Below are 114,464 nucleotides of genomic sequence, written 5' to 3'. Positions count from 1 at the left end.
GAGCGACGACTTCTGGGACGACATCTTCCGCACGATGCACGTGCCCTACGAGCCGATCCGCTGGCGGCAGGACATCCCCGCCCACGGCATCGACAAGGACGCGCGCGTCCTCGAGCTCATCGCGGCGTACCGGGCGCGCGGCCACCTCATGGCCGACGTCGATCCGCTGCGCTACAACAACGAGAGCCTCGAGTCGCACCCCGACCTGAACGTGCTCACCTACGAGCTCACCCTGTGGGACCTCGACCGCACGTTCAACGTGGGCGGCTTCCACGGCGCCGAGCGGCTCAAGCTCCGCAAGGTGCTGTCCGTGCTGCGCGACGCGTACTGCCGCCACGTCGGCATCGAGTACACGCACATCCTGGAGCCCGAGCAGCAGAAGTGGCTGCAGGAGCGCGTGGAGGCGAAGGACACCAAGCCCACCGTCGCCGAGCAGAAGTACATCCTCAGCAAGCTCAACGCGGCCGAGGCCTTCGAGACCTTCCTGCAGACCAAGTACGTGGGCCAGAAGCGCTTCTCGCTGGAGGGTGCGGAGTCGGTCATCCCGATGATGGACGCCGTGCTGGACCAGGCCGCCGAGCACCAGCTCGACGAGGTCGTCATCGGCATGCCGCACCGCGGCCGCCTGAACGTGCTGGCGAACATCGTCGGCAAGCCCTACAGCAAGATCTTCACCGAGTTCGAGGGCAACCTGAACCCGGCGCAGGCGCACGGCTCGGGCGACGTGAAGTACCACCTCGGCGCCGAGGGCAAGTACTACCAGATGTTCGGCGAGAACGAGATCACCGTCTCACTGGTCGCGAACCCCTCGCACCTCGAGGCCGTCGACCCGGTGCTCGAGGGCATCGTGCACGCCAAGCAGGACATGAAGAACCCGCCGGAGGGCGTCCACCCGGTGATGCCGCTCATGCTCCACGGTGACGCGGCCTTCGCCGGCCAGGGCGTCGTCGCGGAGACGCTGAACATGGCGAACCTCGACGGTTTCTCCAACGGCGGCACGATCCACATCGTGGTGAACAACCAGGTCGGCTTCACCACCTCGCCGGAGAACTCGCGCAGCTCGCAGTACTGCACCGACGTGGCGAAGATGATCGGCGCGCCGATCTTCCACGTCAACGGCGACGACCCCGAGGCCTGCGTCTGGGTCGCCAAGCTCGCCGTCGACTTCCGCGAGAAGTTCGACAAGGACGTCGTGATCGACCTCGTCTGCTACCGCCGCCGCGGCCACAACGAGGGCGACGACCCGTCGATGACCCAGCCCGGCATGTACGACGTGATCGACACCAAGCGCGGTGTCCGTAAGTCCTACACCGAGGCTCTCATCGGTCGTGGCGACATCTCGACCAAGGAGGCCGAGGACGCGCTGCGCGACTACCAGGGCCAGCTGGAGCGGGTGTTCAACGAGGTCAAGGAGCTCGAGAAGTTCCAGGCCGAGCCCGCGCCGTCGATCATCGCCGACCAGCCGCTGCCCAGCTCGCTGGTGACCGCGGTGCCGCTGGAGCAGATCCAGCGCGTGGGCGACGCCTACGCCAACGTCCCCGAGGGCTTCACCGTGCACCCGCGTGTGGCCCCCGTGGTCAAGCGCCGCTTCGAGATGTCGCGCGACGGCGGCATCGACTGGGCGTTCGGCGAGCTGCTCGCCTTCGGCACCCTGCTCGAGGAGGGCCGCACGGTCCGTCTCGCCGGCCAGGACAGCCGTCGCGGCACGTTCACCCAGCGTCACGCGGTCCTCATCGACCGGCAGTCGGGCCAGGAGTACACGCCGCTCGATCACCTCGGTCCCGACGGCACCGAGTCGCCCGGCAAGTTCATGGTCTACGACTCGGCGCTCACCGAGTTCGCGGGCCTGGGCTTCGAGTACGGCTACTCCGTGGCCGACGAGTCGGCGCTGGTGTGCTGGGAGGCGCAGTTCGGCGACTTCGTCAACGGCGCGCAGTCGATCATCGACGAGTTCATCAGCTCGGGCGAGGCCAAGTGGGGCCAGACCTCGGGCGTGACGCTGCTGCTCCCCCACGGCCACGAGGGCCAGGGACCGGACCACACGTCGGCCCGCATCGAGCGCTTCCTGCAGCTGTGCGCGGAGGGCTCGATGACGGTGGCGATGCCGTCGACGCCGGCCTCGTACTTCCACCTGCTCCGTCGCCACGCCCTCGACGGTGTGCGGCGCCCGATGGTGGTCGCGACGCCGAAGTCGATGCTGCGCAACAAGGCCGCCGTCAGCCCCGTCGAGGACTTCACGAGCGGCAAGTTCCGCTCGGTGATCGACGACCCGGCCTTCGAGGTGGAGGGCGGCGACCGCAGCAAGGTCACCAAGCTGCTGCTGGTCTCCGGCAAGCTCTACTACGAGCTCGAGGCGCGCCGGAAGAAAGACGGCCGCGACGACGTCGCGATCGTCCGCATGGAGCAGCTGTACCCGCTGCCCTCACGGCGCCTGCCGGCCACGCTCGACCTGTACCCCAACGCCACGGACGTGCGCTGGGTCCAGGAGGAGCCGGCGAACCAGGGCGCGTGGCCGTTCTTCGGCCTGGCGCTGCCGGAGCTCGACGGCCGCCTGATCGGCATCAAGCGCGTCTCCCGCCGCGCCATGTCGGCCCCGTGCTCGGGTTCCTCCAAGGTGCACGCCGTGGAGCAGGCCCAGATCATCGACGAGGCCTTCCTCTGATCGGCTAGCACGTGAGAAGGGCCGGTCCTCCCGCTGGGAGGACCGGCCCTTCTGTGTTCCGACGGTGGGCGCGTTCGTCCGCCTCCCGCGCACGCGGAACAGGCCCGGTCAACCGGGCACCGTCAGGCGGCGCCGGCGGTGAGGTCCAGCCCCACCGCCCCGGCCATCCCCACGAACATGGTGGCGAGGTGTTCGACCACCTCGTCCCGGGTCATCGCGGCGAAGCCGGCGTTCTCGTCGAGCCACTGCACGAGGGTCTCCTCGACGACGGCGATCCAGCCGTGGACGGCGAGCACGAACCGCGGCGAGCGGTCGATGCCGATGTTCTCCGCCTGGTTCACGAACTGATCGACGATCTGCTCGCGGACGGACTTCACGGCGGTGCGGATCCGCGGCTCCGACCAGCTGACCCCGGCGAGCATCGGCAGCAGGGACTGCCGGTTCTCCATGATGTGGTCGACGTAGGTGCCCAGGGTGGCACTGAGGATCGGCATCACGTCGGTGATGTCCTCGGGGTCGCGGTCGGGGGTGGCGACCTCCCCCACGATGCGCGCCTGCTCCTCCACGAGCGCGACCTGGAAGTCGAGCTTCGAGTCGAAGTAGTGGAACAGCAGGCCGGCGGAGACTCCCGCCTGGCTCGCGATGTCCTCGATGGACACCTGCTCGAGCGCCTGGTGCTTGAGACTGAGCAGGCCCAGGTCGATGAACTGTTGGCGCCGGGCTTGGGGGCTCAGCCGGGTGCGCTTGCGCCCCACCGCTGCGGCGACGGACTTTCTGGTCACCTACTGAATCATACTCAATAGGTCGTTGACAGACCTCGTATCCCAACCCTACTGTCGAGTAAGTACGTCGAGCAGCAGCCCGAAACAGCCGCCCGGCACGGACCAGTGTGAGGAATGACAGAGCATGAAGAGTTTCCGCGGCAAGGTCGCCGTCGTCACCGGAGCCGCCTCCGGTATGGGGCGTGAGCTGGCGCTGCAGCTCGCCGATGAGGGCGCCAAGCTCTCGCTGTGCGATTACGACCCCGCCGGTCTCGAGCAGACCGCCGAGCTCGCCCGGGCCCGCGGCGCCGAGGTGCACACGAAGGTCGTCAACGTCGGCGAGCGCGAGCAGCTCCTGGCCTACGCGGACGAGGTCGTCGAGCACTACGGCACCGTCAACCTGCTGTTCAACAACGCCGGCATCGCGCATCACGAGCCCGTCCTGACCACGTCCTTCAAGGACTACGACCGGGTCATGGACATCGACTTCTGGGGCGTCGTGAACGGCACCAAGGCTTTCCTGCCCGCGCTGATCGCCTCGGGCGATGCGCACATCGTCAACACCAGCTCGCTGTTCGGCCTGCTGTCCGTCGGCGGCCAGAGCGCTTACAACGCCGCCAAGTTCGGCGTCCGCGGCTTCACCGAGGCGCTGCGCATCGAGATGCTCTCGAGCGACCACAACGTCGGCGTGACCTGCGTGCACCCGGGCGGCATCAAGACGGCCATCGCCCGCAACGCCACCGGCGCCGAGGGCAAGGACCCCGCGCACACCGCGGAACTCTTCGACAAGTACCTCGCCCGCACCGAGGCCGACGACGCCGCGCGCACGATCCTGAACGGCGTCAAGAAGAACCGCGGCCGCGTGCTCATCGGCGCCGACGCGAAGATCATCGACGTCCTGGTCCGCCTCGGCGGTTCCGCCTACGAGCGGGTCAACGCCATCGTCGACCAGCAGCTCAACAAGCGCCTGAAGTAGCGCGCCCCGCGCTCGCCGCCCCGCCCTCGCCCGCCGAGTGCGGGGCGGTCCGCGTTCGAGCGGCGCTCACTTCAGGGGGTGCTCGGCGATCCAGTCGTCGGTCGCCTGCTCGGGCGTGCGCTCCCCCGACTCGACCTGCGCGACCAGCTCCGCCAGATCGGCGGTGGTGAGCTCCCCCGCGATCGCGGACAGCCGCTTGGTCTGCGCCACCGTCAGCCCGTCGCGCCGCACCAGCGGCACGACGGCCCGCGAGGGCACCGCCCCGTCGGGGTCGGCGACCTGGACGAGGTCCTGCGCGGCGGGCGAGAGCGTGCCGAGCTGCGCGAGCGCGGCGCGCCCCTCCCGGACGGCACGCGCGGCGGCCGCCTCGTCGGCGACCGCGACGACCGGCCCCGTCGGGCAGCCGTAGCGACCCCGCAGGTCCGCCGGCGACCCGGCGGGCACCGCGACGGCACCGGAGAGGCCCTCGCAGCCCCGTAGGGTCGCGGACGGAGCCTCCTTGGGCGCGAAGAGCATCGGCTGGTCCAGGGCGAGCGTCGGATCACCCAGGCCCAGGCCCTCGGGCAGAACCGCGCTGAGCGCGACGAACTGCGCGTCCCACTGCGCGCGCGGGTTCTCCGACTCCTCTTCCTTCGCCTTGGTGGGCTGCGCGGCACCGGGCCGGTAGCGCTCCCACAGCGCGCCGGTCAGCGCGGGCGCGACGGTGAGCTCGCCCCGCTCGACGGCGGCCACGGCGGCGTCCTCCCCCGGCCCGAGCCCCAACCGCGTCTCGACCGGCGTTCCCGCCATGCGCAGCGCGGTGGCGTAGATCAGGGCCTCGACCTTCGAGGCGGCACTCCCCGCCGATCCCACGGTGACCGTGCCGGGCGCGGTGCGCGGCCCCAGGTCGGCCTGGTCCCCGGGATCGGAACAGCCGGCCAAAGCCACTGCGGCGAGGGCTGCGGCGGCGAGGCGGGACGGGCGAGTTCTCACGCCTACTTTCTACCCGCCGCCGCCGCGGCCGAGCCGCCTGGCCCGGTCTACTATCTCGTCCATGCCCTCCCTGCCGTCCATGCCCCGGCCCGGCGCGGGCCGCCGCGACGTCCGCGAGCCGGACGTGCCGCGCGTCCCGGTGCCCGTGGCGCGTGCCGTCGTCGACTGCGGCGTCTACGTCGACGGGGTGCGCCTGCCCGGCCGCTTCGGCTACGTCGAGGCGATCGAGGAGGTCCGCCGCCGTGGCGAGGGCTACGTGTGGGTCGGCCTGCTCGACCCCGATCAGCACCAGATGGACGAGGTCTCCCGCGTCTTCGGGCTGCACCCGCTGACCGTCGAGGACACGCTCGTCACGCACACCCGCCCCAAGGTGGACCGGTTCGACGACACGCTCTTCCTCATCCTCAAGACCGTCAACTACGTGGGTCACGACCGCACCGATCCGATGGCGCGCATCGTCGAGACGGGCGAGGTCATGGTTCTCGTCGGGCCGGACCACGTGATCACGGTGCGGCACGGCGATCACGGCAGCCTGCGCCGCGTCCGCCGGAACCTCGAGGCCAACCCGGAGCTGCTCACGCTCGGACCGTCCGCGGTGATGCACGCCGTCGCCGACCACGTCGTGGACACCTACGTCGCCGTCTCCGACCTGCTCGAGGACGACATCGACCGGGTCGAGGAGGACGTCTTCCGCGCCGGCGCCCGTACCCAGGTCGACGAGATCTACCAGCTCAAGCGCGACATCGTGGAACTGCGCCGCGGCATCCACCCGCTCTCCCATGCGCTCAAGCGCCTGACCTGCGACTTCGGCGACATCATCCCGCACGAGATCCAGCGCTACTTCTCGGACGTGCTCGATCATCAGGCGATGGTCGCCGACCACGTGGAGACCTACAACGACGTGCTGAGCTCGCTGATCGACGCGGCCGTCGCGAAGATCGGGATGCAGCAGAACGAGGACATGCGCAAGATGTCGGCGATCATCGGCCTCGTCGCGGTGCCGACGATGATCGCCGGGATCTACGGCATGAACTTCGACAACATGCCCGAGCTGCACTGGACCTACGGCTACTTCATCGTGCTCGCGGTCATGGCCGCAGCCTGTCTGGGCCTGTTCGTCGTCTTCCGGAAGATCAAGTGGCTGTAGCGGCTCACGATGTCGAGTCCAGCGGCCACACGAGTGCTCTCACGCACGCGTAAGCCCGCGGATGTCGAATTCGTGAACTAGACCGCGCGGGCCGCGGGGCGGCCGGGGTCGGCGGGGTCGATGCCGGCCTCCGCCCACGCCTCGCGGAGCGCCGCCGCGCCCTTGAGCCGCACCCAGGCGGCCTCGTTCGCGGTGATCGGGTCGGCGCGCAGGAAGCGCACCGGCTCGCCGTCCTCGCGCGACAGGTCGGGCACCGCGGACTCCCCCAGCAGCACCGCGGTGAACGGCGCCGCGGCCCACAGCGGTGCCCCCAGATCGACGAGTGCGTCGGGCGCGAGCACCAGCCCCTCGACCGCGGGCGTCGCCGCGAGGATCGCGAGCGAGCGGTGCACCCCGTCGAGCGCGGCACCGGGACCGTCGGCGGCGGGCCGCAGCTCCAGCACGACCTCGGCGCGCGGCCCGTCCTCGACGGTGACGATCGCATTCGGATCCGTCATCGCGTGCCGCGAGCAGCCGACGCTGGCGAAGGCGACGAGCGGATCGCCGACCCGGCGCTGGACCGTCATGGGCTCGAGGCCGAGGAAGGTGACCGACGCCGACGCGGGCGGCGCGAAACCGCGGCCCGCGTAGTGCTCGGCGAGGTGCGCCCGGACGGCATCGACGACGGAAGTCACGAGCACCGATCCTACGGACCGGCCGTCAGAAGAACCGGCCCGGCTGCCAGGGCCGGTTCTGCGCCGACACCTCGGAGATGATCTCGGGCGTCCAGACGTGCTTGCGCACCAGCCGGTACCGCTCGCAGGCGACGAACAGGTAGACCTCCGCATCGGTGGAGGACTCCATGATCCCGGCGGCCCGTGCCAGCTCGATGACCGGCGCGAACTCCTCGGCGAACCACCGGCGGGCGACGACGGGGCGCGACAGGTACTCCCCCGCCTCCTGGATCAGCCGGAAGCCCCAGGCCTCCACCGATTCCGCGAGCACCGAGTAGTCCCAGGCGTTGGTGAACCGGATCCGCTCCCGCGCCTCGCCCTCGAGCGGGACCCGCTCGAGGAACAGCCGCCGGTGGTCCTTGAGCAGCAGGTCGGAGCGGACGGCGATGCCGCCGGAGCCGATCCGCGTGACGACCTCCGTGACGTCGGCGTCGATGGTGGTGAAGCCGCGCGCGAAGGCGATCGACACGCGATGGTGACCGTCGACGACGAAGTACATCTCGCCGACCTTCTTCAGCTCGACCGGGGGCATCGCCTCGCCCCGCCGCTGGGCCGCGGCCAGCCTTTGCCAGCGGGCGCGCAGGGCGGGCGAGCGCGGCCGGAAGTAGCGGTCGAAGTCGCGGGTGCGGTCGACGCTGCCCACGATCTGCGCGACGGGCACCACCTGCAGGCCCAGCTTCCGCTCGGTCACCAGGCCCAGCGCGGAGACGACCTCGTCGTAGGGCAGCACCTCGTTGACGTCGCCGGGCTGGCCGCGCACCCACGCCGCCAGCCGGGCGATGTTGGCGCGCCGCCGCGACCGCTCGAAATCGCTGCGGGCGTCCTCGTCGGGGAATCCGGTGTCACGCGCCACGTCGCCGCTCCCTCACGCGGTAGGTCCCCGGGCTCCCGGGGTCGATGTCGAAGTAGGTGTAGCCGACGGTGTTCAGCACCGGTACGCCGTCGATCTCGCGGTCCGGGCCCGGCCGCCCGAAGGGGTGCACGTGCCCGTGCACGAAGACCTGCGGCCGGAGCTGCACGACCAGCCGCCCGAGGGCGGCGAGGCCCTCGTGCGGGCCGTCGTCGCCGTCGCCCACGCCGCGCGCGGGCGAGTGCGCGAGCACCACGTCGACGGTGCGCCGCCGGGCCGCGAGCCGCACCCGCCAGGCCCGGCGCGCCGCCTGGGACTGGGTCCACTGGTTCGGCCCGCCGCGGTAGCGGACGGACCCGCCGAGGCCCGCCACCGTCAGGCCGCCGACGGTGACGACGCGACCGTCGGCGTTGACGCCGCCGCGCGGGCCGGGCGGCTCGCACGGCAGTCCCCCGCGCACGAACCCGCCACGGGTGCGCCGGTAGCCGCTGTGGTCGGGATCGTGGTTGCCGGGGACGAAGACGCAGGGCACGCCGTAGCGGTCGACGAGCGACTCCAGGTACCCGCCGGACAGGTCGCCGGCCCCGAGGATGAGGTCGGGACGCAGCGTCGACGAGGCGAGCGCCAGGCCCGGCACCTCCTCGTCGCTGACGGCGAGCACCCGCACGGCGCGCTGCCCTTGCCCCCGCCTACAGGGCCAGGTTCCGCCCGGACGCGGCGTCGAAGACGGCGATCTTGGTCGGGTCGTAGTACAGGTCGACCTCGGCGCCGCGGGCGGCCGTCGAGTCGGCGGACAGGCGCGCGACGATCTCGTCGACGCCGGCGGGCGGGGGCAGCTGCTGCCCCGCGTTGAGGTCGCCGAGGACGTCGGTGCGGGCGTCGTCCGCCGCGACGGCGAAGTGCACGAACTTGTCCGAGCCCATGGACTCGAGGACGTCGACGCGGGCACGGAAGGTGAGCCCGCCGACGCGCTGGTTCGGGTCCAGCAGGCGGGCGTCCTCGAAGTGCTCCGGGCGGATGCCGACGACCACGTCGCCGTTGCGGTTGCCCGCCGCCGCGGCCTTCTCGGCCAGCTGCGGCGCGTCCAGCAGCAGGATCTCGCCGAGCGCGGTGTCGATGCCCACCGAGGTGAGGCGGCCGGGCACGAAGTTCATCGCGGGCGAGCCGATGAAGCCGGCGACGAACAGGTTGTTCGGGCGGTCGTAGAGCTCCTGCGGGGCGCCGATCTGCTGCACGTCGCCGCTCTTGAGCACCACCACGCGGTCGCCGAGGGTCATGGCCTCGGTCTGGTCGTGGGTCACGTACACCATGGTGGTGCCGAGGCGCTTCTGCAGGCGGCTGACCTCGGTGCGCATCTGCACCCGCAGCTTGGCGTCGAGGTTGGACAGCGGCTCGTCCATGAGGAAGGCCTTGGGGCTGCGCACGATCGCGCGGCCCATCGCGACGCGCTGCCGTTGGCCGCCCGAGAGCTGCGACGGCCGCCGGTCGAGGTGCTGCGTGAGGTCCAGCGTGCGAGCGGCGTCCTCGACGGCCGCATTGATCTGATCCTTCGGCAGCTTCGCCAGCTTGAGCGGGAAGGCGATGTTCTCACGCACCGTCATGTGCGGGTACAGCGCGTAGGACTGGAAGACCATCGCGATGTCGCGGTCCTTGGGCGCCCGCTCGTTGACGCGCTCACCGCCGATCCGCAACTCGCCGTCGGAGATGTCCTCCAGGCCCGCGATCATGTTCAGCGTGGTGGACTTGCCGCAGCCCGACGGGCCCACCAGGATCACGAACTCGCCGTCGGCGATCTCCAGGTTGATGTCGCTGACGGCGGTGGAACCGTCGGGGTAGGTCTTGCGCACGTGGTCCAGGACGATGTCGGCCATGTGAATTGCTCCTTCGAGTGTTTCAGCCCTTGACCGCACCGGACGTCAGTCCGGCCACGATCCGTCGCTGGAAGATCAGCACGAACACGATGATGGGGATGGTGACGATCACGGCGGCGGCCGCGATCGACCCGGTGGGCTCCTCGAACTCGGAGCTGCCGGTGAAGTTGGTGATGGCCACGGGCGCCGTGGTCGAGGCGTCCGTCGCGGTCAGCGTGAGCGCGAAGAGCAGGTCGTTCCAGCAGAAGATGAAGACCAGGATCGCGGCGGTCACCACGCCGGGGGCCGCGAGCGGTGCGATCACGCGGCGGAAGGCCTGCGCCGGGGTGGCGCCGTCCATCTTGGCCGCCTTCTCCAGCTCCCAGGGGATCTCGCGGAAGAACGCCGAGAGCGTGTACACCGTGAGCGGCAGCGCGAAGGTGATGTACGGCAGGATCAGGCCGGGCCAGGTGTCGAACAGACCCACCTTGCGCTCGATGTTGAACAGCGGCGTGATGAGCGAGACCTGCGGGAACATCGCGATGAGCAGCGCCGCGCCGACGAACAGCTTCTTGCCCGGGAAGTCCAGCCGCGCCACCGCGTACGCGGCGAACATGCCGATCAGGACGGCGATCACGGTGGAGATCAGCGCGATGCCGATCGAGTTGATCAGCGGGCGGATGAAGCCGTTGCCCTCGAAGATCGCGGTGTAGTTCTCCCCGGTGATCTTCTTCGGGATGAAGCTGCCGTCCGCGATGGACGAGGTGGGCTTGAGCGAGAGCGAGATGATCCACAGCACGGGGATCAGGGCGTAGAGGATCACCAGCAGATCGATGACGCTCCAGCCGAGCTTCTTACCGACGGAACCTTGAGCCATGTCCTACCCCTACCGTCGATCGCCCGAATCGGAGCCCGGCACCGAGGTGCCGAACGCCTTGACGAAGATGAACGCGATGATCGCGACGCAGATGAAGATCAGCACCGAGATCGCCGATCCCACACCCAGGTTGAACGCCTTGAACAGGTTGTCGTACCCGAGGATGGAGACCGAGCCGGTGCCGTTGCTGCCCTTCGTCAGGATGTAGATGTTGTCGAAGATGCGGAAGGCGTCCAGCGTGCGGAACAGCAGCGCCACCAGGATCGCCGGCTTCATCAGCGGGATCGTGATCTTGAGCAGGCGGGTCCACGGGCCGGCGCCGTCGAGCGCCGCGGCCTTGAGCAGGTCGTCGGGCACCAGGGCGAGGCCCGAGAGCAGCAGCAGCGCCATGAACGGCGTCGTCTTCCACACCTCGGCCAGGATGATGATCGCGACCGACGGCCACTGCTCGGTGAGCGGCGCGCTCCCGTCGGGCAGCAGGCCGGCGAGGTAGCCGGTCCCCGGGGTCCAGGCGTAGTACCAGGAGAACGCCGCGACGACGGTGACGATGCCGTACGGGATCAGCACCACGGTGCGCACCAGGCCGCGGCCGACGAGCGTGCGGTGCATGACCAGCGCGATCGCGAGGCCCAGCACGAACTCGATGACCACCGAGACCACGGTGATGAGCGAGGTCATGCCCAGCGCCTGCCACCAGTAGCCGTCCTGCAGCACGGTGACGTAGTTGCCGAAGCCGATGAACTCGTCCTGCCCCGGGTAGGCCAGCGACGACTTGTGCAGGCTCAGCCAGAAGGCGTAGATGATCGGGTACGCGGTGACCAGGAACATCACCAGCGCGGCGGGGGCGATGAGCAGCAGGCCCAGCTTGCGCTCGGCGCGGCGCCCCTCGCTCTCGGGGGCGGGGCCCGTCGGATCGTTCGACGGTGCCTCGGTCACGGCGGTCACGGCACGAGCCCCTTTCCGTCCATCGCCTTCTGCGCGGCGGCGGTCAGTTCATCGGCCAGCGTCTCCGGGTCCCAGGAGCCGACGGGGGCCAGCTTGGCCTGCAGCAGGGTCGACATCGCCTGGTACTGGGGCGTGATCGGCCGCACGGCGGTGGTGTTCTCCTGCAGCTGGTCGCGGATGAGCGAGGCCATCGGGTAGTCCTTGCGGAACTCCGCGTCGTCGTAGAGCTTCGCGAGGATGGGCGGGGTGCCGCCCTTGATCGCGTACTTCCGCTCGGCGGCCTCGTTGGTGAGGCAGGCGAGCGCGGCGAAGGCCTGCTTCTCGTACCGGGTGGTCTTCGCGACGGCGAAGTTGATGCCGCCGACCGTGGTCTTGGCGGGCTTGCCCGCGATCACCGAGGGGTACGGCGCGAAATCGAACTTCTGTCGCGTGAGCGTGTTGATCTCGTTGAGCTGCACCGCCGTCGGCGACGGCGGGTCCGCCGCATCCTTCGGTGGGTTCAACAGCGCGTCGAACTTGGTCAGCTCGGCGAGGTAGGGAACCTGGCCGGCGGCGCCGTTCTGCTGCGCGCTCGCGTAGACGAAGGGCCAGTTGACCTGGAAGATCGCCTTGCCGGTCTCCATGCCGAGGCGCGACTTGCCCTCGTCGAGCTGGGTGAACGACGGGTCGCGGCCGGGCGCCGTGGCGACCGCCTTCATAATCGACAGCGCCTTGACGGTGGCGGCGCGGTGCTCCGGGGTGTCGGTGAGCGTCACCGTCTTGCCGTCCTCCGCCACCATCCGTCCGCCGGCGCTCTCGAGCAGCGAGTTGAACCACACGACCACGCCCTCGTACTGCGCGGCCTGCGCCTCGATCTGCGTGGGTCCGCCGAGTTCGCCGGATGTGGTCGCGTAGTGCACCACCTGGTCCCAGGTCAGCTTCGGCGGCTGGTTGCCGATCTTGCGGCCCAGGACCTTCTCCAGCGCGTCCTTGCGGTACCAGAGCAGCTGCGTGTTGGTCCACGCCGGCGCCGCGTACTGCTTGTCCTGCCACATCGCCGTCTTGAGCGGGCCCGCGAGCACCGTCTTCTTGGCGGCGGCGGCCAGGTCGTCCGGGAAGGGCAGGACCCAGCCCGCCTCGGCGAACTCGGCGGTCCAGTTCACGTCCAGGCCCACGATGTCCATCGTCCGGTCGTTGCCGTTGGCGCGGCGGGCGATCTGCAGCCGCTGGTCGTCGGCCTGCTTCGGCAGCGCGTGCCCGACGACCCTGTAGTCGCTCGTGGAGCAGTCCTGCGCGACCTCCTTGACCGTCTTCGCGCCGTCCGCCGGCGCGTAGACGTTCAGGGTGATGCCGCTGTCCTCGGTGCCGCACCCCGCGAGCAGGGTCACGGCCATGGTCGCCGTGAGTCCCGCCGCCGCGGCGCGCGTGCGCCGCCGGGTGCCGAGCCGCGTTCTCCGTCGTATCGTCACGCCGCCTCCTTCGCCGCCCCCGACCGGTGGCGTCCGCTGGAAAGCTAGCCGACGAGACCGGTGAGGTGAACCACATTCGGCATTATCGTGCCAGACCGGGCGCCAGGTCGTTCATCACCTGGCTGAACTCGGCGTCGGGGTCCACCTGGATCCCCAGAGTGCGGGCGGCACCGTCGAGCACGAACCACGTGACGTCGGTGAGCGATTCGACCACGTCGGCGCGTGAGCGTCCCCGGACCGCGGCCTCGCCGCGCACCCAGCTGGTGAGCGTGCCCTCCACCATCGTGAACACCATGAAGGGCACGTCGGCGAAGGCGCGGGGGTCGAGCCCGGTCAGGGCGGCGAGGCCGTCGATGGTCTGGTCCGCGCGGGCGACCACGCGGTGCTTGAGCTCCCCGATGGCGTCGGGGGCCACGGGTACGCCGTCGGAGCCGGCCACCGCGTCGGTGGGCCCGGCGCGCAGCAGGTCGACGAGGCGCGGGTTGTCCTGCATCCACGAGGCGGCGCTCGCGATGGAGCGGCGCACGATCTCGCGCAGCGAGCCGGTGGAGACGTCGAGATCGGCCTCGAGTTCCGCGGCGAACCGTTCGACCACGAATCCGCGGAGCCCCCGCGCCAGGTCGTCCTTGCTCTTGAACTGCCGGTACACCACGGATTTCACCAGGCCGGCGCGCTCGGCGATGCTCCGCACGGGGATCGAGGCACCGGGCTCGGACTCCTCGACCAGTTCGGCCGCGGCCCGCAGGATCAGATCGCGCCGCTGCGAATTGTGGGCGCGCCAGCGCAACTCGTAGCCGCTCTCGGCCTCGCGCGTCGCCATACCCGCGATGTTACGCCGGTGCGGCGCCGTCCCGGACCGGTAACCGAGTGGACGGCGCCCGGCGGGGGACGCTCAGGCCGCGATCTGCGCGGGGCGCGTGGGCTCCCCGCGGTAGCGGGCCTTGTGCCCGTCGATCCGCAGCAGCTTCCACATCAGCTTGCCGACCGGCGTCATGAGTCCGAGATCATCGGCGAGCGCGCGCATCTCGGCGAAGTAGTCGTTGAGGAGCGCCCGCGCCGTGGGCCCGCGCCAGAAGGCCTCGCGCTTGACCTCGCGCGGGACCTCGAACTGCTCGAAGAAGGCCTTGGGCGGGGTGAAGATCTCCCCCACCAGCCAGCGCATCGCGAGCGGGAAGGCGACGGCGCAGATCCGCTTCTGCCGCGGCGTCATGTCGCGCAGGTGGGAGTGCAGGAACTCGTGCGCGAAGGAGATGTGCCGCGCCTCCTCGGCGACGTGGATCTCCATGGTGCGCAACACCAGCGGCGGCACCTGGCCGCCGTGCCGCATGATCGCCTTCTGATAGTGGTCGATCGGCTCCTCGCCGCCGAGGATGCCCATAAACAGGATCACGTGCGCGTGGCCGCCCAGCACGCCGATCATCGGGGAGGCCCGGCGGAACCACTTCCGCATGCCCGGGACGTCGACGTCGACGCGGTTCACCAGCTCCTGGAACATCTGGATGTGGTTGCACTCCTCCGTCATCTCGTGGAGGCAGTAGCGGAACTCCGGCGACTTGTTCGGGAGCTTCATGATGTACTGCATCATTCCGCGGATCAGGATGGACTCGAAGGCCGCGCCCACCTTGATGGTGTTGGCCATGCGCCACTTCCCGATTTCGATCCGCTTCTCCAGCGGCAGGTCGCGGTACCACTGCGTCGCACCGAGGGAGTCGAGCGTGGGCGGCAGCACCCACCGCGGATCGTGCGGGTCCAGCGCCAACTCGGGCGAGTCCCAGTCGATGTCGAGGTAGGGATCGAAGCGCCGGTGCACCGAACCGTCGGACAGGTCCTCCAGCACGTCGACGTAGCCCTGTTCGAGTTCGCGCCGGCTGACGCGTCCCAGGATGTCCGCCATGAGAGTCCTCCTTGTGATCGCTATCACTTCTCTCGAATTTAGCAGGACATCGCGACCCGGTAAACAGGTTCGGCGGACTCGATGCGGCGAGGGCGTCGAGGCTCAGTCGGTGAGCGCGCGCAGTGCCGCGACGTGGCGGGCGAAGGCGGAGGTCCCGGCGGGCGTGAGCGCGACCCACTGACGACGCGAGTCCGCGGCGTCGCGCCGCAGCTCGACGTACCGCGCCTCCTCCAGCTTCGCCAGGTGCTTGCTCAGCACGGAGGCGCTCACCCCCAGAGCCTTCGCGAGCAGGTCGAACCGCAGCTCCTCGGCCTGCCCGAGGGCCGCGCAGATCATCAGCCGCTGCCGCGGGTGGATGAGGTCGTCGAACGCCGGCGGGCCGTGGTCCGGGCCGCTCACGCGGACTGCCGCACGGTGAGCCGCTCCGCCGCCACGCGGCAGCCGCCGTAGATGACGACCACCACGGCGAACACCGCGACGTACGTGAGCGGTCGCCCGGCCTCGAGATACTTCGCGGAGATCATCCCGGCGAACATGGCGCCGAAGAAGCCCACCCAGGACACGACCGACGCGCGCGAGCCCGGCGCGAACGCACCCACGCGCCCCCGCCTCTTCGCGATCACCACCAGCACCATGACCGGCACGGCGAAGACCGCGAACGCGAGCAGGATGTTCCGCCAGGTCTGCGGGCCGCCGTAGACCATCGACCACACCCCGGCGACGAACAGGACCTCGAGCGCGAGCAGCCACCACGGCAGGGCCGCCCGACGCCCGGCCGCTCCCGCGGCCTCGACGTCGGCGAGCGTGCCACCGTCCTCCGAGTTCGTTTCCATACCGGAAACAATATGGGATCGTTTCCGGTTCGGCAACTATCTCGGGGCTACTGGATGTTCAGACGCGCCAGCATGTCGCGGGCGCGCTCGGCGACCTGCGGGTCGCAGAGCACGTCGTACCGGCCCGCGACCAGCTGCATCGTCGACGAGAAGTCGCGGGTCCCGCGCGAGGCCCAGTACGGCACCGCGGCGCTGATCAGGCCGAAGACGATACCGCCGATGACGCCGGCGATCACCGTCGCGGGCAGGGACTCCCCGCCGCCCACGAACAGACCCACGAGCAGGCCGAGGAACAGGCCCAGCCAGGCGCCCGAGGCGGCGCCCGCGCTGAGCACGCGCCCCCAGGTCAGGCGGCCGGTGATCCGCTCCACCTGCATCAGGTCGACGCCCACGATGGTCACGTTCTGGACCGGGAACTCCTGGTCCGACAGGTAGTCGACGGCCCGCTGCGCCTCCGCGTAGGTGCTGTAGGAACCGATCGGCCAGCCCTTCGGCGGCGTCGGCAGCCCGCGACCGGCGGGCCCTCCCGGCTGGTTCGGCGACCCGGGACCGGGTAGCGGTTGCGACATTCGGCGCCCTCCCTCACATGCGATTCGTAGAACGAAACTACCCTGAAGTACATGTCGGCTGTCTCCAGAGTATTCGTCGCGCGACTGTCCGGCTTGCCCGTCGTCGGCCCGGACGGCGAATCCGTCGGCCGCGTCCGGGACGCGGTGATCGGCCTGCGCGCCGATCGCAAGGCGCCGCGGGTCCTCGGACTCGCGGTGGAACTGGCGAACCGCCGCCGCATCTTCGTGCCGATGCTCCGCGTGACCAGCATCGAACCCGCCGCCGTCACCCTCAACACGGGGTCGGTGAGCCTGCGCCGACTGCACATCCGCCCCGGCGAGGCGCTCGCCCTCGGACAGCTCCTGGGCACCAAGGTCCGCATCGAGGAGCCCGGGGAACCGTACGACGGTGCCGACGCCTCCGTGGCCGACGTCGGGATCGAGCAGACCCGCACGCGCGACTGGGTCGTGCACCGCCTGGCCGTGAAGATCCGCGCGACCGGCTGGAGCCGGCGCGGGGGCGTGCAGGTGGTGGACCTGCCCCACGTCTACGGCTTCACGACCACGGCACTCACGGGCGCCGACCACGACATCGCCGAGGCGCTGACCGTCTTCGAGGACATGCGCGCCACCGATGTCGCGCAGGCCCTGCGTGAGCTGCCGGCGCAGCGCAGGCTCTCGATCGCGGCGGCCTTCGACGACGAGCGGCTCGCCGACGTCCTCCAGGAGCTCGGCGACGACGACCAGGCCGAGGTGATCGCGTACCTGTCCAAGGCCCGCGCCGCCGACGTGCTCGAGGCGATGGACCCCGACGACGCCGCCGACCTCTTGGGCGAACTGCCCGACACCCAGCGCGAGGAGCTGCTGTCGGTGATGGACCCCGAGGACTCGGGCACCGTCCGCCGCCTGCTCACGTTCTCGCCCTACACCGCGGGCGGCATGATGACGCCCGAGCCGATCGTCGTGACCCCGTCGACCACGGTGGCCGAGGCCCTCGCCCGGGTCCGCAACCCCGACATCACGCCCGCGCTGGCCAGCATGGTCTTCGTGGTGCGGCCCCCGACGGCGACGCCGACCGGCCGCTACCTCGGCGCGGTGCACCTGCAGCAGCTGCTGCGTGAGCCCCCGGCCGACCTGGTGGGCGGCATCGTCGACACCGACCTGCCGCGCCTCGGGCCGGACGACCCCCTCGGTGCGGTGACCCGCTATTTCGCGGCGTACAACCTGGTCAGCGGGCCGGTCATCGACGCGGAGAACCACCTGCTGGGGGCCGTGTCCGTCGATGACGTCCTCGACCACCTGCTTCCCGAGGACTGGCGCGACGAGGACGAGCACACCGAGGAGGTGACCGGATGAAGGAGCGTTCCCGGCTCGACACCCCGCGGCTCTCGCGCAGCTTCAACTTGAACCTGGGCGACGACATGATCGGCCAGGGCGCCGAGAGCGTCGCCCGGTTCCTGGGAACCGGGCGCTACCTCGCGATCCAGACCGTGATCGTGCTCGTGTGGATCGCGCTCAACGTCCTGTGGTTCACCTACCACTTCGATCCGTACCCGTTCATCCTGCTCAACCTGGCCTTCTCGACCCAGGCCGCGTACGCCGCGCCGCTCATCCTGCTCGCGCAGAACCGGCAGGAGAGCCGCGACCGGGTCTCGCTCGACGAGGACCGGATGCGCGCCGCGCAGACCAAGGCCGACACCGAGTTCCTCGCCCGCGAGCTGGCCTCGGTGCGCCTGGCCGTGGGCGAGGCCGCGAGCCGCGACTACATGCGCCGCGAGCTCGACGAGGTGCACGAGAAGCTGGACGCGCTCACCGCGCTGCTGCAGACCCTGGAACACCGCAGCCACGCGCCCGCGACGCCGGAGGACCGCGGCGATGCGCCCGACTGACCCGCGCGAACTGCTGCATCCCGTCCTGCCGCCGGAGACCTATCAGCGCCTCGGGATCGCCCCGCCGCGGCCGCCGCAGCTGTACGGCACGGGCGGACCGGTCTCCTCGGCGGGCACGCCCTACCTCACGGGGCGGGCCGTGACCGGCGCTCCGGCACCGTCGCCCGCGGACGCACCGGCACCGTCGGGCCCGGTTCCCGTGCCCGGTACGGCGCCCTACACCCCGGCGGTTCCCGCGGGGCCGCCGCCGGCCAAGGACCGGTCGGTGGCGATCGTGCTGGGCGCGACGGTGCTGATCATCGCGATCATCCTCGGCGCGACCTGGTACATCCTCGCCAACCGCTCCAGCGCCGGCGACGAGCAGCAGATCCGCGACGTCATCGCCGCCGAGACGAAGACCCTCAACGACCGGGACCTGTCGGCGCTGATCGGCGTCCGCTGCGCCACGGACGTCGCGATGCTGCAGACCCAGTTCACCGCGCAGACCTTCGCCGCCGAGATCGACACGCTGCTCGGGCCGGACGGTCGCTGGGAGGTCGTCGTCGGGCAGATCCGGGTCGACGGCGGCGCGGGCACCGCGGAGGCCGAGGTCACGTCGACGCCGGTGGGCTCATCGACAGTGGTCTCGAAGTCCCTCACGGACACGACCACCCTCCGGAAGGAGTCCGGAGGGTGGAAGGTGTGCGTGAGTTCGTCGCGGGTGCGGTGACTCAGTAGCGGTAGTGCTCGGGCTTGTACGGGCCCTCGACGTCGACGCCGATGTACTCCGCCTGCTCCTTGGTGAGCTTGGTCAGGGTGCCGCCCAGGGCCTCGACGTGGATCCGCGCGACCTTCTCGTCGAGGTGCTTCGGCAGGCGGTAGACCTCGTTGTCGTACTCGTCGGGCTTGGTCCACAGCTCGACCTGCGCGATGACCTGGTTGCTGAAGCTGTTGGACATCACGAACGACGGGTGGCCCGTCGCATTGCCCAGGTTCAGCAGGCGGCCCTCGGAGAGCACGACGATCGACTTGCCGGTGTCCCCGAAGGTCCACTGGTCGACCTGCGGCTTGATGTTCAGGCGCACGGCGCCCGACTTCTCCAGGCCCGCCATGTCGATCTCGTTGTCGAAGTGGCCGATGTTGCCGAGGATCGCATGATCCTTCATCGCCTTCATGTGCTCGAGCAGGATGATGTCCTTGTTGCCCGTCGAGGTGATGACGATGTCGGCGTCGCCGATCGCGTCCTCGACGGTGACCACGTCGAAGCCGTCCATGAGCGCCTGCAGGGCGTTGATCGGGTCGATCTCGGTGACCTGGACGCGCGCGCCCTGGCCCGCGAGCGACTCGGCGCAGCCCTTGCCCACGTCGCCGTAGCCGGTGATGAGCACCTTCTTGCCGCCGATCAGCACGTCGGTGCCGCGGTTGATGCCGTCGATCAGCGAGTGGCGGGTGCCGTACTTGTTGTCGAACTTGCTCTTGGTAACCGAGTCGTTGACGTTGATCGCCGGGAAGGCCAGCTCGCCGGCGGCGGCGAACTGGTACAGGCGCAGCACGCCGGTGGTGGTCTCCTCGGTGACGCCCTTGACCGACTCCGCGATCGTGCTCCACTTGGTGGCGTCCTTGGCCAGCGACTCGCGCAGCAGGGCCAGGAAGACCTGGTACTCGTGGCTGTCGGCGTCCTCGTCGGTGGGCGGGACCACGCCCGCGGCCTCGAACTGCGCGCCGCGCAGCACGAGCATGGTGGCGTCGCCGCCGTCGTCGAGGATCATGTTGGCGGGCTCGCCCGGCCAGGTGAGCATCTGCTCCGCGGCCCACCAATACTCCTCGAGGGTCTCGCCCTTCCAGGCGAAGACCGGCACGCCCTGCGGCGCCTCGACGGTGCCGTGCGGCCCCACGACCACGGCCGCAGCGGCCTCGTCCTGGGTGGAGAAGATGTTGCAGGAGGCCCAGCGGACCTCGGCGCCGAGCTCCACGAGGGTCTCGATGAGCACCGCGGTCTGCACCGTCATGTGCAGCGAGCCCGAGATCCGCGCGCCCTTGAGCGGCTTGACATCGGCGTACTCGCGGCGCAGCGCCATCAGGCCGGGCATCTCGTGCTCGGCCAGGCTGAGCTGCTTGCGGCCCGCCTCCGCGAGGGAGAGGTCCGCGACCTTGAAGTCGATTCCGTTCGCCGTATCGGCGGTCAGCGTAGAAGTCACGCGGTCCAGGCTATCGCTCCTGGTGCGCGGCGTCCCCGCCACCCGTTGCGGTTGCGTTCCGAACGTCGGGATTTTCGACGTTCCGCCGCCGGATTACGTCTCGAAGCGGCGCAGAACCCGAGTATCGGAACGGATCTGCCGGAAACGCAGAACCGCGGCGGGAGCAGATGCTCCGGCCGCGGTTCCGTGTGTGGGGACGCTGCGGTCAGTCGGCCAGCGACTCGATGACCTCGCCGCGCTCACGCCTGCCGAGCAACGAATGGTTCTTCGAGTAGACGAAATAGACGACCACGCCGAGTGCCATCCAGATGAGGAAGCGGACCCAGGTCTCGAGCGTGAGGTTGAACATCAACCAGCCGCAGGCGATGACCGACAGGATCGGCACCAGGGGCACGAGCGGGGCGGTGAAGCCACGCTTGAGGTCCGGGCGCTGCTTGCGCAGCACGATGACACCGACCGAGACCAGGACGAAGGCGAACAGCGTGCCTATGTTGATCAGCATGGTCAGTTCCTTGAGCGGGAAGATGCCGGCCAGGAACGCGACCACGACGCCGACGCCGACCGAGATCCGCACCGGCACGCCGCGGTCGGAGGTCTTGGCCAGCTGGCGCGGCAGCAGGCCGTCGCGGGCCATGGCGAAGAGGACGCGGTTCTGGCCCATGAGCAGCACCATCACCACGGTGGTGAGGCCGGCGAGCGCGCCGATCGAGATGATCGTCGCCGCCCAGTCCACGCCGTTGAGCGAGAAGGCGTAGGCCAGGTTCTTCTCGCCGCCGTCGCCGGCACTGGTGGCGAGGTCCTTGTAGCTAGCCATGCCCGTGACGACCACGGTGACCGCGATGTAGAGGACGGTGACGATCGCCAGCGAGCCCAGGATGCCGCGCGGCACGTCGCGCTGCGGCTTCACGGTCTCCTCGGCGGAGGTCGCCACGATGTCGAAGCCGATGAACGCGAAGAAGACGATGCCCGCGCCGGCGAGCACGCCGAACCAGCCGTACGACGAGCCGCTGCCGAAGATCGCTTGGAACAGCGTGGAGTCCAGAGTGACGCCGGACTTCTCGCCCGGCACGGATTCGGGGACGAACGGCGAGTAGTTCGAGCCCTTGATGTAGAAGGCGCCGACCACGATGACGAGCAGCACGACGGCCACCTTGATCGCCGTGATCACGGCGGACACGCGCGAGGAGACCTTCGCCCCGAAGGTGAGCAGGACCGTCAGGACGCCGACGATGAGCATCGCGCCCCAGTCGATCGTGTGGCCCCCGATCTCGACCGCCGCCGGACCCGTGCCGAAGACCGTGCCGAGGTAGCTCGACCAGCCGCTCGCCACCGCCGCGGCGGCGATGGAGAACTCCAGCACCAGGTCCCAGCCGATGATCCACGCGACGAATTCGCCGAAGGTGGCATAGGAGAACGTGTAGGCCGAACCGGCGACCGGCACCGTCGACGCGAACTCGGCATAGCAGAGCGCGGCGAGGCCGCACGCGATCGCGGCGATGATGAACGACACCGAGACCGCCGGGCCCGAGTAATCACCTGCCGTCGAGGCGCCGATGGTGAAGATGCCGGCACCGACGACGACCGCGACGCCGAAGATCGTGAGGTCCCATGCGGTCAGCTGTTTCTTGAGCCGGGTGCCGACCACCTCGGTATCGGCGATCGATTGTTCCACCGATTTGGTGCGCAGCAGTGGGTTGGCCATGCGTGCTCCTGTGTCGTCTCGGGTGTGTGAGTCGTCTCGGGTCTGTGACGATTCATCAAACACCACTGCGGCACCGCAGCGGGGCATTTCAGGCGTCTGCACCCACCGCCGCCACGACCCGTCCGCCCGCGACCCGGTAACAGCGATCGGCGGCGGCGCGGAGCACCGGATCGTGCGTGATCACGATGACGGTGCGGCGCACCGCGATCGACCGCAGCACGCCCACCAGCCGCTCGGTGTTCGCACGGTCCAGCCCGGTACTGGGTTCGTCGAGGATCAGCACCGGCGTGAGCCGGCCCAGCCCGCGCGCGAGGGCGATCCGCTGCCGCTGCCCGCCCGAGAGCTCCTCCCCGCCCAGGGACGTCGGCGTGGCGTAGCCGTCGGGCAGCCCGCGCACGAACTCGTCGGCACCCGCCAGCGCGCCCGCGACGCACGGGTCGGCACCGCTGCCGTAGGCGATGTTCGAGGCCAGCGTGCCGGTCCGGATCACGGCACGTTGGGGCACGAGCGTCACCAGTTCTCCGAGCGCGGCGCCCGCCGGGGCCACCCGCTCCCCCAGTACGACGGTGCCCTCGGCCTCCGTCAGCCCCGCGAGCACCTGCGCGAGCGTCGACTTCCCGGAGCCGGAGGGCCCCACGAGGGCCGTCAGCGCGCCCGGTTCGGCCGAGAACTCGGGACAGTCGAGAACGAAATCCCCGCGCCGAGCGCGCAGATCGGTCACCCGCACGACAAGACCGGGAGGGACGAGCCGCGTGCCGCCACCGCCAAGACCGTCACCACCTGGGCGGTCACCGCCGAGCGGAACGGCGCCGGCGGGCGGCGCACCGTCGACCCGGGCGGACCGCGGTGCGGCGCGGAGGGGACCCACGACCTCGACCAGGCGATCGGCGCTGACCCGCGCGCCGACGAGCGCGAGGCGGCTCTCGGCGACGTCCTGTACCCGGGGATAGAGGTATCCCAGGTAGCCGGTGAGCGCGATCAGCGCGCCGTAGGTGAGGCCGCCGGTGCGCACCAGTGCCACCCCGGCCACCGAGACGGCGATCAGCGTGAGCGCCTGCGCCGACCCCAGGACACCGCCGAACGCGGCGTGCACGCGGGCCTCCCGCATGCGGGCCGCGAGCAGCGCGGCGCCGCGACGGTGCACCTCGGCGCGTTCGGCGGGCTCCATCGTGTGCAGGCGCACGTGTTCGACGGTGGAGGAGACCTCGGCGATCGCCGTCCCGAGCGCCGAGTGGGCGGTGCGCTCGCGCGCCGTCGCCCGTTCCTGCGCGCCGCGAAAGGCCCGGGCGAGGCCCATGAGCACGGGCACCGCCACCAGTGCGACGAGGGTCAGCTGCCAGCTCAGCCACCAGGCGGCGCCGATCAGGCCGCCCGTCGTCAGCACGGCGACGACGGCCTGCACCACGGACACCGAGAGCGCGGTCTCCAGCACGACCACGTCCTCGGTGAGGCGGACGACCACGTCCCCCGCGGAGAGCCGGTGCACCGCGTCCATCGGCAGGCGCAGCAGCTGCGCGAAGACCTCGTCGCGCAGGGCGAGGACGGTGCCCTCCGCGGCCCGGCAGGTAGCGAGGGTCCCGGCGTAGGTGAGGGCCGCGCCGAGCAGGGTGACGGCCACCCAGGAGGCGACGCCCCGCGCCGCGGCTCCGTGGGAGTCGGAGTCGAGGACCGTGGTGAGGACGTCGGCCATGACCAGCACCGATGCGACCTCGACGAGTGCCGCCGCGACCAACAGCGCCAGGCCACCGACGAGGGATCGTCGGTGGCCCGGCGTGAAGGTCCACAGCAGCCGAAGGAGGCCGGTGGATGTCATCGGACTCCTCGGGTCACTGCCAGACCCAGTCCCACCGGCGCGCCTGTGGGTTCCACCGACGCACGCGGCGGCGCTGGGGCTGCTGCGGCTTCGGCTGACCCGGTCGCTGTCCCTGACCGTTGCCCTGTCCCGGTGCTGCCATGTGTTCATCTCCTTGCGTCGCGGCCCGTTCGGCCTGTTTCCGATGTGCAAGGACCACTCTGGCGGCGGTGTCTGGGCGTCCTCTGCCGCGGAGCTGGCAGTCGTATGGGAGGCCGCGAAGTTACCCGCGGGTGTTACTGGCCGGTACGCGAAAACTGTTGGCGTACCGCCGAGTAACACTTACCGTCGGGCCTATGACCAAGACTTTCGCGCACACCACCGATCAGACCGTCGCCCAGCTCCTCAGCATCGTCGAGGGCGGCGACGACGTGCTGCTCACGCGCGACGGCAAGCCGCTCGCCGTGCTCAGCAAGGCACAGCCCGAGGCCGTCGCCGTGGCGAACATGCAGACCTTCGACATCCCCGAGACCTTCTACGAGAACCTCGGCGGCTGCTGATCCCTCGGTGATCTAATGCCCGCCCACCAGCGTGCGGAAGAACTCCGCCGCCGGTGAGTGGGCCGTCACCACGACGCCCGGGTCCGAGGCGGCCATCCACAGGCCGCTGCCCGCGGGCACGTCGATCGCCCTGCCCGCACTGCGCACCGTCACCGATCCGTCGGTGACCACGAGCAGCTGCGGGCCGCGTGCGTCCAGCTCCACCGACGCCGCGCGCTTGAGCGCGGTCCCGTCGAGCCGCACCCGCGAGACCCGGAACTCCGGCGCGGGCGTCGCGAAGACCACCTCGGGGCCGACCGTCGAGGTCCGGGGCGCCAGGTCCGACGGTGCGCGAGGCGTGAAGTCCAGCACCCGCAGCAGCTCCGGCACGTCGACGTGCTTGGGGGTCAGTCCGCCGCGGAGCACGTTGTCGGAGTTCGCCATGACCTCCACGGCCGCGCCGCTCACGTAGGCGTGCAGGTTGCCCGCGGAGAGGTACAGGGCCTGCCCCGGTTCCAGCACGATCCGGTTGAGCAGCAGCGCCGCCAGCACCCCGGCGTCGTCCGGGTAGCGCTCCCCCAGCGTCAGCGCGAGCTGCGCCTCCCCCTTGAACCGCTCCGCCCCGCTCTCCAGGTACCGCACGCAGCCGCCGAGCACCGCGGGCACCAGCACCGCCAGCGCGGGCTGCGGCAAGGTGATCCACGTGGTGACCAGCGCGCGCAGGCCCTGCGAGTCCGGCTGCCCGGCGAGCAGCCCCAGGTAGCTGTCCAGTTCGGGCACGGCCAGCACCCGCAGCAGTTCGACGGTGACGGCCGGGTCGCGGAAGCCGGCCAGAGCCTCGAACCGGCTCAGCGCGATCACGACCTCCGGTTTGTGCGCGGCGTCGCGGTAGTTGCGCTCGGGCGCGTCGAGCGGGATGCCGGCGGCGTTCTCCCGGGCGAAGCCCTCCTCGGCCTGCTCCCTCGAGGGATGCGCCTGCAGCGAGAGCGGCTCGTCCGCCGCGAGGACCTTCACCAGGTAGGGCAGCCGGTCGCCGAAGTCGCCCCGGCACGTGGGTCCCAGCTGACCGTCGAGGTCGGCGCCGATCGCGGACAGCAGGTCGCCGTCGGTCGCGGTGTCGGAGGCGTCGTAGAGCTTGGCGGGATCGGCGGGGTGCGCGCCGAACCACAGCTCGGCCTCCGGGTGATTCGACGGCACGTGCCGACCCTGCATCGTCGCCAGGACCGTGCGCGAGCCCCAGGCGTACGGCCGGATGACTCCCTCGATCCGCTGCATCACGCCTCCCCCGTCAGGCGCCGGTAGACCGACGCGAGATCGAACCGTACCGCGAGCGCGAGGAGGTCCAGCGCGTCCGCGCGCGGGCCCGCCGTCTCCGGCGAGCGCTCCGCGCCCTCGTCGACGGGCAGCGACTCCACGTCGGGCAGGGCGCGCAGCCGCGCCTCCACCATCGGCGCGCGCTGCTCCGTGGTCAGGATCAGGACCCGCAGCGGAGTCTGCGCCGCGGGACCGTCGAGGAACGGGTCGTGGAACAGCGGGTCCACCGCGGCTCCGGTCTCCAGCGCCCCGCCGGACGGCGCGGAGGTCAGCTCCGGCGTGGCCAGTTCGACGTCGGCGAGCCCCACCGCGGCGACCACCTGTCCGCCGAGCGTGAGCGCCTGCGACGCCGCGTGTTCCGCGACGGCGAGCCCCGGCGCGGTGTCGGCGGTGAGAGCGACCCGTCGGCCCGTCATGCGGGCGGCGAGGCGTTTCGCGGGATTGGACTCGATGTCACGGTCCGGCGCACCGCGCACGGCCTCGTCGTCGAGGGTCTCGGCGAGCGTGTGCAGGAAGCCCTCCCCGGGGGCGTCGCCGCGGTCGGTTCCCGCGAGGCGCCCGAGAACGGCGAGCAACGCGGCGGCGACGCCGACGAAGCCGAACCGCTCGGGCACCCGCAGGCGCGGCGAGAGGTCGACGGTGCGCCCGGCGGCCGCCTCGGCGACCGGGCCCTCCATGGGGACGGCGACCACGACCACGGCGCCGCGGCGCGAGGCCGTGGCGATGGCGCGGGCGAGCACGAGATCGCCCGCGTCGAATCCGCAGACGACCACCACATCGAGCGCGCCCACCCAGGGCGGCAGCTCGGTGGAGCGGACCAGCGGCACGTCGAACCGGCCGGCGGTGAGGGCCTCGACGAAGCCGGCGGCGGCCGCCGCCGGACCCGCACCGCAGACCACGACGACCGCGCGCGGGGCGAGGCCGTCGAGCTGCGCGAGCGCGCCCTCGTCGACGGCGGTGGCGACCGCGCGTGCCTGTGCGCCCGCGAGCGCCGCGGCACGCAGGTGCCCGCCCACGTCGGCCGCGATCAGGCCCGCCGGATCGTCGAGATCGGTGATCTCGGTCACGGCTTCCTCCCGTCCCATCGGCGTTGCGCCCCGCCGGCGCCGTTCCGACCGCCGGGGCACAGTGCGCGATCAGGCACGTACGATCGCCAGGATCCGCTCGGTCAACGCGCGCACCTCGTCCGTGGTCGCGGCCTCGACGTTCAGCCGGAGCAGCGGCTCGGTGTTGGAAGCGCGCAGGTTGAACCAGGCGCCCGAATCCAACTGTACCGTCACGCCGTCCAGTTCATCGGTGCTCTGGATTTCGTCTGCGAAAGCATCGAGTACGGCGCGGGTGCGCTCGCCCTGATCGGCCACCGTCGAGTTGATCTCGCCCGACGCGGCGTACCGGTCGTAGCCGCCCATGAGCTCCGACAGCGGTGCGTCCTGCTCCCCGAGGGCGGCGAGCACGTGCATGGCCGCGAGCATCCCGGAGTCGGCGCCCCAGAACTCGCGGAAGTAGTAGTGCGCGGAGTGCTCGCCGCCGAACACGGCGCCGGTCTCGGCCATCTGCGCCTTGATGAAGGAGTGCCCGACACGCGTCCGCACGGGGGTGCCGCCGTTCTCCACGATGATCTCCGGCACCGCCTTCGACGTGATGAGGTTGTGGATCACGGTGGCGCCCGGGTTCTTCGCGAGCTCCCGCTCCGCGACCAGCGCCGTCACCGCCGACGGGGACACCGGCTCCCCCTTCTCGTCCACCACGAAGCAGCGGTCGGCGTCGCCGTCGAAGGCGAGGCCGATGTCGGCGCCCTGCTCGACGACGAACTTCTGCAGGTCGACGAGGTTCTTCGGGTCGAGCGGGTTGGCCTCGTGGTTCGGGAAGTTACCGTCGAGCTCGAAGAACAGCGCCCGCACGTCGAGCGCCTCGACGGGCCCGAGGACCGAGGGCACGGTGAAGCCGCCCATGCCGTTGCCGGCGTCGACGGCCACCCGCAGCGGGCGCGACCCGGACAGGTCGACGAGCCCGCGCAGGTAGTCGCCGTACTCGTCGAGCACGTCGCGCTCGGACACCCGGCCGGGCGCACCGTCGTACGACGGGACGCCGTTCGCCACCTGCTCGGTGATGGCCCCCAGCCCCGTCTCCTGCCCGACCGGCTTGGCGCCGGCCCGGCACAGCTTGATGCCGTTGTACGCGGCCGGGTTGTGCGAGGCGGTGAACATCGCGCCGGGGCGATCGAGCAGGCCGGAGGCGAAGTACAGCTCGTCGGTGGAGGCGAGGCCGATGAGCGTGACGTTCACGCCCTGCGCGGTGACACCCTCGGCGAACGCCGCGGACAGCGTCGGCGACGAGTCGCGCATGTCGTGGCCCACGACGGCGTCGGTGGCGCCCTCGCCGCGGATCAGCGCGCCGAAGGCCGCGCCCACGTCGCGGACGAAGGCCTCATCGATCTGCTCCCCGACGAGGCCGCGCACGTCGTACGCCTTGATGACAGCCTGCACCGACTCCAGCGCTCGAACCACGCTCGACGACCTCCTCGTGAACGGCATTCGGGTACCCGGCGGGCCCCGTTACGGACGCCCCACCCTATCGGCAATCAGGACACGGACGGACATCCGACGCGGAGGGAGTGACGGCTTCTCGGGCGACTCTCAGTCGACCGGGTCGGGAAGGACCCGAAGATGGCCGCGGCGGCCCGACGGCGCCGCGTGCTTGGGCCCGGATCCCGCGGGCTTGGCCGACGGGGTGAGCGGGGAGCCGCCGAGTCCGTCGTGCACGGGACGCATGGCGCCGATCGGCGGCAGCGAGCGCAGCGGCGCGTCGGTGGGCTCGGTGCTGTGGCGACCCTGCTCGCGGGCGGCGCGCTCGTGCACGGTGTCGGCCAGCGCGGTGAGGTCGTCGTCGAGGGCGGCGCTCCCCACCGAGGCGGCGCTGTAGGCGGGGAGGTTGCGCAGCATCTCCCAGCCGCGGGGCGCCGTCATACGGGTGGCGTGGAACTCGCAGAGGTCCCAGGAATGGGGCTCGCTCGTGGTTCCCAGCGGGCCCAACACGGCGATCGACTGGCGGTAGTCGAACGTCAGCGTCGCCACGGCGTGGTTCCTGCAGCCGGGGCGGCAGCACTGACGGACGGAGTTCACAGCAAGAAGGTTAACCCGTGGCCGCGGCGCCGCGCTCCCGACACACCGTTCGGCCGTCCGCGGCGGCCGTCCGCGGCGCTTCCACCTAGACTGAGAACACGATGAGAAGCAGGAGAGGGACGCCCACGAGCGGCGCGCGACTGCGCCGCCGCGTATCGCGCGACCGGCGCGGCCACGGGCTGCGTGGGCCGCTGGTGCCCCGCGACCTCCCCGCCTATCGCACGCGGTCGCAGGACTTCGACGAGGTGGTCCTCGACGCCTTCGCCGAGATCGACTCGCTGTGGCACGACCGGTTGACCGACCTGGACATCGCCGTCGACGACGTGCCGGGAATCCTGCCCCACGATCCGGATGCGGTGTCGTGGCCCGCGGAGGTGGAGGCCGACGGCCCGATCCCGTTGGCGCGCATGGTGCCCGTGGGGATCGACCGGCGGGGGAACCGCACGAGGGCGCGACTGATCCTGTTCCGCCGCCCCCTGCAACGTCGGGCGAAGACGGAGAGCGATCTGCTGGAGGAGATCCTCGCGATCCTGGTGCACCAGATCAGCGACTACCTCGGCGTGACGGAGGAGACTCTGCTCGCCGGCCCGGACGCGCTCTGACGATCGCGCATCGGGACGAGGCGAACTCCGCGGGCGATGCGATGCCGTCGCGCCCGCGCGACGGGTTCGTCGTAGCGCGCCGCCGCGCGAGCGACGGCCGCCGTACGACGAACGATCAGATGATGCCGCGCTTGAGCTTGCGGCGCTCACGCTCGGACAGACCACCCCAGATGCCGAAGCGCTCGTCCTTCTGGAGGGCGTACTCGAGGCACTCGTTGCGCACCTCGCAGCCCAGGCAGATGCGCTTGGCCTCGCGAGTGGAGCCGCCCTTCTCGGGGAAGAACGCCTCGGGATCCGTCTGCGAGCACAGTGCGCGGTCCTGCCACTGATCCTCGACGGCCTCGTAGAGTTCCTCGAAACCCGCGGGCACGACACTCAAGTGCGCGCGGCTGGACCCACCGGAGAAGCTTCCGAACGGTTCACGATGAGCGTCGATCGTCATCGGCCCGCCTCCCTCGTTGCTTTCGTGGTGTTCGATGGTCTTTCGGTCTGCATGCCCCGCCGGCGAAGATCACGCCGCACTGAATGACACGATTGTGATTACACACGTGCAAAGCCGCCACGTCAAGCTGAACCGGGAAATTAGCTAATACCACCTGGACGGCCGGATGCGAGGCCTCGACACGTGGTTGAGATGTGATCCGCGTCATATTTCACACGCGCTCGCCGACGCACCACCGGGGCCGCGTCGCGCCTTCGATCATGCCAGGAAACGGGGCGTTCGCGCGACCTCCCCGACCGCCGCGACCCGTGGCGGCGGCGGTCGCCGGGCGACCATTACGCTCGAACCCGTGAAGGTGACGGTGCTGGTGGGCGGTGTCGGCGGTGCGCGGTTCCTCGAGGGCGCGCGGGAGCGCTTCGGGGTGACGACGTTCCCGGAGAAGGACGGCGCGGACCCGGGCGGCGCGGCCGGCGATGCGGTGACCGCGGTGGTGAACGTGGGCGACGACGCGTGGATGCACGGCGTGCGGATCTGCCCCGACCTCGACACCTGCATGTACACGCTCGGCGGCGGCATCGACACCGAGCGCGGCTGGGGTCACCGCAACGAGACGTGGCACGCCAAGGAGGAGCTCGCGAAGTACGGCGCCGATCCGGACTGGTTCGGCCTCGGCGACCGCGACCTCGCCACCCACCTCATCCGCACCCAGATGCTGAGTTCCGGGTATCCGCTCACCGACGTCACCGCGGCGCTGTGCAACCGCTGGCAGCCGGGCGTGCGACTGCTGCCCGCGACGGACGGGCGGCACGAGACGCACGTCGTGGTCGCGGACCCCGATTCCACCGACGGCGCCAAGAAGGCCATCCACTTCCAGGAGTGGTGGGTGCGCTACCGCGCCGATATCGAGACCTTCGGCTTCGCCCAGGTGGGCGGGGCCGACGGCCCCGGGTCCGGAAAGGCCCAGGCCTCGCGGGCCGCGCTCGCCGCTATCGAGGAGGCCGACGTGGTCTTCCTCGCCCCGTCGAACCCGGTCGTCTCGATCGGGGCGATCCTCTCGGTCGGTGGAATCCGCGCCGCGCTGCGCACCACGTCCGCCAAGGTCGTGGGCGTCTCCCCCGTGATCGGCGGCGCGCCGCTGCGCGGCATGGCCGACCGGTGCCTCGATGTGCTCGGCATCGAGACCAGCGCACAGGCCATCGGCGAGCACTTCGGGGCCCGCAGCGGCAACGGCATCCTCGACGGCTGGCTCGTCTCGGAGGAGGACGCGGGCACGGAGATCGACGGCCTGCCCGTCGCGGCGGTGCCGCTCCTGATGAGTTCGCCGCAGGCCACCGCGGCGATGATCGACGCCGGCCTCGAGTTGGTCGGCCTGTGACCGGCCCCGCCGCCGGGGCCCCGCTTCCGGGTCGCGGCCCGGAAGCACCGTCACGGCCGGGCCGCGGCCCGGAAGCACCGTCACGGCCGGGCCGCGGCCCGGAAGCACCGTCGCGGCCGGGCCGCGACCACGGCGCACCGTCGCTCGAGATCCTGCCCGTCTTCGGCGTCCCCGAGGTGACCGAGGGCGACGACGTGGGCGCCCTCCTCGCCGATGCGGCGCCCTGGCTCGCGGACGGCGACGTCGTGGTGATCACCTCCAAGGTCCTCTCCAAGGCGGAGGGTCGCGTGCTGCGGGCCCCGTCGGACCCCGAGGAGCGCGACGCCTTCCGCCGGCGCCTGATCGCCGACGAGTCGGTGCGCGTGCTGGCGACCAAGGGCCGCACGTGGATCACCGAGAACAAGCTCGGCATCGTGCAGGCCGCCTCGGGGGTGGACGCCTCCAACGTCGCCTCCGACACCGTCGCGTTGCTCCCCGAGGACCCCGACGGCAGCGCGGCCGCGGTCCGCGCCGCGCTGCGCGAGCGCCTCGGCGTGGACGTCGCGGTGCTGGTCACCGACACGATGGGCCGCGCCTGGCGGAACGGTCAGACGGACGCGGCGATCGGCGCCGCCGGCATGGAGGTGCTGCACGGCTACGCCGGCGCCGTCGACGCCTACGGCAACGACCTGGTGGTCACGGAGATCGCCGTCGCCGACGAGCTGGCCGCCGCCGCGGACCTGGTGAAGGGCAAGCTGGGCGGCGTCCCGGTCGCGGTGGTGCGCGGTTTCTCCGTCCGGGAGCCGGAACCCGGGTCGCCGCTCGCGACGGCGCGCGGCCTCGTCCGCCCCGGCGAGGACGACCTCTTCCACACCGGTGTCGAGCTCGCCCGCCGACAGGCGCTCCTGGTGCGCCGCTCGGTCCGCTCCTTCGCCGACGAGCCCGTCCCCGAGGAGGACGTGCGGGACGCCGTCGCGGAGGCCCTGACGGCCCCTGCGCCGCATCACACCCATCCGGTGCGGTTCGTGTGGGTGCGCGATGCCGCGCGCCGCACGGCGCTGCTGGACGCCATGAAGGACCAGTGGGCGGCCGACCTGTCGGGCGACGGGCGCACGCCCGAGTCCGTCGCGAAGCGCGTGCGCCGCGGGCAGCTGCTCTACGACGCCCCGGAGCTGATCCTGCCGTTCATGGTGCCCGACGGTGCCCACTCCTACCCCGACGCCCGCCGTACCGCCGCCGAGGAGACGATGTTCACCGTCGCCGTCGGCGCCGCCGTGCAGTCGCTGCTGGTCGCGCTGGCCGTGCGCGGCATCGGCAGCTGCTGGGTGGGGTCGACGATCTTCGCCGCCGAGACCGTGCGGACGATCCTGGACCTGCCGGACGACCACCGGCCCGCGGGCGCGATCGCGGTCGGGTATCCGGCGGATCCGTCCGTGCTGTCCGCGCCCCGCCCGCCGCTGCCGCCGGGCGCAATGCTCCTCGAAAGGTAGTCCGTGACCTTCGCCTCCCTGCACGCCTCCGCCGTCGACGTCCTCGCCCGGTTCGACGCCCGCACCGACGGCGACGACGCCCTGCGCCACACCGTGCTCGCCTTCCTCGACGCCCAGCCGAACGCGTGCGCCCGCGCCAACGTGCCCGGCCACATCACGGCGTCGGTGGTGATCCTCAACGAGGCGCGCACGCACGTCGTGCTGACCCATCACCCCCGCGTGGGCGAATGGCTGCAGCTGGGCGGACACTGCGAGGACAGCGATACGACGGTGCCCGCCGCCGCGCTCCGCGAGGGGCACGAGGAGTCAGGCCTCGCCGACCTCGTTCTCGACGCGGATCTGCTGACGCTGCACACGCACCCGATCCGGTGCTCGCTCGGCGTCCCGACGCGCCACCTGGACCTGCGTTTCCGGGCCTTCGCCGTCGGCCCGGGCACGCCCGACCTCGCGATCAGCCACGAGTCGAACGACCTGCGCTGGTGGCCCGTCGACGCCCTGCCGGAGTCGGCCGAGCACACCACCGTCGCCCACCAGGTCCGGGCCGCCCTCGCCCGGGACTGACGGTCCGGCTCAGGCCGTCGGGATGGTCCGCGGCGCGGCGGCCGCGTCCGGGTAGTCGGCGGAGCGGGCGAGATCGGCCCACTGCCGCACACCGTCGAGCCCGGCGGTGTACGCCGCGGTCAGGCGCTCGACGGCCTCGGCGCCGAGCGGGAGGCGGAGGGGCACGTCCGCCGACCGGACCACGTCGCCGATGATCCGGGCGGCCCGCGCCGGGTCGCCCTCCTGCGCACCGTCGGATCCGGTCAGGTCGCGCTGCACCGTCCCGACGGTCCGCCCGTACACCTCCGACGGTGCGGTCACCGCCAGGGAATGCGTGGTGTTGAAGCCGGTGCGGAACCGCGAGGGCTCCACGATGAGCACCCGCACCCCGAACTCCGCGACCTCGCCGGCGAGCGCCTCGGACCAGCCCTCGAGGGCGAACTTGCTCGCCGAGTACGCCCCGACGGCCGGGAAGGACAGCCGTCCGCCCTGGCTGCTCATCTGCACGACCGTCCCCGCACCGCGCTCCCGCATGCCCGGCAGCGCGGCCCGGGTCAGCGCGGCCGCGGCGAAGAAGTTCAGCTCGAGCTGCTCCCGCAAGAGCTCCATCGACAGCTCCTCCGCGGCGCCCGCGATCGCGCGGCCGGCGTTGTTGACGAGCACGTCGATCGGCGACTCCCCGATCACCGCGGCCACCCGCTCGACCGCCTCCCGATCGCGCAGGTCCGCCTCGACGACGTCCAGCCGACCCGGATGGGTGTCCGCCAGCTCCCGGACGGAGCCGGCGTCGCGGACGACCGCCGTGACCCTGTCGCCGCGCCCGAGCGCGTCCTCCACCAGACACCGCCCGAAGCCCTGCGAGGCCCCGGTGACCAGCAACTTCAGTTCTCTGTTCGTGTTCATGGCAGCGACGCTAGGCCTTCGAGCGCGCTCGAAGGCAAGCCCGGAACGCCGACGACGACGAACCCATCAGCGACGACTTTTCTGAGAGTGATTGCGTTCGTTCCTATCAATCCGTACGCTCCGAACAATCGTCCGGCGCACCGCCGGGCACCCGCGGGCCCCGCCCGCCCCGACCACGACGAGGTGGCAGAGATGTTGGCGTACGAACGATTCGGCTCGGGTGAGCCGCTGGTGCTGGTCCACGGGATCGCGCACCGCCGTCAGGCCTGGTACCCGGTGGCGGAGCGGCTCGCGCAGCACCGCGAGGTCATCCTGTTCGACCTCCCCGGACACGGCGAGTCCCCCGCGCTCGAGCTCGCGGGCCGCACCGTCCAGGAGGCCCTGCAGCAGCACCTGGAGGACCTGTTCGACGAACTGGGGCTCGTCCGGCCGCACATCGCCGGGAACTCGCTGGGCGGACGCATCGCGCTCGAGGCCGCGGCGAGCGGCATCGTCTCCAGCGCGACCGGGCTCTCCCCCGCCGGCTTCTGGCGCGACGACACCGACTTCCTGCTCATCCGCGCGCACTTCACCGCGCTGATCGCGGCGGGCCGGCTGGCGTCGCCGCTCGCGCCGCTGCTCACCCGCAGCGGGATCGGCCGCAAGCTGATGCTCGCCTCGCTGATGACGCACGGCGAGCGACTGGCCGCCGACCGCGTCCTCGGCGACCTGACGAACATGGTCGACTCCCGGCACACACTGCGCGACATCATCGGCGGCGCGTTCCCGTTCGAGGCCGACATCGCCGCCGACATCCCCGTCACCGTCGCCTGGGGCACACGGGACCGCGTCCTGCTCCCGTACCAGGGCCGCCGGGCCCGCCACCTGCTCCCCGCGGCGGAGCACGTCTGGCTTCCGGGCAGCGGTCACGTCCCCATGTCCGACGATGCCGACGCCGTCGTCGAGATCCTCCTCCGCGGCTCCTCGAACGGCCTCCTCGCCCGCGCCGACGACGCGGCCTGACGCGCGGCAGAACACCGCGGCCCGGGCACAGGACGGTATCCGCGGCGGTCAGCCGATCCGGACGCCCTTGCCGACGGTGACCACGCCGCCCGCGGAGACGTTGAACCGCTCGCGCTCGCGGTCGAGGTTCACGCCGAGGATCTCCCCGCGTCCCACGACGACGTTCTTGTCGAGGATCGCGCGCCGCACGACGGCGCCGGGTTCGATCTTCACGCCCGGCATGAGGACGGAACCCTCGACGGTGGCACCGTCGCCGATGGTGACGTTGGCGCCGATGACGGAGTTGCGCACCGTCGCGCCGGAGATGATGCTGCCCGCCCCGACCATGGACTCCTGCGCGAGGCCGCCGCGGGCGAACTTGGCCGGCGGCAGGTTGTCGTTCTCGCACCGGATGGGCCACTGGCGGTTGTAGAGGTTGAAGATCGGGTAGACGGAGACGAGGTCCATGTGCGCCTCGTAGAAGGCGTCGATGGTGCCGACGTCGCGCCAGTACCCGGCGTCGCGCTCCGTCGCGCCGGGCACCTGGTTGTCGCTGAAGTCGTACACCGCCGCCTCGCCGCGGTCGACGAACGCGGGAATGATGTCGCCGCCCATGTCGTGGTCGGAGTCCGGGTTCTCGGCGTCCGCGATGATCGCCTCGACGAGCGCCTGCCGGCTGAAGACGTAGTTGCCCATCGACGCGAAGGTCACGTCCGGATCGTCGGGGGTGCCGGGCGGGTCCGCGGGCTTCTCCAGGAACCGGGTGATGCGACCGGCGTCGTCGGACTCGATGCAGCCGAAGGCCTTCGCCTCGGCGCGCGGCACCCGGATCCCGGCGACGGTCACGCCCGCGCCGGACTCGATGTGCGCCTGCACCATCTGCGACGGGTCCATCCGGTACACGTGGTCCGCGCCGAAGACCACGATGTAGTCGGGATCGTCGTCGGTGATGAGGTTCATCGACTGGAAGATCGCGTCGGCGCTGCCGGTGAACCAGCGCTTGCCGACGCGCTGCTGCGCGGGCACCGGGGTGATGTACTCGCCGCGGAAACCGAACATGCGCCAGGTCTGGCTGATGTGCCGGTCGAGCGAGTGCGACTTGTACTGGGTGAGCACGCACAGGCGCTGGTACCCGGCGTTGACCAGGTTCGACAGCACGAAGTCGATCAGGCGGTACGACCCGCCGAAGGGCACTGCGGGCTTCGCGCGGTCCGCGGTCAGCGGATACAGGCGCTTGCCCTCGCCGCCGGCGAGGACGATTCCCAGGACACGAGGCTGGTTGCTCACGGGGTCCACGCTAACCCCAATCCGGGCACGCGTGCAGTGTTCTGCGACAGTGCATCCGGTTCCACTGCCAAGCACAGGCGTCCGGGCGGACAACCACAGGTGAACCGCACGGTTCGGGCTCGGGCGATCCGCCTGCGTCCGGCCACCGCACGCTCTAGCCTGGTGGCATGCGCGTAGCGATGATGACGAGGGAGTACCCGCCGGAGGTCTACGGCGGGGCCGGCGTGCACGTGACCGAACTCGTCGCGCGGCTGCGCAGCCTCTGCGAGGTCGACGTGCACTGCATGGGCGCGCCCCGCCCGGACGCGGAGGGCGTCACGGTCTCCGGCCCGGACCCCGAGTTGGCGGGCGCGAACACCGCGCTGGAGATGTTCTCCACCGACCTGCGGATGGCGAACCTCGCCGCCGAGGCGAGCGTGGTGCACAGCCACACCTGGTACACCGGCCTCGCCGGGCACGTCGCCCGGCAGCTCTACGGCGTCCCGCACATCCTCACCGCGCACTCGCTCGAACCGCGCCGCCCGTGGAAGGCCGAACAGTTGGGCGGCGGCTACCGCCTCTCGAGCTGGGCCGAGCGCAACGCCATCGAGTACGCCGACGCCGTGATCGCCGTCAGCCGCGGCATGGCCGACGACGTGCTGGACGCCTACCCGCGCCTTGACGCGAGCCGGGTCCACGTGGTGCGCAACGGGATCGACACCGAGGTCTGGTACCCGGCGCCCACCTTCGGCGCGGATTCCCCGCTGGTCGAGCGCGGCATCGACCCCGACCGGCCGATCGTCGCCTTCGTCGGCCGCATCACGCGACAGAAGGGCGTGAAGCATCTGGTGGCAGCGGCGCACCGCTTCTCCCCCGACGTGCAGCTGGTCCTCTGCGCGGGCGCCCCCGACACCCCCGAGATCGCCGCGGAGACCGCGGACGCCGTGGCCGCGCTCGCGGAGTCCCGCGACGGGGTGCACTGGGTGCAGGACATGCTGCCCACGCCGAAGGTCCGCGAGATCCTCAGCGCCGCCACGGTCTTCGTGTGCCCGTCGGTGTACGAGCCGCTGGGGATCGTCAACCTCGAGGCGATGGCGTGCGGCACCGCCGTCGTCGCGTCGGACGTGGGCGGCATCCCCGAGGTCGTGAACGACGGCGAGACGGGCACGCTCGTCCACTACGACGAGGCCGACACCGCGAGCTTCGAGGCCGATCTCGCCGCGGCCGTCAACGCCCTCTGCGCCGATCCCGGCCGGGCGACGGACTACGGCGCCGCGGGGCGCGCCCGCGCGATCGCCGAGTTCAGTTGGGAGTCCATCGCCGCGCAGACTCTGGAGGTCTACCGGCACGCGATCGCCGCCCGCACGTAGCCGGGCCACGGCGGAAACCTACCGCAGCGCGTAGACGCTGACGGTGCCCGACGCCGTCACGGCCGCGGTGCCGCCGGCGGTGAGCCGCTCGATCGCCGCGGCGCGTGCCCGCGCCGAGCCGTGGTGCGCGCTGGGGCCCATCGCGACCAGGTCGGCGGCGGCCCCGGCGGTGAGATCCATGATCCACTCGTGCTTCTCGCGGCCGACGAGCGAGAAGTCGTGCAGCGCACCGTCGAGCCGCGCGACCTTGCCCTCCTCGACGGAGATCATGCCGAGGGGTTCGACGAGCTCCCGCAGGTGCCGCGGTCCGGGCGTGAGCACCACCAGTCGCCCGCCGGGGGCGAGGACCCGCGCGAACTCGGCGGCGTTGCGCGGGGCGAAGACCGACAGCACGGCGGCGACGGCACCGTCGGCCACGGGCAGGCGCGCCCAGCCGTTCGCGACGACGGCGCCGATCGACGGTCCGCGACGGGCCGTGCGCCGGGCGGCGGGCTTCGAGAGGTCGAGCCCGATGCCCGTGCCGCCGAGGTCCGCGGCGGCCCTGGCCGCACAGGCCCGCGCGAGGTACTCGCCCTCGCCCGCCCCGCAGTCGAGGATCGGCCCGGCGGGCGCTCCCGTCGAGGCTTCCGCGACCGCGGCGTGGAAGGTCGCGTAGTGGTCCGTCGCGAAGAACCGCTCGCGGGCGGCGATCATCTCGGCGTCGTCGGCGATGAGGCCGCGGGCGTCGCCCGCGAGCAGGGAGACGTAGCCCTGCCGCGCCACGTCGAAGGAGTGACCGCGCGCGCAGAGCAGAGTGCCGTCGTCGGCGTCGAGTCCGCCGCCGCAGTGCGGGCAGGCCAGTGCGGGCAGCACCGCGGCCAGGCCGGGCGGGACGTGCGCCATGGGACCCCCTCGGGAAACGAGGAGATCCCGTACGGTGGCACCGCACGGGATCTCAGGGAAAGCAGTTCTACCGGCTACGACGTGACGCCGCGCAGCTCCTCGCCGAGCGCGGCGGCCTCGTCGGGCGTGAGCTCCACCACGAGGCGTCCACCACCCTCCAGGGGTACGCGCATCACGATTCCGCGCCCCTCCTTGGTCGCTTCCAAGGGGCCGTCCCCCGTACGTGGCTTCATAGCCGCCATCCGTTGCTCCCTTCAGATCCTTCACCCGCCCGAGCGCGCCCGCCGCGGGTCCGCTCCATATTCTAGCCTGTGCGCTGCAGTGATCGGCGCGGACTACTGGCAAAGCGGACCTAGTCGGCCTCGCCGGCGGGCTCGGTCGCGGCCGGTGCGGACTCCTGTTCGGCGGCCAGCCGGGCGCGCAGGACGTCGATCTCCCGCGCCAGTCGTTCGAGGGCCCAGTCCACCTCGGCGGGCTTGTACCCGCGTACCACCTGCTGGAACCGGAGCGCGCGCACGTCGGCGCCGGCCACGTCCTCGGCGGGCAGCACCGTCGGCGTCGCTCCCGTTTCGAGCGGCGGGGTGTCGTCGCCGCGCCCGAAGACGAGCGCGGCCACGCCGTACAGCACGGCGGCCACGGCCAGCAGTCCCAGGGCGTACAACACGATCACCATGAGGCCATCATGCCCGAACCTCGCGGAGGAACAGGACACCGTCCGTCTCCGCCAGGCGCGCGGCGTCCAGCGGGAAGTAGGCGCCGAGCGCGTCCCGGTCCGCGCGCGGCGACGCCTCCCCCAGCCGCGCGGCGAGCTCAGAGCCCGCGTACAACCGGGCGGGCGCGTCCTGCCGGCGGTACAGCTCCCCTTCGACGGTGCCGGACGCCGGAACGGCGAGCCCGTGCGCCGGAGCGGCGCCGATCCCCATCGCCACGAAGCGGTATCCGTCGCGCAGGCGCGCGGCCGCCTGGGCGCCGCCGCTGAACCAGCGCACCACGTGCGGCCCCATCCGCATCTCGCTCGCCCCGCGCTGCAGGTGCAGGTTGTGCGCGAACGCGATCGTGCCGCCGCGGTCCGCCTCGCGGTCGAGGATCGCCAGCAGATTGCGCCCCATCATCGCGTCCCGGTGCGCGCTGAGGCGGCCGAGCCGGTCGGGGGTGTCGGTCGCCATGATCGCGTGGTACCGCAGGAGGCCGACGGCGGTGGCCGCGTCGGCCCGCAGCTCCCACCACGCCTCCGCCGGCTCGGTGAGCTCGGGGGCGCGCGCCTGCAGGACCGCGCACAGGTCGTCGGTCAGCAGGCGCAGCCGCTCGACGTCGACGGTGCGCCCCACGCCCCGGTCCGCCTCGTACATCGCCTGTTCGTCGGTCCACCGCGCCTCGTCGCCGAGGAGGTCCTCGAGCTCCTGCTCGCCGACGACGTGCTCGTCGACCGCCGCGAGCGCGGCCCGCAGTCGCAGGAGGTAGGCGCGAGGACTCGGCGCGGCGGCCATCTCCATCGGCCCATCGAAGCCGTAGAACCGCACGGGCGTCTCGAGCGTGCGGTTCAGCTCGCGCAGGCTCTCCAGGAGCTCGCCGGTCGCGGCGAGCCGGTGCACGTACGGATGACTGAAGCCCTCGTCGAGGACCCGCTCCAGGTCGAGGTCGGCGCCGGCGAGGTAGTCGTTCACCAGCGGGGCGCGGTGGAAATCCGACTCCACGGCGATCGAGCGGTAGCCGCCCCGCAGCACGAGATCCTCGATCACGGCGTTGCGGGCGCGGAGGATCTCCTCGGAGCCGTGCATCGGTTCGCCGAGGGCGAGGAGTCGGGTCGGAGCGGGCTGGGCGGCGAGGTAGGAAACGAGGTCGACCTGGTCGGGGTTCATTCCCTTCACGGTATCGTTGAATGATCCGTTGAAACTTCTACGCGAGGATCAGGGACGATGACCCCGAACTCTCAACTACGCTTGCGTCCCGTCGATCTGGCGCGACCGCACGGGCTCTCGCCGCAGGCGGTGCGGAACTACGAGGAGCAGGGCATCCTGCCGCCGGCGGGGCGCACCCCGTCGGGCTACCGCGTCTACACCCGGGCCCACCGCTCGGCCCTCGACGCCTTCCTCGCGCTGGTCCCGGGGTGCGGGCACGCGCGCGCCGGGGAGATCCTGCGCGCCGTGCACCGCGACGATCTCGATGGGGCCTTCGCGCTGCTGGATGTGGCACACGAGGAACTCGCCGAGGACCGCGGAACCTTCCGCCGGGTGTGCGCCGCGCTCGACGACCTGCACGCCCCCGATGACGCCGCGGGACCGCCGCTGTTCGTCGGCGACGTGGCGCATCTGCTCGGCGTCGTGCCCGCCACGCTGCGCGCCTGGGAGCGCGCGGGCATCGTGCGCCCTCGGCGCGACCGCGCCACCGGCTATCGGGTCTACGCGCCCGCCGACGTCCGCGACGCCCGCATGGCGGAGCAACTGCGCCGCGGCGGCTTCCGCCTCGCGCGGATCGCGGAACTCGCTGAGCACGTGCGCTCCGCAGGCGGGGTCGAGCCGCTGCGCGACACGCTCGACGGCTGGCGGGCTTCCCTGACCCGGCGGGGCCGCGCCCTGGTCTCCGGTGCCGCCGCCTTGGACGCCGCCCTGGGCGCCCGCGGAGAACCCGCGGATTTCGGGCCGGCGATCGCCTGAGAGCGATACCGGCCGGAACCGACCGATCCCTCGAACGTCAGCCTTCGGCGATCGCGCGCAACGCGCCGAGATGGGACTCGAAGGCCTGGCGACCCTGCGACGTCAGCGACAGCCAGGTGCGCGGGCGCTTGCCCACGTAGCCCTTCTTGATCGTGACGTAGCCGGCCGCCTCGAGCTGCGCGGCCTGCTTGGAGAGCACCGAATCCGAGAGCTCCACGGCGTCCCGCACCGCGGCGAACTCCGCGTTCTCGACCTTCGCGAGCGCTGCCACGATGGAGAAGCGCACGGGCGCGTGGATGACGTCGTCGAGCCGGTGCCGTGCGTGCGCGCCCGTCATCGGAGGGCCAGCCGCGAGATCGATCGTGCCGCGAGGAGCGCGGGCGTCATCGTCAGGACGGCACCCAGAATCACCCACTGCCAGTCCATGCCGGTGTCGACCGTGCCCGCCTGGAGGACGATGTACGCGGTGTACAGGAGAAACGTGAGCGCGATCCCCACGGTGTAGCGACTGGAGAAGCCGCGCGGCACCGCCTTCGCCCGCCGCATGGTCACCACGGCGGCGACGATCACCGCGAAGTAGACGGCCATGACAACGGCGAAGCCCCAGTGACGCAGCCACATCGGCGCTCCCGGGTCGCCGATCGTCAGGCGCAGCCCGAGGATCAGTGCGCCGGTGACGACGCCGATGCGGATCAGGCCCTGCTCCAGCCGCGCGCGGTCCGCGGGGGTCGCGATCGACGCGGCGTGGGCCGCGTCCAGGGTGCGCCGCGCCTCGTCGGCGGTCATCCGTCCGTCGTCGCTCATGGCAGCCCTTCCGTCGTCGATGGAATCGACTATAGAAAGGACTTTCCATATTGGCAAGTACTTGCCGTTACCGCTTGAGGGATGCCACGGGCGGGCGATCCTCCAGGTCCAGATCCGTGGTGATGGCGGTGAACCGGTCGTCGGGCCCGGGCTCGACGAGGTACTGGGTGATCCCCGCGCCCGAATCCGGGATCCCGCAGCGCCGCAGCGCCGTTCCCAGGATCTGCCGGCTCATCACGCCCAGGTCGCGCAGATCGCGGTTGCGGTGCTTGCGCACCGACAGGTTGACCTGCGCGATCCCGACCAGGCCGTAGCGGGCCTCCGCGTCCAGCAGCAGCCCGATCTCGACCCCGTAGCCCGGCGCGAAGGGCACGGACGCCAGGAACTCGCGGGTGCCCGCGTACTCGCCGCCCAGGGGCTGCAGGATCACCCGCAGTGGCGGGCGCAACGCCGCCAGCAGCGGACGGGCCATCAGCTCGGTGACGCGGCCGCCGCCCGTCGGGTCCTCGCCCTGCTTGAAGACGCGGAGCGGGCGCCGGTAGTAGGCCTTGACCAGGTGCACATCGGGGTCGAAGAGCATCGGCCCCAGCAGCCGCGGCACGTAGCGCGGGTCGGGCTCGATCAGGTCGGAGTCGACGAAGGCGATCAGGTCGCCCGACGAGGCGGCGACTCCGCGCCACAGCGCCTCCCCCTTGCCGGGGACCGGCGGGAGTCCGGGAACGGCGTCCTCGCGACTGATCACCGTGGCGCCCGCCGCGCGCGCCCGCTCGGCCGTGGCGTCCGTGGAACCCGAGTCCAGCACGATCAGCTCGTCGACCAGGGTGCCGAGCAGCGGCACGATCGTCGCCACGACCCCGGCGACGGTCTCCTCCTCGTTGAGGGCCGGAAGCACCACCGAGACGGTCCGGCCGTCCTTCGCGGCGATCAGCTCCTCCACCGACCAGGTCGGCTCGGCGAAGAAGCGCTCGCTCGCGTGCGCCTGCGGCGCCTCCCCGCTCACGCCAGCCCCCGGACGACGCGCGACGGCGGCCGGACGCCGTCGATGGAGGCCACCATCTCCACCACGCGCCGGGTGTCGGCGACCTGGTGCACGCGGAACATCCGCGCCCCCGCGTGCGCCGCCAGCGCCGTCGCCGCCAGGGTCCCCGCCACGCGCTCCTCCAGGCCGGCGTCCAGCGTCTCGCCGATGAAGTCCTTGTTGGACAACGCCATCAGGACCGGCCAACCGGTGCCGACCAGCTCGTCGAGGTGCCGCAGGAGCGCGAGTCCGTGGTGGGTGTTCTTGCCGAAGTCGTGGGTCGGGTCGATCACGATGCCGTCCTCGCGCACGCCCGCGGCGAAGGCCGCCTCCGCCGCGGTGAGGAGCCGCTCGCGCACGTCGGCCACCACGTCGGGGTAGCGCACCCGGTACGGGCGCGAGCGCGGCACCGCGCCGCCCGTGTGCGAGCACACCAGCCCCGCGCCGGTCTCCGCGGCGATCCGGGGCAGGTCCGGGTCGGCGCCCGCCCAGGTGTCGTTGATGAGGTCGGCGCCGGCGTCCACCGCGGCCTCGGCGACCGAGGCGCGCCAGGTGTCCACACTGATCAACAGGTCCGGATGCCGGTCGCGCACCTGGGCGATGAAGGGCACCGTCCGGGCGATCTCCTCCGTGGCGTCCACGTCCTGGCCGGGCCCGGCCTTGACGCCGCCCACGTCCACCACGTCGGCGCCCTCGGCGACGGCGGCGTCCACGCGCTCCAGCGCCGCGTCCACCGCGAAGTAGCTGCCGCGGTCGTAGAAGGAGTCGGGCGTGCGGTTGATGATGGCCATGACCAACGCCCGGTCCGTCGGGACCGGGCGGCCGCAGAAGGTGGGGCGGACCGGCGGCGCGGTCATCTAGGAACGCAGGTCCGGGACCTTGGCCGCCGCGACGTCGGCGGCGTACCCGTCGTACGCGGGGACGTAGCCGTCCGCGCCGCCGACGAAGACGTACAGCGGATCGTCGCCGGTCTCCTCGAAGCCCTGCTTGCGCAGCTCACCCTTGAGGCTCTTGAACGTGGAGGTGACCTCGAGGCTCGGAACGACCCGCGCGTACAGCGGGATCGCGTAGCCCGGCAGCTCGTTCCGCAGCTGCTTGCCGAGCACGGCGCCGTCGAACTCGTGGCCCTCGGCGAGCTTCACCGCGGCCATGCCCGCCTTGCCGTCGGCGCCCGGGATGGCGACGCCGTAGACGATCGCGCCCTCCACCTGGTCGGCCTCGTCGAGTGCGCCCTCGACCTCGGTGGTCGCGACGTTCTCGCCCTTCCAGCGGAAGGTGTCGCCGAGCCGGTCGACGAAGGCGATGTGGTCGAAGCCCTGGTTGGTCACGACGTCGCCGGTGTTGAACCACACGTCGCCCGACTTGAAGCCGTCGCGAATGAGCTTCGCCTCGCCGGCCTTCCCGTCGGTGTAGCCGTCGAAGGGCGCGGACTTGGTGATCTTGGTCAGCAGCAGGCCGTTCTGCCCCCGCTTGACGCGCTTGAGCTTGCCGCGCGCGTCGCGCTTGGGCCCGGCGGTGTCGAGGTCGTACTCCACCACCGCGTGCGGCAGGGGGCACAGGCCGACGGTGGCCTCGATGTTGAAGACGTTGAGGAAGGCGATGTTGGTCTCGCTGGCGGCGTAGAACTCCATTATCCGCTCGATCCCGAAGCGCTCCTGGAACTCCCGCCAGATCTCGGGCCGCATGCCGTTACCCGCCGCGACGCGGATGGTGTTCGAGCGGTCGCTGGGCTTGGGCGGCTGGTTGAGCAGGTACCGGCAGATCTCGCCGATGTAGATGAACATCGTGGCCGAGTTCTCGTTGGCCTCGTCCCAGAACTTGGAGGCGGAGAACTTGCGGCCGATGGCGAGGGTGGCGCCGGAGACCAGCACCGAGCCGAGCGAGACCAGCGCGGCGTTGTTGTGGTAGAGGGGAAGCGGGCAGTACATCACGTCGTCGCCGCGCATCCGGACGCCGGTCGCCCCGAAGCCCGCCATGCCCTTGAGCCAGCGGTAGTGCGTCATGATCGACGCCTTCGGCATCCCGGTGGTGCCGGAGGTGAAGACGTAGAAGGCGCGGGTGCTGGCGGGCAGCGTCGCGGTGACGGCGGGGTTCTCGGTGGCGCTCGGATCCTCGGCGCGGATCCGCTGCGCCTGCTCCGCGAGCTCGTCGACGGTCAGCACCACCCCGTCGGCGGGGCGGTCCGCGGCGTCGACGGAGTCGAAGGCCTCGAGGTCTTCGGCGCCGGCGATGATGGTGCCGGTCTCGAGGATGCCCAGGCTGTGCGCCAGGACGGCACCGCGCTGGTTGTAGTTCACCAGCCCCGCCGTGGCACCGACCTTGACGATCGCCAGCATGACCAGCACCATCTGCGGGTGGTTGTGCATGACGACGCCGACCACGTCGCCCACCTTGACGCCGCGCTGGAGCAGGACGCGCGCGTAGGTGTTGACGGTGGCGTTGGCCTCGCCGTAGCTGATGCCCTCGCCGTGGAAGCGCAGGAAGTCGCGCGACGGGTGCTGCGCCGCGCGCTTGGCGAACACCGTGCCGATGGTCTCCTTGCTGTTCGGCGTCCGCAGCAGGATCGCCGGTCCCTCCTTGATCAGCAGGGGCAGGTCGGGGATCAGCTTGCCGACGCCCCTGGCCAGATCCGCGACGCCGACGGTGGTGTTCTTATGCGTAGAGCTCACGCGGCGAGCCTACCGTGGCACCGCCGTACCACGGCACGCCTCGAGGGCGGCCGTGACGTCCGTCGCGCGCTGCAGCCGGCCGAGAGCCGCGTCACCGACGAAGCCCTTCGCCTTCAGCCCGTCGATCCAGTCCAGCAGCGGCGCGTAGAAGCCGTCGTGGTCGAGGACCACGACCGGCTTGTCGTGCATCGAGAGGTAGCCCGCGGTCCAGGCCTCGAAGAACTCCTCGAGGGTGCCCACGCCCCCGGGCAGCACGAGGAAAGCGCCGGCGTTGTCGTCCATGAGCTGCTTGCGCTCCCGCATCGTCGCGACCACGAGCAGTTCGTCGGCCCCGTGATCGGCGACCTCCCGGTCGACCAGGGCCGTGGGGATCACGCCCAGGGTGTGGGCGCCGCCGTCGCGGGCCGCCTGCGCAACCGCGCCCATCATGGAGACGTGCCCGCCGCCCCAGACCAGCGAGTCGCCGCCGGCGGCGATGCCGCGGCCCACCTCGGTGGCCAGGTCGATGTACTCCTGCGGGACGGGGCGCGAGGCGCAGAAGACGGCGATGGCGGTCACGACGGATCCACCTCGCTCGCGCCGGCCTCGCGCTCGCGGGCGGCGTCGGCGCGCACGATGATGTCGATGGCCTCGGCGACGGAGTCGGTGACGGTGATCAGGTCCGCGTCGCCGGGCGAGACCATCCCCTGCTCGGTGAGGGTGCCGCGGATCCAGTCGACCAGCCCGCCCCAGTAGGCCGAGCCCAGGAGCACGATCGGGAACCGGGTCACCTTGTGCGTCTGCACCAGCGTGAGGGCCTCGAAGAGTTCGTCGAGCGTGCCGAAGCCACCGGGAAGGCAGACGAAGGCCTGCGCGTACTTGACGAACATCGTCTTGCGCACGAAGAAGTAGCGGAAGTTGATGCCGAGATCGACCCAGTCGTTGAGCCCCTGCTCGAAGGGCAGCTCGATCCCGAGCCCCACGGACAGGCCGTCGGCGTCCTTGGCGCCGCGGTTCGCGGCCTCCATCGCGCCGGGTCCGCCGCCGGTGATGACGGCGTATCCGGCGCGCACCAGCCCGGCGCCCAGTTCGCGTCCGGTGGCGTACTCGGCCGAATCCTGCTTGATCCGTGCGGATCCGAAGACGGTGACGGCGCGCGGCAGCTCGGCGAGCGCGCCGAAGCCCTCGACGAACTCGGCCTGGATCCGCATGACCCGCCAGGGGTCGCGGTGCAGCCAGTCGGCGTCGTCGGCGTTCGCGAGCAGTCGCTGGTCCGTGGTCGACGATTCCGCGGCCGCCACGCCCTGCACGCGCACGGGGCCGCGGTAGCGCAGGTAGTGATCGGCGGAGGGCTTCTTATCGGAGGCCATGACGCACAACCTACCCAGCGAGGAAGGCGCGGAGCACGGCGGCCACCTCGGTGATCTGCGCGATCTCGACCTGCTCGTCGCGCTTGTGCGCGTAGTTCGGGTCGCCCGGGCCGAAGTTGACGGCGGGGATGCCGAGCGCGGCGAACCGCGAGACGTCCGTCCAACCGTACTTCGCGCGGAACCGGCCTCCCGCGGCCTCGACGAGCTTGGCCGCCGCGGGAGCGTTCAGGCCGGGGAGGGCTCCGGCGGCCGCGTCGGTCACCTCGACCGCGAGGGCACCGTCGGCGATCGGTCCCGCGAGCACCTCCCGGACGTGCGCGACGGCCTCGTCGACGGTGCGGTCGGGCGCGAACCGGAAGTTGACGTCCACGAAGGCCTCGTCGGGCACCACGTTGCCGGCGACCCCGCCCTCGATCTTCACGGCGGAGAGTCCCTCGCGGTACTCGCAGCCGTCGATGTCGACGGTGCGGGCGGCGTAGCCCTGCAGGGCGGTGAGCACGGGGCCGAGCTTGTGGATCGCGTTGTCGCCCAGCCAGGACCGGGCACTGTGCGCCCGGACGCCACCGGCGGTGATGCGCATCCGGATGGTGCCCTGGCAGCCCGCCTCGATGAGGCCGCCGGAGGGCTCGCCGAGGATCGCGACGTCGGCCCGCAGCCACTCGGGGAGCTCGCGCTCGATGCGGCCGAGGCCGTTGAACTGCGAGGCGATCTCCTCGCACTCGTAGAAGATCAGGGTCAGGTCGTAGGCGGGCTCGGCCATGGTCGCCGCGAGGTGCAGGAAGACCGCGTCGCCGCTCTTCATGTCGACGGTGCCGCAGCCGTGCAGGATCCCGCCCTCGCGGCGGCTGGGCACGTTGTCGGCGATCGGCACGGTGTCGAGGTGGCCGGCGAGCATGACCCGCTGCGGCAGCCCGCGATTCGTCCGGGCGAGCACGTTGTTGCCGACGCGGAGCACCTCGAAGCGGTCCAGCGCGCGCAGCGCGGACTCCACCTCGTTCGCGATCCGTTCCTCGTCGTGGCTCACGCTGGGGATGTCCACCAGTGCGGCGGTGAGGTCGATCGGGTCGGCGGCGAGTTCGAGAGTCACGCCTTCAGGGTAGTGGTCAGATCCCGAGGATCGCCTTCGCGATGAGGAAGTAGAGGATCAGGCCGGTCGCGTCGACGAAGGTGCTGATGAACGGGTTGGAGAAGACCGCCGGGTCGACGCCGATGGACTTCGCGACGATCGGCATGAGGCCGCCGACGGTGGCCGACATGGTGCACACGCCGAACAGGGTGGCGCCGATGACGAGGCCCACGTCGGTGCCGAAGAGCAGTCCCGCGATGAGCGCGCCGAGGCCGCCGAGGACCAGCCCCAGCGTCGCGCCCACGCGCACCTCGCGGCCGAGCACCCGCAGGACGTCGCCGGTGGTGATGTCGCCGAGCGCGAGCGCGCGGGTGACGGTCGTGGCCGCCTGGTTACCCGTGTTGCCGCCGGTGCCGATGATGAGCGGTACGAACAGCGAGAGCACGACCATCTCCTGCAGGCTGTCCTCGAACACGGACAGCACCTTCACGGTCAGTGTCGCCCCGATCGCGAGCACCAGGAGCCACACCACACGGGAGCGCACGAGCGTGCGGACCGGGGTCGAGAGGTAGGGCCGGTTCAGCGGTTCCACGCCGCCCTGCCGCGCGGCGTCCTCGCTCTCCGCCTCCTCGAGGATGCGGAGGGCGTCGTCGACGGTGAGGATGCCGACGAGCCGATGCTCGTCGTCGAGGATCGGCATCACCAGCAGGCGCTGCTCGGCGCAGCGGCGGGCGGCCTCCTCGGCCGACTCCCGGGCGCGGGCGGTGCCGGCGATGTTCATGATCTCCCGGACCGGGGTCTCCGGCGCGCTGCGCAGCAGGCCGCGGAGCCCCACGATGCCGACGAGCACGCGGCCCGGCCCCACGACGGGGATGCCGTAGATGGTCTCGACGTCGTCGATGCGCGCCTGTACCGCGGCCAGCGCCTCCGCGGCGGTGTCCTCGGGGTGCACCGAGACGAACTCGGGCGTCATCTCGCGGCCGACGGAGCCCTGCGGGTATCCGAGCAGGGCGGCGGTGGCGGCGCGCTCCCCCTCCGGCAGGCCGTGGAGTAGGCGGGCGGCGACGGTCGCGGGCAGTTCGTCGAGCAGGGTCACGCGGTCGTCGGGGTCGAGCTCCGCGAACAGGCCGGTGACCTGCTCGTCCTGGAGGTCGTGGATCAGCTCGCCCTGCAGGGGCGCGTCGAGGGACTCGAAGACGGTGAGCGCCTCGTCCTTCGCCAGGAGCCGGAAGACGACGGCGCGGTCCTTGCGGCCGAGCCGCTCCAGGACATCGGCGACCTCGTGCGACGTCAGGGGTGCGATGAGCGACGAGACCGTGGTCAGGTCCCCGTCGTCGACGGCGTCATCGATCCGGTTGGCGAGCTTGGCCGTGTCGAGAGTCGTGGTCACTGCATGCACGGTATCCGAATCGCGCGGTTCCGCAGGGCGAGGACGGAACGTCGCTCGGGCGCGGCCGTGCTCCACGGGGGCCGCGCCCGGATCGCGTCTGCCAGTACGCTGAGCGGGTGACGAATCGTGGAGCGAAGGCATACGGACTGGCGACCATCACCGACGACGGGACGGTGCTCGACACCTGGTTCCCCGCGCCGGAACTGACGGACGGCGGCGGCACCGTCGGATCCGTACGGGAACCCGCGGGCGCACCCGCCGAGCTGACGGCGCTGGCCGGCACCGATGCGGACCGCAAGGTGCGCACCGTCGTGGTCGAGACCACCATCGCCGACCTCGCGGACGCCCCCGTCGACGCGCACGACGTGTACCTGCGCCTGCATCTGCTGAGCCACCGGCTCGTGCAGCCCCACGGCCTGAGCCTGGAGGGCCAGTTCGGCCTGCTGGCCAACGTGGTGTGGACCAACTTCGGCCCCTGCTCCCCCACCGGCTTCGAGCTGGTGCGCGCGGCGCTGCGCAAGCGCGGCACCGTCATCGTGTACTCGCTGGACAAGTTCCCGCGGATGGTCGACTACGTGCTGCCGACCGGCGTGCGCATCGGCGATGCGGATCGCGTGCGGCTCGGTGCGCATCTCGCCGAGGGCACGACCGTCATGCACGAGGGCTTCGTGAACTTCAACGCCGGCACGCTCGGCACCGCCATGGTCGAGGGCAGGATCTCCGCTGGCGTCGTCATCGGCGACCACTCCGACGTGGGCGGCGGCGCCTCGACGATGGGCACCCTGTCGGGCGGCGGCAAGGAGATCATCAAGCTCGGCGAGCGCTGCCTGCTGGGCGCGAACTCCGGCCTGGGCATCCCGCTCGGCGACGACTGCGTCCTGGAGGCGGGCCTCTACCTGACGGCCGGCACCAAGGTCACCGGGCCGGACGGTACGCAGGTCAAGGCGCGGGACCTGGCCGGGCAGAGCAACCTGCTGTTCCGCCGCAACTCCGTGACCGGCGCCGTCGAGGTCGTGCCGTGGAAGAGCGAGGGCGTCGAGCTCAACGCCGCGCTGCACAAGAACTGACTCGAACCCGCGAACGGCGGCCGGTGCGTGCACCGGCCGCCGTTCGCGTTCCTGCGGTAGTGAATCTTATTTCGTTCCAGGGGCAGGGGAAGGCGGGCAGGCGAGCCCGGCGAGCACCCTGCCGAACACCCGGTGATGAGGCCCCTCGTCCGTCGCGGTCTCAGTCAGAACCGCACGCGGAGAACCGGTGCCGACGCACTCGGGATGGGCGGCGGCCAGGCGGGACTCGATGATCCACAGTCCGATCCCGCAGAGCACGACCACAGCACAGAGTGCCGCGACCAGCCCGGTCCTGACTTTCGTGAACTTCATCTTTCACCACCTCACCACAACTTAACCTCAATGATATTTGCTATAGCGTAACATGCGGTGCAGCCGGGCCACGAACGCACGGACGAGCGCGTCCGTCGATCCGTGCATCCTGGTTCCCAATCCGCCCGTAACAGGTCGTGGACCTGCGCCGACGTCGCTCGCCCCGGTTCGGTGGGGCAGGGCCGGCGGGTTCGGCCGGGAGTTCGGTCCCGAGTGCCTCGCCGCCGCCACGACGCTGCAGACCGTCTACCGCTGAGCCGGTCCGTCTGGTCGGTTCTCGAGCTCGCCGCCGTACCGGGCGGTGAGCTCGCCGCGGGTCGTGACCCCGAGCTTGGCGAAGATGCGGGTCAGGTGGAACTGCACCGTCTTCGGCGAGAGGTACAGCTGCTCCGCGACGCGGCGGTTGGTGAAGCCGGCGACCACGAGGCGCGCGACGTTCAGTTCGTGCGGCGTCAGGGCCGCGACGTCGGCGTCGGCCGGCCCGCCGGACCTGCCGCGTTCGCGGTCCGTGGTCTGCAGGCGCGCCTGGGCGCCGAGCGACTCGAAGACGGCGGCCGCCGCCGCGAGGTGATGGGCGGCGTCGCGCCGGTGGCCGGTGCGCCGCAGGAGCATCCCCAGATCCAGATGAACGTCCCCGGCGGCGACGGGGAACGCCTCCGCATCCGCCAGGCACCCCTGCAGGGCCGCGGCGGCGATGTCCGCATCCGGTTCCGCCAGCGCCCGCGCGACGCTCATGCGGAGCCGGGCCGGTGTGCTCTGCGGCCGGGGCGCCGCGTCGAGCAGCGCCGTCGCCTCGTCCGCTCGGCCCGACTCCACCAGCGCCCGGGCGGCCACGGGATGCCACGGCCAGAAGTCCGGTCCGACGCGCTGCGCCGCGGGGTCGACGAGCAGTGGCTGCACCGCGGCGAGCACCGCTCGGGGTCCCCCGCGGGTGGCCGCGGCCTGTGCCAGCGCGGCCGGGATCCGCTGCGTGAGGTAGCCCGTCGGTGCCACGCGTGCGGCCGCGGCGTGCCGCTCCGCGGCCTCCTGATCGCCGCGGAGCGCGCTCACCTCGGCCGCGGTCCAGTGCGCCAGCGGCGAGCACAGCACGATGCCGGTGCTGTCACCGAGATCCACCGCCTCCCGCGCGCTCGCCAGCGCGCCGTCCCAGTCGCCGATCTCGAACTGCACCCGCGCGAGCCACCCGAGGGCCCACAACGACACCCGGTGCGCGCCCCCGACGGCCTCGCGGGCGGCGGTGAGCGCCGTGCGGGCGCGGTCGAGATCACCGAGCCCGTACTGGATCCAGCCCACGCCGAGCATCAGTCGCTGGGACACCGCGACCGGTAGGCCGGTCTCCGCGAGCCCCTCGTCCACCGCGCGGGCCGCGCCGACCAGGTCTCCGGAGGCCGCGGCGCCCAGTCCCCGGAAGGCGCGGGATTCGATGGCGGGCGGTGCCTCTCCCCCCAGTTCGATCGCCCGGTCGGCCCACGCGATGAGCGCCGGGCCGTCCCAGCGCACGAGCGCGTCCAGGCCCCGTCGGTGCGCGATCCGCGCGCCCCGAAGCGGATCCAGGCGCGGGTTCACCGCCTTCCACGCCCGCTCGAGCCGGTCGAGGGCCTCCGCCGGGCGACCGGACTGGATCGCGACGTAGCCGAGAACCGAGTCCCGCTCGGGGCTGGACGGCAAGGCCTCGATGGCCGGAACCAGCTCGCGGGCCGCGCCGAGGTCGCCCGCACTGACGTAGGCGTCGACGGCGGCGATCCGCAGTTCCCGCGCGGTGGCGCCGTCTCCCGCCACCCCCGTCGCCGCCGCGAACGCCGCCGCGGCCGAGGACCATTCGCCCCGGGCGGCGAGCGCGGCACCGTCCTCCGCGAGGAGTGCCGCCAAGTCGGGGTCGCTCCCCAGCACCGCGGCCGCCCGATGGCGCAGGGCGCGGTGCGGATCGGTCACCCCCACCGCCGCCTCGTGCATCCGTGCCCGGTCGGCCCACGCCGATGCCTCCTGCACCGCCCGGGCGACGATCGGCGACGGCGCCAGCACCCGCGGGCCGTCGCGGTCGCGCCGCGCGACGACGAGTCCCCGGCCCGTGAGAGCGTCGAGCACGCTCGCGGTGATCTCCGTGCCCGCGACCGCGGCGAGGTCGGAGGGGACGGCCTCGCCGAGGATCGCCACCGCGAGCGCCACGTTCGCGGCGTGCGCCCCGACCTCCGCCAGCGCCGCCGTCACGCGCTGCCGCTCGCCCGCGGGGACCGCGTCCCCCGGCCCGCCGCCGGAGCGCGCGGCGTCGTCGAGCGCTGCGAGGGTCGCCTCGATCGCGCCCGCGGTGCACCGGTGCAGCCGCACCGCCGCGGCGGCCGCGAGGTCGAGACCCAGGGTGCGGGCGAGTGCGGCGATCTCGTCGGGGGTGAAGGCGTCGAGCGCGACGTGCACGTCCGCGCCCAGGGCACGGGCCCCGTCGGCCCACAGCGCGGAGGCCGGCGGCTCCGCCAGCGCCCTGGCCAGGGCGATCGGCGTGCCCCGCTGCGCGGCCGCGGCGAGCTCCCGCAGATCCGCCTCGGCGAGGCGTTGCGCGTCCGCGACCACGACCGCTCCGCCGGCGGCGACGGCGCGCCGCACGCGCGCGGCGTCGTGCGCTGCGTCGTGCGCTGCGTCGTGCGCATCGGATGTGCCGAGCGCCTGGACGACGGCGGCCCCGGGATGCGCCAGCATCGCCAACGCCCGCGCGCCGCGGCCGGAGCGGTCGCCGACGACGGCCAACCGCGCTCCGCGGATCCGCCGCGCCGACCAGGGGTCCATCGCCCCACGATAGGCCGGGGGCGGTTCCCCGGGGCGGGCGTTCAGCCGAGATCCCCGCCGCCGACCGGCAGCACGGAACCGGTGAGGTATCCCGCCTCGTCGCTCGCCAGGAAGCAGATCACGGCGGCCTGCTCGTCGAGCGTTCCGTAGCGGTGCATGAGACTCGACTCCAGCGTCTGGTCGATGTGCGCCTGGAACCAGGCCCGTTCCAGGTCGGTCTCCGGGGCGTCGCCGCCGCGCGGGATACGCCGCGGCGGAGCCTCGGTCCCGCCCGGGGCCGAGGCGACGACCCGGATCCCGCTGTCCGCGTACTCCATGGCGAGCGACGCGGTGAGGGCGTTCACCCCACCCTTGGCCGCCGAGTACGGAACGCGGTGCACACCGCGGGTGGCGACCGACGAGACGTTGACGATCACGCCGCGGCCGCGGCGCTGCATCGCGGGCAGCACCGCGCGGCACGAGTACAGCGTGGTCAGCAGCGACCGGGTCACCTCCGCGCCGATCTGCGCCTCGGTGAACTCCGTGAAGGGCTTGAACCACATCGCGCCGCCGACGTTGTTGACGAGTACGTCGATCCGGCCGAAGCGTTCGAGCGCCTGCGCCGCGACGTCCTGAGCGCCCGTGAGCGATTCCAGGTCGGCGACGGCGGCGACGGCCTCCATCCCGTCGCGGGTGAGCTCGTCGGCGAGCCCCCGCACCAGGTCGGAGCGATCCACGAGCAGCACCGAACCGCCCTCGGCGTGCACCCGCCGGGCGACGCGCTCGCCGATCCCCTGGGCGGCGCCGGTGACCACGACGACCCTCCCCGCGAACCTGCCGGGGTGCACGAACGCCGGGGTGCGCGCGAGTTCCTGCTCGTGCATGGCGCGTCGGGTGGTCTCCATGGACCGCTCCGCGTGGTCGGCGACCAGCGTGCGGGCGCCCTCGCGGTCCCCCGCGGCGACGGCCTCGACGATGTCGAGGTGGTCCTGGGCGCACCGCGGGTGGATCCAGGTGGCGCTCCGCAGCGTCGTGTCCATGTGGTTGCGCACGCCGAGCCGCTGGTAGGCGGCGAGGAGGTGCTCGTTGCCGGTCAGAGTGAACAGGTAGTCGTGGAAGGCGGCGTTGGCCTCGGTGTAGCCGGCGGCGTCGGTGAGCCGGTCTCCATCCAGGTACGGCACCGTCGCCTCGGCGAGCAGCCGGTATCCGGCCAGCTGTGGCGACCCGATGCGTCCCAGGACGAGTTCCAGCGCGCCGAGTTCCAGCGCCTTGCGCGCCTCGAAGACGGCGTCCGACTTGCGGATGTCGGGATGCTCCTCGCCGATCTCGTACCCGTCCGCGCCGAGCGGTTCGGGCGGCGCCGTGACCGGCTGCAGGTCGCGCGCTGTCAGGAGCGGCTGCCCGGCGAGCCCGCGGGCGTCCGGGTTCTCCAGGAGGGCGCCGCCGGCCTCGACGAGCAGGCCGTCGGAGGAGAGCGTCCCGGCGGGTATCGGTGCCGAGGCGGTGACCTCGTTCCGGACCGGGTTCGGCGCCGAGGCCTCGGCAGGTGGCGCGGCGGCGGGCGCTGAGGCCGTCACCACGGCAGGCGGCGCGGCGGGGGCCGTGGTCGCGGGCGCCGGAGAGGTGGCGGCCGGCAGGAACTTCTCGTAGTAGAAGCCCGTCGGCGTGATCCCGAGGCGGTCCAGCTCCGCCCGGAATCCGTCGATCATGGGCGGCGGGCCGCACAGGTACACGGCGACGTCGCCGCCGTGCAGATGCGCGGTACGCAGGATGTCGGTGACGTGCCCGCGGTGCGCGGCCGTGCTGTCGGCGGCGGAGACGCAGTGCTCGAAAGCGAACCGCGGCAGTTCCTCCCGGAGCCCCGCGAGCACGTCGAGCTGCGTGACGTCCCGGTCCTGCGAGACGCCGTAGAGCAGTTGGACGGTGCGGCCCGGGTCGCGGGTGCGCATGGATCGCAGCATGGACAGCATGGGCGCGAGCCCGGTGCCGCCGGCCACCAGCAGGGCGGGCCGGTCGGCCTCGCGGAGGAAGAACGATCCGAGCGGGCCGCGGAAGCGCACGCGGTCGCCGACCGCCGCCCGCCCGGTGAGCCAGTCCGACATCGCACCGCCGCCGGGGATCAGCTTGACCAGGAACTCCAGCTCCTCGTCGTCGGGGTGCGAGGCGAAGGAGTAGGACCGCTCGGCGTCGGGCGCACCGTCGGCCCCGGACCCCGGGACCACGATGTTGACGTACTGCCCGGGGAGGAAGGCGAGGCGGTCGCGCTCGTCGGCGCGCAGCCGCAGCCCGACGGTGCTCGGGGTGAGCCGCTCGAGGCCCGTCACGGTCGCGGCGAACTCGCCCACCTGCGTCTTGGCCACCGCCGAGGTGCTGTTGATCTGCAGCACGAGGTCCGAGGTCGGCGACATCGAGCAGGGCAGGCAGTAGCCCTGCTCGGCCTCCTCCGCGGTGAGCGCGTCCTCGACGTACGTCCCGCCGTCGTAGGTCCCGGATTCGCAGCGGGCCTTGCACGTTCCGCAGGCCCCGTCGCGACAGTCGAGCGGGATGTTGATCCGCTGCCGGTACGACGCGTCCGCCACGGTCTGCCCCGGGTCGACGGAGATGAACCGGGTCACCCCGTCCTCGAAGGCCAGCGCCACCTGATGCACCATGATGAGATCCCTTCCGCCCGAATCAGACGTGGTAGATGTCGACGACGTGGTGGATGTAGTCGTTCTTGAGCACCACGGTCTTACGGCGGAAGAGCGGCCGCTCCCCCGAGAAGTCCAGCGTCGCCAGCGTGGTGCCGTAGTACGGGTCGACGGTGTCGTACCGGAAGTACATGGTGTGCCAGTTGAACCGGACGTCCACCAGGTCGCCGCGGCGCTCGATCACCTCGACGTTGCTGATGTTGTGGCTCGTCCGCGGCTCGGGCAGTGAGGTGGCGGAGGAGCGCTCGGTACGGATCCGGAAGACGCGGTCCGTCAGGCCGCCCTTGTCCGGGTAGTACACCAGCGAGATCTCGGTCTGCGGGTCTTCGGTGAGCCTGTCGTCGTCCGCCCAGGCGGGCATCCAGAACTCGCAGTCGTCGGCGTAGCAGTCGAGCCACTTCTCGAACTCGCGGTCGTCCAGGAACCGCGCCTCGCGGTACAGGAACTGCTCGATGACGTGCTGGTCGACTGCGCGTGATCCGGACGCGGCGGTGGTCGGGGTGCTCATCGGACGCCCCCCTTCGCGGCGTCGGCGGCCAGGCCGGCCTGGAGGGTCTCCTGCCAGTACTTGTGCTGCACGGGATAGAGCCCCTCGTCCTCGTTCTTGACGCCGGAGGAGACGACGCCGGTCATGCCGAGCACGGTCGCGACCTCGTCCGGGCCGGTGAGCCAGTGCTCCGCGCCGCGGCTCATGTCGTTCCACTGCGCGGCGGTCGCGAGGAAGGTCTTCTGGCAGCTTCGGAACTCCTCGAGATCGTCCGGTGTCGCCATTCCCGAGGCGTTGAAGAAGTCCTCGTACTGGCGGATCCGCCAGGCCCGGTTCGCCTTCGACTCGCCCTTCGGGGCGATGCAGTAGATGGTCACCTCGGTCTTGTCCACGCTGATCGGGCGGAAGTGCCGGATCTGCGTGGAGAACTGGTCCATGAGGTAGACGTTCGGGTACAGGCACAGGTTGCGGGACCCGCGGACCATGAAGTCGCCCTTGGCCTCACCGAACTGCTCCTTGAGCTCGTCCATGCGGTCCCACAGGGGGCGGTCCTGCGGATTGCCGGCCCAGGTCCACAGGCACAGGTGCCCGTTCGGGTACGACCAGTACCCGCCGCCCGACTTGCCCCACTGCCCGGCGTCCAGGGTCTTGGTGGTGTTGCCGGAGTCGCCCGTGGTGCGGCGACTGGTGGTGGCCGCGTAGTTCCAATGCGTGGCGGTCACGTGGTAGCCGTCGGCGCCGTTCTCCGCCTGCACCTTCCAGTTGCCGTCGTAGGTGTAGGTGGAGGCGCCGCGGAGCACCTCGAGTCCGTCGGGCGACTGGTCCACCAGCATGTCGATGATGGTCGTGGTGTCGCCGAGGTGCTCCTCGAGCGGCAGCACGTCCGGGTTCAGCGAGCCGAACAGGAAACCGCGGTAGTTCCCGAACTGCGCGACCCGGGTCAGGTCGTGGCTGCCCTCGGTGTCGAACTGGGCCGGGTACCCGGCACCGTCCGGGTCCTTGACCTTGAGCAGGCGGCCGTCGTTGCGGAAGGTCCAGCCGTGGAACGGGCAGGTCAGGGTCTTGCGGTTGTCGGTCTTCTTCCGGCACAGCATGGCGCCGCGGTGCGCGCAGGCGTTGATGAGCAGGTTCAGCCCGCCGTCGGTGCCGCGGGTGATCACCACGGGCTGCCGGCCGATGTACGTGGTGTAGTAGTCGCCCGGCTCCGGGACCTGGCTCTCGTGCGCGAGGTAGACCCAGTTGCCCTCGAAGATGTACCGCATCTCCAGTTCGAAGGTCTCCTCGTCGGTGAAGATGTTGCGGTTGACGCGGTATACGCCGTCCGCGGGACGCTCGTCGATCGCGTGGTCGAGCACGTCCGCGGGCGGGGTGGGCGAGGGTTCGGTGACGGTCATCGGGAGACCTCCGGTCGGCTGGATGGCTGTGATCCCCATCACCGTCGCGCGCGGAGCCGCTCCCGCGCGCCGGGCATATCGCTAGCAACCCACCAGGGTGTCTTTATTACGTTTCAGGCATCAATTTCGAACGAATAGGTCCTGGTCTTTCCGAATCGGTGCTCCTACCGTGAGATGCACATCACATCGATCAGTGAGGAGGACGTCATGGAGCTGCGGCACCTGCGCCAGTTCCTGGCCGTCGCGCAGACCGAGCACTTCGGTCGCGCCGCGGACGGGCTGCACATCGCCGGCCCCGCCCTGTCGCGCACCGTGCGACAGCTCGAGGCCTCCCTCGGGACCCCGCTCTTCGCGCGCACCACCCGCCAGGTCGAGCTCACCGAGGCCGGGCGGGTCTTCGCCGCCGAGGTCCACCGCATCCTCGCCGAGCTCGACGGCGCCGTCGACCGTGCCCGGCTGATCGGGCAGGGCGCGAGCGGTGTCCTGCGCGTCGGCGTGACCGGATCGGCCTCGTACGGCGTGCTCCCCCGCGTGGTGCGCCGCGTGAAGGCGGCCCTCCCCGACGTCGAGCTCACCATCGACACCGAGATGCTGACGCCGCTCCAGGCCGCGGCCCTCACCGACGGCCGGCTCGACATCGCGCTGCTGCGCACCCCCGTCGCCGTCGAGGGCATCGCACACCGCACGCTCTTCGCGGAGCCGCTGATCCTCGCCCTGCCGCAGGGCCACCGGTTCGACGGTGACCCCGCGGTCACCGTCGCCGACCTCCAGGACGAGGACTTCGTGACCTACCCGGCCGACACCGGCTCCGTCGTCGACGGTGCCGTGGTCCGGACCTGCGCGGCCGCCGGGTTCACCCCGCGTCGCGCGCACCAGGTGCCGCAGACCTCCACCCTGCTCGCGCTCGTGGCGGCGGGACTGGGGATCGCCCTGGTGCCCCACACGGCCAGTTCCATTCAGCTCCCCGGCGTGCACTTCGTGGACCTGCCGGACACCGAGAGCGTCGAGCTCGCCCTCGCCTGGCGCGCCGACGACGACTCGCCCCTCCTCGCCCGCGTCCTCGATGCGCTGGGCGGGGCCGACCTCACCGCCGAACGGGGGACCGCGGCATGACCGAGCTGCGCATCACCGCCATCGACGCGATCCCGTACCGGATCCCCTACGTCAAGCCCCTGAAGTTCGCCTCCGGCGAGGTGACCCACGCGGATCACGTGCTGGTCCGCGTGCACACCGCGGGCGGGCTCGTCGGTCACGCCGACGCGCCGCCACGGCCCTTCACCTACGGCGAGACCCAGGCGGGGATCGTCGCCGTGATCGACGGGATCTTCGCGCCGCAGCTCGTCGGACTCGATGCCGACCGGCGGGCCGTCCTGCATGCCCGGATGCACCGCACCGTCGGCAATCCCGCGGCGAAGGCGGCCGTGGACATGGCCGTGTGGGACGTGCTCACACAGGCCTGGGGCACCTCCGTCAACCGCGCGCTCGGCGGCTTCACGGACCGGATGCGCGTGTGTCACATGCTCGGCTTCGACGCCCCGGCAGCGATGGCGCAGGAGGCCTCGGCCATACGGGACCGGTACGGCATCACCACCTTCAAGGTGAAAGTCGGTCGCCGCCCCATCGACCTCGACGTCGACGTGGTCCGGGCGCTCCGGAACACGCTCGGCGACAAGGCCGAGCTGTACATCGACGGCAACCGCGGCTGGACCGCGTCCGAGTCGCTGCGCGCTCTCGACATGCTCGCGGACGCCGGCCTCACCCTCGCCGAGGAGCTCTGCCCCGCCGACGACGTGCTCGGTCGCCGTCGCCTGGTGGCGAACTGCCGCATCCCGTTCGTCGGCGACGAGTCCGTGACCACCCCCGCGGAGGTCACCCGCGAACTGCTCGGCGGGGGTGCCACCGCCGTCTCCATCAAGACCGCCCGCACGGGATTCACCGGCTCGCAGGAGATCCTGGACCTCGCCAGAGGCCTCGGTGTGGAGGTGGTGATGGGCAATCAGATCGACGGCCAGCTCGGCACCGCCTGCACCGTGGCCTTCGGCGCCGCACACGCCGCCACCAGCGCCCGCGCCGGCGAGCTGTCCAACTTCCTGGACATGGCCGACGACCTGCTGACCGAGCCGCTGCGCATCGTCGACGGCGAGCTGGCCGTTCCGTCCGGGCCGGGCATCGGCGTCACCGTCGACCCCGACAAGCTCGCGCACTACCGCCTCGACGGGTGAGAATCCCCGTCCCCCAGACCAGTTCCGACATCAGCCCACCCGAGGAGAGATCATGACCACCACCGAGTTCGATGCGAAGGCCGCCGACTCCGGAGCCGGCGCAACCGCCGCCTTCCTGAAGAAGCAGGGCGCCGTCGCCGACACCCCGCCCGAGCGCGTCTCGCAGCTCGCCACCGAGGTGATCACCGCCGTGCACGACGTGATCCGCCGCCACGGCGTCACCTACGCCGAGTACGACGCCGTGAAGTCCTGGCTGATCAACGTCGGCCAGGACGGCGAGTGGCCGCTGTTCCTGGACGTGTGGATCGAGCACGTCGTCGAGGAGGTCGCGAACGCGCACCACCAGGGCAACAAGGGAACGATCGAGGGCCCCTACTACGTGCCCGACGCGCCGGTGATCGGCGCCCGCGGCCCGCTGCCCATGCGCGAGGACGAATCCGGGACGCCGCTGGTCTTCTCCGGGCAGGTCCGCGACCTGGACGGCAATGCCCTACCGGGCGCGAAGGTCGAGATCTGGCACGCCGACGCGAACGGCTTCTACTCGCAGTACGCCCCCGGCCTGCCCGAATGGAACCTGCGGGGCACCTTCCTCGCCGACGACGACGGCCGCTTCGAGATCACCACCGTGCGTCCCGCGCCGTACCAGATCCCCACCGACGGCTCGTGCGGCAAGCTGATCTCGGCGGCCGGATGGCACGCGTGGCGCCCCGCGCACCTTCACCTCAAGGTCTCCGCGCCCGGCAAGGACCTGCTCACCGCACAGCTCTACTTCCCGGGCGACGCGCACAACGACGACGACATCGCCTCTGCCGTCAAGCCCGAGCTCGTCCTGGATCCGCGGCCCGCCGCGGACGGCAACGGCGAGACCGTGGTCTACGACTTCGTGCTCGACCCGGAGACCCGCTGATGGCGCTCTACGCGGTGCGCATGGACGTGGCCATCCCCGACGACGTGGACCCCGCGGTGCGCGCCGAGGCCATCGCCACCGAGAAGGCCTACAGTCAGGAGCTGCAGCGCGGCGGCGAGTGGGTGCACATCTGGCGCGTCGTCGGCCAGTACTCCAACATCTCGATCTTCGACGTCGCCGACAACGAACGGCTGCACGAGATCCTCTGGGGCCTGCCGCTGTTCAAGTGGATGACGGTCGTGGTCACTCCCCTCGCCGGCCATCCGTCGGACGTCGCGCTCGATGGCTGAGCAGGTCCTCGACACCCGTCACGGCCCCGTCGGCGCGACCGTCGCGGGCGACGGTCCGACGGTGCTCCTGCTGCACGGCTTCCTCTTCTCCCGCGCGATGTGGGCGCCGCAGCTGAACGCCCTGGCGGACAGCGGCTTCCGGGGTGTGGCGATCGACCTTCTCGGCTTCGGCGACACCGCGCCCGTGGCGAGCGGCGGCGAGATCGCGCTGCATCACCATGCGGAGGCGGCGATCGACGTCCTGGACCTGCTCGGCGCCGAGCGCTTCGCGGGCGTCGGTTATTCGATGGGCGGCCAGGTGGCGCTCGAGCTCGCGGACCTGGCCGGACCGCGGCTCGAACGGCTCCTGCTCAGCGACACCTTCGCCGGTCTCGATACTCCCGAGGTCCGTACCGCGCGGCTGTCCCTGGCGGATCGTCTCGAAACCGAGGGCACGGCGCGCTACGGCGAGGAGTTCCTGCCCGCCGTTCTCGGGCCGACGACCGTCGCGACCCGGCCCGCAGTGTGCGCCCAGGCTCGCGCGATGATCGCCGCCGCGCCGCCCGCGGGGGCGGCGGCCGCGCTCCGCGGGCGCGCGGCGCGGCGCGATCTCAGCGCGGCGGCCGGCGCGTTCGGCGGCGACGCACGGGTCGTGGTGGGAGCCGAGGACGTCTTCGACGGCGGCACGCTGGGCGCCGGCCTGGCCGCGGCGCTCGGCACCGTCGACCTGCACGTGCTCCCCGGAACGGGGCACAGCCCGTCGCTGGAGACACCCGAGCTGTTCGACCCGCTGCTCGGGAACTTCCTCCGAGCCGCTCGGTAGCGCGTCAGGCCCCGAAGACCCGGGTGCCGACGCGCACGACGGGCCGGCCGCGCACCAGCGACCAGCGCCGCGCCCCGCTGCGGACGGCCTCCACGGCGACCCACGCGCGCTCCGCCGTCGTTCCGTGGCGGCGGAGCCATTCGATGTAGTCGCGGGCGTCGTGGGCGGAGCAGTCCGCCTTCGCGTGGCTCGCGGCGTACTCGACGAAGCCACCCGGCCAGCCCGGGAGCGCGCGCAGCGGCGGACAGGCGCGGGCCGCCGAGTTCGCCCGCTTCACGGCGAGGACCCGGCCGGTCAGCGCCGCGCCGGCGGCGTCGACGCCGGGCGGTACCCGGCCGGCGAGCAGGTCCTCGAGGACCGCCGCCTGCCGGCGCCGCAGCCGGTCGCGCACCTCAGGAGGAACCACAGCTACTCGAACTGCTCGACGAGCTGGAACCGCAGCTGCTGGAACCCCCGCAGCTGCTCGAGCTGCAGTTGGACCCGGAATCGTGGCCCGAGTGGTGCGAGCCGCCGTCGGAACCGCCGAAGAACCAGGCCGAACCGCCGCCGTCGCCCGACGAGCCGCCGCGCCGACGGGACCGCCCGCCCCGCCGACCACCGTTCTGACCGCCCGCGATGGACACGCACACGGCGATCACTGCGAAGATCACGAAGAACACCACCAGGAATTCCATCCCGCACCGCCTCGTCGTTCAGTCGATCCCGAGAACCTCTCGTAGGCACAGCATCTCGTGCCGGACGGCGGATTCGATCACGGACTCGTCTCGTTCCAGCAACACTCCGGGCAATGCCTCCCCACCTGCGGAAACGTGCCCAAGAGAACGCTGTGAATCCCGCCAGACCGCGAGCAGATCCAGAACTTCCGGACATATCGGGTCGGCGTGGGTGTCGAGGTAGAGGGCACCGTCGAAGCGGCCGCCCGCGATGTGCACGTAGGCGACGGCCTCCAGCGGATAGCGGCGCAGCTCCGCGGCGGCGTCGGCTCCGCGCGCGGTGCACGAGGCGTAGATGTTGGCCAGGTCGAGGACCAGGCGCCCGCCCGTCCGATCGACGAGTTCCCGCAGGTAGGCGGGCTCGTCGTAGCCGTCCTCGGGCCAGGCGAACAGCGCGGCGATGTTCTCCAGCGCGAGCGGCACCGGCAGCGCGGCCTGCGCGGCGCGGACGTTCTCGACGAGCACGTCGAGCGCCTCCGCGGTGCGCGGCGCCGGCATCAGGTGCCCGGCCTCGAGCACATCGTCGTGGGGCCCGGCCTCGTCGTCCAGCCCGACGGTGCCCGCACGGACGAACGCGACGTGCTCGCTGACCAGCGGTGCGTTCAGCGCCACGGCGAGCTCGGCGAGACGCTGGACTCGGAGGGGATCCGGCAGGTCCGCGCCCGCGATGCCGAGGGTCACGCCGTGTGGGACCACCGTGACGCCGAGGCGCGCGAGTTCCACGAGCTCGTCGGGCAGGCCGGCCGGGTCGACGTTCTCCGCCACGATCTCGGTGAAGGCGACGGCGCCCTCCCGCGCACCGTCGAGCAGCATCCCGGCGAGCTCGGGCCGCCATGCGGCCGAGACACCGGTGATCGCCATCAGGCCAGGCGCTGGGCGGCGGCGGCGATGCGCTCGTCGGTCGCGGTCAGGGCGATCCGCACGTGCAGTGCGCCCTGCGGACCGTAGAACTCGCCGGGTGCGGCGAGGATGCCCCGCTCAGCCAGCCAGTCGACGGTGTCGCGGCAGGGCTCTCCCCGCGTCGACCACAGGTACAGCCCGGCCTCCGAGTGGTCCACGGTGAAGCCGGCGCCACGGACGGCCTGCAGCAGTACCGCGCGGCGGGCGGCGTAGCGGGCGCGCTGCTCGGCCTCGTGCTCGTCCACGGACAGCGCGTAGGTCATGGCGGCCTGCACGGGGAAGGGCACGATCGCGCCGGCGTGCTTGCGCACCGCGGCCAACTCGGCGATGAGCGCCGGGTCGCCCGCGAGGAAGCCCGCGCGGTAGGAGGCCAGGTTCGACGTCTTCGACAGCGAGTGGATCGCGATCAGCCCGGTGATGTCGCCGTCGCAGACGCGCGGGTCGAGCACCGAGACCGGCTCGGCCTCCCAGGCCAGGCCCAGGTAGCACTCGTCGGACGCCACGATCGCGCCGCGCTCGCGAGCCCACTGCACCACCTTGCGCAGATGGTCGACGCCAAGCACCTTGCCGGTGGGGTTCGACGGGGAGTTCACGAAGACGAGCGCCGGGCGCTCCGGGCCGAGCTGGGCGGTACCGTCGGCCCGCACGGGCCGCGCCCCGGCCAGCAGCGCGCCCACCTCGTACGTCGGGTAGGCCACCTCGGGGATGACGACCACATCCCCCGCGCCGAGCCCCAGCGTCGACGGCAGCTGCGCGATCGCCTCCTTGGTGCCGATCACGGGCAGGATCGCGCTCTCCGGCAGTTCGACGGTGCCGTACCGCCGGCTCAGGGCCGCCGCGGCGGCCTCCCGCAGCGCGACGGTGCCGATCGTGGCCGGGTAACCGGGGAACGCGGATCCCTCGTACAGGGCGCGGCGGATCGGCTCGGCCACCGGATCGACGGGCGTGCCGACGGACAGGTCGACGATGCCGCCGACGTGCGCGGCGGCCTTCGCCTTCGCGTCCGCGAGGGTGTCCCAGGGAAAGTCCGGCAGGCCGGACGCCACGGGCACGCGCGGCACGTCAGTGCTCGGTGTCGGTGTTCATCGGCGGGAGCGCCTTGATGAAGGGGTGGTCGTAGTCGATCTTCCCCTGCTTGGCGGCACCGCCGGGCGAACCGATCTCGTTGAAGAAATCGATGTTCGCGGTCACGTACTCGGCCCACTCGTCCGGCACGTCGTCCTCGTAGAAGATCGCCTCGACGGGGCACACGGGCTCACAGGCGCCGCAGTCCACGCACTCGTCGGGCTGGATGTACAGCATCCGGTTGCCCTCGTAGATACAGTCGACGGGGCACTCCTCGATACATGCCTTGTCGAGCACATCCACACAGGGCTCTGCGATGGTGTACGTCACCTGTCATCTCCTTCGCACCGACTGCTTCCACCCGACAGTATTCCGCGCCGCAGGAACGTGTCACAAAGAAGTGTCGCCTAACCTGCCGGCCTGTGATTTCATTCACGGGTGCACGTAATCGTCGGTGTCTTCGGGCTGATCGTCTTCCTCCTCCTCGCGTACCTGCCTACGCGCAACGTCGCCATGCTGAAGAAGAAGGCGCCGTACATCCTCGGGATGCTCGCCATCCAGTTCGTGCTCGGCCTGGTGATGCTCAAGACCCCGGTGGGCAAGTACGTCATCGACGGCATGTCGACGGGCTTCCAGCACCTGCTGAGCTACGCCCACGAGGGCACGGCGTTCGTCTTCGGCGGGCTCGTCGACTACAAGAAGGACGCCACCAGCGGCACCCCCTTCTTCCTCAACGTGCTGACGCCGATCATCCTGATCTCCGCACTGATCGGCATCCTGCAGTTCATCAAGGTCCTGCCGCTGGTCATCAAGTACCTCGGCCTCGGGCTGTCGAAGGTCACCGGCATGCCGAAGCTGGAGTCCTTCAACTCCGTCAGTTCCGCGATCATCGGCCAGTCCGAGAACTTCATCGCGATCAAGAAGATCCTGCCCACGCTCCCCGAGAACCGGGTCTACACGCTCTCCGCGTCGGCGATGTCCACGGTGTCCATGTCGATCGTCGGCTCGTACATGGTGATGATCGAGCCCAAGTACGTCGTGGCCGCGATCGTGCTCAACCTGTTCGGCGCCTTCGTCGTCGTCTCGCTCATCAACCCCTACGAGGTCGCCCCGGAGGACGACGTCTACGCGCCGCCGGAGCAGAAGAAGCAGTCCTTCTTCGAGATGCTCGGCGAGTACATCCTCGACGGCGCGAAGGTGGCGCTCACCGTCGCCGCGATGCTCATCGGCTTCGTGGCGATCATGGCGCTCGTCAACGGCATCTTCTCAGGCCTGTTCAACGGCACCACTTTCCAGGACGTCCTGGGCTACGTCTTCGCGCCCCTGGCGTGGCTGACGGGCGTGCCGTGGAGCGAGTGCCAGTCGGTCGGCAGCCTCATGGCGACCAAGCTGGTGACCAACGAATTCGTGGCGATGCTGTCCTTCACCGACCAGAACCCCGGCGGGCCGCTGCAGCTCTCGGCCCGCTCCGAGGCCATCGCGCAGACCTTCCTGGTCTCCTTCGCCAACTTCAGCTCGATCGGCATCATCGCCGGCGCCGCGAAGTCCCTCGCACCCGTGCAGGGCGATCAGATCGCCAAGTTCGGGCTGAAGCTCCTCTACGGCGCCACCCTGGTCTCGTTCATCTCCGCGACGATCGTCGGGCTCATCTCGTAGTTTCCCGACGGCGCGCTCGGGACCCGACCCGGGCCGGGCCGGGTGGGGACACTGCCGCTCGCTTAGACCTCGTCCACTCGCCTAGCGGCTCGCGGCCTCCGATGCGCTCGACGGCAGTGTCCCCACCCGTCCCTCGTCAGGTCAGTGCGGTCGGGTCGATAGTGAGGCGGAAAGGCGCCGTGGCGTCGAATTCACTTGTGCAGACTGGACCTTCGTACGATCCGTCACGGAGGGTGAGGGCCTCGATGCTCGGTCCGCCATCGAGGTCGACGATCCAGTAGTGGGGGATGCCCACGTCGGCGTACTCGCTGCGCTTGGTCACCAGGTCCTGGCGACGGGTACCGGGCGAGAGGATCTCGACGACGAGCACCACGTCCGCGGCGACGATCTCCGTCGCAGCGCCGGTCTTCACGATCACGAGATCCGGCCGACGCACGGTCGGCGGGAACCCGCTCGCGACGATGACATCGACATCCGGCACGATCTCGATCCCGTCGGGCAGGTGCGGATGCAGCGCCAACCCGAGTCGAAAACCCGCCTTCTGATGCCTCGGCACCGGACTCGGAGACACGATCAGGACCCCCTCCTGAAGCTCCGACCGCCCCGCCGTGTCCTCCCCCAAGGCACGCCAGTCGTCCAGCGACATCAAGTCGCCTCTCCGAGCTGCGGTCATGCGCCGAGTCTAGCGCCGCGGACCGACAGGAATCGGGGCTACGACTCCGACTCGGGGTCCGCCTCGATGCCCGACGGTGCCGCGGTCCCCGCGAACGCCGCTTCCAGACCGAGGATCTTCGCACCGTCGGACGCGCGGGCCTCGACGACGCGCAGCGTGGCGAACTCGCCGACGTACCCGGCCACCGCGCCCACCACGGGCAGCTTGCCGAGCGTGTCGAACAGGCCTGCGGGACGCGGCCGCGATTCGAGCGCCGAGCGGGCCGATTTCACGGTGCGCATCACATCGCGGACCGCGCCGACGGCGGAGAAGACGCCGCCCCGGAGCTTGTCGCCGGTCTCCCGGACCGGCACCAGGTCCTGGAAGCCCGGCTTGTCGCCCAGGAGCGCGCGGGCGTCGATCTGACGGCGCGAGAGCACCCGCGCGACCAGGTCGATCTGCTCGGGAACCTGGTCCACGCCGTGCTCCCCCGCCACGCCGACCACGACGAGGGTCTGGTTCGCGAAGCCGAGGTAGGTCTGCACCGGCAGTAGGCGCGCGACGATCCCGAGCGTGCCCGGCCAGGCCACCGCCACCGTCGACACCGCGCCGACGGGGATGACCCACCAGCGCGAGCGGCCGTCGGAATCTCGTCGCAGGTAGCTGTTGACCACGGGGATCGGGGTGAGGCCGGCAAGCGTCGAGACGAAGCGCGCCCCGGCCACCGCCGGGCGCGCCACCGTCACGAAGACGCCGACGGTGCGCGCCAGCTCGAGATCGCTGACGGTGCCGGTCACCGTGCCGCCGCGCGGCTCCAGCGCGTTCACGCCGCACCCCGCTGGGCATGAGTGGTGGTGCGTTCCCGTGCGGGACGCCCGATGCCGTTCGCTATCGCGTGCAGTTCCGCCACCGTCTTCTCCGATCCGTGCGCCGATCCCGCCATGCGCGAGATCGTCTCCTCCATCAGGGTGCCACCCAGGTCGTTGGCTCCGCCCTGCAGCATGGCCTGGGTACCCGCGGTGCCCAGTTTCACCCACGACGTCTGGACGTGGTCGATGCGGCCGTGCAGCATCACCCGCGCCAACGCGTGCACGGCACGGTTGTCGCGCTTCGTGGGCCCCGGCCGCGCGGCGCCCGCGAGGTACAGCGGGGCGCTCTGGTGCACGAAGGGCAGCGGCACGAACTCGGTGAAGCCTCCCGTGCGGTCCTGGATGTCGCGCAGCACGTTCAGGTGCGTCACCCAGTGCGACGGGTTGTCGACGTGGCCGTACATCATCGTCGAGCTCGAGCGGATGCCCACCTCGTGGGCGGTGGTCACCACGTCGATCCACGCCGAGGTGGGCAGCTTGCCCTTGGTGAGCACCCACCGGACCTCGTCGTCGAGGATCTCCGCGGCGGTGCCGGGGATGGTGTCGAGGCCGGCCTCGCGGAGCCCGATCAGCCAGTCGCGCACCGACTCGCCCGAGTGGGCGGCGCCGTTGACGATCTCCATCGGGCTGAAGGCGTGCACGTGCATGCCGGGGACGCGCTGCTTGACGGCGCGCACCAGGTCGGCGTAGCCGGTGGCGGGCAGGTCGGGGTCGATGCCGCCCTGCATGCACACCTCGGTGGCGCCCACCTGCCACGCCTCCTCGGCGCGGTCGGCGACCTCCGTCATCGATAGGGTGAAGGCGTCGGCGTCGCCCTTGCGCTGCGCGAAGGCGCAGAACCGGCAGCCGGTGTAACAGATGTTGGTGAAGTTGATGTTCCGGTTGACCACATAGGTCACCACGTCGCCGACGGCGTCCTTGCGGAGCTGATCCGCCAGGGCGACCAGCGCTTCCAGGCCGGCATCATCGGCGTAGGCGAGCGCCCGGTACTGGTCGTCCGACAACCCGCCGGGGTTCCGCTCCGCGGCCCGCAGCGCGGAGAGGACATCGGACTCGACCCGCTCCGGCGCCGACAGCGAGAGCACCTGCTCCCGCACCGATTCCCAGTCGCCGAAGGCGGACCCCAGGTCGGATCGGGTGTCGGTGTTGCGCCCGTCGACGTCGATCGCGGTGTTCAGGTCCACCCGGCCCGACGACGCCCACTCCTCGTCGGGCTCCTGCCAGGGCAGACCGACGGGCATCGCGTCCGGGTCCGCAAGTCCGGTCTCGGCGTCGGCCAGGGCGGTGACGTGGGGCGCGACCCGCGGATCGATCCACGGACTACCGGCCCGGACGTACTTGGGCTGCGCCGTGAGCCGCTGTCGCAGTTCGAATCCCGCGTCGGCGGTGATCTGCGCGAGCGCGTCGAGGTCCGGCCAGGGTCGCTCGGGGTTGACGTGGTCCGGGGTCACCGGCGAGACGCCGCCCCAGTCGTCGACGCCGGCCTCCAGCAGCAGCCGGCACTCGTCCGCGGAGACCAGGTTCGGCGGCGCCTGCACTCGCATCGCGGGGCCGAGCACCATCCGGGTCACGGCGATCGCTGCGCGATAGGTCTGCAGGTCCGCGTCCAGGGCCGACCGCATCGCGGTGTCGGGCTTGGCGCGGAAGTTCTGGATGATGACCTCCTGCACGTGGCCGAAGGCCTTGTGCACCTTGCGGATGGCCATGATCGATTCGGCGCGCTCCCGCTCGTCCTCGCCGATGCCGATGAGCAGCCCCGTCGTGAACGGCACCGAGAGGCGGCCCGCGTCGGTCAGCGTGCGCAGCCGCACCGCGGGATCCTTGTCGGGAGAGCCGTAGTGCGGCTGCCCCTTCTCCGTGAACAGGCGCTCGGAGGTGGTCTCGAGCATCATCCCCATCGACGGCGCGACGGGCTTGAGGCGGGACAGCTCCTCCCAGCTCATGACGCCGGGGTTGAGATGCGGTAGCAGGCCCGTCTCCTCGAGCACACGGATCGCCATGGCCCGCACGTAGTCGAGGGTGGAGTCGTAGCCGCGCTCGTCGAGCCAGGTCCGCGCCGCCTCCCAGCGGTCCTCCGGCCGGTCGCCCAAGGTGAACAGCGCCTCATGGCACCCCAGCTCGGCGCCCCGCCGTGCGACCTCGAGGATCTCGTCGGGCTCCATGTACGCGCCGTGCCCCTCGGCCGCCAGCTTGCCCGGCACCGTGACGAAGGTGCAGTAGTGGCATTTGTCGCGGCACAGCCGCGTGATGGGGATGAAGACCTTCTTGCTGTAGGTGACCTGCGGCGTCCCGTCGGCCCCCGTCAGCCCCGCCTCCAACAGGCCCGCGTCGCGCACGCGCGCGGCCGAGCGGCAGAGGTCGTCCAGATCGTCGCCGCGGGCCGCGAGCAGCACCTGCGCCTCGTCGACGTTGAGCACCGCGCCGTCCCGCGCCCGGCGCAACGCGCGGCGCATCGCCGACGCCGTCGGCACGTACGGCTCCGCCGCGCGTTTCGGCACCGTCGGCAGCGGGAGAAGCGCGGGGGTCTGCTCTGAAGCGTCCGTCACTTCTCCGATGATGCCAGGTGTCCCGCGAGGATCGGCATCCCGATTCCACAGAGCAGGAGCACGGGCAGCCGCCAGTCGGCGTAGAGGACGATGTCGCCGCCCGGTCCGCCGAGCAGGAAGACCGCGATCACCAGGAGGAACGCGATCACGGGGAGGGCGCCGTGAACGGGCTCGCCGCCGAGGCGCCGGGCCGCGACGGAGATCCAGGCGAGCAGCGCGCCGAACAGAACCGCGGAGAGCGGAAGGGGCACGGCCCCGACGTACAGGTAGAGGTACATGGTGGCGCCCACCGCGCACACCGCGCCGCCGAGCGCGGCCATCCCGAGCAGGAGCTTGTCCACCGGCTCCATCACGCCACCCCGGCGAAGAGGTCGCGCTCGAGGCCGTCCGGGTCGGGGGCGGCGGCACCGCGGGCGAGCACGTAGGCCTCCTCGGCGAAGACCGGCTGCGCGATCCGGTTGGTCAGCGCGAGGGCGGCGCCGTCCGCGCTCACGCCGAGCTGCGTCGCGTGGGCGCGGAGCGCGGCGCGTTTGCGGTCGAGGACCGGTGCCACGTCGATCCGCGCGGTGACCCCGTGGTCGTCGTGGGCGGGCAGCTCGTCGGGCGCCGGTACGCGCCAGTCGCCGGGCAGGTCCGTACCCCGCAGTGCGGCGAGCCCGGCGTCGAGGTCCCCGCGGGAGGTCACCGTCCAGTACAGCTTCTCCACCGTCCAGGGCTCCCCTGCGACGGCGGGGTCCGCCGCCGCGTCGACGGCGGCGTGCGTGAGCAGATGCGCGGCGATGTGGTCGGGGTGGCCGTAGCCGCCGACCTCGTCGTAGGTGATCACGACCTGGGGCCGAACCTCCCGGACGATGCGCGTGAGCGCCTGCAGGGGGCCGCCGTCGACCTGCGTCCGGGGCGACGAGGCGAAGGCCCGGGGGTGCTCGGCCGCGGGGGTGCCGGCCATACCGGAGTCGCGCCACCGGCCCATGCCGCCGAGGAACCGCGGCCGCAGCACCGGTCCGGCGGGATCGCTCAGCGCGGCCAGCGCGGCCGTGAGCTCGCCGATGCGGTAGCCGCCCAGCTGGTCGGCGTTGTCGGCGGTGAGCTGCGCGAAGCGCGGCTCCATCACCTCGCCCTCCTCGCCGAGCGTGCAGGTCACGACGGTCACCTCGGCTCCCTCGGCGAGGTAGCGCGCGATGGTCCCGCCGGTGGTGATCGTCTCGTCGTCGGGGTGCGCGTGCACCAGTAGTAGCCGCCGACCGCTCGTGCGCGTCACTTGCGGGCCCACCCCTCCACGCCGGTGAAGACCCCGTCGCGCGGCGTGCCCTCGAGCGTGACGCCCTGGACGGTCGGTCCCACCGCCGTGAGCGTCACGTCCTGCAGGATCGGCAGCACCGTCGCGCGGGACCACAGCTGCGCGTCGATCGCCGCGAGGTCGATGGGGCCGCCGCGCAGTCCGTCGAGCGCGAGGCCCTGCAGGTCGGCGTCGCACAGGCCGGAGAGATTGCCGCCGACCGTGGTGGCGGCGGGGTCGTTCTCGAGGTTCGGCGCCTGCGCCGTCGTGGTGGTCGTGGGACGCTGGCCACCCTCCGAGGGGGGCGCGGGGCATTCGACGCGGGAGGCGAAGCGCTCCGCCGGCGTGGGCCCGGCGCTGGACCAGCCGACCACGGCGTCGACGGCACCGTCGAGCAGCGCCGTCCCGGCGACCACCTGCGGCTCCAGCGTCACGACCGAGGCGAAGACGCCCATGGCCCGGAGCTGGTCGGTGGCATTGCTGGCGACTGCGAACGCGGCGACATTGCCCTGCGGCACGCCGATCCGCAGGAACATCGGCACCCCGTCGCGCACGTACTGCTGCACGTTCTCGCCGGGCGACGGCGACGGCGGTACCGGCAGCGCCGACGGATCGGTGCTGGTGCTCGGGCTCCCCGGCTCGGTCGTGGCGGGCGGCGGCGTCGGCGGCACGCTCTGGCTGGGCGGGATCGGGGCGTTCTGCAGCGTGTAACCGGCGGCCGCGAGAGCCTGCTCGAGCCGGGCCTTCGCCTCCGCCGGCGCGGGGCGCGCCGGCATGGTCGGGACGTAGCCGGCGTCCGACGGTGCGAGCACCTGTGCGCGGGCCGGGCGCACGGCGTCGCCGCCGGAGCCGACGGTGGTGAGCAGGTCGACGTTGACGGCGTCGAGCAGGGCGCGGCGCACCTCGACATCGGCGAGGAACTTCGAGCGGGTGTTCAGCGTCAGCGAGAGCACGCGGGGATCGACCTGCTCGATCGCGCGGACCTCGTAGATGGAGGTGAGCTGCGCGAGCAGCGACGGCCCGCCGTGCATCGAGACCACCTGCACGTCCCCGGTGCGGACGGAGTTGGCGAGCTGGGTGTCGGTGCCGCCCTTGCGGAGCACGACGCGGTCGACGCGGGCCGGCTTCATCCAGTACCTGTCGTTGCGCTCCAACGTCACCTCGTCGCGCGCCACGTCGACCTTCTTGACGAGGTAGCCGGCGCCCGAGGCCGGGATCTTCTCCCGCATGGCGCCGTTGAAGCCGCCCGGCGATCCCTTGACGAGGTGGCTGGGCAGCAGGTTCTGGAACAGCGACCGCCACCCGGGCAGCGGCGCCTTGAGGGTGACGATGACCCGCTTGCCGCCGGCGCCGGAGGCCACCGACTCGATCTGCCGGTACGGCGCCGAGCCCACCGTGTCCGGTGCGGTGGTCATCGACTGCCAGAGGTACACGAAGTCCTCGGCCGCGATGGGAGCACCGTCGGACCACTGCGCGTCCTGCCGGATGGTGTACGCGATCTGCAGCGGCGCGGGGTGCTCGATCGTCGGGATCAGATCGGTGTTCTGCGCGAGCGTCACCCGTCCGTCCTCCCCGCGGACCTCGCGGAAGACGCTCGGGAGCGTCATCGCGGCGAGCGCCCGCGAGGCCGAAGACGAATTGGACGCGAGGTGCGGGTTGAAGCCCGGGCCCAGGCCGTCGATCGCCACCTGCACGGTGGCGCCGGTGGTCGCCGGCGCCTGCGGCGGCGCGGAGGTCTCCGAGCCCGGCACCGCCGGCGGCGGATCCGCGACACACGCGGTCAGGGTCGTCGCGAGCAGCGCCGACGCCATCGTCAGCCCCAGGGACCTACGCCGCACTGCTCGTGCCTCCTACCGCTCGCTCGAAGTCCACACCGCCCGCGGCACCGCCGCCGGGTTCGCCACCGCGACCGAGGGCGATCAGCCCGCGGACTGGTCCCGCGACTTGGCGCGCGACCGCTCGCGGGCGCGCTCGGTGGCGTTCAGGTGCACCTTACGCACCCGCACGACCTCGGGGGTGACCTCGACGCACTCGTCGGCGGCGCAGAACTCCATCGCGGCCTCGAGCTCCAGCTTGATCGGCTTGGCGAGGGTCTCCATCACGTCGGCGGAGGACTGACGCATGTTGGTCAGCTTCTTCTCCTTGGTGACGTTGATGTCGAGGTCCTCGGCGCGGGGGTTGATGCCCACGACCATGCCCTCGTAGGTGTCGGCGCCGGGCTCGACGAAGAAGGTGCCGCGATCCGCCAGCTGGATCATCGCGAACGGGGTCACGCTGCCCTGGCGGTCGGAGACCAGCGAGCCGGTGTGGCGGGCGCGGATCTCGCCGGCCCACGGCGCGTACTCGTGGAAGACGGCGTTGGCGATGCCGGTGCCGCGGGTCTCGGTGAGGAAGTCGGTGCGGAAGCCGATGAGGCCGCGCGACGGGACGACGAACTCCATGCGGACCCAGCCGGTGCCCTGGTTCGCCATGGTCTCCATGCGGCCGCGACGGTTCGCGAGCAGCTGCGTGACCGAGCCGAGGTACTCCTCCGGCACGTCGATGGTGAGGTGCTCGTAGGGCTCGTGGACCTTGCCGTCGATCTTCTGCGTGACCACCTGCGGCTTGCCGACGGTCAGCTCGAAGCCCTCGCGGCGCATCTGCTCGACCAGGATCGCCAGCGCCAGCTCGCCGCGGCCCTGCACCTCCCACTGATCGGGCTTGCCGATGTCGAGGACCTTCAGCGAGACGTTGCCGATGAGCTCCGAGTCGAGGCGCGACTTGACCATGCGCGCGGTCAGCTTGTGCCCCGAGACCTTGCCGACCAGCGGCGACGTGTTGGTGCCGATGGTCACCGAGATGGCCGGCTGGTCGACCGTGATGCGGGGCAGCGCGACGGGGTTGTCGAGGTCGGCCAGGGTGTCGCCGATCATGATCTCGGGGAAGCCCGCGACGGCCACGATGTCGCCCGCGACGGCCTCCTCGGCCGGCTTGCGCTCGACGCCGTCGGTGGCGAGCAGCTCGGTGACCTTGGCATTGGTGACGACGGGCTCACCGTCCACCTCGCGCATCCAGGCGACGGTCTGGCCCTTGCGCAGGGTGCCGTTGTGGATGCGGACCAGGGCGAGGCGGCCGAGGAAGGCCGACGCGTCGAGGTTGGTCACGTGGGCCTGCAGCGGCGCCGAGGCATCGCCCTTCGGGGCGGGGATGTGATCGTGCAGGATCTGGAACAGCTCGTCGAGGTTCTCGGCGTCCGGGACCGCACCGTTGGCGGGGGCGGTGGTCGACGCCTTGCCCTCGCGGCCCGAGGCGTAGATGACGGGGAGGCCCAGCGCGAGCTCGGCGGCCTCCGCGGCCTCGTCGGAGAGGTCCGAGGCGAGGTCCAGCAGCAGGTCCTGGGCCTCGGTGACGACCTCCTCGATGCGGGCGTCGGGACGGTCGGTCTTGTTCACGACCAGGATCACGGGCAGCGACGCGGCGAGCGCCTTGCGCAGCACGAAGCGGGTCTGCGGCAGCGGGCCCTCGGAGGCGTCGACCAGCAGGACGACACCGTCGACCATGGACAGGCCGCGCTCGACCTCGCCGCCGAAGTCGGCGTGGCCGGGGGTGTCGATCACGTTGATGACGGTGGTGGTGCCGTCGGCGTTCACACGGTGCACGGCCGTGTTCTTCGCCAGGATGGTGATGCCCTTCTCCTTCTCCAGGTCACCGGAGTCCATCACGCGGTCGACCAGCTCGGCGCGCTCGCCGAACGCGCCGGACTGCCGCAGCATGGCGTCGACGAGGGTGGTCTTCCCGTGGTCGACGTGCGCGACGATGGCGACGTTGCGGAAGCTGGGCTGGGTCACGAAGGTTCTCCTGTGCTGGCGTCCGCGCGCGCATGGGCTCGTCGAACGGCTCACGCGGACACGGAGAAGGGGGCGTGAGTACACGCCTGGTCGCCTCCAGGTTACGGGGAAAACCGGTTCCGCCCCGAATCGGACGTGCTCAGTGTGACGATTGACAATCGATCATTAGGTTGCGCTAACCTATTGAAGTGAGTAAGACCAAGGCGCACAAGCTCGTGGGCAGCAAGCCCAAGAAGAAGTGCTGCCGTAAGAAGACGCGGTGCATGAAGTGCCCCGTGGTGATCCACAAGCTCAACCGGATGGCCGCGCACGGCGCCACCAAGAAGGAACTCGAGAAGTCCTTGAAGACGGTGCGCGCCAACCCCGAACGCACCCGCGTCGCCTAGTCCCCCGGTTCCAGCAGCTCCCGGAGCGCACCCGGATCGGCGGCGCTCGCGATCGCCCGATCGAGCACCTCCGCCGGTACCTGTAGCGACCGCAGCTCGCCCGGCGGTGGTGGGCACGACGCCGGGCTAGAGCGGAAAGCGGTCAGTTCCCGTCCGCCGACGCCGTCTCCAGCAGGTTCGTCAGCACCGACGAGAGCACCTCGACGAGTTCCGTGGGGTCCGCGCCCGCGTCCGCGCGCTGCCACCAGGCGACGAGGAACTCGTTGACGGACGGGATGAACGCCGCGTACACCCAGGGGGCCACGGCCCGCGACCCGACGGCCTCGACGGCGGAGCGCACCAGCGCCGCCCACGCGGCGCGGTTGTCCAGCCGGTAGCGCTCCATCTCGGGGCTCACACCCACCACCTCGACGAAGGCCACGCGCAGCCCGCGCGGGTCGGTGAGTACCGCGTCGATGTAGGCGCTCACGCCGGCCAGGACCAGCGCGCGACGGGCCTCCGCCGTCGACAGGCCGTCCACCCGGGACATGCCCCGGGCGAGCGCCGTCTCGACCGCGACGCGGCCACGCTGCTGGAGCCCGGTGTGCAGATGCCGCAGGAGCGCCTCGCGGTCGGCGAACTGCTCGTAGAAGTGGCGCCGCGAGACCTTCGCCCGCTCGCAGACGTCCGCGACGGTCGTCTGCTGGTAACCGACGGTGGCGAACAGGTCCAGCCCGGCCTCCTCGAGCCGGGCCAGGCGTTCGGCGTGCCGGGTCCGTGCGTCGGCGCCCGCGTAGACCCGTCCCGCGGCGCCGCTCGTGCCGCCCCTTCCGCCCGTGGCGCGAGGTCGGCCCGCAGCACCCTGTGGGCCGCCGGACGTGCCGGTCCGCGCGGTGGTCATGACGTCGAAGCGGTGGCGCCCCACCAGATGTTCACGTCGCCGTCGACGGCGAACTCGTCGATCGCGGCCAGTTCCTCGGAGGTGAAGGCGAGGTTCGCGACGGCGCCGACGCTGTCCTCGAGCTGCGCGACGCTGGACGCCCCGATGAGCGCGGAGGTCACCGCCGGGTCGCGCAGTACCCAGGCGATCGCCATCTGCGCGAGCGTCTGCCCGCGGGCGGCGGCGATGCCCGCCAGCCCCCGGACGCGGGCCAGGTTGTCGTCGGACAGCATGCCGCCGGACAGGCTCTTGCCAGCGGCGGCGCGCGAGTCCTCCGGTACGCCGGCGAGGTAGCGGTCGGTGAGGAGCCCCTGCGCCAGCGGCGAGAAGGCGATGACGCCCATCCCCTCGGCGGCGGCCGTCTCCAGCAGGGAGGCCCCGTCCTCGTCGCTCTCGACCCAGCGGTTGAGCATCGAGTAGGAGGGCTGGTGGATGAGCAGCGGCGTGCCCAGCCCGCGCATGATCTCCTGGGCCCGGGCGGTGAGCTCGGCGCTGTACGAGGAGATTCCCACGTGCAGCGCCTTCCCCGAGGTCACGGCGCTATGAAGGGCGCCCATGGTCTCCTCGAGCGGCGTCTCGGGGTCGGGCCGGTGACTGTAGAAGATGTCCACGTGGTCGAGCCCCATCCGCCGCAGCGACTGCTCGAGGGAGGACAGCAGGTACTTGCGGGAGCCGCCGAATCCGTAGGGCCCCGGCCACATGTCCCAGCCCGCCTTGGACGAGATGATCAGCTCGTCGCGGTACGGGCGGAAGTCCTCCGCGAGCAGCGTGCCGAAGTTCCGCTCGGCACTGCCGGGCGGCGGGCCGTAGTTGTTGGCGAGGTCGAAGTGGGTCACGCCCAGGTCGAAGGCGCGACGCAGGATGTCGCGCTGGGTCTGCAGCGGCTTGTCGTCGCCGAAGTTGTGCCACAGGCCGAGCGAAACGGCGGGGAGTCTGAGGCCGGACTCCCCCACCCGGCGGTACGGAACCCCGTCGTACCGCCGGTCGCTCGCGATGTACGGATCGAATGCACCCATGCCCCCATCATGCCCGGCGCGCGCCGCCGCCGGGCCTACGATCGGCAGCATGAGTGACGAGGCGGCGGACGGTTCCCAGGACGAGAGCCTGTTGACGGTGCTCATCGCCTTCGGCGCGAACGTGCTGATCGCGGTGGCGAAGTCGGTGGCCGCCGCGGTCACCGGGTCGGCGGCGATGGTGGCGGAGGCCGCGCACTCGTGGGCCGACACCGGCAACGAGGTCTTCCTCCTCATCGGAGCCAAGCGGGCGGGCAAGCCCGCCGACGCCGGCCATCCCTTCGGCTACGGCCGGTCGGGCTACGTGTGGTCGATGTTCGCGGCGTTCGGGCTGTTCAGCGTCGGCGCGGCGGTCTCGGTGTGGCACGGGATCACGGCGCTCGGGGCGCCCGAGGAGGCCGCGGACTACGGGTGGGGTTACGCGGTGCTGGCCATCTCCTTCGTGCTGGAGGGCATCTCCTTCCTGCAGGCGCTGCGCCAGACCAAGGCGGGCGCCCAGGAGCGCATGCTGCACCCGCTGCGCTACGTGCGGATCACGTCGAACCCGGTGCTGCGCTCGGTCTTCGCCGAGGATCTCAGCGCCCTCATCGGCATCGTCATCGCGGCGACCGCGATGGCGCTGCACCAGATCACCGGGAACCCGGTCTGGGACGCGATCGGGTCGATCGCGGTGGGGATCCTGCTCGGCTTCGTGGCGGTCTTCCTGATCAGCCGGAACATGGACTTCCTCACCGGCGAGGAGGCGACGCCGCTCGCCCGCAACCGGATGCTCGAGGCGCTGCTCGCGCATCCGGACATCCGGCAGGTGAGCTTCCTGCACATGGAGTGGGTCGGGGCCGATCGGCTCTTCCTCGTGGCCGCGGTCGATCTCGAGGGCGACCTGCCGGAGTCGCAGGTCGCGGCGCGGCTCGCGGCGATCGCGGACGACATGGACCGGATCCCGCGGATCCAGCGGGCGGTCTTCACGCTCACCCGGCCGGGCGACACCACGCGGCTCACCACCGAGCCGCTGCCCGACTGGTACCTCGACGGCGACCGTCCCTAGGTCAGTCGCGCCGCCAGCCGCGAGGCGTTCATGTGGGCGATCGCCTCGATGGAGATCATCGGGTTCACGCCACTGGGCGTGGGGAAGCAGGAGGCGTCGGCCACCACGAGGTTCGGGACCTCCCAGGTCGCGCCGTCCGGATCGGTCGCCGAGGTCTCGCGGCTGCCGCCCATCGCGGCGGAGCCCATGATGTGCAGGGCGATCATCATGCACCGCGCGGGCGCGTAGCCCTCTCGCTGCGCGGCGGCGGCGAATGCGTCGAGCGATCCGGGCAGGTCCGCGGCGACCCGGTTCTGGTGCGAGCTGCGCACCGAGCGGGCCCCGGCCGCGGAGAGGATCTCGGCCGCGCCGACCACTCCGCGCTGCATGTGCGCCGCGTCGCGATCACTCAGGCGATAGCGCACGACCGGCTCGCCGTCGCGCCCGACGGTGACCCGGCCACTGCCGGTGTCGCGCACGATGACGCCCACCTGCACGGTGCGGCGCAGCGCCAGCATGTCGTCGGCGTGCCGGTCCGCCGAGTGCCACGGCTGGAACAGGGTGATCGCGCCGGGGCTGGCGGGCCCCGTCTCGTAGATGACGCCGTAGCCGTCGCCGTCCAGATCGGCGTGCTCGGTGGAGTAGCGGGTCTGCAGGCCGCCCTCCCAGGGCCGGACGTCCTCGTCGAAGACGCCGGCGACAGCGGTCACCGGATGCAGCCGCAGGTTCTCGCCGATCCGTTTGTTGCGCAGGCCCGAGCGCCGCAGCAGCGGCGGGGTCTGCAGCGAGCCGGCGGCGACCACGACGGCCTTCGCGGCGACGGTGACGGGGGCACCGTCGGGCCCGATCGCCTCGACGCCGGTCGCGCGGCCCCGCTCCACGACGACGCGCCGCACCTCGACGCCGACGGCGATCCGCGCACCGTCGTCGGCGGCGTCCTGCAGCCAGGTCTTGGCGGTCGACTGCTTCGCGCCGATCCGGCAGCCGTATCCGCAGCGCCCGCACTCGACTCCCTGATCGCAGCCGAGCACGTTGCGCGGCATCGCCGCGCAGTGCCAGCCGAGGGCGGTGAGTCCGCGCTCGAGGATCGCGTCGCGCGACGATGCGGCTCCGTGGTCGGTGTTCACGCCGAGCCGGCGCTGCACGGCGTCGAGCGAGCGCGTGAACTCCTCGCCCGCGAACTGCCGGGCGCCGTGGGCGGCCCACTCGGCACGGACGTGGTCGGGCGTCGCGAAGGAGGTGGACCAGTTCACGACGGTGCCGCCGCCCAGCGTGCCGCCGGCCATGAACGACGAGAACTGGCCCTCGGCGGAGATCGCGGGCGCGCCGGCGTAGAGGGTCGTGAGCGACTCCAGCTCGCCCGCGCCGAAGTCGCGATCGTCGTGGTAGCCGCCGCGCTCGAGGACGAGCACGTCGAGGCCCGCGGCGGCGAGCACGGCCGCCGCGGTGCCGCCGCCCGCCCCGGAGCCGACGATCACGACGTCGGCCGTCAGGCGCGCGCCGCCGGCGGGGATCGGCATCGGCCGCAGCGGTCGCTCAGGCGCGTCGGGCAGCGGCCCGGGTGCCTCCGGATAGCCGATCGCGGTCCTCGCCGCCGTGGCGTCGGGCGCGATGTAGTAGGCGCCGATGAGCAGGGAGCGCAGTCCTTGGAAGACGGCCCGCACCGGCGCGAGCGGGTGCGCACCCCAGCGGAGCAGCGTCTCCTCGCGGCGTTCCCGCGGCAGTGCGGAGAACCGCCGGGGCCCGATCCGGTTCACCACGCCGAAGCCGCGGGTGTCCCAGAGGTCGAGGAAGATCTGCAGTTCGCGCAGTTCGCGCGGCAGCATCTTGTGCTGCGCCGTCCGCGAGACGGAGGCGAGGAAGTCGATGTCGCGGGCGCCCGGGATCCCCGGCCGGCCGGGGATCAGGGTGTCGGCGATCGAGAGCAGCGCGCGGGCTTGGCGCGGGGTGAAGACGTCGGTCACCGGCCTATCCGATCACGGCGATCCGGCGCGGGTTGAGCGCGACGCGCACGATCTCACCGTCCGCGGGCGCGGTGTCGCCGAGCGCGTCGACGAGTAGTTCGCCGTCCTCGGTGTCGACCGCGGCGGTGATCCGCACCCCGTCGGCCGTCGGGACGGAACCCGACACCCGGGCGGGCACCCCGCGCGCCTGGATCACGACGGATCCGGGGCGCAGGCCCAGCCGGAACCGGCCGTCCGGGCAGTCGACGAGCACCTGTCCCAGGACGGACGTGGCCTGCAGGTCCTTGACCTGCGCGTCCAGCAGCACGGAGTAGCCGAGGAAGCGCGCGACGTCGGGCGTGCGAGGGCGACGCCACAGGCGCGCGGGCCGGTCGACCTGGGCGAGTTCGCCGGCGTCCAGCACGGCGACGGTATCAGCCAGTTCGACGGCCTCGTCGTGGTCGTGGGTCACGATGAGCGCGGGCGTCCCGGTCTCGCGGAGGATACGGCGCAGGTCGCCCACGAGGCGGTCCCGCAGCTGCCGGTCCAGCGCCGACAGCGGCTCGTCGAGGAGGAGCAGCCGGGGTTCCGGCGCGAGCGCGCGGGCGAGCGCGACGCGTTGCTGCTGCCCACCGGAGAGCTCGCCGACGGGCCGCGCGCCCATCCCGGGCAGGCCCACCAGCTCGAGCAGCTCCTCGACGCGGGCGTTCGCCTCGGTCCGCGGCCAGCGGTGGCGCTGCAGGCCGTACCGGATGTTCCCCGCGACGTCGCGGTGCCCGAAGAGCTGCCCGTCCTGGAAGACCATGCCGAAGCCGCGGCGGTGCGTGGGGACGTGCGCGAGGTCCTCGCCGTCCCACAGGATCCGGCCGCCGGCGAGCGGCTCGAGGCCCGCCACCGCGCGCAGGAGGGTCGACTTGCCGCAGCCCGACGGACCCAGCAGCGCCGTCACCGCGTCGGCGCGTTCGACCCCGGCCGTCTCCCCGACGGTGAGCGAGACCTCCCGCACGGCGGTCCGGTCGCCGTAGCGCACCGAGACCCGGTCGATGGTCAGCACCGCGGCTCCTCTCCCCTATCGTGACGTCCCCGCATCAGAACTCCGCCCGCCCCACATCGTCGCGGCGCAGCGCCTCGACGGCGCCGATCACCAGCACCGTCGCGACGATGAGCAGCACCGAGCACGACGCGGCGAGCGCCGCATCGGCCCAGCCCGGCCGGCCGGAGATCCGGCCGATCAGCACGGGCAGCGTCATCTGCTCGGGCCGCACCAGGAAGCTCGCCGCCCCGAACTCCCCCAGCGTAACGACGTACGCGAAGCCCGCGGCGACGGCCACCGACCGGCCGATCACGGGCAGATCGACGGAGACGAAGACGCGCAGCGGCGAGGCGCCCAGCACGGCGGCGGCCTGTCGCTGCCGTGGGTCGACGGCCCCGAGGGCGGGCACCAGCACCCGCACGACGAGCGGCAGCGCGACCAGGGCCTGCACGAAGGGCAGCACAGCGGGCGATTCGCGGATCCCGGGCAGCGACTGCAGTGCCAGGAGGTAGCCGAAGCCGAGCGTCACCGCGCTCACGCCGAGCGGCAGCATCACCACGGCGTCGGCGAACCGGCTCAGCACCCCCCGGGACCGGGCGATCGCCACCGCGGCGAGGCCGCCGACGAGCAGAGCGATCGCACCGGCCTGCGCGGCCGTGACCAGCGACATCACGAGTGCCTTGACCGGCACGACGCCACCGAAGTCGGCGGTGAGCCGGCGATAGGCGTCGAGGCTCAGCGCGCCCGAGGGGTCAGGTCGCAGCGAGCGCACCAGGAGCGCGCCGAGCGGGAAGAGCAGCAGGACGACGCTGACGGGCACGCCGACGGCCACGGCCGTCCGGGTGCGGCCCCCGGGGCGCCGCGGTTCGATCCGCGCAGCCGCCGAGGGACGCGAGACCCGCACGCGCAGTGCCCCGCTCAGGGCCACGGCCAGCACGACGATCACGATCTGGACCAGCGCCAGCAGGGCGGCGGTGCGCAGGTCGAAGGCGCCGACCACCTCCTGGTAGACCGCCGTCTCCAAGGTGCGCAGCCGGCTGCCGCCGACGACGAGGACGATGCCGAAGCTCGTCGCGCAGAAGAGGAACACGACCGACGCAGCGGAGGCGACGGCGGGCAGCAGCGCCGGCGCGGTGGCAGTGAGGAAGGCGCGGACGGGCCCGGCGCCCAACGTGCGCGCGGCCTGCTCGGCGCGCGGGTCGACGGCCGACCACACTCCGCCGACGATCCGCGCCACCACCGAGACGTTGAAGTAGGCGTGCGCCAGCAGCACCGCCCACACGGTCTCGGAGAGGCCGAGGAAGCCGAGGCCGCCGCCGGGCGCGAACAGGGTGCGGAAGGCAACGCCCACCACGACGGTCGGCAGCACGAAGGGCACCGTCGCCACCACCCGGACGAGCCACTGGCCGCGGAACCGTACCCGCGCGGTGAGCCAGGCGAGCGGTAACCCGAGGATGACGGTGAGCAGCGTCGACGCCGCCGCCTGCCAGACCGTGAACCAGACCAGCCCCAGGCCGCCGGCGCCGGTGAAACCCTCCCGGAAGCCGACACCCTCCGACGCGAGTCCCCGCGCGACGATCGCGGCGACCGGCCACAGGAAGAAGACCGCGACGAACAGCAACGGGGCGGCGAGCAGCAGGAGCCGTCCGCGCGATGCCGACGTCACGGCGCCCCGCAACGACAGAGGGGTCACCGCCCCATCAGCTGGCGCCACTGCCGCACCCAGCCGTCGCGCTCGTCGGCGAGGCGGTCGGCGGGCAGGGTCGCGGCCTTCGGCGGGACCGGCGCGTACTTCGCCCAGGCCTCGGGAAGCGCGACGCCGCGGGTGACCGGATAGACGTACATCTCATCGGGGATCGTGGCCTGCGCCGCGGGCGAGAGCAGGAAGTCGATGAGCTTGCGGGCGCCGTCGGGGTTCGTGGTGCCGCGCAGTACGCCCGCGTACTCGACCTGTCGGAAGCACGTGTCGAGCAGAGCCCGGGTGGGCGGGGCGGAGCCGTCCTTACCGACCTCGGCGGCGGGCGAGCTGGCGTACGAGACGACGATGGGCTTGGGCCCCTTGCCCGACGAGCCGGAGAAGTCGGTGGAGTACGCGGTCGACCAGTTCGGGGCCACGGCGACGTCGTTGGCGCGCAGCGCGCGCCAGTAGTCCTGCCAGCCCTCGCCGAGGGTCGCGACGGTGCCGGCGAGGAAGGCCGTGCCGGGCGAGGCGGTCTCGGGGTTCTCCACGACGGTGAGCCCGCGGTACTCGGGCTTGGCGAGGTCCTGGTAGGTGACGGGCTCGGGCAGGTTCTTGTCGCGGAAGTAGCGGGTGTCGATGTTCACGCAGACGTCGCCGAAGTCGATCGCGGTGAGCTGCTTCATGCCGGCGAGCGCGTAGTCCTGTGCACCGTTCGCGGCGGCGGGCGAGACGTACTCGTCGAAGACGCCGGCGCGGACCGGCCGCGCCGCGTAGGTGTTGTCCACGCCGAAGGCGACGTCGCCGGGCGGGTTGCCCGGAGTCAGCGACAGCTTGGTCGCGAGCTCGCCGCCGTCGCCGAGTTCGACGGTCTTGATCGCGAGGCCGGTCTGCTTGGTGAAGTCGTCGAGGACGCCCGAGGGAAGGTGGAAGCTGGAGTGCGTCACGAGGGTGACGGTGCCGGTGGCCGACGGGGCGTCGCTCTCCGTCGACGGTGCCGTGCTGGTCGCGCAGGCGCTGGTCGCCAGGGCCGCCGCGGTGATGAGCGCAAGGCCGAACCGGCCGAGGTTGGTCATCCGCTCAGACTAGTGCGTCCAGCCGTCGGCGCTGCGCGAGGATCAGGGCGACGAGGACCAACGGCGCCAGCACGCCGGGCGCCATGAACAGGGCCCAGACGGGGCCGTCGTCGATCCCGATCACGGCGAGTCCCTTGCGCAGGAAGTGCACGCCGATGTAGCCGAACACGGCGATGACCGCCGCTGCCGTCGTCGCCCACGGTGTGAACGCGGCACCCGGGCCGCGCAGGTCCGCGCCGCCGCCGGGACCGAGCGGGCCGTGCACCACCCAGATCAGCAGCGGGACGATCCACACGAAGTGGTGGATCCACGAGATCGGCGAGGCGAGCAGGCCGAGGAACTGCACCAGCACCAGCGCGATGAGGGCGTCCCCGCGGCGGACGACCCACCACGCGGCGAACAGCAGGACCGCGGCGACCGCGACCGCGATGATCCACGCCGGCCCGGTCCCCACGTCATGCCCGGCGAACCGGGAGACCGCGCCGCGCAGCGCCTGGTTGTCGGGCTTGGCGGGGTCGCCGATGGGGCCGGTGTCGCCGAGCAGGATGGTGAAGTACCGGCGCGTCTCCGAGGGCAGGATCAGATAACTGACCCCGACGGTGGCGGCGAACGTCACACCGGAGAAGACGGCGGCCCAGACCCGGCCGCGGGCGAGCAGGAACAGCCCGCCGACCGCGGGCGTGAGCTTGATCCCGGCGGCGAGGCCGATGAGGAACCCGGAGGCACCGTCGACCTTCTCCGGCTTCGGCGCGAGAGCCGGCGACGGGGCGGCGCGGGCGACGAGATACGCCGCCCAGACGCCGAAGGTCATGAGGACCACATTGATCTGCCCGTAGTCGAGGTTGGTGCGCACGGGGTCGATCCACAGCGCGGCGGCCGTCCAGATCAGGGGCAGCTCCCGCGGCACGTCGCCCAGGCGCGACGGTGCGCCGCGCCCCGCCGCCAGGATCGCCAGGCACATGCGGATGACCAGGAACAACAGGCCCGCGGTGAGCGCCACCCAGCCCACCGCCACCACCGGGAAGGGCAGGAACTTCAGCGGGTAGAAGAACAGTGCCGCGAAGGGCGGGTACGTGAAGGGCAGCGGCTGCTGGGGCGTGTAGTCGCGGAGGGCGAAGTCGTAGAGCCCGCCGTCCGCGGTCACCCGCTGCGCCGCCTCGTAGTACACCCGCAGATCGACGAAGTTGAAGTTGTGCTGCCCGGCGAGGATCCAGATGATCCGGGCACCGAGGGCCACGAGGAAGAGGGGAAGCGCGACGCGCCGGAGGCCGCTCGCGGGACCGCCGTCGGCCGACGTGCTGCGGTCCTTGGTCACGGGTGGACACCTTAGCCATGCTCACACCCGTTGCGCGAACCGCCGCGCATCTGGACCATGGAGCGGGTGACTGCAGCACAGACGACCGCCCCCGACCACTCCGCCCTGCGCTCGGCGGTGTCCGGGGCACGCGCGATCGTCGATGTGGGCGTCGTCATCGCCGTGCTCGTCGCGACCAATCTCGTCGCCCATTTCACCGGCAGCTGGGCCGCCCTGCTGGCCGTTCCGGTGTCCGCCGTCCTGTTGATCGGCATCGCCCGGCACCGCGGCCTGGATTGGCACGAGCTGGGGCTGGGGCGCGAGCACTGGCGTTCCGGAGCGAAGTACGCCGCCGCGGCCGTCTTCGTGGTGGCGACGGTGATCGTGGTCGGCGCGCTGCTGCCGGTCACCCGCGGCCTGTTCCTCAACGACCGCTACGCGACCTTCTCGACCGCGATCATCGCGTCGATGGTGATCATCCCGCTGCAGACGGTGATCCCCGAGGAACTGGCCTTCCGCGGCGCGCTGCACGGCACGCTGTCGCGGGCGATGCGCTTCCGCTGGGTCGTGGTCACGGGCTCCCTCCTCTTCGGCTTCTGGCACATCGCCTCGTCGCTGGGGTTGACCAGCGGCAACGCGGGCCTGACCAAGATCCTCGGCGCGGGACCGCTGGCCCAGGTCCTCGGCATCGCGGGCGCGGTCATCGCCACCGCCTTCGCCGGCTGGGTGTTCACCTGGCTCCGTTCCCGCAGCGGCTCCCTCATCGCCCCCATCGCGCTGCACTGGTGCCTCAACGGCGCGGGCGCGCTGGCAGCCGCCTTCGCCTGGCAGCTCCTGCGCTGACCCGCGCCGCTCGCTGCGCTCCCTAGCGGGGCGGCCACCTCCCTACGTCCATGGACATGGGGAATGCACGACGCGCCATGGCCGAGCACACCCCGCTAGGGAGCCCGACGGTGCCAGCGCCCGATCACCGCCGGATATCAGCCCGGGAACCGCGGGATCGACGCGATCACGCCGGTATTGAACATCTGGGTGGTGAGGATGGAATAGAACCGCCGCCGGTCGATCAGGTCCTCCCACTTCCAGTGACAGACGGTGATGCCAATGGTCGCGAAGTCCGCATCCCGTCGCTGCTCGTAGCTCCGACGGTCCGCGTCGGACCGGTACTTGCCCTCACCGTCGAACTCGCCGACGAGCCGTCCCCAGCAAAAGTCGACGTAGTAGGTCCGGCCTCGGATCTGGAACGTCCGCTGCAGCTGCGGGGTGGGTAGCTTCCACTGGATCATCCGCGCCCGCGACCACGACTCACCCACCGACTCGCTGCATTCGACGGAGTCCGTGAGCGCTTGCAGCACCGTCTCGCTCCCGGTACGCCTGCCCAAGTCGGTGACGACCCGGTGCAGTTCCGCCAGCGGCACCGGCGGCCGGGTCGCGGGTCGCGAGACCCGCGGAATCAGGCGAGCGGCGTCGATGAGGGCGAGCGCCTGCTCGTAGTCGCCCGCCATAGCAGTGTCGACGGCGGTCCGCGGGAGCGACGTGACTCGGATCCCGTCGAGAAGAACGACGTCGCTCGACGGTAGCGGCCGCGGGTGAACGTGCCTCTTCCCGCTGACCAGGCCCCCCTTGTGTCGATCGTCGATCGTGGTGTGCACCCGCGAGTAGTCGGGCCGTAGTACGGGCAGTCCCCACAGCACCGCCGCACTCTGATGACTGATGACTCCCCACCCGCCGACGGTGCCCGCCGCCCGCACCATCCGTTCGTATTCGACCCAGTCCTCCCCGACCGACTCGTCCGTATAGACCGTCGGCCACAGCATTCGCAGCGTCTTGCCCCGGATGGCCTGCCGGATCCCGTTGCGCGTCCACCCCTGCGCGAGCAACAACTCGCGGGTCATCAGCTCCCCCATGACGCCGATCGTGCCGTTCCGCCCCGCCGCACATCGCTCACGAAGCCAGCAGAACGGCACTTCCTCCACAGGAACCGGGTTATCCACAGGCACCGCATCGACCTGGCAGCCGCGCTCCCTCGCTTCGCTCGGCGCGTTCTCCCTAGCGGGGCGGCCACCTCCCCATGTCCATGGACATAGGGAGTGCACGACACGCCGAGGTGGAGTATCCCCCGCTAGGGAGCACCGACTCCGGTGGTGCCATCCCGCTAGGGAGCACCGACTCCGGCCGTGCCATCCCGCTAGGGAGCACCGACTCCGGCCGTGCCATCCCGCTAGGGAACGCCGCCTCGGCCTGCCGGCACGAACGAGCAGGCCGCTCGCGCTACACCCAGTTCGACGGTCCGCCGGAAGCTGCGGGCTCCGGCTCCCGCGCCGCGGGGGCGACGACCACGGTGACGGCGAAGGCGACGAGCACCAGGACCAGCGCGTACAGCAGTGTCACGTACTGGCCCAGCGCGCCGATGATCGGCGGACCGGCGAGGAACGAGAGGTAGCCGATCGTCGAGACGACGGAGACGCGCGCCGCCGCCATGCGCGGCTGGTCGGCGGCCGCGGACATCCCGACCGGGAAGCCGAGGGAGGCGCCGAGACCCCAGAGCGCGACGCCCGCGTAGGCGAGCCAGGTCGGGCCGAAGATCACCATCGTCAGGCCCACGAACGCGAGCGCTCCGCAGGCGCGGAGCGTGCGCACGCGCCCGAAGCTATCGAGCACCCGAGTACCGGCGAGCCGGCCGATCGTCATGAAGGTCACGAAGACCGCGAAGGTCAGGGTCCCGACAGTCTTCGACGTGCCGTGGTCGTCGACCATGGCCAGCGCCAGCCAGTCGTTCGCGCTGCCCTCGGTGAGCGCCATGCCGAGCACCATCAACCCGATGAGCAGCGTGCGGGGCTCGCGCCACACCGCCAGTCGCTCCCGGCGGGAGACCGGAGCATGGTCGTCGGCGTCGTGCGCCCGGAAGGGCACGTGCCGCAGCGCGAACCAGCCCACGACCAGCAGGACGCCGTTCACCACGAGCAGGTGCGGCAGCAGGGGCACGTGCGCCGCCTGCGCGGCGGCGGCCGTGAGCGCGCCCGCGACGGTGCCCAGCGAGAAGGCCGCATGGAAGGCCGGCATCACGGTGCGCCCCAGAGCACGCTCGTTCTCGGCGCCGGAGAGGTTCATACAGACGTCGGTGATGCCGTGCGAGAGGCCGACCAACACCAACGGTAGGAGCGTGAGTACGTAGTTCCCCGCCTGCGCACCGGCGGCCGCGGCGATCATCGTGACGCCGAGCGCGGGCAGGGTCACGGCGATGACGCGGCGCGCGCCGTACCGCGCGGCCAGTGCCCCTGAGCCGACCAGACCCACGACGGAGCCGACGGCGAGCCCGAAGGTGAGCAGGCTGACCTGCAGCGTGCTCGCGCCGAGGTCGTCGCGCACTTGCGGCAGGCGGCCCAGGTAGCTCGCGAAGGTGAGGCCGCTGAGCGCGAAGATCACCGCGACGGCATTGCGCCAGGCGAGCACCGAGCCCCCGACCGCCTCCGCCTTCTGCTCCTGGAATCCCACGCTCACCGATCAACCCTTCGAAACGTTTCGATCTACTGTTGTTAGGCTAGGTCCCCATGACACGCGGGTCAAACCGGATAACGCTGGTGCACGTCGCCGAGGCGGCGGGCGTCTCGCTGTCGACGGCCTCGCACGCCTTCGGCGTCGACAAGCCCATCAGCGATGCCACCCGGGCCCGCGTCCTCGCCGCCGCCGCCGACCTCGGCTACGAGGGACCGGACCCGCGGGCCCGCTCCCTGCGCAGCGGCCGCACCGACATCATCGGCGTCCAGGTGGACGACGAGGCCGGCCGCGCCTTCCGCGACCCCGTGATCATCGGCATCCTCGACGGGGTGTCGGCCGCCCTCGCCGCGAGCCCCACCTCCGTCCTGCTCCTCCCGGACTCCCTCCCGGAGGAGCGCCTGCGCACACTCCCGGTCGACGGAGTCGTCGCCGCCGGCTGCTCCCCCGCCCTCGACTCGCTGCGCGCCGCGATGGCGAAGCGCTCGATCCCCGTGGTCACTGCCGGCAACCAGGTCGACGACATCGGCAGTGTGGGCGTCGAGAACCGCTCCGCCACCGCCCTGCTCACGGGTCATCTACGCGCGCTCGGACACCGCTCGGTCGGTGTCGTGCGACTCCGGCACGGCGACGTCGAGAAGGCGCGCACGGCGGCCGCTCTGGCCGCCTTCCCGGACGCAGCCGTCGTCGTCTCCGCCGACAGCACGATCGACGAGGGCTTCCGCGCGGGCGGCGAGCTGCTCGACGCGCACGCGCCGACCGCCGTGATCGCCCAGTCGGACCTGCTGGCGGCCGGGGTGATCCGCGCGGCGGAGTCCCGGGGCCTGCGCATTCCCGACGACCTCTCCGTCGTGGGCTTCGACGGTGTCCGCGTCGACGGCTTCGACCGGGTCCTCACCACGATCCGCCAGCCGATCGTCGAGATGGGCCGCCGCGCGGCGCAGGCCGTGCTCGCCGCGCAGGAGGGCGCGGCCCTGCCGACCCTCGCGCTCGACGTCGACCTCGTCGTCGGCGACACCACCGGTCCCGCCACTCAGCGGGCCTGAGCCACCTCATCGAGCGCGTCCGCCAGCAGGGCGGCGTACGCATCCGGATCGGGCACGGCGGTCCGGCTGCTGGTGACGGAGACCGTCACCGACTCGCCGAGGCCGTGCACGCCGTGGGTGAGGCCCATGGCGGGTGAGAGCGCCGGGAAGCCCGCGGTGAACGCCGACCTCCCGCCGAGCAACGCCAGGTCCGCCGGGCCGCGGTACACGCTCGAGAGCACGGTCGCACCGGCCATGGTCGCGGGGATCAGAGTGGGGTCGAAGGCGCGCACCCCGAGCACTGCCAGGGACGACGGTGCCGCATCCTCCGCCGCTCCGACGGTGCGCCACAACGGACTCATGGCGCGCTCGCGGGCGGCGGCCAGGGCAGCCGCGATGAGACCGGGCCGCTCCGCGGCGGGCGCGCCGGGGTACAGCGGTACCGAGACGTTGCCGAAGGCGTTGCGCTCGCCGTGCCGCCGCTCACGCGCCACCATCACCTCCGCCGACAGCTCCGCGGGCACCGCACCGCCACGCGAGCCCAGATAGCGCTCCACGGCGAGCGAGACGGCGGCGAGCGCGGTCACCGTGACGGTCGATCCCCCGCGCAGCGAGTCGCTGTCGCGCACCAGCATCCGCACGTCGCGGGTGGCATCGGGGGCGGCGTTGAGCAGGGTGCGCGGACAGCCGGGGGCGGCCGGCGGCAGGGCACCGTCGCGGGTGCGCCGGTCGATCTCCTCGCGAGCCCGCGGGGCGCGGACACCGAGAACGACGGTGCGCGCCAGCGCGACGGGCAGGCCGAGCAGCCCGCGGACCGCGCGGAGCGGGCCGGGCAACGGACGCGCGGCGGGCACCTCACGGGCCCCGCCCGAACCGAGGAGTGCGCGGGCGATCTCGGCGGACCGACGGCCGTCCGCGAGGGCGTGGGCCACCTGCAGCACCAGCACCGTCGCGAGACCGGCGCACCGGGGCGCGCCCGCCACGCGTGGGAAGACGTGCACTCGCCAGGGCGCGACGGTCGCGTCCACCTGCCGGGAGAACAGGCGCGCCACCGCGGCCGGCACCGCGTCCCACGTGCGCGCGATACCTTCGCGGACATCGATGACATCGCACGGCGCCCACGCGGGATGCTCGAGATCGCCGGGCGCCGGGGCTATCCGCAGCCGCAGGTCCGGGATCGACGGTGCGCGCGCCAGGACGACGTCCGCCACCTCCGCGGCCGACGGGGCCGGGCCGTCGCCGTGGTCGAAACAGTAGAGCATGAACTGATCGCTCGGTATCACCGCCGATGCCCAATGGGTACGGGCATCGCGCGGGGAGAGGAGCCCACCGGTCACCACACCACGCTAACGCACTCGGAACCCCGTCCCTCCGCGATCGCGCACGCGATGCCCTCACGATGATCGGATCGCCGTGGGGAAAGCCCTTCTCGCTTACAGTCTCCCGTAGGTTCGACGATGATTCGCGGTCACCGCTGCATCCGCGGCCCGTGGGGAGGAAGGCGCAGATGGAACGGACCGACCATCGGGTCGCGGTCGTCGGGGGCGGCGGCGTCGGGGCGGCCGCGGCGTGGGCGCTCGCCCGCGCCGGGGTCGACGTGGTGCTGATCGAGCGGTACCGGCGCGCCCACCCGCTGGGCGCCTCCCACGGCGCCACCCGCAATTTCAACCCGGGCTACACGCGCCCGGAGTACCTCGCGCTGCTGCGCGCGGCGCTGCCCCTGTGGCGGGAGATCGAGACCGAGTCCGGCGCACACCTCCTCGATCAGGTGGGCGTCGTCAGTCACGGGCCGCGCCCGGACGTCGCGGAGCTGCTGGAGGCGGTCCCCACGATCGGCCTGCGCGCGGAGCTCCTCGATGCGCGCGAAGCCTCTCGACGGTGGCCCCAGTTGCGGTTCGCCGGCCCCGCGGTGCACTTCCCCGACGGTGGGCGGCTCTACGCCGAGCGCGCGGTCGATGCGCTGTACCGCGTCGCGCAGGCCCGCGGCGGGCGGATCCTCGAGAACACCCGGGTCGCTTCCATCGAGGCGAACGACGACGGAGTGGTCATCGACACCGACAGCGGGCCGATCACCGCGCGCACCGCCGTCGTCGCCGCGGGAGCCTGGTCGAGCCGCCTGTTGACGGGGGTCGTGGAACTGCCCGCGCTCACCGTCACCCAGGAGCAGCCCGCGCACTTCGCGCTCGCCGCCCCGATGGCCGATCTGCCGGCGTTCAACCATCACCCCGAAGCCGATTCCCCGTGGTGGCCCTCGGCCGTCTACGGCGGGTGGACGCCCGGCGTCGGGATCAAGGCCGGGTGGCACGGCGTGGGTCCCGTGACGGACCCCGATGCGCGCAGTCTGCGGTCGGAGCCGGTCCAACTGCGGGCCCTGCAGCGGTACGTCGCGGAGTGGATCCCCGGCGCTGATCCGGACCGGTTCGAGGAGATCAGCTGCACGTACACCTCGACCCCGACCACGGACTTCGCGATCGACACCGTCGGTCCGATCACGGTCGCGGCCGGGTTCTCCGGGCACGGCTTCAAATTCCTGCCCGCGCTGGGCGAGCTGGTGGCGCGGCTCGCGACCACCCCGGGTGCCCGGTCGCCGTTCCGCTTCGCCTGACGGTGCCGGTCAGGACAGGAGGTCCCGGCGGTAGACGAGGGCCGCGGCACCGATGAGCGGGGCATCGCCGCCGAGGCCGGCGGGCACGACCCGCGCGGCGGCGACGTAGGGCAGCGGGTGCGCGGCGACGGCGCTCTGCACGAGCGCGACGAAATCGTCGGCGACCCGGGTGAAGCCGCCGCCGAGCACCACCACCGCGACGGGCACCAGCGCCACCGCGCTGCCGATCCCCTGCCCGACGGCGGCGGCGCACCGTCGCACCGCGGCGACCGCGACCTCGTCGCCGGCGCGGTACGCCTCCCCCAGCTCCTCCCCGGTGGAGCCCGCGAAGCCCTGCGTCCGCGCCCACTCCACGGTGTGCGGCCCGGAGGCGACGGACTCGAGCATCGTGGTGCGGCCGAGGGATTCGCTGCCGGTGTACCCCGAGACCTCCACCTGGCCGATGTGCCCGGCGTTGCCGACGAGCGCGCGGCCGCCCACGATGAAGCCGCCGCCGATGCCGGTGGAGACGACCATGCCGAGGGCGTCGTCGTGGCCGCGCGCGGCGCCCAGCCAATGCTCGCCCAGCACGATCGCGACGCCGTCGCGACGGAACTCGACGGGCAGGCCCCCGGCGGCATCCGCGACGAGGTCGCGCAGGGGGAAGCCGTGCAGCGCCTCGAGATTGATCGGCGACGTGGTGCCCGCCGCATCGTCGACGGGGCCCGCTGCCGCGAGTCCCACGCCCTGCACCGGCCCACCGGCCGCTGCCAGGGCGTCGCGGACGACCCCGGCGATCGCGGACTCGAGTTCGGCGGTCGTCGCCTCCGGACCGGTCGGCGCCCGGTGGCGTGACGCCTCGACCACGGTGCCGTCGGGCTCGACCAGCGCGGCCGCCACCTTGGTGCCGCCGAGGTCCACCGCGAGGACGGTCATCGCGCGTACCGCACCAATCCGAGCTCGGCGGGCCCGGTGAGCAGGCGGTGCTGCGGGAGCACGCGCACCGCGTAGCCGAACCGGCCCACCTGACCCGGCAGCACCGCCCGGTAGCGCTCGCCGTCGAAGTGGAGCCGAACGGCCCTGCCGCTGACGATCTCCCCGGCCTCGTCGACGCCCCCGATCACGGCCTCGACGCGGACGTCGCCGTCCTCCAGCGCGCCGAGCGCGACGTCCGCGGTGAGGTCGACGCCCTCGGGCACCACCGCGGCGCTGGAGGATCCGATACGCACCGCGTCCCAGCCGGCCCGGACCCGGTCGATGTACTCGACGAGGTCGGCGACGGCGGGCCGCGTCGCGCGGGCGGAGCGCGCCGCGGGGCGGTAGTAGTCGGTGGCGTACTCGCGGACCATGCGGTCGGCGGAGACCGCGGGGGCGGTCGACGAGAGCGTGTGCCGCACCTTGGCGAGCCAGCGCGGGGGCGCGTCGTCGGCGTCGCGCCGGTCGTAGAACGCGGGCACCACCTCGTGTTCGAGGAGGTCGTAGAGCGCGTCCGCCTCGATGTCGTCGCGGCGCCCCGGGTCCACGCCCACGGCCGACGGAATGGCCCAGCCGTTGTTCCCGTCGTAGAGCTCGTCCCACCAGCCGTCGAGGACCGAGAGGTTGAGGCCGCCGTTCATCGCGCTCTTCATCCCCGACGTGCCGCAGGCCTCCAAGGGCCGCAGCGGGTTGTTCAGCCAGACGTCGCAGCCGTGGTACAGGTAACCCGCCATGCCGATGGAGTAGTTGGGCAGGAAGGCGATCCGGTGCCGCAGTGCGCGGTCGTCGGTGAAGTGCAGCAGCTGCTGCAGGAGTCGCTTGCCCTCGTCGTCGTGGGGGTGGCTCTTCCCGGCGATCACCACCTGCACGGGCCGGTCGTCGCTGAGCAGGAGGGCGCGCAGCCGCTCCGGATCGCGCAGCATCAGCGTGAGCCGCTTGTACGTCGAGACCCGGCGGGCGAAGCCGATCGTGAGGACCTCGGGATCGAACATGCGGTCCGTCCAGCCGAGCTCGGCGTCGACGGCGCCCCGCTCGATCCAGGCGGCGCGCGTACGGGAACGCACCTCGTCGACGAGGCGGTGCCGCAGCGTGGTCCGCAGGCGCCACAGCGCCTCGTCGGGCATCGAGAGCGGGTCGGTCGCCCGTTCGGCGACGAGGCGGTCGGCCCACGTCCCGTGGTGGACACCGTTCGTCACGGAGCCGATCGGCACTTCCGCAGGCTCGAAGCCGGGCCAGAGGCCCGCGAACATCTCGCGGCTCACCGCGCCGTGCAGCTTCGATACGCCGTTCGCCCGCTGGGCGAGCCGGAATCCCATGTGGGCCATGTTGAAGACCCCGGGGTCGGCCTCAGCGCCCAGGGCGATCACGTCGTCGAGCGGCACCGTCGGGAGCAACGAGCACATCTGCCCGCCGTCTCCGAAGTAGCGGCGCACGAGGTCCACGGGGAAGCGGTCGATGCCGGCGGGCACCGGCGTGTGCGTGGTGAAGACGGTGGCGGTACGGGCGAGCGTCCTGGCCTCCGCGTAGCTCAGCTCCTCCGTGGCCATGAGCTCGCGGATCCGCTCGAGGCCGAGGAATCCCGCGTGGCCCTCGTTGGCGTGGAAGACCTCGATGCCGGGATGGCCCGTGAGGTCGCAGAAGGCCCGAGCGGCCCGCACGCCGCCGATGCCGAGCAGGATCTCCTGGCGCAGTCGGTGTTCCGCATCGCCGCCGTACAGGCGGTCGGTCACCGCGCGCAGGTCCTCCTCGTTGTTCTCGATGTCGGTGTCCAGTAGGAGCAGCGGGATCCTGCCGACGTCCGCCCGCCACACGGCCGCGCTGAGCACCCGCCCCTCCAGCGGCACGGAGACCACCAGCTGCTGCCCGCTCGACAGGGTGACCGGGCGGAGCGGCAGCTGCGTCGGATCGAGTTCCGGATACTGCTCGAGCTGCCAGCCGTCCGCGGAGAGCGACTGCTGGAAGTAGCCGTGCCGGTACAGCAGCCCCAGCGCGACGATCGGCAGACCGAGGTCGGAGGCGGCCTTGAGATGATCGCCCGCGAGGACTCCGAGGCCGCCGGAGTAGTTCGGCAGCGTCTGGCTCACGCCGAACTCCATCGAGAAGTAGGCGATCGCCTTCGCGCCGTCCTTGAGCTCATCGGCCCACGACGGTCGCGTGAGGTAGTCGTTCAGGTCCGCGTGGACGGCGCGGACCCGCGCCACGAACTCGGCGTCCGCGCCGAGCGCGGCCACCCGGTCCTGGTCCGCCCCGCGGAGGGCTGCGAGCGGGTCCCGGGTGGCCGCCCACACCTCGGGCGCGACCGTGGAGAAGAGGTCCTGGGTGGGTCCGTGCCAGCCCCAGCGCAGGTTCCGCGCGAGATCGGCGAGCGGCGCGAGCGCCTCGGGGTAGACGGGCTCGACGGTGAAGGTTCCTTCTGCGTGCACGCCTACCGACCCTATTGGTTGCCCTCGCGCCCCGCGACGTTACCGGCCGGTCATGTGCGCGGCGCCGATCACCGCGGCGGCCGTCGCCGCCAACACCGACCGGTCACGGCCCATGCTCCAGCGCACCTCGCCGTCCCGGCGGAACTCGAGGAGCGTGAGCGCCTCCGCATCGTCGCCGCGTCCGAGCGAGGTCTGGTGCAGGGAGAGGACGTCGATCGTGGCGTCGTGCTCGGCGAGCACAGCGACGAGCGCCTCGACGGGACCCGCACCGTCAACGACCGTGCGGTGCGGCGTCCCGTCGACCCGGAGCCCGACCGTGACCTCGCTGCCGGCCGGGGTCTCCCCCACCACGCATTCGACCAGCTCGAACCTGTCGCCCTCGGCGCGGAAGGCCTCCTCGAAGACGGCCCACAGCGCGGCGGTGTCCATCTCCGTGCCGTGGTCGTCGGCGTGGGCCTGGACATGCCGGGCCAATTCGATCTGCAGCCGCCTCGGCAGTTCCAGACCCAGGTCGCGCTCCAGCAGGTAGGCCATCCCGCCTTTGCCCGACTGGGAGTTCACGCGGATGACGGCGTCGTAGGTCCGGCCGATGTCGGCGGGGTCGACGGGCAGGTAGGGCACCCGCCACTCGATGTCCCGCTCGTGGCGCCCCTCGGCCTCGGCGCGGGCGCGATGCTCGGCGAAGCCCTTCCTGATCGCGTCCTGATGGGTTCCGCTGAAGGCGGTGTGCACCAGGTCGCCGACGTAGGGGTGCCGGTCGTGCACACCGATCCCGTTGCACGCCTCGACGGTGCGCCGTACCTCGTCGATGTCGGAGAAGTCGATCATCGGATCGATGCCCTGCGCGAACATGTTGAGCGCCAGCGTCGCCAGGTCGACGTTGCCCGTACGCTCGCCGTTGCCGAAGAGGCAGCCCTCGACGCGCTGCGCCCCGGCCAGCACCGCCAGCTCGGCGCACGCGATGCCCGTCCCGCGGTCGTTGTGGGGGTGCACCGAGAGGATCACGGCATCGCGGCGGGCGAGGTTGCGGTCCATGTACTCGATCTGGTCGGCGTAGACGTTCGGCGTCGCCACCTCGACCGTCGCGGGCAGGTTGAGGATCACCGGGCGGTCGGCAGTGGCGTCCCACAGGTCGGTCATCGCGTCGCAGACCTCGAGCACGTAGTCCGGCTCGGTGAGGTTGAAGACCTCGGGCGAGAACTCGAACCGCACGCCGTCGAGGTCACCCGCCGACGCGAGCAGGTCGCGGCCGCCGTCCAGGATCAGCTCCCTCAACGCCGCGCGGCTCCGGCCCAGGACGACGTCGCGCCAGGTGGGGGCTGTCGCGGTGTACATGTGAATGACCACCTCGTTGCAGATCCCGCGGACGGACTCGACCGTCCGCTCGATCAGATCGCGGCGCGCGGGCGTGAAGACGACCACGGTGACGTCCTCGGGTGCGATGTCCGACTCCGCGATCAGCCGGACGAAGTCGTAGTCGGTCTGCGACGCGGACGGGTAGCCGACCTCGATCTCCTTGTAGCCCATGGCCACCATGAGTTCGAAGAAGCGGCGCTTACGGGCGGGGTCCATCGGCTCGGGCAGCGCCTGGTTGCCGTCGCGCAGATCGACCGGGACCCAGAGCGGCGCCGTGGTCAGGCGTCGGGTGGGCCAAACGCGATCGGCCAGAGGAAGGTCGACGCGGGCGTGGACATCGCGGTAGCGATGGTGCGGCATCTGCGAGGCGCGCTGGCGGTTCCAGGCGGGCGCCGCGCCGGGGACGGGGCCGCGAGGTGAGTCGATCGTGGAAAAGGGCATGACGGTTCCTTCATCGGGTCCGAAAGACGGGCCGGCACGGATTCCCCACGGCGGGAGGCCGGCCCGGAATCAGACCCCGCCGTGGCGCGGAAGGAGGAGCGAGTTGTCGCGCTGCGTCATAGGGCGACCCTACCACAACTCCTCAGACAAGCTGAGAAGTATTCTCAGACACATGCCCCCGCTCCGTCGCGCATCCCTCGCCGACCAGGCCGCCGACGCCCTGCTCGCCCGGATCCGGTCGGGCGAGTGGGCGATCGGTGACCGGCTCCCCGGCGAGACCACTCTGGCGCCGCAACTCGACGTCGGGCGGTCGACGGTGCGCGAGGCGATCCGCCGCCTGGCCGGGATCGGCGTGCTCACCACCCGCCAGGGCTCCGGGGTCTTCGTGACCAGGCTGGACGCCCCGTCGGGCCTCGACACGATGCTCGACGGGGCGGCGATCGACGCGGTGCTCGAGGCACGGATCGCTGTCGAGGTGGAGGCCGCCGCGCTCGCCGCGCACCGCCGCACCGAGGAGGACCTCGACGCCGTCCGGGCCGCGCTCGCGATCCGCGCCGCGCACCGCGGCGACCTGGTGCGCCACGTCGAGACGGACACCGACTTCCACCGCGCCGTCATCGCCGCCGCGCACAATCCCGTCCTGGTGCAGATGTTCGACGGGATCGCGGCGCACCTGCGGCGCGCGATGGTCGACATGCTGCGGTCCCGGCCGGAGCCCTTCGGCGGGGACGACGACCAGGATTCGCACGCGGAGCTGCTCGCCGCCGTCGAGCGGGGCGACGCCGCCGCGGCCGCACGGCTGAGCCGGGAACACTTGTCCGGCATGCTCTCCCGCAACGGCCACCGCTGACCGTCGCTCCGCGGTCACGCTCCGCGGTGCTCCGGCGGGACGATCCGGGTGAGCCGCTCGCGCGTCACATCGTCCTTCGGCAGGTAGGTGAGCATCCGCAGCGAGGGACGGTCCCGCAGGTTGAACGTGCTCACCTGCAGGCGCAGTTCCCCCACCCGAGGGTTGCGGATCGTCTTCTCCCAGTCGGCGGCGTCGAGGACCAGCCCCGCGTTCCACAACTGCGCGAACAGCGGGGACGCCGCCTGCAGGCGGCTGAGCATCTGTTCCCAGGCGGGGTCCGCGTGGGAACTCGCGTACAGCGCCCTGGTCCGCGCGACGACGGCCTCGAGTTCCTGCCGGTCCGCGACGTAGGCGCCGAGCCACAGCTCGTCGGTGAAATCGAGCCAGAGACAGTTCCGGTCCTCCGGCGGGAACTGTTCGACGTCGGTGATCAGGAAGCGGAAGGCCAGGTTGTAGAGGACCATGTCGCCGCGGGCGTTGAGCACGGCGGCGGGGTTGGGCAGCAGGGCGTCGAGGACCGGCTGGACGGTGGCGGCGGCACCCGACTCCACGGCGGGCGGCCCCGGTGGGTGGCCGGCCAGCCGCAGCACGTGATCACGCTCCCCCGGATCGAGCAGCAGCGCATCCGCGACGGCGCACAGCACCTCGGGGCTGGGGTTCACGTCGCGTCCCTGCTCGACCCAGGTGTACCAGGTGGCGCCGACGTGGGCGCGGGCCGCGACCTCCTCCCGGCGCAGGCCCGGGGTCCGGCGCCGCCCACCGGCGGGCAGCCCCACCTGCTCCGGGGTCACCTGCTCACGGCGAGTGCGCAGGAAGCGCGCCAGCTCGGCGTTGTTGCGGGTGCCCATGGACCGAGTATCCCTCGCCCCACGGCACGTCGGCGACGCGGAGCCCGGTGGTGTCACTACTAGGATCCGCGCGGTCTGGATACCCGGATCGCTGCGGCGCATCGTCGAGCGCATGACCACCTCTCCACCGCCCCTCACCCGGCGGGGCCTCGCCGTTCTCGGCCTCGCCTACTTCCTCACGACCTTCCTGTTCGCCTCCGCGAACGTCGCCGTCCCGGATGTGGCACGGAGGCTGTCGGCATCGCCGGCGGAGCAGACGCTCATCCTGGCGGCGTTCTCGGCGACCTTCGCGACGGCGCTCATCCTGTTCGGCCGGCTCGGCGACAACCGCGGACGGCGCCGGGTGTTCGCCGCGGGCCTGATCGCGGTCGGCGTCACCTCGGTCGCCGCGGGGTTCGCGCCCGATGTCACCTCCCTCATCGTGCTCCGTGCGGTGCAGGGCGTCGGCGCGGCGGCGTTCACACCCCAGGTGCTCTCGACGGTGCAGGCCACCACCACTGGCGAGGCGAGGCGCCGCGCGATCGCCGTGATCGCGGCGACGGCCGGCCTGGGCTTCTGCGGCGGGCAGGTCCTCGGCGGCGCCCTCCTGGCGTGGAACCCCGCGGGCCTCGGATGGCGCACCGTGTGGTGGTCGGCGGCCGTGATCGCCCTCGCCGCCGCGGCCGCCGCCGGCGCTGTACCCGACACCCGGGCGGAGCGCCGACTGCCCCTCGACTACCGCGGCACGGCGCTGCTGACGGTGGCGCTGTTCGCGCTGCTCGTCGGGCTGTCGCTGGGCGGCACCCTCGGCTGGCCGCCGGTGTCGTGGCTGTTGCTCGCCGTCGCGGTCGTGGCCGGTGCGGCGTTCTGGTCGGCGCAACGACGGGCCGAGGCCGCCGGCGGCGCTCCCATGCTGCCGCCGGCGGTGTTCGCGCACCGCCCGATCCGGATCGGCCTGCTCATGGCACTGCTCTTCTTCTCGGGCTACGGCGCCCTGGTCTTCGAGTACGCGCTGGTCAGCGAACACGCCCTCGGCATGAGCCCCGTCGCATCGGGCGTGGCCCTGGTCCCCTACGGCGCCGCCTTCGTGGCCGTCTCGCTCGGGCAACCGGCGATCCACCGCCGCCTCGGAGCGAGGACGATGCCGGTGGGCGCGACGCTCAACGCGATCGGCCTGCTGGCCCTCGCGGCGAGCGGCCTGGCGGCCCCGCAGGTCTGGGCGTGGGCGGTCCAGCCCGCCCTGATCCTCGTGGGCGCGGCCCAGGCGATGCAGTTCGGGCCGCTCGTCGGGACGATCATGGGCTCGGTGCCGGATCGCATCGCCGGACTCACCGGCGGTCTGGTCTCGACGGCGCAGCAAGCCGCGTTCGCACTGGGTGTCGCCACGCTCGGAACCGGCTACACGGCGCTCGCCGGCGGCATCCCCGCCCGGCACGCCTTCGCCCTGATCCTGCTCGTGCACACGGGCATCGCCGTCGCCTTCGCCCTGTGCGCGCGATCCCTGCAGCCGCGGGAGCCGACATGGTCGAACACCGCGGTGCGGGCGGCCCCGGAGGCGGCCGCGGTCAGAAGTCGCCGTTGAACCGGCGCAGTGAGCGGATGGCGCCCACCAGCGCCGCGGACTCCTCGTCAGGCATACCGATGTCGGCGAAGACGTCGTTGAGTACGACGGTCGCCTTCTCGACCAGTTCCCGCCCCTCCGGGGTGATCGCGACGAGCGTCGTGCGGCCGTCGGTGGGGTGCGGCTTCCGCTCGACCAGCCCGGCCTCGCCGAGCCGGTCGATCGCGTGGGTCACGGACGAGACATGAACCTGCAATCGGGTGCTCGCCTTCGAGATCGGCAGTTCGCCGCGCTTGGTGAAGGCGAGCAACCGCAGCAGCTCGAACCGGGAGAAGGACAGGTGGAAGGGCTTGAGCGCCGCCTCGATCCGCGCGAGCAGGATCTGGTGCGCGCGCATCACGGAGGTCACCGCCTCCATGCCGGAGGCGATGTCACCGCCCCAGCCCGCGTCCTCCCAGTTGCGGCGGGCGCGGGCGATCGGGTCCCGGGGGTCCGGTTGCGTCATCGCGCCCGCCTTCCTCGTCGTGTGTCTTCCTACCTCAGCGTCCGGATGATGGCGCTGAAGTCCAGGCCGCCGTTCTCCTGCGCGAACGCAGAGTACAGCTCCGCGGCGTGCGTGCCGAGCGGCGCGCTCGAACCGGTGGACGAGACCGCGTCCATGGCCAGGCCCAGGTCCTTGTTCATCAGGGCCGTCGCGAAGCCGGGCTTGAAGTCGTTGCCCGACGGTGCACCCGCCACCGGCCCCGGCACGGGGCAGTTGGTGTGCAGCGACCAGCAGTTGCCGGTGGCGCCCGTGACCACGTCGTACAGCGCCTGATCCGCCAGGCCCAGCTTCTCGGCGAGAACGAAGGCCTCACCGACGACGATCTGCTGGACCGCGAGGATCATGTTGTTGCACACCTTGGCGGCCTGTCCGTTGCCGGAGCCACCGCAGTGGATCACTTTGCCCGCCATCGGATCCAGCACGGGCTGCGCCGCGGCGAAGGCCTCGTCATCGCCGCCGACCATGAAGGCCAGCGTTCCGGCGTCGGCACCCTTGACGCCACCCGAGACGGGGGCGTCGACCTGCTTCATCCCGGCCGTCTCGGCCTGCGCGTGCACCGCGCGGGCGTCGTCGACGGAGATGGTGGAGCTGTCGATGAACAGCGTGCCCTGCGCGGCGTGCGGGAGGACCGCGTCGTACACCGACTTCACGATGGCGCCGCTGGGCAGCATCGTGACGACGGCGTCCGCCCCCTGGACGGCCTCCTCGGCAGTGTCGATCACGGTGACGCCGGCCGCGCGGGCGGCGTCCTGCGCCGCGGGGACGAGGTCGAACCCGCGGACGGTGTGTCCGGCGGCGACGAGGTTCTTCGCCATCGGTCCGCCCATGTGGCCGAGGCCGAGGAATGCGATCGTGCTCATGAAGGTCTTCCTCCTACTTGCCCTGGACGCGGGCGGCCTCGGCGCGGCCGATCACCATCCGCATGATCTCGTTGGTGCCCTCGAGAATCCGGTTCACGCGCAGGTCGCGAACGATCTTCTCGACGCCCGTTTCGTGCAGGTAGCCGTAGCCGCCGTGCAGCTGCAGCGCCTGGTCGGCGACCTGGAAGCAGGTCTCGGTGACGAACTTCTTGGCCATGGCGCAGAGTTCGACCTTGTCGGGATCGTTCTCGTCGAGCGCCGTGGCCGCGCGCCACAGGATCAGCCGCGAGGCCTCGATCGACGTGGCCATGTCGGCGAGGGTGAACCGGATGGTGGGCTCATCGATGAGCTTGCGGCCGAAGGTCTCCCGCTCGGTCATGTACTGCAGCGCCTTGTCGTAGGCCGCCTGGGCGCCGCCCAGCGAGCAGGCCGCGATGTTGAGGCGGCCGCCGTTGAGGCCGTTCATGGCGATACCGAAGCCCTTACCGGCACCGCCACCCTCCTGCTGAGCCCCGCCCAACATTCGATCCGAAGGGATCCGCACGTTCTCGAAGATCACCTGGGTGGTGGGCTGGCTGTGCCAGCCCATCTTCACCTCGGGCGGCCCAAAGGACAGGCCCGGGGTCCCCTTGTCCACCAGGAAGGTCGAGATGCCCCGGGCGCCCTCCCCCTCGCTGCGCGCCATGACCACGTACAGGTCGGACGCGCCGCCGCCGGAGATGAACTGCTTGGTCCCGTTCAGGACGAAGTCGTCACCGTCGCGCTCGGCCTTGGTCGTCAGCGACGCGGCGTCGGAGCCGGCACCCGGCTCGGTGAGGCAGTAGCTGGCCATCACGTCCATCGGCGCCAGCTTGGGGATCCATTCCTGCCGCTGCTCCTCGGAGCCGTAGGTGTCGACCATCCACGTGCACATGTTGTGGATCGAGATGAAGGCCGCGGTCACCGGATCGCCCTTGGCGAGCTCCTCGAAGATGCGGACCCCGTCGAGCCGGCGCAGGCCGGACCCGCCCACGTCCTCGCGGGTGTAGATGGCGGCCATGCCGAGGCTGCCCGCCTCCTTCATCTCCTCCACCGGGAAGTGCTTGGTGGCATCCCATTCGAGTGCGTAGGGCGCGAGGCGCTTGCGGGAGAAGTCGCGCGCCATCTCGACGATGGCGAGGTCATCGCCCGTCAGATTCGGGTAGGGCACGTCGCGCTCCTAGTGCATCGTGGGGATGGAGAACTCCGCGCCGTCCTTGATGCCCGAGGGCCAGCGCGAGGTCACCGTCTTGGTCTTGGTGTAGAAGAGGATCGAGTGCGGGCCGTGCTGGTTGAGGTCGCCGAAGCCGGACCGCTTCCAGCCGCCGAAGGTGTGGTACGCCACGGGAACCGGGATCGGCACGTTCACGCCGACCATGCCGACCTCGACGCGCGCCACGAAGTCGCGGGCGGCGTCGCCGTCGCGGGTGAAGATCGCCACGCCGTTGCCGTACTCGTGCTCGGTGGGCAGCGCGAGAGCCTCCTCGTAGGTGTTCGCGCGGACGATGCACAGCACCGGCCCGAAGATCTCGTCCGTGTAGATCGACATGTCCTTGGTGACGTGGTCGAACAGCGTCGGGCCGAGGTAGTTGCCGCCCGAGAGGTCCGCGTCGCCGAAGGTCAGCTCGTCACTGGTGCGCTCGCGGCCGTCGACCACGAGGTCGGCGCCGGCGTCCACGCCCTGCTGGATGTAGCTGCGGGTGCGCTCCACCGCGGCGGGGGTGATGAGGGGCCCGTAGTCGGCCTTCGGATCGTGGCTGTGGCCCACGCGCAGCTGCTGGACGCGCTCGACGAGGCGCTCGCGCAGGCGGTTCGCGGTCTCCTCGCCGACGGGCACGGCCACCGAGATCGCCATGCAGCGCTCGCCGGCGGAGCCGTAGCCGGCGCCGATCAGGGCGTCCACGGCCTGGTCCAGGTCGGCGTCCGGGAGGATCACCATGTGGTTCTTGGCGCCGCCGAAGGCCTGGCTGCGCTTGCCGTTCTTGGCGCAGGTCTCGTAGATGTACTGCGCGATGTCCGAGCTACCGACGAAGCCGACGGCCTTGACGTCGGGGTTGTTCAGCAGCGCGTCGACGGACTCCTTGTCGCCGTGGACGACCTGGAAGACGCCCTCGGGGAGACCCGCCTCGATGAACAACTCGGCCAGGCGCACCGGCACGGAGGGGTCGCGCTCGGAGGGCTTGAGGATGAAGGCGTTGCCGCAGGCCAGGGCGGGGCCGGCCTTCCACAGCGGGATCATGGCCGGGAAGTTGAAGGGCGTGATGCCCGCGACGACGCCGAGCGGCTGGCGCATCGAGTAGACGTCGATGCCGGTGCCGGCGCCCTCGGTGTACTCGCCCTTGAGCAGGTGCGGGATACCGATGGAGAACTCGATGACCTCGATGCCGCGCTGGATGTCGCCCTTGGCGTCGGCGACGGTCTTACCGTGCTCACTGGAGAGCAGCGAGGCCAGCTCGTCCACGTTCTGGTGGACCAGGTCGATGAACTTCATGAACACGCGAGCGCGGCGCTGCGGGTTGAACGCCGCCCACTGCACCTGCGCCTTCTTGGCACGCGCGACGACGTCGTCCACCTCGGCCGTGCTGGCGAGCGGGACGGTGGCCTGCACCTGCCCCGTGCTCGGGTCGAAGACGTCCGCGGTGCGGCCGCCGCCGGCGGAGCCGGCGATGACGGCTCCGGCCTCCACCCGATGCCCGTCCACGAAATGCGGAATGGTGCGCACGTCAGCCATGGTGTGTCCTTCTCTCTCGATCGAGGTCCATCGCGAAGCCCTTGCGCGATGTGTTGCCCATCACTATATACTTGGATATCCAAGTAATCAACCGGAGGATCTGAAAGTGGCTAGCACACAGGGGTATCGAGACTTCCTCGCCGCGCGCGACCTGCTGGTCGAGCTCGCAGACGACTACGACGCCGCGCGCGAGCGGTTCAGTTGGCCGCAGCTCGACGAGTGGAACTTCGCCCTCGACTGGTTCGACCGGGTGGCCGAGGGCAACGACTCCCCCGCGCTCTGGATCGTCGAGGAGGACGGTTCCGAGTCGAAGTTCAGCTACGCGGAGATGAGCGCCCGGAGCAATCGCGTCGCCAACTGGCTGCGCGAGCGCGGCGTGCGCCCGGGCGACCGGATCCTGCTGATGCTCTCGAACCAGGTCGAGCTGTGGGACGTCATGCTCGCCGCGATCAAGTTGGGCGCCGTGGTCATCCCCGCCACCACCCTGCTCGCCGAGGGCGACATCGCCGACCGCATCGCGCGCGGCGGCGCGAAGCACGTGATCGTGCGCAGCGAGCTGACCGAGCGGGTCCCCGCGGACGCCGAGGTCACACGCATCGCGATCGGCGATCCGGTTCCGGGCTGGGAGTCCTTCGCCGCGGCCTACACGGCGCCGGCGGACTTCACACCGTCGCACGTCACCCACGCGGGCGACACCCTGCTGCTGTATTTCACCTCGGGCACCACGAGCGCGCCGAAGCTGGTCGAGCACACGCACGCGAGCTACCCCGTGGGCCACCTGTCGACGATGTACTGGATCGGCCTGCGCCCCGGCGACGTGCACCTGAACGTGAGCTCGCCGGGTTGGGCGAAGCACGCCTGGAGCAACGTCTTCACGCCGTGGATCGCGCAGGCCTGCGTCTTCATCTACAACTACAACCGGTTCGACGCCGCCGCCCTGATGAAGCAGATGGAGCGCGCCGGCGTCACGAGCTTCTGCGCACCACCGACGGTGTGGCGCATGCTGATCCAGGCCGACCTCGGCGCACTGAAGACTCCGCCGCGCGTGGTCGTGGGCGCCGGCGAGCCGCTCAACCCCGAGGTGATCTCCCGGGTGCGGAACGCCTGGGGCGTGACGATCCGGGACGGCTTCGGGCAGACGGAGACCACGGTGCAGGTCGCGAACACGCCCGGGCAGCCGCTCAAGGACGGTTCCATGGGTCGCCCGTGCCCGGGGTACGACGTGGCGCTCGTCGACCCCGCGACGGGCGAGCAGGGCGTGGACGAGGGCGAGATCTGCCTGCGCCTGGACCCGCGCCCCCTCGGCCTCATGGTCGGCTACCACGGCGATCCGGAGAAGACCGCCAAGGTCATGGACGGCGGCGTCTACCACACCGGCGACGTCGCCTCGAAGGACGCGGACGGGTACCTCACCTACGTCGGGCGCACCGACGACGTCTTCAAGTCGAGCGACTACAAGATCAGCCCGTTCGAGCTGGAGTCCGTTCTGCTCGAGCACGACGCGGTGGCCGAGGCGGCCGTGGTCCCGGCTCCGGACGAGCTGCGCCTGGCGGTGCCGAAGGCGTACATCGTTCTCGCCGAAGGCTTCTCCCCCGACGAGGCGACCGCGCAGTCGATCTTCGGTTACAGCCGCGAGCACCTCGCGCCGTACAAGCGCGTGCGCCGCATCGCCTTCGCCGAGCTGCCGAAGACGATCAGCGGGAAGATCCGACGCGTCGAGCTGCGCAAGGCCGAGGAGCAGGGCCTCACGTCGCAGGAGTTCCGCGAGTCCTGACGAGACTCCCCCGCCGCGGCGGCGATCCGGACCCCGGGTCGCCGCCGCGGCCGTCTCAGGGCGTCTCGACCTGAACTGCGCCCACCACGCTGTGCACCGCGGACCGCCACCGGTCGTCGGAATCACCGGCGCACCAGGCGTGCAGCGCTGCCGCCACCACAGCGTAGGCGAGATCGTCGGCCCGCACCCCGGGCCGCAGCCGGCCCTCGCGCTCCGCGACGGCGAGCCGGTCGGCGATCGCGGCCGTCACCCCCTCGAATCCGGCGGCCCCCTCGCCCAACACCTCCGCCGCGCGCTCGCGCAGGCCGGGGCGCGCCACCAGGAGGCGCGCGAAGACGGTGGCGCTGGGCTGCGTGAGCGCGTCGAGCTGCGCGCAGAGCGCGGCCGCCACCGTCGGTGCGGTATCCGCGTCCGACGGTGCCGCCTCCCCCGCCTCCGCGCCGAGCAGGAAGCTGCGGTCCACCGCGTAGGCGGCGAGGAAGCCGTCGAAATCGTCGAAGTGCGCGTGCAGCAGTCCCGTGGAGACGCCCGCCTGCGTCGTGACCGCGCGGCCCGTGAGCCCGTCGACCCCGCGGCGCAGGACGACGGCCTCGGCGGCCGTGAACATGCGCTGACGCGCGCCGTCGATCGCGACTCCCCTGGGCATGCGTCGATTCTACGAGCCGAGCGGTCCTCCTTGCGCCGGGTATGAACATTCGCTCATACTAAGAATGAACGAGCGATCAAACCAGGAGGACAGCATGCCGGACCCCACCGACCACGCCCTGCGGGTCGTCATCGCCGGAGCCGGGATCGCCGGCCTCGCCACCGCGCTCCGGCTGCACCGCGACGGGCACCGAGTGCTCGTGGTCGAGCGCGCCCCCGTCCGCCGCACCGGCGGCTACCTGGTCAACCTCCTCGGACCGGGGTTCGACGCCGCGGAGGATCTGGGCCTCGTGCCCGCGCTCCGCGAACGGGACCAGGGCGTCTTCACCTCACTCCTGGTCCGCGCCGACGGCAGCACGAAACTGACCATGCCCGCCGCGCTCGCGGAACAGTCCCTCGGGTCGCGGGCGCTGACGATCTTCCGCGGCGACCTCGAGGGCGCGCTGTGGGACGCGATCGGCGACGCGGTGGAGTTCCGGTTCGGCACCACCGTCACGGCGATCGACGGCGCCGACGGCCCGCTGCGCGTGACGCTCGGCGACGGCACCGTCCACGACGCCGATCTGCTCGTCGGGGCCGACGGGCTGCATTCCGGGGTCCGCGATCTGGCGTTCGGTCCCGCGGAGCAGGTCGTCCGCGACCTGGGGCATGCCGTGGTGGCGTTCCCCCTGGGCGCAGCACCGGAGGGCCTGCCGGAGCAGACCGCGAGCACGTTCATCGACGTCGGGCGGACCGCGGCGGTCTTCCGGCCCCGCGGCCACGCGCCGTCCGCGTTCTTCACCTATCGCACCGCGAGCGCGGACGCCGACGCGGCGGGGTCCCCCGGTCGCGCCCTCGCGGAGCACTTCGGCGACCTCACCGGCCCGGTGCACGACGCCGTCCGGCGCACCGCCGGCAACGCGGACAGCGCGTACTTCGACTCCGTGAGCCAGGTGGTGATGGACCGGTGGACCAGCGGGCGCGTCGCGCTGGTCGGCGACGCCGCATGGTGCGTGTCCCTGTTCGCCGGCCACGGCGCCGGCCTCGCGCTGGCGGGTTCCGATCGACTGGGCCGGGCTCTCGCGGAGCACCCGGGGGACATCGACGCAGCGCTCCGCGACTGGGAGACGGCGCTGCGCCCCGAGATCACGAAGCGCCAGCAGCAGGCCCGGGCCGGGATGGCACGGTTCGCACCGCCGAGCCGCCTGCACCTCGGGGTGCAGGACCTGATGATCCGGACACTCACGGCGCCGCTGATCGGGCCGGCGCTGTTGCGCCTGATGAACCGAACCCGATAGTCGGCCCCTCCTCACCAGTCGTGAGCACGCATTGCCGACGAAACCGCGGGAATCGTTCCGAGCCGGGACCGTGAAGTCGCGAACCGGGGCGGTGGGACCGGTGACCGACCTAAGCTGGTCGTCTCATGCTGACCTACGTGCTCGACGTCCGGGACCTCTCGGACGTGCGCTTCGTCCTGGCGCCGATGAACGAGACCTCGCTGAGCCTGTTCCACCTGAACACGACACACGAGAGTTCCGCGCATCTGCAGCGCTGGCGCAGCAACGCGCAGGCGCAGCGGGACCGGTACGACCACCGGCTCGTCAGCGCGCTGGTGGCACCGTCGGGCAACGCGATCCCGGACTTCCTGACACCGATGCCCGAAGCCGGCAACGCGCGACCGTCGCTGGACGACGGCCTCGCGGCGATCGCCTCGACCGATCCCGGCTTGATCCACGCGCAACTGGACGAACTCCGGGAGGGCGCGGATCCCTCGCCCGCGCTGGCGCGCCTCCTCGACGACCCCGACCGGGCCGGGCCGCGCATCGCGGGAGCGCTGGAGCGCTATCACCGGGTGGTCATCGCTCCGATCTGGCCGTCGGTGAACCGGATCCTCGAAGCGGACATCACCTTCCGCGGCAGGGAACTGGCGATCGGCGGCCCGACGCAGTTGTTCGCCTCGCTCAATCCGAACCTGACGTGGGATCGCGACGGGCGGCTTCGACTGGACCTGGCCTACGCCCGGGACTCCGGCGAATACGCCTCCGCGGGCAGGGGACTCACGCTGATCCCCAGCGTCTTCCTCACCCGCCTGGTGAGCGCGCACTCCCCCGAGACGGCCGCGCCGCACGCCGGGTACCCGGCGCGGGGAAGCGCGACGCTCATGGACTCGATGCGGGAGGTGCCGCCGGGCGCACTGCGGCGGCTGATCGGCGGGGCGAAGGCGGACGTGCTGCACGCCCTGGACGAGCCGGTGGCGGTCAGCGAACTGGCGCGGCGACTGGAGGTCACGCCGTCGGCGGCCTCGCAGAGCCTGCGCGTGCTGCACGAGAACGGACTGGTCGACCGGGCTCGGAGCGGGCGCGAGGTGCTCTACCGGCGAACGCCGGACGGCGACCGGCTGGTGCGCGGCCACCGCGCCTGAGAGGTGGGGCGGGAAGGATCAGAAACGCAGGGCGGCGGGGCCGTTGTACTCGGGGTGCGCGGAGACGAAGCGCTGCAGGGCGGCGCGCATCCCGGCGGCGGCGAACCCGGAGCGCGGCGCGGCGGTGGGCTTCGCGGCATCGTCGTGGATGTCCGCGAGACGGGCGTAGACGGTGCCGGCGGTCGGGTCGGCGGTGAGGCTTGTGAAGTCACGGTAATTGGTCATGACCAAGAGTCTCCCGGCCGTGCGTTCGCGTCGCCAATCTTTAAGCGATGACCTAAAGTGTGACCGCGGACACTGTGCGCCCGAACACATCCGACGGCCCGCCGTCAGCGTGCGACCTCACGTCGTCCCGCGTCCAGGCGCCGGGTCCATCCGCGCCCGTCGAGCAATTCCAGCAGGGGGACCGCGACCCGCCGGCTGGTGCCGAGCGCCTGCCGCGCCTGGGAGACCGTGAAGGGCTGCGGCAGCTGGGCGAGCTCCCGCATGGCGAGCGCCGGGGCGCGCGGCGTCAGCACGATCCCCTCCGCCAGCCGCAGTAGTCTCCCCGCCCGTTCCGCCGCGGCGAGCTCGCGGGGTCCGAGCCGCAGCGCCGCGAGGTCGTCCGCATCCGGAGCGGCGAAGGGCACCGCAGCCAGTCGCCGCTCGAGTTCGGCGACGGCGGGCTCCGCCGGCCCCAGGTCGGTGCGGTGCCCCGGCAGGGCGAGCCGCCCGCCGTCCGATTCGAGCCCGGCACCGTCGACCACCGCCGACAGCAACGACGGATCCGGCAGGCCCAGGCCTTCCCGGGCGGCGCCCAGGGACAGTCCCGCCGCCAGCGGATCGCGCTCGTGCAGGTCGGCGACCAGGCCGCGCAACCGGGCCTGCCAGGTGTCGAGCGCGGCCTCGTGGACCCACCACGCCCCGATCTCCCGCACGCCATCCGGAAGCCGCGTGCCGAAGCCCAGATCATCGAGTCGCTCGCGCCGCACAGCACCGCGGCGCGCGACCTCCGCGAGCAGATCCCCGTCGCCCCCTCGCCCGGCGAGCGCGTCGGCGCGCCGGGCACCGTCACCGCGGCGCCGTAGCGGCGGCGGGTCCGCGTCCAGTACCCGCGCACCGCCCACGATCCGCTTCAGTCCGGGATCCCGCAGAACGAGTGCGTCCCCGAGCACGAGCGGTAGCTCCCGGGCCAGGGTCAGCCGGGCGTGCGCGCCGTCGAAGGGCCGGACGCGTGCGGGAACCGCGGCGGTGCCCGCGTGCACCGTGAGCCACTCGGGGACCTGTTCCCCGGGATCCGACGGCGCGAGCCGCACGTCCACCACGCCGGTCGTCGGCCACTGCTCCGGCGCGAGCAGCGCGTCGCCGCGGCGGACCTCCTCGACCGCGACCCCGCGCAGGTTCACCGCGACCCGCGAGACCGGCCCCACGGCGCCCGCTGCGGCGCCGTGCCGATGCAGCCCCCGCACCGTGACACGACGAGTACCGCGCGCGCCGAGCAGTTCCATCTCGTCGCCGACGCGCACCGTCCCCGCGGCGACGGTGCCCGTGACCACGGTCCCGGCGCCGACGACGGTGAAGGCCCGGTCGATCCAGATCCGCACGCGGGCATCGCCGTCGGGGCGGGGCACGTTCGCAAGAACCGCGTCGAGCGCCGTCCGGAGGCCGTCGAGCCCGGCACCGGTCACGGCGGAGACGGCCACGACGGGCGCGTCCGCGAGGCCGGTTCCGGCGAGCTCGCGGCGCGCCTGCGCGGCCACCGCGCCGACGGCGCCGGGCGCCCGGTCCGCCTTCGTGACCACGACCAGGCCGTGCTCGATGCCCAGGGCAGCCAGCGCATCCCGGTGATCGTCCGATTGCGCGCTCCACCCCTCGTCGGCGGCGACCACGAAGCAGACCACGGGCACGGGCCCGAGGCCCGCGAGCATGTTCCCGAGGAAGCGCTCGTGTCCGGGGACGTCGACGAAGGCCAGGTCGCGTCCGGACGGCAGTGTCGTCCAGGCGAACCCGAGATCGATGGTCAGACCCCGCCGTTGCTCCTCCGCCCAGCGGTCGGGCTCGATCCCGGTGAGCGTGCGGACCAGCGTGGACTTGCCGTGATCGACGTGGCCCGCGGTGGCTACGACGTACACGCACGCACCGCTTCCGCGACCGCAGCGTCCGCCTCCTCGGGCACACAGCGCAGGTCGAGCAGGCACGCACCGTCGGACAAGCGCGGCAGGATCGGCGGTTCACCCGCGCGCAACGGCGCCGCGAGCGACTCCGGGAGCCGGACCGCCCAGCCGGGCAACGGGACCCCCGGTGCCCCGCCGCCGCCCACCCGCCCGTCGTGCGGGACGACAGTGCCGCCCACCCGCGCGGCGAGCCGCTCCGCGCGGCGGCGCAGGTGCTCCGGATCGGCGTGGAGATAGGCGAGGACGGGTGCCTCGGGCCCGCCGACAGTGGCCTCGAGCGCCGCGAGCACCAACTTGTCAGCGCGAACGGCCCGAGCGAGCGGATGCTTCGCGAGCCGGGAGACGAGCTCGGCTCGGCCGAGCAGGACTCCGGCCTGCGGCCCGCCGAGCAGTTTGTCGCCGCTGGCCGTCACGACGTCGGCGCCCGCGGCGAGCGCCGAGGCCGCATCGGGCTCGGCGGGCAGGCAGGGATCCGCGGCGAGGAGCCCGCTGCCGAGATCCATCACCAGCGGTACGTCGCCGCAGACGGCGCGGAGCTCGGCGAGCGATACGTCCGCGGTGAAGCCCTCGACCCGGAAGTTGCTGGGGTGCACCTTGAGCACACATCCGGTCTCCGGCCCGATGGCCTCGGCGTAGTCCCGGACGTGCGTGCGGTTCGTCGTACCGACCTCGCGCAGCCGGGCGCCCGTGGACGCGATCAGGTCGGGCAGGCGGAAGCCCGCGCCGATCTCGATGAGCTCGCCGCGGCTGATCACCACTTCGCGGCCGGCGGCGAGGGCCGTGGTGGCGAGGACGAGGGCGGCCGCGCCGTTGTTGACGACCAGCGCCTCCTCCGCGGCGGGGCACGCCGCGAGCAGCGCCGCCCGCGCGGCAACGCCGCGCCTGCTCCGCGCGCCCGTGCCGAGGTCGAGCTCGACATCGGTGTAGCCGGCGGCGTCGACGAGCGCCGCGACGGCCGCCGCGGACAGCGGCGCGCGGCCGAGGTTGGTGTGCACGACGACGCCGGTGGCGTTGAGCACGGGCCGCAGCGAGGCCGGCGTCGCCGCAGCGAGCTCCCGCTCGACCGTGGTGGCGACCTCGCCGGGCGCGAGCTCGCCGCGCCGCGCGGCGTCCTGCGCCCCGGCGACGACGGTGCGCACCCGGCGCTCGCCGAGACGCACGGCGGCGGCGACCATCGCGGGGGCTGCGAGCAGGTGGTCGGTGCGCGGAATC

Annotated in this window: 106 protein-coding genes (2 of these 106 running past the window's edge); 31 read left to right on the top strand and 75 right to left on the bottom strand. The window is 71.9% G+C overall.

Going from position 1 to position 114,464, the window contains the following annotated elements; all coding sequences use genetic code 11:
- Window positions 1-2,662, top strand: partial view of a multifunctional oxoglutarate decarboxylase/oxoglutarate dehydrogenase thiamine pyrophosphate-binding subunit/dihydrolipoyllysine-residue succinyltransferase subunit gene (locus FK530_RS10460; RefSeq protein ID WP_146486941.1) — the 3' portion only. Its footprint begins 1,061 nt before the window's first position; only the last 2,662 of its 3,723 coding nucleotides appear in the window; the start codon falls outside the window, past its left edge; it ends in the stop codon at window positions 2,660-2,662.
- Window positions 2,663-2,784: 122 nt separating this feature from the next.
- Here the strand turns inward: FK530_RS10460 and FK530_RS10455 are convergent, their stop codons facing one another.
- Window positions 2,785-3,444, bottom strand: a complete 660-nt coding sequence (locus tag FK530_RS10455) for a TetR/AcrR family transcriptional regulator (RefSeq protein ID WP_146486940.1) — start codon at window positions 3,442-3,444, stop codon at window positions 2,785-2,787.
- A gap of 124 nt (window positions 3,445-3,568) precedes the next feature.
- On the opposite strand from FK530_RS10455, the gene FK530_RS10450 reads away from it, so the two are divergent.
- Entirely contained in the window at window positions 3,569-4,399 is an 831-nt protein-coding gene (locus tag FK530_RS10450) for an SDR family NAD(P)-dependent oxidoreductase (protein WP_146486939.1), read from the top strand.
- A gap of 66 nt (window positions 4,400-4,465) precedes the next feature.
- Here FK530_RS10450 and FK530_RS10445 read toward each other — a convergent pair whose 3' ends face one another.
- Entirely contained in the window at window positions 4,466-5,371 is a 906-nt protein-coding gene (locus tag FK530_RS10445) for a glycine betaine ABC transporter substrate-binding protein (RefSeq protein WP_146486938.1), read from the bottom strand.
- A gap of 61 nt (window positions 5,372-5,432) precedes the next feature.
- Here FK530_RS10445 and corA point away from each other — a divergent pair, with 61 nt between their 5' ends.
- Complete coding sequence (gene corA, locus FK530_RS10440; protein ID WP_146486937.1) at window positions 5,433-6,518, top strand: magnesium/cobalt transporter CorA; 1,086 nt, start codon at window positions 5,433-5,435, stop codon at window positions 6,516-6,518.
- Between the two features lie 77 nt (window positions 6,519-6,595).
- On the opposite strand, the gene FK530_RS10435 is transcribed toward corA, so the two are convergent.
- From FK530_RS10435 to FK530_RS10380, 12 genes are all read right to left on the bottom strand, one after another.
- Window positions 6,596-7,192: a suppressor of fused domain protein gene (locus tag FK530_RS10435; protein ID WP_146486936.1), complete on the bottom strand. Its 597-nt coding sequence runs from the start codon at window positions 7,190-7,192 to the stop codon at window positions 6,596-6,598.
- Window positions 7,193-7,217: 25 nt separating this feature from the next.
- The gene (locus FK530_RS10430) at window positions 7,218-8,084 is read right to left on the bottom strand and encodes a chromosome partitioning protein ParB (RefSeq protein ID WP_146486935.1); all 867 of its coding nucleotides are present in this window, start codon (window positions 8,082-8,084) and stop codon (window positions 7,218-7,220) included.
- Entirely contained in the window at window positions 8,074-8,748 is a 675-nt protein-coding gene (locus FK530_RS10425; protein WP_146486934.1) for a metallophosphoesterase family protein, read from the bottom strand. The genes FK530_RS10430 and FK530_RS10425 overlap by 11 nt, the downstream gene beginning before the upstream one ends.
- Before the next feature lie 22 nt (window positions 8,749-8,770).
- Window positions 8,771-9,952 (bottom strand): ABC transporter ATP-binding protein, encoded by a 1,182-nt coding sequence (locus FK530_RS10420; protein ID WP_146486933.1) that lies wholly within the window; start codon window positions 9,950-9,952, stop codon window positions 8,771-8,773.
- Between the two features lie 22 nt (window positions 9,953-9,974).
- Window positions 9,975-10,808 (bottom strand): carbohydrate ABC transporter permease, encoded by an 834-nt coding sequence (locus tag FK530_RS10415; RefSeq protein WP_146435700.1) that lies wholly within the window; start codon window positions 10,806-10,808, stop codon window positions 9,975-9,977.
- A gap of 9 nt (window positions 10,809-10,817) precedes the next feature.
- Window positions 10,818-11,753 (bottom strand): carbohydrate ABC transporter permease, encoded by a 936-nt coding sequence (locus tag FK530_RS10410; protein ID WP_146486932.1) that lies wholly within the window; start codon window positions 11,751-11,753, stop codon window positions 10,818-10,820.
- Window positions 11,750-13,201, bottom strand: a complete 1,452-nt coding sequence (locus FK530_RS10405) for an extracellular solute-binding protein (RefSeq protein WP_231706578.1) — start codon at window positions 13,199-13,201, stop codon at window positions 11,750-11,752. Before FK530_RS10405 ends, FK530_RS10410 begins: the two co-directional genes overlap by 4 nt.
- Before the next feature lie 82 nt (window positions 13,202-13,283).
- Window positions 13,284-14,021: a TetR/AcrR family transcriptional regulator gene (locus FK530_RS10400; RefSeq protein WP_146486931.1), complete on the bottom strand. Its 738-nt coding sequence runs from the start codon at window positions 14,019-14,021 to the stop codon at window positions 13,284-13,286.
- A 72-nt stretch (window positions 14,022-14,093) separates the two neighbouring features.
- The gene (locus tag FK530_RS10395; RefSeq protein WP_146486930.1) at window positions 14,094-15,095 is read right to left on the bottom strand and encodes an AurF N-oxygenase family protein; all 1,002 of its coding nucleotides are present in this window, start codon (window positions 15,093-15,095) and stop codon (window positions 14,094-14,096) included.
- A gap of 102 nt (window positions 15,096-15,197) precedes the next feature.
- Window positions 15,198-15,494: a transcriptional regulator gene (locus FK530_RS10390; protein WP_205124194.1), complete on the bottom strand. Its 297-nt coding sequence runs from the start codon at window positions 15,492-15,494 to the stop codon at window positions 15,198-15,200.
- On the bottom strand, window positions 15,491-15,928 hold the full coding sequence (locus FK530_RS10385) for a hypothetical protein (RefSeq protein WP_146486929.1): 438 nt from the start codon (window positions 15,926-15,928) through the stop codon (window positions 15,491-15,493). The genes FK530_RS10390 and FK530_RS10385 overlap by 4 nt, the downstream gene beginning before the upstream one ends.
- A gap of 47 nt (window positions 15,929-15,975) precedes the next feature.
- Complete coding sequence (locus FK530_RS10380; protein ID WP_146486928.1) at window positions 15,976-16,497, bottom strand: YflT domain-containing protein; 522 nt, start codon at window positions 16,495-16,497, stop codon at window positions 15,976-15,978.
- 51 nt (window positions 16,498-16,548) lie between these two features.
- Between FK530_RS10380 and FK530_RS10375 the strand changes: the two genes are divergently transcribed.
- Genes FK530_RS10375 through FK530_RS10365 form a run of 3 tightly spaced genes read left to right on the top strand, consistent with a single transcriptional unit; the run spans window position 16,549 to window position 19,074 of the window.
- A complete protein-coding gene (locus FK530_RS10375) occupies window positions 16,549-17,832 on the top strand; it encodes a magnesium transporter MgtE N-terminal domain-containing protein (protein ID WP_146486927.1) in 1,284 nt (427 codons plus the stop codon).
- A complete protein-coding gene (locus FK530_RS10370) occupies window positions 17,829-18,365 on the top strand; it encodes a DUF1003 domain-containing protein (protein WP_146486926.1) in 537 nt (178 codons plus the stop codon). Before FK530_RS10375 ends, FK530_RS10370 begins: the two co-directional genes overlap by 4 nt.
- On the top strand, window positions 18,352-19,074 hold the full coding sequence (locus FK530_RS10365) for an Rv0361 family membrane protein (protein WP_146486925.1): 723 nt from the start codon (window positions 18,352-18,354) through the stop codon (window positions 19,072-19,074). Before FK530_RS10370 ends, FK530_RS10365 begins: the two co-directional genes overlap by 14 nt.
- A gap of 1 nt (window position 19,075) precedes the next feature.
- Here FK530_RS10365 and ahcY read toward each other — a convergent pair whose 3' ends face one another.
- From ahcY to FK530_RS26880, 4 genes are all read right to left on the bottom strand, one after another.
- Entirely contained in the window at window positions 19,076-20,551 is a 1,476-nt protein-coding gene (ahcY, locus tag FK530_RS10360; RefSeq protein ID WP_166443279.1) for an adenosylhomocysteinase, read from the bottom strand.
- 196 nt (window positions 20,552-20,747) lie between these two features.
- On the bottom strand, window positions 20,748-22,244 hold the full coding sequence (locus tag FK530_RS10355; RefSeq protein WP_146486924.1) for an amino acid permease: 1,497 nt from the start codon (window positions 22,242-22,244) through the stop codon (window positions 20,748-20,750).
- An 88-nt stretch (window positions 22,245-22,332) separates the two neighbouring features.
- Window positions 22,333-24,057, bottom strand: a complete 1,725-nt coding sequence (locus tag FK530_RS10350; protein WP_158645073.1) for an ABC transporter ATP-binding protein — start codon at window positions 24,055-24,057, stop codon at window positions 22,333-22,335.
- Between the two features lie 13 nt (window positions 24,058-24,070).
- Entirely contained in the window at window positions 24,071-24,199 is a 129-nt protein-coding gene (locus FK530_RS26880; RefSeq protein ID WP_255603085.1) for a hypothetical protein, read from the bottom strand.
- A 193-nt stretch (window positions 24,200-24,392) separates the two neighbouring features.
- Here FK530_RS26880 and FK530_RS10345 point away from each other — a divergent pair, with 193 nt between their 5' ends.
- Window positions 24,393-24,596, top strand: coding sequence for a hypothetical protein (locus FK530_RS10345; RefSeq protein ID WP_146486922.1), 204 nt, complete (start codon window positions 24,393-24,395; stop codon window positions 24,594-24,596).
- 12 nt (window positions 24,597-24,608) lie between these two features.
- Here the strand turns inward: FK530_RS10345 and manA are convergent, their stop codons facing one another.
- From manA to FK530_RS10325, 4 genes are all read right to left on the bottom strand, one after another.
- The gene (gene manA, locus FK530_RS10340) at window positions 24,609-25,850 is read right to left on the bottom strand and encodes a mannose-6-phosphate isomerase, class I (protein ID WP_146487011.1); all 1,242 of its coding nucleotides are present in this window, start codon (window positions 25,848-25,850) and stop codon (window positions 24,609-24,611) included.
- Window positions 25,850-26,956: a tobH protein gene (locus tag FK530_RS10335; RefSeq protein WP_146486921.1), complete on the bottom strand. Its 1,107-nt coding sequence runs from the start codon at window positions 26,954-26,956 to the stop codon at window positions 25,850-25,852. Before FK530_RS10335 ends, manA begins: the two co-directional genes overlap by 1 nt.
- A 69-nt stretch (window positions 26,957-27,025) precedes the next feature.
- Window positions 27,026-28,396 carry a phosphomannomutase/phosphoglucomutase gene (locus tag FK530_RS10330; protein ID WP_146486920.1) on the bottom strand — a complete coding sequence of 457 codons (1,371 nt, stop codon included), beginning with the start codon at window positions 28,394-28,396 and terminating at the stop codon, window positions 27,026-27,028.
- Between the two features lie 129 nt (window positions 28,397-28,525).
- Entirely contained in the window at window positions 28,526-29,011 is a 486-nt protein-coding gene (locus tag FK530_RS10325) for a DUF3499 domain-containing protein (protein ID WP_146486919.1), read from the bottom strand.
- A gap of 101 nt (window positions 29,012-29,112) precedes the next feature.
- Between FK530_RS10325 and FK530_RS10320 the strand changes: the two genes are divergently transcribed.
- A complete protein-coding gene (locus FK530_RS10320; RefSeq protein ID WP_146486918.1) occupies window positions 29,113-29,613 on the top strand; it encodes a metallopeptidase family protein in 501 nt (166 codons plus the stop codon).
- A 115-nt stretch (window positions 29,614-29,728) separates the two neighbouring features.
- Here FK530_RS10320 and FK530_RS10315 read toward each other — a convergent pair whose 3' ends face one another.
- Entirely contained in the window at window positions 29,729-30,055 is a 327-nt protein-coding gene (locus FK530_RS10315) for a WhiB family transcriptional regulator (protein WP_068524587.1), read from the bottom strand.
- Window positions 30,056-30,404: 349 nt separating this feature from the next.
- On the opposite strand from FK530_RS10315, the gene cofD reads away from it, so the two are divergent.
- From cofD to FK530_RS10300, 3 genes are read left to right on the top strand one after another with little or no spacing between them, the layout of a single operon-like run.
- Window positions 30,405-31,430: a 2-phospho-L-lactate transferase gene (cofD, locus tag FK530_RS10310; protein ID WP_146486917.1), complete on the top strand. Its 1,026-nt coding sequence runs from the start codon at window positions 30,405-30,407 to the stop codon at window positions 31,428-31,430.
- A complete protein-coding gene (locus FK530_RS10305) occupies window positions 31,427-32,899 on the top strand; it encodes a coenzyme F420-0:L-glutamate ligase (protein WP_146486916.1) in 1,473 nt (490 codons plus the stop codon). Before cofD ends, FK530_RS10305 begins: the two co-directional genes overlap by 4 nt.
- A gap of 3 nt (window positions 32,900-32,902) precedes the next feature.
- Entirely contained in the window at window positions 32,903-33,460 is a 558-nt protein-coding gene (locus FK530_RS10300; RefSeq protein WP_146486915.1) for an NUDIX hydrolase, read from the top strand.
- A gap of 9 nt (window positions 33,461-33,469) precedes the next feature.
- On the opposite strand, the gene FK530_RS10295 is transcribed toward FK530_RS10300, so the two are convergent.
- Entirely contained in the window at window positions 33,470-34,342 is an 873-nt protein-coding gene (locus FK530_RS10295; RefSeq protein WP_146486914.1) for an SDR family NAD(P)-dependent oxidoreductase, read from the bottom strand.
- Between the two features lie 192 nt (window positions 34,343-34,534).
- Here FK530_RS10295 and FK530_RS10290 point away from each other — a divergent pair, with 192 nt between their 5' ends.
- The gene (locus FK530_RS10290) at window positions 34,535-35,344 is read left to right on the top strand and encodes an alpha/beta fold hydrolase (RefSeq protein WP_146486913.1); all 810 of its coding nucleotides are present in this window, start codon (window positions 34,535-34,537) and stop codon (window positions 35,342-35,344) included.
- 48 nt (window positions 35,345-35,392) lie between these two features.
- Here the strand turns inward: FK530_RS10290 and glgC are convergent, their stop codons facing one another.
- The gene (gene glgC, locus FK530_RS10285; protein WP_146486912.1) at window positions 35,393-36,610 is read right to left on the bottom strand and encodes a glucose-1-phosphate adenylyltransferase; all 1,218 of its coding nucleotides are present in this window, start codon (window positions 36,608-36,610) and stop codon (window positions 35,393-35,395) included.
- A gap of 167 nt (window positions 36,611-36,777) precedes the next feature.
- On the opposite strand from glgC, the gene glgA reads away from it, so the two are divergent.
- Entirely contained in the window at window positions 36,778-37,959 is a 1,182-nt protein-coding gene (gene glgA, locus FK530_RS10280) for a glycogen synthase (protein ID WP_146486911.1), read from the top strand.
- A gap of 18 nt (window positions 37,960-37,977) precedes the next feature.
- Here glgA and FK530_RS10275 read toward each other — a convergent pair whose 3' ends face one another.
- The 4 genes from FK530_RS10275 to FK530_RS10260 all read right to left on the bottom strand — a co-directional run bounded on the left by FK530_RS10275 (window position 37,978) and on the right by FK530_RS10260 (window position 40,700).
- Window positions 37,978-38,841: a putative RNA methyltransferase gene (locus tag FK530_RS10275; RefSeq protein WP_146486910.1), complete on the bottom strand. Its 864-nt coding sequence runs from the start codon at window positions 38,839-38,841 to the stop codon at window positions 37,978-37,980.
- A 74-nt stretch (window positions 38,842-38,915) separates the two neighbouring features.
- Window positions 38,916-39,083, bottom strand: coding sequence for a DUF3117 domain-containing protein (locus tag FK530_RS10270; protein WP_068532479.1), 168 nt, complete (start codon window positions 39,081-39,083; stop codon window positions 38,916-38,918).
- Window positions 39,084-39,193: 110 nt separating this feature from the next.
- Window positions 39,194-39,514 carry a DivIVA domain-containing protein gene (locus FK530_RS10265; RefSeq protein WP_146486909.1) on the bottom strand — a complete coding sequence of 107 codons (321 nt, stop codon included), beginning with the start codon at window positions 39,512-39,514 and terminating at the stop codon, window positions 39,194-39,196.
- Between the two features lie 7 nt (window positions 39,515-39,521).
- Complete coding sequence (locus tag FK530_RS10260) at window positions 39,522-40,700, bottom strand: erythromycin esterase family protein (RefSeq protein WP_146486908.1); 1,179 nt, start codon at window positions 40,698-40,700, stop codon at window positions 39,522-39,524.
- 57 nt (window positions 40,701-40,757) lie between these two features.
- Here FK530_RS10260 and FK530_RS10255 point away from each other — a divergent pair, with 57 nt between their 5' ends.
- Complete coding sequence (locus FK530_RS10255; RefSeq protein ID WP_146486907.1) at window positions 40,758-41,495, top strand: MerR family transcriptional regulator; 738 nt, start codon at window positions 40,758-40,760, stop codon at window positions 41,493-41,495.
- Between the two features lie 37 nt (window positions 41,496-41,532).
- Here FK530_RS10255 and FK530_RS10250 read toward each other — a convergent pair whose 3' ends face one another.
- From FK530_RS10250 to mgtE, 9 genes are all read right to left on the bottom strand, one after another.
- Window positions 41,533-41,832 (bottom strand): winged helix-turn-helix domain-containing protein, encoded by a 300-nt coding sequence (locus FK530_RS10250; protein ID WP_146486906.1) that lies wholly within the window; start codon window positions 41,830-41,832, stop codon window positions 41,533-41,535.
- The gene (locus FK530_RS10245) at window positions 41,829-42,299 is read right to left on the bottom strand and encodes a hypothetical protein (RefSeq protein ID WP_146486905.1); all 471 of its coding nucleotides are present in this window, start codon (window positions 42,297-42,299) and stop codon (window positions 41,829-41,831) included. Before FK530_RS10245 ends, FK530_RS10250 begins: the two co-directional genes overlap by 4 nt.
- A gap of 67 nt (window positions 42,300-42,366) precedes the next feature.
- Entirely contained in the window at window positions 42,367-43,299 is a 933-nt protein-coding gene (locus FK530_RS10240) for a glucosyl-3-phosphoglycerate synthase (protein ID WP_146486904.1), read from the bottom strand.
- Window positions 43,296-44,174 (bottom strand): dihydropteroate synthase, encoded by an 879-nt coding sequence (gene folP, locus FK530_RS10235; protein WP_146486903.1) that lies wholly within the window; start codon window positions 44,172-44,174, stop codon window positions 43,296-43,298. Before folP ends, FK530_RS10240 begins: the two co-directional genes overlap by 4 nt.
- Window positions 44,175-45,986, bottom strand: a complete 1,812-nt coding sequence (locus tag FK530_RS10230; RefSeq protein WP_146486902.1) for a long-chain-acyl-CoA synthetase — start codon at window positions 45,984-45,986, stop codon at window positions 44,175-44,177. It abuts the gene before it with no gap.
- 9 nt (window positions 45,987-45,995) lie between these two features.
- Window positions 45,996-46,544: an LOG family protein gene (locus FK530_RS10225; protein ID WP_146486901.1), complete on the bottom strand. Its 549-nt coding sequence runs from the start codon at window positions 46,542-46,544 to the stop codon at window positions 45,996-45,998.
- Window positions 46,541-47,335 (bottom strand): LOG family protein, encoded by a 795-nt coding sequence (locus tag FK530_RS10220; protein WP_146486900.1) that lies wholly within the window; start codon window positions 47,333-47,335, stop codon window positions 46,541-46,543. The genes FK530_RS10225 and FK530_RS10220 overlap by 4 nt, the downstream gene beginning before the upstream one ends.
- Before the next feature lie 10 nt (window positions 47,336-47,345).
- Window positions 47,346-48,422 carry a succinyl-diaminopimelate desuccinylase gene (gene dapE, locus FK530_RS10215; protein WP_146486899.1) on the bottom strand — a complete coding sequence of 359 codons (1,077 nt, stop codon included), beginning with the start codon at window positions 48,420-48,422 and terminating at the stop codon, window positions 47,346-47,348.
- 16 nt (window positions 48,423-48,438) lie between these two features.
- Window positions 48,439-49,791, bottom strand: coding sequence for a magnesium transporter (mgtE, locus tag FK530_RS10210; RefSeq protein WP_146486898.1), 1,353 nt, complete (start codon window positions 49,789-49,791; stop codon window positions 48,439-48,441).
- Between the two features lie 116 nt (window positions 49,792-49,907).
- Here mgtE and dapD point away from each other — a divergent pair, with 116 nt between their 5' ends.
- A complete protein-coding gene (gene dapD / locus FK530_RS10205; RefSeq protein WP_146486897.1) occupies window positions 49,908-50,858 on the top strand; it encodes a 2,3,4,5-tetrahydropyridine-2,6-dicarboxylate N-succinyltransferase in 951 nt (316 codons plus the stop codon).
- 558 nt (window positions 50,859-51,416) lie between these two features.
- Here dapD and FK530_RS10200 read toward each other — a convergent pair.
- The 4 genes from FK530_RS10200 to benA are packed head-to-tail and all read right to left on the bottom strand — an operon-like array spanning window position 51,417 to window position 58,498.
- Entirely contained in the window at window positions 51,417-53,948 is a 2,532-nt protein-coding gene (locus FK530_RS10200) for a helix-turn-helix domain-containing protein (RefSeq protein ID WP_146486896.1), read from the bottom strand.
- A gap of 41 nt (window positions 53,949-53,989) precedes the next feature.
- Entirely contained in the window at window positions 53,990-56,578 is a 2,589-nt protein-coding gene (gene benC, locus FK530_RS10195) for a benzoate 1,2-dioxygenase electron transfer component BenC (protein ID WP_146486895.1), read from the bottom strand.
- A 22-nt stretch (window positions 56,579-56,600) separates the two neighbouring features.
- Entirely contained in the window at window positions 56,601-57,125 is a 525-nt protein-coding gene (benB, locus tag FK530_RS10190) for a benzoate 1,2-dioxygenase small subunit (RefSeq protein WP_146486894.1), read from the bottom strand.
- Window positions 57,122-58,498, bottom strand: a complete 1,377-nt coding sequence (gene benA / locus FK530_RS10185; protein ID WP_146486893.1) for a benzoate 1,2-dioxygenase large subunit — start codon at window positions 58,496-58,498, stop codon at window positions 57,122-57,124. The genes benB and benA overlap by 4 nt, the downstream gene beginning before the upstream one ends.
- 207 nt (window positions 58,499-58,705) lie before the next feature.
- Between benA and FK530_RS10180 the strand changes: the two genes are divergently transcribed.
- The 5 genes from FK530_RS10180 to FK530_RS10160 are packed head-to-tail and all read left to right on the top strand — an operon-like array spanning window position 58,706 to window position 62,719.
- Window positions 58,706-59,611, top strand: coding sequence for a LysR substrate-binding domain-containing protein (locus tag FK530_RS10180; RefSeq protein ID WP_146486892.1), 906 nt, complete (start codon window positions 58,706-58,708; stop codon window positions 59,609-59,611).
- Between the two features lie 5 nt (window positions 59,612-59,616).
- The gene (locus FK530_RS10175; protein WP_146487010.1) at window positions 59,617-60,720 is read left to right on the top strand and encodes a mandelate racemase/muconate lactonizing enzyme family protein; all 1,104 of its coding nucleotides are present in this window, start codon (window positions 59,617-59,619) and stop codon (window positions 60,718-60,720) included.
- A gap of 52 nt (window positions 60,721-60,772) precedes the next feature.
- Entirely contained in the window at window positions 60,773-61,627 is an 855-nt protein-coding gene (catA, locus tag FK530_RS10170; RefSeq protein WP_146486891.1) for a catechol 1,2-dioxygenase, read from the top strand.
- Window positions 61,627-61,917 (top strand): muconolactone Delta-isomerase, encoded by a 291-nt coding sequence (gene catC, locus FK530_RS10165; RefSeq protein WP_205124193.1) that lies wholly within the window; start codon window positions 61,627-61,629, stop codon window positions 61,915-61,917. The genes catA and catC overlap by 1 nt, the downstream gene beginning before the upstream one ends.
- A complete protein-coding gene (locus FK530_RS10160; protein WP_146486890.1) occupies window positions 61,910-62,719 on the top strand; it encodes an alpha/beta fold hydrolase in 810 nt (269 codons plus the stop codon). Before catC ends, FK530_RS10160 begins: the two co-directional genes overlap by 8 nt.
- A gap of 4 nt (window positions 62,720-62,723) precedes the next feature.
- Here FK530_RS10160 and FK530_RS10155 read toward each other — a convergent pair whose 3' ends face one another.
- From FK530_RS10155 to fdxA, 4 genes are all read right to left on the bottom strand, one after another.
- Window positions 62,724-63,125 carry an SCO6045 C-terminal-like domain-containing protein gene (locus tag FK530_RS10155; RefSeq protein WP_146486889.1) on the bottom strand — a complete coding sequence of 134 codons (402 nt, stop codon included), beginning with the start codon at window positions 63,123-63,125 and terminating at the stop codon, window positions 62,724-62,726.
- Window positions 63,126-63,411: 286 nt separating this feature from the next.
- Window positions 63,412-64,293, bottom strand: coding sequence for a multinuclear nonheme iron-dependent oxidase (locus tag FK530_RS10145; RefSeq protein WP_146486887.1), 882 nt, complete (start codon window positions 64,291-64,293; stop codon window positions 63,412-63,414).
- Window positions 64,293-65,393 carry a succinyldiaminopimelate transaminase gene (gene dapC, locus FK530_RS10140; RefSeq protein ID WP_166443275.1) on the bottom strand — a complete coding sequence of 367 codons (1,101 nt, stop codon included), beginning with the start codon at window positions 65,391-65,393 and terminating at the stop codon, window positions 64,293-64,295. The genes FK530_RS10145 and dapC overlap by 1 nt, the downstream gene beginning before the upstream one ends.
- 1 nt (window position 65,394) lies before the next feature.
- Window positions 65,395-65,727 carry a ferredoxin gene (gene fdxA, locus FK530_RS10135; RefSeq protein WP_126194642.1) on the bottom strand — a complete coding sequence of 111 codons (333 nt, stop codon included), beginning with the start codon at window positions 65,725-65,727 and terminating at the stop codon, window positions 65,395-65,397.
- A 108-nt stretch (window positions 65,728-65,835) separates the two neighbouring features.
- Between fdxA and FK530_RS10130 the strand changes: the two genes are divergently transcribed.
- Window positions 65,836-67,053, top strand: a complete 1,218-nt coding sequence (locus tag FK530_RS10130) for a NupC/NupG family nucleoside CNT transporter (RefSeq protein WP_146486886.1) — start codon at window positions 65,836-65,838, stop codon at window positions 67,051-67,053.
- Between the two features lie 136 nt (window positions 67,054-67,189).
- Here FK530_RS10130 and FK530_RS10125 read toward each other — a convergent pair whose 3' ends face one another.
- The 7 genes from FK530_RS10125 to typA form a co-directional block, all read right to left on the bottom strand.
- Window positions 67,190-67,726, bottom strand: coding sequence for a Uma2 family endonuclease (locus FK530_RS10125; protein WP_146486885.1), 537 nt, complete (start codon window positions 67,724-67,726; stop codon window positions 67,190-67,192).
- A gap of 38 nt (window positions 67,727-67,764) precedes the next feature.
- Window positions 67,765-68,532, bottom strand: a complete 768-nt coding sequence (locus tag FK530_RS10120; RefSeq protein ID WP_146486884.1) for a hypothetical protein — start codon at window positions 68,530-68,532, stop codon at window positions 67,765-67,767.
- Entirely contained in the window at window positions 68,529-71,120 is a 2,592-nt protein-coding gene (locus FK530_RS10115; RefSeq protein ID WP_146486883.1) for a bifunctional FO biosynthesis protein CofGH, read from the bottom strand. The genes FK530_RS10120 and FK530_RS10115 overlap by 4 nt, the downstream gene beginning before the upstream one ends.
- Complete coding sequence (locus FK530_RS10110) at window positions 71,117-71,470, bottom strand: hypothetical protein (RefSeq protein ID WP_146486882.1); 354 nt, start codon at window positions 71,468-71,470, stop codon at window positions 71,117-71,119. Before FK530_RS10110 ends, FK530_RS10115 begins: the two co-directional genes overlap by 4 nt.
- Window positions 71,470-72,378: an N-acetyl-1-D-myo-inositol-2-amino-2-deoxy-alpha-D-glucopyranoside deacetylase gene (gene mshB / locus FK530_RS10105; RefSeq protein ID WP_146486881.1), complete on the bottom strand. Its 909-nt coding sequence runs from the start codon at window positions 72,376-72,378 to the stop codon at window positions 71,470-71,472. Before mshB ends, FK530_RS10110 begins: the two co-directional genes overlap by 1 nt.
- The gene (locus tag FK530_RS10100) at window positions 72,375-74,234 is read right to left on the bottom strand and encodes an ABC transporter family substrate-binding protein (protein ID WP_231706577.1); all 1,860 of its coding nucleotides are present in this window, start codon (window positions 74,232-74,234) and stop codon (window positions 72,375-72,377) included. Before FK530_RS10100 ends, mshB begins: the two co-directional genes overlap by 4 nt.
- An 81-nt stretch (window positions 74,235-74,315) precedes the next feature.
- A complete protein-coding gene (gene typA / locus FK530_RS10095) occupies window positions 74,316-76,223 on the bottom strand; it encodes a translational GTPase TypA (protein WP_146486880.1) in 1,908 nt (635 codons plus the stop codon).
- 188 nt (window positions 76,224-76,411) lie between these two features.
- Between typA and FK530_RS10090 the strand changes: the two genes are divergently transcribed.
- Window positions 76,412-76,609 carry a hypothetical protein gene (locus FK530_RS10090; RefSeq protein WP_146486879.1) on the top strand — a complete coding sequence of 66 codons (198 nt, stop codon included), beginning with the start codon at window positions 76,412-76,414 and terminating at the stop codon, window positions 76,607-76,609.
- A 142-nt stretch (window positions 76,610-76,751) separates the two neighbouring features.
- Here FK530_RS10090 and FK530_RS10085 read toward each other — a convergent pair whose 3' ends face one another.
- Together FK530_RS10085 and mgrA are read right to left on the bottom strand one after the other, a co-directional pair.
- Window positions 76,752-77,489 carry a TetR/AcrR family transcriptional regulator gene (locus FK530_RS10085; RefSeq protein ID WP_146486878.1) on the bottom strand — a complete coding sequence of 246 codons (738 nt, stop codon included), beginning with the start codon at window positions 77,487-77,489 and terminating at the stop codon, window positions 76,752-76,754.
- The gene (gene mgrA, locus FK530_RS10080; RefSeq protein ID WP_146486877.1) at window positions 77,486-78,544 is read right to left on the bottom strand and encodes an L-glyceraldehyde 3-phosphate reductase; all 1,059 of its coding nucleotides are present in this window, start codon (window positions 78,542-78,544) and stop codon (window positions 77,486-77,488) included. Before mgrA ends, FK530_RS10085 begins: the two co-directional genes overlap by 4 nt.
- A gap of 49 nt (window positions 78,545-78,593) precedes the next feature.
- Between mgrA and FK530_RS10075 the strand changes: the two genes are divergently transcribed.
- Window positions 78,594-79,586, top strand: a complete 993-nt coding sequence (locus FK530_RS10075; protein WP_146486876.1) for a cation diffusion facilitator family transporter — start codon at window positions 78,594-78,596, stop codon at window positions 79,584-79,586.
- Here FK530_RS10075 and FK530_RS10070 read toward each other — a convergent pair.
- From FK530_RS10070 to FK530_RS10050, 5 genes are read right to left on the bottom strand one after another with little or no spacing between them, the layout of a single operon-like run.
- Window positions 79,583-81,529 (bottom strand): GMC family oxidoreductase, encoded by a 1,947-nt coding sequence (locus FK530_RS10070; protein ID WP_146486875.1) that lies wholly within the window; start codon window positions 81,527-81,529, stop codon window positions 79,583-79,585. The two genes, FK530_RS10075 and FK530_RS10070, sit on opposite strands and share 4 nt — an antisense overlap.
- A gap of 4 nt (window positions 81,530-81,533) precedes the next feature.
- Complete coding sequence (locus FK530_RS10065; protein ID WP_146486874.1) at window positions 81,534-82,562, bottom strand: ABC transporter ATP-binding protein; 1,029 nt, start codon at window positions 82,560-82,562, stop codon at window positions 81,534-81,536.
- Window positions 82,563-82,596: 34 nt separating this feature from the next.
- Window positions 82,597-84,234: an ABC transporter permease gene (locus FK530_RS10060; protein WP_166443274.1), complete on the bottom strand. Its 1,638-nt coding sequence runs from the start codon at window positions 84,232-84,234 to the stop codon at window positions 82,597-82,599.
- Window positions 84,231-85,295 (bottom strand): thiamine ABC transporter substrate-binding protein, encoded by a 1,065-nt coding sequence (locus tag FK530_RS10055; protein ID WP_146486873.1) that lies wholly within the window; start codon window positions 85,293-85,295, stop codon window positions 84,231-84,233. Before FK530_RS10055 ends, FK530_RS10060 begins: the two co-directional genes overlap by 4 nt.
- A gap of 4 nt (window positions 85,296-85,299) precedes the next feature.
- Complete coding sequence (locus FK530_RS10050) at window positions 85,300-86,610, bottom strand: glycosyltransferase 87 family protein (protein ID WP_146486872.1); 1,311 nt, start codon at window positions 86,608-86,610, stop codon at window positions 85,300-85,302.
- Window positions 86,611-86,667: 57 nt separating this feature from the next.
- Between FK530_RS10050 and FK530_RS10045 the strand changes: the two genes are divergently transcribed.
- Window positions 86,668-87,432: a CPBP family intramembrane glutamic endopeptidase gene (locus FK530_RS10045; RefSeq protein WP_146487005.1), complete on the top strand. Its 765-nt coding sequence runs from the start codon at window positions 86,668-86,670 to the stop codon at window positions 87,430-87,432.
- Between the two features lie 137 nt (window positions 87,433-87,569).
- On the opposite strand, the gene FK530_RS10040 is transcribed toward FK530_RS10045, so the two are convergent.
- Window positions 87,570-88,496 carry a hypothetical protein gene (locus FK530_RS10040; protein ID WP_146486871.1) on the bottom strand — a complete coding sequence of 309 codons (927 nt, stop codon included), beginning with the start codon at window positions 88,494-88,496 and terminating at the stop codon, window positions 87,570-87,572.
- A 364-nt stretch (window positions 88,497-88,860) separates the two neighbouring features.
- Entirely contained in the window at window positions 88,861-90,090 is a 1,230-nt protein-coding gene (locus tag FK530_RS10035) for an MFS transporter (protein WP_146486870.1), read from the bottom strand.
- A 50-nt stretch (window positions 90,091-90,140) separates the two neighbouring features.
- Here FK530_RS10035 and FK530_RS10030 point away from each other — a divergent pair, with 50 nt between their 5' ends.
- Window positions 90,141-91,130, top strand: coding sequence for a LacI family DNA-binding transcriptional regulator (locus FK530_RS10030; RefSeq protein WP_146486869.1), 990 nt, complete (start codon window positions 90,141-90,143; stop codon window positions 91,128-91,130).
- On the opposite strand, the gene FK530_RS10025 is transcribed toward FK530_RS10030, so the two are convergent.
- Window positions 91,118-92,446 (bottom strand): wax ester/triacylglycerol synthase domain-containing protein, encoded by a 1,329-nt coding sequence (locus FK530_RS10025; protein WP_146486868.1) that lies wholly within the window; start codon window positions 92,444-92,446, stop codon window positions 91,118-91,120. The two genes, FK530_RS10030 and FK530_RS10025, sit on opposite strands and share 13 nt — an antisense overlap.
- A 170-nt stretch (window positions 92,447-92,616) precedes the next feature.
- Between FK530_RS10025 and FK530_RS10020 the strand changes: the two genes are divergently transcribed.
- Entirely contained in the window at window positions 92,617-93,714 is a 1,098-nt protein-coding gene (locus tag FK530_RS10020) for an FAD-dependent oxidoreductase (protein ID WP_146486867.1), read from the top strand.
- A 9-nt stretch (window positions 93,715-93,723) separates the two neighbouring features.
- On the opposite strand, the gene FK530_RS10015 is transcribed toward FK530_RS10020, so the two are convergent.
- From FK530_RS10015 to FK530_RS10005, 3 genes are read right to left on the bottom strand one after another with little or no spacing between them, the layout of a single operon-like run.
- The gene (locus FK530_RS10015) at window positions 93,724-94,629 is read right to left on the bottom strand and encodes an ROK family protein (protein WP_146486866.1); all 906 of its coding nucleotides are present in this window, start codon (window positions 94,627-94,629) and stop codon (window positions 93,724-93,726) included.
- On the bottom strand, window positions 94,626-97,091 hold the full coding sequence (glgP, locus tag FK530_RS10010; protein ID WP_146486865.1) for an alpha-glucan family phosphorylase: 2,466 nt from the start codon (window positions 97,089-97,091) through the stop codon (window positions 94,626-94,628). The genes FK530_RS10015 and glgP overlap by 4 nt, the downstream gene beginning before the upstream one ends.
- A gap of 39 nt (window positions 97,092-97,130) precedes the next feature.
- Entirely contained in the window at window positions 97,131-98,888 is a 1,758-nt protein-coding gene (locus tag FK530_RS10005; protein ID WP_146486864.1) for a 2-isopropylmalate synthase, read from the bottom strand.
- Window positions 98,889-99,060: 172 nt separating this feature from the next.
- Here FK530_RS10005 and FK530_RS10000 point away from each other — a divergent pair, with 172 nt between their 5' ends.
- The gene (locus tag FK530_RS10000; protein WP_146486863.1) at window positions 99,061-99,738 is read left to right on the top strand and encodes a FadR/GntR family transcriptional regulator; all 678 of its coding nucleotides are present in this window, start codon (window positions 99,061-99,063) and stop codon (window positions 99,736-99,738) included.
- Between the two features lie 14 nt (window positions 99,739-99,752).
- Here FK530_RS10000 and FK530_RS09995 read toward each other — a convergent pair whose 3' ends face one another.
- Complete coding sequence (locus FK530_RS09995) at window positions 99,753-100,586, bottom strand: helix-turn-helix transcriptional regulator (RefSeq protein WP_158645072.1); 834 nt, start codon at window positions 100,584-100,586, stop codon at window positions 99,753-99,755.
- A 112-nt stretch (window positions 100,587-100,698) separates the two neighbouring features.
- On the opposite strand from FK530_RS09995, the gene FK530_RS09990 reads away from it, so the two are divergent.
- On the top strand, window positions 100,699-102,147 hold the full coding sequence (locus FK530_RS09990) for an MFS transporter (protein WP_158645071.1): 1,449 nt from the start codon (window positions 100,699-100,701) through the stop codon (window positions 102,145-102,147).
- Here the strand turns inward: FK530_RS09990 and FK530_RS09985 are convergent.
- The 4 genes from FK530_RS09985 to FK530_RS09970 are packed head-to-tail and all read right to left on the bottom strand — an operon-like array spanning window position 102,131 to window position 106,279.
- The gene (locus FK530_RS09985) at window positions 102,131-102,631 is read right to left on the bottom strand and encodes a MarR family winged helix-turn-helix transcriptional regulator (RefSeq protein WP_146486860.1); all 501 of its coding nucleotides are present in this window, start codon (window positions 102,629-102,631) and stop codon (window positions 102,131-102,133) included. The two genes, FK530_RS09990 and FK530_RS09985, sit on opposite strands and share 17 nt — an antisense overlap.
- Before the next feature lie 29 nt (window positions 102,632-102,660).
- On the bottom strand, window positions 102,661-103,530 hold the full coding sequence (gene mmsB, locus FK530_RS09980) for a 3-hydroxyisobutyrate dehydrogenase (protein WP_146486859.1): 870 nt from the start codon (window positions 103,528-103,530) through the stop codon (window positions 102,661-102,663).
- Between the two features lie 13 nt (window positions 103,531-103,543).
- Complete coding sequence (locus FK530_RS09975; protein ID WP_269434165.1) at window positions 103,544-104,719, bottom strand: acyl-CoA dehydrogenase family protein; 1,176 nt, start codon at window positions 104,717-104,719, stop codon at window positions 103,544-103,546.
- A 9-nt stretch (window positions 104,720-104,728) separates the two neighbouring features.
- Window positions 104,729-106,279 (bottom strand): CoA-acylating methylmalonate-semialdehyde dehydrogenase, encoded by a 1,551-nt coding sequence (locus FK530_RS09970; protein ID WP_146486858.1) that lies wholly within the window; start codon window positions 106,277-106,279, stop codon window positions 104,729-104,731.
- A gap of 106 nt (window positions 106,280-106,385) precedes the next feature.
- On the opposite strand from FK530_RS09970, the gene FK530_RS09965 reads away from it, so the two are divergent.
- Entirely contained in the window at window positions 106,386-108,053 is a 1,668-nt protein-coding gene (locus FK530_RS09965; RefSeq protein ID WP_146486857.1) for an AMP-binding protein, read from the top strand.
- A gap of 55 nt (window positions 108,054-108,108) precedes the next feature.
- On the opposite strand, the gene FK530_RS09960 is transcribed toward FK530_RS09965, so the two are convergent.
- Entirely contained in the window at window positions 108,109-108,699 is a 591-nt protein-coding gene (locus FK530_RS09960; protein ID WP_146486856.1) for a TetR/AcrR family transcriptional regulator, read from the bottom strand.
- Between the two features lie 94 nt (window positions 108,700-108,793).
- Between FK530_RS09960 and FK530_RS09955 the strand changes: the two genes are divergently transcribed.
- Together FK530_RS09955 and FK530_RS09950 are read left to right on the top strand one after the other, a co-directional pair.
- The gene (locus FK530_RS09955) at window positions 108,794-109,975 is read left to right on the top strand and encodes an FAD-dependent oxidoreductase (protein WP_146486855.1); all 1,182 of its coding nucleotides are present in this window, start codon (window positions 108,794-108,796) and stop codon (window positions 109,973-109,975) included.
- A 125-nt stretch (window positions 109,976-110,100) separates the two neighbouring features.
- On the top strand, window positions 110,101-111,099 hold the full coding sequence (locus FK530_RS09950) for an ArsR/SmtB family transcription factor (RefSeq protein ID WP_146486854.1): 999 nt from the start codon (window positions 110,101-110,103) through the stop codon (window positions 111,097-111,099).
- 18 nt (window positions 111,100-111,117) lie between these two features.
- Here FK530_RS09950 and FK530_RS09945 read toward each other — a convergent pair whose 3' ends face one another.
- The 3 genes from FK530_RS09945 to selA form a co-directional block, all read right to left on the bottom strand.
- Window positions 111,118-111,324, bottom strand: a complete 207-nt coding sequence (locus FK530_RS09945) for a hypothetical protein (RefSeq protein ID WP_146486853.1) — start codon at window positions 111,322-111,324, stop codon at window positions 111,118-111,120.
- 104 nt (window positions 111,325-111,428) lie between these two features.
- On the bottom strand, window positions 111,429-113,210 hold the full coding sequence (gene selB, locus FK530_RS09940) for a selenocysteine-specific translation elongation factor (RefSeq protein ID WP_146486852.1): 1,782 nt from the start codon (window positions 113,208-113,210) through the stop codon (window positions 111,429-111,431).
- On the bottom strand, window positions 113,198-114,464 hold the 3' portion of the coding sequence (gene selA, locus FK530_RS09935) for an L-seryl-tRNA(Sec) selenium transferase (RefSeq protein ID WP_146486851.1). It continues 20 nt past the right edge of the window; the window shows 1,267 of its 1,287 coding nt (coding positions 21-1,287); the start codon falls outside the window, past its right edge; it ends in the stop codon at window positions 113,198-113,200. Before selA ends, selB begins: the two co-directional genes overlap by 13 nt.

Source organism: Tsukamurella conjunctivitidis (assembly GCF_007858475.1).
Lineage (GTDB): Bacteria > Actinomycetota > Actinomycetes > Mycobacteriales > Mycobacteriaceae > Tsukamurella > Tsukamurella conjunctivitidis.
This window is presented reverse-complemented; position numbering and strand designations above follow the sequence as displayed.

Coding starts and splice junctions, on each gene's coding strand:
- FK530_RS10450 (WP_146486939.1), top strand. CDS start 3,569: ATGAAGAGTTTCCGCGGCAAGGTCGCCGTCGTCACCGGAGCCGCCTCC.
- corA (WP_146486937.1), top strand. CDS start 5,433: ATGCCCTCCCTGCCGTCCATGCCCCGGCCCGGCGCGGGCCGCCGCGAC.
- FK530_RS10420 (WP_146486933.1), bottom strand. CDS start 9,952: ATGGCCGACATCGTCCTGGACCACGTGCGCAAGACCTACCCCGACGGT.
- FK530_RS10415 (WP_146435700.1), bottom strand. CDS start 10,808: ATGGCTCAAGGTTCCGTCGGTAAGAAGCTCGGCTGGAGCGTCATCGAT.
- FK530_RS10400 (WP_146486931.1), bottom strand. CDS start 14,021: ATGGCGACGCGCGAGGCCGAGAGCGGCTACGAGTTGCGCTGGCGCGCC.
- FK530_RS10395 (WP_146486930.1), bottom strand. CDS start 15,095: ATGGCGGACATCCTGGGACGCGTCAGCCGGCGCGAACTCGAACAGGGC.
- FK530_RS10385 (WP_146486929.1), bottom strand. CDS start 15,928: ATGGAAACGAACTCGGAGGACGGTGGCACGCTCGCCGACGTCGAGGCC.
- FK530_RS10380 (WP_146486928.1), bottom strand. CDS start 16,497: ATGTCGCAACCGCTACCCGGTCCCGGGTCGCCGAACCAGCCGGGAGGG.
- FK530_RS10375 (WP_146486927.1), top strand. CDS start 16,549: ATGTCGGCTGTCTCCAGAGTATTCGTCGCGCGACTGTCCGGCTTGCCC.
- FK530_RS10370 (WP_146486926.1), top strand. CDS start 17,829: ATGAAGGAGCGTTCCCGGCTCGACACCCCGCGGCTCTCGCGCAGCTTC.
- FK530_RS10365 (WP_146486925.1), top strand. CDS start 18,352: ATGCGCCCGACTGACCCGCGCGAACTGCTGCATCCCGTCCTGCCGCCG.
- FK530_RS10355 (WP_146486924.1), bottom strand. CDS start 22,244: ATGGCCAACCCACTGCTGCGCACCAAATCGGTGGAACAATCGATCGCC.
- FK530_RS10350 (WP_158645073.1), bottom strand. CDS start 24,057: ATGACATCCACCGGCCTCCTTCGGCTGCTGTGGACCTTCACGCCGGGC.
- FK530_RS26880 (WP_255603085.1), bottom strand. CDS start 24,199: ATGGCAGCACCGGGACAGGGCAACGGTCAGGGACAGCGACCGGGTCAG.
- FK530_RS10345 (WP_146486922.1), top strand. CDS start 24,393: ATGACCAAGACTTTCGCGCACACCACCGATCAGACCGTCGCCCAGCTC.
- manA (WP_146487011.1), bottom strand. CDS start 25,850: ATGCAGCGGATCGAGGGAGTCATCCGGCCGTACGCCTGGGGCTCGCGC.
- FK530_RS10320 (WP_146486918.1), top strand. CDS start 29,113: ATGAGAAGCAGGAGAGGGACGCCCACGAGCGGCGCGCGACTGCGCCGC.
- FK530_RS10315 (WP_068524587.1), bottom strand. CDS start 30,055: ATGACGATCGACGCTCATCGTGAACCGTTCGGAAGCTTCTCCGGTGGG.
- FK530_RS10295 (WP_146486914.1), bottom strand. CDS start 34,342: ATGAACACGAACAGAGAACTGAAGTTGCTGGTCACCGGGGCCTCGCAG.
- FK530_RS10290 (WP_146486913.1), top strand. CDS start 34,535: ATGTTGGCGTACGAACGATTCGGCTCGGGTGAGCCGCTGGTGCTGGTC.
- glgA (WP_146486911.1), top strand. CDS start 36,778: ATGCGCGTAGCGATGATGACGAGGGAGTACCCGCCGGAGGTCTACGGC.
- FK530_RS10275 (WP_146486910.1), bottom strand. CDS start 38,841: ATGGCGCACGTCCCGCCCGGCCTGGCCGCGGTGCTGCCCGCACTGGCC.
- FK530_RS10270 (WP_068532479.1), bottom strand. CDS start 39,083: ATGGCGGCTATGAAGCCACGTACGGGGGACGGCCCCTTGGAAGCGACC.
- FK530_RS10265 (WP_146486909.1), bottom strand. CDS start 39,514: ATGGTGATCGTGTTGTACGCCCTGGGACTGCTGGCCGTGGCCGCCGTG.
- FK530_RS10260 (WP_146486908.1), bottom strand. CDS start 40,700: ATGAACCCCGACCAGGTCGACCTCGTTTCCTACCTCGCCGCCCAGCCC.
- FK530_RS10255 (WP_146486907.1), top strand. CDS start 40,758: ATGACCCCGAACTCTCAACTACGCTTGCGTCCCGTCGATCTGGCGCGA.
- FK530_RS10250 (WP_146486906.1), bottom strand. CDS start 41,832: ATGACGGGCGCGCACGCACGGCACCGGCTCGACGACGTCATCCACGCG.
- FK530_RS10245 (WP_146486905.1), bottom strand. CDS start 42,299: ATGAGCGACGACGGACGGATGACCGCCGACGAGGCGCGGCGCACCCTG.
- folP (WP_146486903.1), bottom strand. CDS start 44,174: ATGACCGCGCCGCCGGTCCGCCCCACCTTCTGCGGCCGCCCGGTCCCG.
- FK530_RS10220 (WP_146486900.1), bottom strand. CDS start 47,335: ATGGCCTCCGATAAGAAGCCCTCCGCCGATCACTACCTGCGCTACCGC.
- FK530_RS10200 (WP_146486896.1), bottom strand. CDS start 53,948: ATGGACCCCTGGTCGGCGCGGCGGATCCGCGGAGCGCGGTTGGCCGTC.
- benC (WP_146486895.1), bottom strand. CDS start 56,578: ATGGTGCATCAGGTGGCGCTGGCCTTCGAGGACGGGGTGACCCGGTTC.
- benB (WP_146486894.1), bottom strand. CDS start 57,125: ATGAGCACCCCGACCACCGCCGCGTCCGGATCACGCGCAGTCGACCAG.
- benA (WP_146486893.1), bottom strand. CDS start 58,498: ATGACCGTCACCGAACCCTCGCCCACCCCGCCCGCGGACGTGCTCGAC.
- FK530_RS10180 (WP_146486892.1), top strand. CDS start 58,706: ATGGAGCTGCGGCACCTGCGCCAGTTCCTGGCCGTCGCGCAGACCGAG.
- catA (WP_146486891.1), top strand. CDS start 60,773: ATGACCACCACCGAGTTCGATGCGAAGGCCGCCGACTCCGGAGCCGGC.
- catC (WP_205124193.1), top strand. CDS start 61,627: ATGGCGCTCTACGCGGTGCGCATGGACGTGGCCATCCCCGACGACGTG.
- FK530_RS10160 (WP_146486890.1), top strand. CDS start 61,910: ATGGCTGAGCAGGTCCTCGACACCCGTCACGGCCCCGTCGGCGCGACC.
- FK530_RS10145 (WP_146486887.1), bottom strand. CDS start 64,293: ATGGCGATCACCGGTGTCTCGGCCGCATGGCGGCCCGAGCTCGCCGGG.
- FK530_RS10125 (WP_146486885.1), bottom strand. CDS start 67,726: ATGACCGCAGCTCGGAGAGGCGACTTGATGTCGCTGGACGACTGGCGT.
- FK530_RS10110 (WP_146486882.1), bottom strand. CDS start 71,470: ATGGAGCCGGTGGACAAGCTCCTGCTCGGGATGGCCGCGCTCGGCGGC.
- FK530_RS10085 (WP_146486878.1), bottom strand. CDS start 77,489: ATGACCACCGCGCGGACCGGCACGTCCGGCGGCCCACAGGGTGCTGCG.
- mgrA (WP_146486877.1), bottom strand. CDS start 78,544: ATGGGTGCATTCGATCCGTACATCGCGAGCGACCGGCGGTACGACGGG.
- FK530_RS10075 (WP_146486876.1), top strand. CDS start 78,594: ATGAGTGACGAGGCGGCGGACGGTTCCCAGGACGAGAGCCTGTTGACG.
- FK530_RS10055 (WP_146486873.1), bottom strand. CDS start 85,295: ATGACCAACCTCGGCCGGTTCGGCCTTGCGCTCATCACCGCGGCGGCC.
- FK530_RS10045 (WP_146487005.1), top strand. CDS start 86,668: ATGGAGCGGGTGACTGCAGCACAGACGACCGCCCCCGACCACTCCGCC.
- FK530_RS10040 (WP_146486871.1), bottom strand. CDS start 88,496: ATGGGGGAGCTGATGACCCGCGAGTTGTTGCTCGCGCAGGGGTGGACG.
- FK530_RS10030 (WP_146486869.1), top strand. CDS start 90,141: ATGACACGCGGGTCAAACCGGATAACGCTGGTGCACGTCGCCGAGGCG.
- FK530_RS10020 (WP_146486867.1), top strand. CDS start 92,617: ATGGAACGGACCGACCATCGGGTCGCGGTCGTCGGGGGCGGCGGCGTC.
- FK530_RS10015 (WP_146486866.1), bottom strand. CDS start 94,629: ATGACCGTCCTCGCGGTGGACCTCGGCGGCACCAAGGTGGCGGCCGCG.
- FK530_RS10005 (WP_146486864.1), bottom strand. CDS start 98,888: ATGCCCTTTTCCACGATCGACTCACCTCGCGGCCCCGTCCCCGGCGCG.
- FK530_RS10000 (WP_146486863.1), top strand. CDS start 99,061: ATGCCCCCGCTCCGTCGCGCATCCCTCGCCGACCAGGCCGCCGACGCC.
- FK530_RS09995 (WP_158645072.1), bottom strand. CDS start 100,586: ATGGGCACCCGCAACAACGCCGAGCTGGCGCGCTTCCTGCGCACTCGC.
- FK530_RS09990 (WP_158645071.1), top strand. CDS start 100,699: ATGACCACCTCTCCACCGCCCCTCACCCGGCGGGGCCTCGCCGTTCTC.
- FK530_RS09985 (WP_146486860.1), bottom strand. CDS start 102,631: ATGACGCAACCGGACCCCCGGGACCCGATCGCCCGCGCCCGCCGCAAC.
- mmsB (WP_146486859.1), bottom strand. CDS start 103,530: ATGAGCACGATCGCATTCCTCGGCCTCGGCCACATGGGCGGACCGATG.
- FK530_RS09970 (WP_146486858.1), bottom strand. CDS start 106,279: ATGGCTGACGTGCGCACCATTCCGCATTTCGTGGACGGGCATCGGGTG.
- FK530_RS09960 (WP_146486856.1), bottom strand. CDS start 108,699: ATGCCCAGGGGAGTCGCGATCGACGGCGCGCGTCAGCGCATGTTCACG.
- FK530_RS09955 (WP_146486855.1), top strand. CDS start 108,794: ATGCCGGACCCCACCGACCACGCCCTGCGGGTCGTCATCGCCGGAGCC.
- FK530_RS09950 (WP_146486854.1), top strand. CDS start 110,101: ATGCTGACCTACGTGCTCGACGTCCGGGACCTCTCGGACGTGCGCTTC.
- FK530_RS09945 (WP_146486853.1), bottom strand. CDS start 111,324: ATGACCAATTACCGTGACTTCACAAGCCTCACCGCCGACCCGACCGCC.